Origin of the sequence: Bradyrhizobium canariense, assembly GCF_018130465.1 — a bacterium.
Classification (GTDB): domain Bacteria; phylum Pseudomonadota; class Alphaproteobacteria; order Rhizobiales; family Xanthobacteraceae; genus Bradyrhizobium; species Bradyrhizobium canariense_C.
The window spans coordinates 1-113,655 of sequence record NZ_JAFCKJ010000018.1; the positions used below are offsets into that span (position 1 = coordinate 1).

The following is a 113,655-nucleotide window of genomic DNA, read 5'->3' on the forward strand; positions in this document are numbered from 1 at the left end:
GACCGAAATCCGCAAAGCAGGCTCCGGACACCAGTCCCACATAGCCCGTTCCGATCATCGCGATTCGCATGAAAAACCCTGTTTGGCTTGGTTAACGAAACCCCAATTCGGGGCGGTTTAGCATTTTCCCGAGGCGAGGGAACAGCCCGCGTGCAAAAACCGGCACACGAATTGTACCGGTAAAGAAATCGTAAGCCGCAAGGCGCCACACTGCTCCGCGTTCACACAGACCCGGGCGGAACACGCCTCGAAAAGGGACACATGGCACCATCAGGCACAATCGCCGCGAGCGGGGGACTCAAAGCCCCTTCTGCTGCGCGTATCGATTGGGTCGATTACGCCAAGGGCATCTGCATCGTCATGGTCGTGATGATGCATTCGGTGCTGGGGGTCGAGCTCGCCGCCGGCGAGACCGGCTTCATGCATGTATTGGTGGCCTTCGCAAAGCCGTTCCGGATGCCGGATTTCTTCCTGATTTCGGGCCTGTTCCTGCCACTGGTGATCGACCGGGACTGGCGAACCTATCTCGACCGCAAGGTGGTGCATTTCGCCTATTTCTATGTCGTCTGGGTGACAATCCAGTTCGGCTTCAAGGCCCCCGCATTTGCGGCGGAAACGAGCTGGCGCGACGCCGGCTTGCTATATCTGGAATCCTTCGTCGAGCCGTTCGGCACGCTGTGGTTCATCTATCTCCTGCCGATCTTCTTCGTCGTCACAAAACTGACACGGCGAATCCCGCCGCCCGCGATCTGGCTCATCGCGGCCGCGCTGGAGACGGCGCGTGTCGCAACCGGCTGGACCGCGATCGACGAGTTCTGCGCGCGTTTCGTCTATTTCTATTCGGGCTATCTGTTCGCGCCCTACGTGTTCGCGCTGTCGGACCGCGCGCGCAATCATCCCGCGGGGGCGCTGGCAGCGCTCGCGACATGGGCGCTGGTGAATGCCGGCCTCGTTGTGCTCGGCGCCAGCGAATGGAAGATCGTGTCGCTCGTGCTCGGCTTCGCCGGTGCCTGCGCCATCATCACGATGGGCACCCTGCTCGCGCGCGCGCAATGGCTGAATGTCTTCCGTTTCTGCGGCGAGCATTCGATCGTGATCTATCTCGCCTTCTTCCTGCCGATGGCAGCGACACGGACGCTGCTGTTGCGCACCGGCATCATTCCCGACATCGGCGCGGTGTCGCTGATCGTGACCGTCGTCGGCGTGATCGGCGCGCTCGCGATCTGGCAGGTCGCGCTACGACTTGGCGGCAATTTCCTGTTCGAGCGGCCGGACGCATTCTGGATCGCGCCAAAGAAGCCGGGCGCGGTGTTGCAGGCGGCGGAGTGACAAACTCGCTGTCGTCGCCCGGCTCGACCGGGCGACCCAGTATTCCAGAGACCGCAATGATCGACCGATAAGCCGCGGCGTACTGGATTCCCCGCTTTCGCGGGGCATGACAGCGGGGGATAGTCGCGCCAGCGGTCCAAAAATCCCCCTCCCAAGGCTGTCAAACTCCGCAAAAATTCATACATTGCGGCCATGCCCAAGACATCTCCGAAGACCGCCGCCGATGCCGAAACCAAGCCCGCTGCTGCGACAGCTGCTGCCAAGCCCGTCGCCGCGAAGGCGGCCGGCAAGGGCGACCACATCTTCCTGGTCGACGGTTCCGGCTACATCTTCCGCGCCTATCACGCGCTGCCGCCGCTGAACCGCAAGTCCGACGGCTTGCAGGTCAATGCCGTGCTCGGCTTCTGCAACATGCTGTGGAAGCTGCTCCGCGACATGCCCGCCGACAACCGGCCGACCCATCTGGCGATCATCTTCGACAAATCGGAGGTCACGTTCCGCAACAAGATCTATCCCGAATACAAGGCGCACCGGCCGCCGGCGCCGGACGACCTCATCCCGCAATTCGCGCTGATCCGCGAGGCCGTGCGCGCCTTCGACCTGCCCTGCCTGGAACAAGGCGGCTTCGAGGCCGACGATCTGATCGCGACCTATGCGCGCGAGGCCGGCGAACGCGGCGCGACCACGACGATCGTCTCGTCGGACAAGGATCTGATGCAGCTCGTCACCGACAAGGTGGTCATGTACGACACCATGAAGGATCGCCGCATCGGCATCCCCGAGGTGATCGAGAAGTTCGGGGTGCCGCCGGAGAAAGTGGTCGAGGTCCAGGCGCTCGCGGGCGATTCCACCGACAATGTGCCCGGCGTACCCGGAATCGGCATCAAGACCGCCGCGCAACTGATCGTCGAATATGGCGACCTCGAGCAATTGCTGTTCCGCGCTACCGAGATCAAGCAGCCGAAGCGGCGCGAGGCGCTGATCGAGAACGCCGAGAAGGCACGGATCTCGCGCCAGCTGGTGCTGCTCGACGACAAGGTAAAGCTGGACGTGCCGCTCGACGATCTCGCCGTCCACGAACCCGACGCGCGCAAACTGGTCGCCTTCCTGAAGGCGATGGAATTCACCACGCTGACACGCCGCGTCGCCGACTATTCGCAGATCGATCCCGCCAACGTCGATGCCGATGCGAGCAACAGCAGCGGCGCCAGGGGCGGCGACGGTGTGGCGAAAGCCAGATCGTCCGATGCCTCCGGCGATCTCTTTGCGCCGGCTGCAACCGCAACGGGCGGCGACAAGGGCGACAAATCGGCCAGCGTCAAGGGCGCGCCGATCTCGCTCGCGGCCGCGCGCGAGGAGGCCTTGCGAAAGCTTCCGGTCGAGCACGGCAAGTACCAGGCGATCAAGACGCTCAAGGAGCTCGATTCCTTCATCGCGCGCATCCACGATGCCGGCCATGTCGCGGTCGAGATCCGCGCAAACTCGATCGATCCGATGCAGGCCGATCTCTGCGGCATCGCGCTGGCGCTGGCGCCGAACGAGGCCTGCTACGTGCCGCTGGCGCACAAGCAGTCCGGCGGCGGCGCCGGCCTGTTCGACGCGGGCCTCGCGCCCGATCAGGTCAAGCACGACGAAGCGATCGAGGCGCTGCGGCCGGTGCTGGAATCATCGGGCATCCTCAAGATCGGATTCGACGTCAAGTTCTCCGCCGTGATGCTGGCGCAGCACGGCATCACCCTGCGCAACACCGACGATGCGCAGCTGATCTCCTATGTGCTGGACGCCGGCCGCGGCTCGCACGGGCTGGAGTCGCTGTCCGAGCGCTGGTTCGGCCACGCCATGCTCAAGGAGAGCGAGCTGCTCGGCAGCGGCAAGGGCAAGATCACGTTCGACCAGGTGCCGATCGACAAGGCCGCGCCGCTGTCGGCGGAAGGGGCCGACATCGCCTTGCGCATCTGGCGCGTGCTGAAGCCGCGCCTCGTCGCCGAGCACATGACCGCGGTCTACGAGACGCTGGAGCGGCCGCTGGTCGCGGTGCTCGCGCGCATGGAGCGGCGCGGCATCTCGATCGACCGCCAGGTGCTGTCGCGTCTCTCCGGCGACTTCGCCCAGACCGCGGCCCGCGTCGAAGCCGAGATCCAGGAGATCGCGGGCGAGCCCGTCAATGTCGGCAGCCCGAAGCAGATCGGCGACATCCTGTTCGGCAAGATGGGACTGTCCGGCGGCACCAAGACCAAGACCGGGGCGTGGTCCACCACCGCTCAGGTGCTCGACGAGCTCGCCGAGCAGGGCCACGACCTCCCGAAGAAGATTCTGGAGTGGCGCCAGGTCTCGAAGCTGAAATCGACCTATACCGACGCGCTGCCGACCTACGTGAATCCCCAGACCCACCGCGTGCACACGACCTACGCGCTGGCCGCAACCACGACGGGCCGGCTGTCGTCGAACGAGCCTAATTTGCAGAACATTCCGGTGCGCACCGAGGACGGGCGCAAGATCCGGCGCGCCTTCATCGCAACGCCAGGGCACAAGCTCGTCTCCGCCGACTATTCGCAGATCGAGCTGCGGCTGCTCGCCGAGATCGCCGACATTGCCGTGCTGAAGCAGGCGTTCCGCGATGGCCTCGACATTCACGCGATGACGGCCTCCGAAATGTTCGGCGTGCCGATCAAGGGCATGCCGAGCGAAATCCGGCGCCGCGCCAAGGCGATCAATTTCGGCATCATCTACGGCATTTCGGCATTCGGCCTCGCCAACCAGCTCGGCATCGCGCGCGAAGAGGCCTCCGCCTACATCAAGAAGTACTTCGAGCGCTTCCCCGGCATCCGCGCCTACATGGACGAGACGCGCGACTTCTGCCGGAGCCAGGGCTACGTCACCACGCTGTTCGGGCGGAAGATGTACTATCCCGACATCAAGGCCTCGAACGCCTCGGTGCGCGCGTTCAACGAGCGTGCCGCGATCAACGCGCGGCTCCAGGGCACCGCCGCCGACATCATCCGTCGCGCCATGACGCGGATGGAGGATGCCCTGGTCCGGAAGAAGCTGACTGCGCAGATGCTGCTCCAGGTGCATGACGAACTGATCTTCGAGGTGCCGGACGCGGAGGTCGAGGCGACGCTCCCCGTCGTGCAGCACGTGATGCAGGACGCGCCGTTCCCGGCCGTGCTGCTCTCGGTGCCGCTGCATGTCGATGCACGTGCGGCGAACAATTGGGACGAGGCGCACTGACGGCTCTTCACCTCTGCTCACTTGCGCTTCGCTAACGCCACAAACACGGTGTCGTCCCGGCGAAGGCCGGGACCCATAACCACAGGATCGAGTTGGGCGAAGATTGCCCACTACGGTCCCGCGCCACACTTCTCCCTGGGGGTATGGGTCCCGGCCTTCGCCGGGACGACACTGGAGTGAGATGCACGAATCGAATTGTCCTCCGAGCAATTGCGCGATGGCCTCGCGATCGCCCGCACATTAGAACCGTGCCGTCTCCCGCACCGGTTCAGCCATGCCCCACACCTCCGCCCTGCTCGGCTTCGCCCTCGTCTGCCTCGGCCTCGTGCTCACGCCCGGGCCGAACATGATCTACCTGATCTCGCGTTCGATCACGCAAGGGCCGGCGGCGGGCATCGTCTCACTCGGCGGCGTGGCGCTCGGCTTCGTGTTCTACATGTTGTGCGCGGCGTTCGGCATCACGGCGCTGCTGCTCGCCGTTCCCTTCGCCTATGACGCGCTGCGCTTTGCCGGCGCCGGTTATCTGTTGTGGCTGGCCTGGCAGGCGGTGAAGCCGGGCGGGCGCTCGCCGTTCCAGGTGAAGCAGCTTGCGATCGACAGCCCGCGCAAATTGTTCGCAATGGGATTCGTCACCAATCTGCTCAACCCGAAGATCGCGATGCTGTATCTCGCGCTGCTGCCGCAGTTCATCGATCCCACCGCCGGCAGCGTGCTGACTCAGTCGGTGGTGCTCGGCGCGATCCAGATCGCGATCAGTGTCAGCGTGAATGCGATGATCGCGCTCGCGGCCGGATCGATCGCGCTGTTTCTCGCAAGCCGGCCAAGCTGGATGCTGGTCCAGCGCTGGCTGATGGGCACGGTGCTGGCCGGGCTTGCGGTGCGGATGGCGGTCGAGGCGCGGAAGGTGTGAGGTGAGGCGCGACCCCGCGAAGGCGGCGCATCCAGTACGCCACAGCTTCTCGGCTCAATCCCTTCTGCCTCTGGAATACTGGGTCACCCGCCCCAGTGCGCAAGTGCGCACAAGGCGGGTGACGACAGCCTCCCCCCTCAATCCAGCTTCGCCTCCATGCCCCGCTTTACCGCCGGGCGTGCCATCAAGGCCTCGTACCAGCGCTTGACGTTGGGGAAGTCGGTCAGCTCAACCTTGTGGCGAGGGTGACGCCAGGCCCAGCCCAGGATGGCAAAATCAGCAACCGAGAGCTCGCCGGCGACGAAGTCGCGGTCCGCCAGCCGCCGGTCGAGCACGCCGTAGAGCCGGCGCGTCTCGGCCATGTAGCGCTTGAGGCCGTAGGCGCGGTCCTGCTCGTTCTCGAGCGCGATGAAATGGTGCACCTGGCCCGGCATCGGCCCGAAGCCGCCCATCTGCCACATCAGCCATTCATAGACGGGAATGCGGCCCGAAAGCGATTTCGGCAGGAATTTGCCGGTCTTTTCGCCGAGATAAAGCAGGATCGCGCCCGACTCGAAGATGCTGACGGGCTTGCCGTCCGGCCCCTCGGGATCGAGGATCGCGGGAATCTTGTTGTTGGGTGAGAGCTTCAGGAACTCCGGCGCCATCTGTTCGCCCTTGCTGATGTTCACCGGGATCACCTTGTAGGGCAGCCCCATTTCCTCCAGCGCGACCGAGATCTTGCGGCCGTTCGGCGTATTCCAGGTGTGCAGCTCGATGGTCATTTTTCGCGTATCCTTGCCCAGTTCTCTTGCCCAGTTCTCTTGCCCAGTGTTCTTGTCGGTGTTCTTGCCCAGTTTTCTGCCCGAGATCTCCGGCATCCACCTACTCCAGAAGGTTGCACCCCCACAACCGGCGGGCCGGGATGGCCGATCCCTGTTGACGGGGGAAGCCCCCTCTGGAATGTCGGGGCCGTCGCGGATAAATTCCGCCACCTCCAAGAACGCTCCCGAGGGCCCGCCGTGTCTAAATCAGCCTCCCGCGCCCGCCTGTTCGAGATCATCCGCCGGCGCTCCTTCGGCCGCGGCGACGTGACGCTCGCGTCGGGCCGCAAGAGCGATTTCTACTTCAACCTCAAGCCGACCATGCTCGATCCGGAGGGCGCGACCCTGCTCGCCGAGCTGACCTATGAGGCGCTGAAGGACGATCAGCTCGATTTCATCGGCGGGCTCGAGATGGGCGCGGTGCCGCTGGCCGGCGCGCTGGCGCAGATCTCCTGGATCAAGGGCCATCCCATCGCGGCCTTCTTCGTGCGCAAGAAGCCGAAGGAGCACGGCGCCAAGCTCGCGATCGAGGGGCTGCCCAAGGGCGAGACGCTGGCGGGCAAGCGCGTCGTGATCGTCGAGGACGTCACCACGACAGGCGGCTCGGCGATGAAGGCGGTGGAATCGGTGCGCGAGACCGGCGCCGAGGTGGTGCTGGTACTGACCATGGTCGACCGCGAGGAAGGCGCCGACGACACCTTTGGCGCGGCCGGCCTGCCGTTCCGCTCGCTGTACAAGGCGTCGGAGTTTTTGAAGGCTTGATACCTCCCGTGTCCCGGGCGCGGCGCAGCGTTCCCGGCGATGCGTTGCGCTGCGTCCGGGGCACGAGAGTCCGCTAAGACCTGCCCCCCTTCAACCGCTCATTTACCATCCCGCCTTATGGTGAATCATGTGCTGAGACCTGATGGTCCCGGCCGTTTGAGTAGCGTCGGGTGGAGTAAGCGTTTGCGTACAGTCATGTCCCATGCGCGCCGGCGGCGTCGCGCGATGCTTGTAGCCGCCACACTGGCAGCACCGCTGCTTGCGGCTCCGGCCCCGGTTTCGGCCGAAGGCCTGTTCGACTTCTTCTTCGGCGGAATGCAGCAGCAACAGCGGCCGCAGCGCGAGGTGCCGCCGCAGGCAAGCTCCTACGCCGACCCCTTCACCGGCCAGCAGAATGCCCCAAGCCCGCAATACGTGCCGCCGACACGTTCGGCCGCCGCCGGCGGCTCGGGACCGGCGTTCTGCGTGCGCAGCTGCGACGGCAAATATTTTCCGCTGATGCGCGGCCTCACCTCACCCGCGCAGATGTGTCAGGCATTCTGTCCTGCAAGCCCGACAAAGATCTATTTCGGCTCCTCGATCGATGGCGCCGCGTCACAGACCGGCGAGCGCTACGCCGACAGCGAGAATGCGTTCGCCTATCGCAAGGCGCTGCGCGCCGACTGCACCTGCAACGGCCGCGAGCCGGTCGGCCTCGCTCCGGTCGATCTGGCGCTGGACTCGTCGCTAAAACCCGGCGACGTGATCGCCACCAGCGACGGCCTCGTCGCCTATACCGGCATCCGCGTCGGCAACGACCAGACTGCCGACTTCACCCCGGTCGCCTCCTATCCCGGCCTCACCGCGCAAGTTCGCGCGCGCCTTGGCGAGATGAAGGTGGCACCGGTGCGCGCCGAGACGGTCGCGGCGGATGCCCCGGCCGCGGAGATCGTGCGCGAGACGCTGCCTGACGTGACGGTGCCGAAGACGCAGAAGCCGGCGAAGCGGGCGGGGCTGGATTAGCGACCAGTCTGGTGTCCCGGACGCGACGCGGCATGAAATGACGCGACGCAGAGCCACGAGATCACCGTCCGATGATCACGCCGATCACATTCGGCGCCGCCAGATATTTCTCCTCGATCGCCGCGCGCGCGGCGGCGCGGTTGTCTGCCGTGAGCAGGCCGCGTTTCTCGGCCAGGATCATCCAGCAAAAACCCCACCAGTCGGTGAGCATGCCTTGATCGTCGACGAGGTCATAACCCTGCTCGGCGGCGAAGATGCGCGCATGCGCTTCGTCGAGCGTGTCGAGGAACAGATGGTCCTCGGCCGAGAACAGATCGTCGCTGACATCGTCGATGGTGTAGCCCCAGATCGACTGGCACACCGCGTTGAACTCGCGGTCGAACTGGTCGTCGTCGACCGCATAACGCCGCGCCGCCTGATGCAGCCGCGACAGCGACCGCGCAAAATCGGCGATCCTGGTGAGGGCAAATTGATCGAAGGCAATGGTGGACATGTAGTCCTCGCGAAGTCTGACAGACCCTAGATATTGTGTCGGCAACGCGCCGAATCACAATGATATATCAAAGACTTGCTAAAGTGTTCTTAATTTGTTCTGATACTGACGCCTTCATTTGAGAGCGTCGTCCTGGCGAAAGCCAGGACCCATTACCCCGGTCAGCGTTGCCCTTGCGAGCTGAGGCCATGAGCGCAAGCAGCTACTACGTCTACATCTTGGCGAGCCGCCATCACGGGACAATTTATATCGGCGTCACCAACGACCTCCGCGCGCGGCTTGAGCTGCACCGTTCGGGTCGGGGTTCGAAGTTCGTTCTGAAATACAAGATCTTCCGCCTTGTGCACGTCGAAGCCTTCGCAACTCCGCAAGAGGCGATCGCGCGCGAGAAGCAATTGAAGTTCTGGAAGCGGGACTGGAAGATCAAGCTGATCGAGGAGGAAAATCCCGATTGGAATGATCGGTCAGGCCTTATCTGACAGGCGGGGTAATGGGTCCTGGCTTTCGCCAGGACGACATTGGAGTGGGAGCCTGCGCCGGGACGACCCTCTCTTTTTCTTTGTCTTCTTTGTCGCGAGCCATTCCCCCTCAATTCGAGGCCGACATCAACCTGTCCCCGCACGTGCTCGCGTAAAACTTGCCGCCGCATTGGCGCTTGATGGCGGCGCAGCGGGCGGCTGGCGTTGCGTTTTGCGGGAGCGAGACGGCGCAGCTCAGGCCGTCGGCGCTGCGGCCCATCTTGCCGGCGGCGAAGGCGGCGCTGGAAGCGATGATGCAGACGACGAGCAGGGCCGCGGCGGCGATTTCGATCAGCAGTCTCATCAGAACTCGCATGGGGCGTCTCCTCCACACTGATGGCTGAATCTGCCGCCATTCTAGCACCAAATCCACGTTTCCCCGTATGCGTCCGGGTTCCCAAATCGGCCCGTTCCTTGCATAATTTTACGCCAGCGCAGTGCACGGTCGCACCAGCGATGGTTCCGGCACAGGGGCAAGATGCGTAGGGTCAGTAGTGTTCTCGCGACCAGGAAGTGACGACTTTGCAAGATTCATCGTTCCAGCCCAATTTCCCCGCTCCCGGCCAGCCCATCGACGAACTCGCGCTGGCTGAGATCAAGGGCGCTATCCTGGCGAAGCTGCGCCTTGCCATCGGCAAGGATGCCGGCATGGCGACCAAGCACGACTGGTACCAGGCCGCGGCGCTAGCGCTGCGCGACCGCATCGTGCATCGCTGGCTGTCCGCGGAGAAGCGCAGCTACGATGCGGGGCGCAAGCGCGTCTACTATCTCTCGCTCGAATTCCTGATCGGCCGCCTCTTCAGCGACGCGCTGAACAATATGGGGCTGCTGAAGATCTTCGAGGTCGCGCTCGGCGATCTCGGCGTCTCCTTGCCTGAGCTACGCAAATGCGAGCCGGATGCGGCGCTCGGCAATGGCGGCCTGGGCCGTCTTGCCGCCTGCTTCATGGAAAGCATGGCGACGCTGTCGATCCCCGCGATCGGCTACGGCATCCGTTATGATTACGGCCTGTTCCGCCAGATCATCAATCAGGGCTGGCAGCAGGAATATCCGGACGAATGGCTCGGCTTCGGCAACCCCTGGGAATTGCAGCGGCCCGAAGTGATCTATGACATCCGCTTCGGCGGCGGTGTCGAGCATGTCGACGACAAGGGCCGCGATCGCGCGATCTGGCATCCGTCCGAGACCGTGCAGGCGATGGCCTATGACACGCCGATCGTCGGCTGGCGCGGCCAGCACGTCAACGCGCTGCGGCTGTGGTCGGCGCGCTCGCCCGATCCCTTGAAGCTCGACGCCTTCAACACCGGCGACTATGTCAGCGCCAGCGCCGAGCAGTCGCGCGCGGAGGCGATCTGTAAATTCCTCTATCCGAACGACGAGAGCCCGGCGGGCCGCGAGCTGCGCCTGCGCCAGGAATATTTCTTCGTCTCGGCTTCACTGCAGGACCTGATCAAGCGGCATCTTGCGTCGGACGGCCAGCTCCGCAGCCTGTCGAGCAAGGTCGCGGTGCAGCTCAACGACACCCATCCGAGCCTTGCCGTCACCGAGCTGATGCGGATTCTGATCGACGACCACAATTTCCGCTGGGACGAAGCCTGGAAGATCACGGTCGCCACGCTGTCCTACACCAACCACACGCTGCTGCCCGAGGCGCTCGAGACCTGGCCGGTCGAGCTGTTCGAACGGCTGTTGCCGCGGCATCTCGAGATCATCTACCGCATCAACGTGCAGCATCTCGCGCTCGCGGAGGCGCGCGCCCCCGGCGACATCGACTTCCGTGCCTCGGTCTCGTTGATCGACGAGCGGAGCGGGCGGCGCGTGCGCATGGGCCAGCTCGCCTTCGTCGGCTCGCACCGCATCAACGGCGTTTCGGCGATGCATTCGGACCTGATGCGCGAGACCGTGTTCCACGACCTCAACCATCTCTATCCCGGCCGCATCACCAACAAGACCAACGGCATCACCTTCCGCCGCTGGCTGATGCTGGCGAATCCGAAGCTGACCGATCTGTTGCGCGAGACCTGCGGCGATGCCGTTCTCGACGATCCGACGCAGCTCAGCCTGATCGAAGCCCGCGCCAGCGACGTCGAATTCCAGAAGAAGTTCCGCGCAGTCAAGCTTCACAACAAGACGGCGCTGGCGCGCCTGATCGGCGAGCGGCTCGGCATCAAGGTCGATCCGAGCGCGCTATTCGACGTGCAGATCAAGCGCATCCACGAATACAAGCGCCAGCTGCTCAACGTCATCGAGACGGTCGCGCTGTACCAGGCGATCAAGGACGATCCCAACGGCAACTGGGTGCCGCGGGTGAAGATTTTCGCGGGCAAGGCGGCGGCGAGCTACCGCTACGCCAAGCTGATCATCAAGCTGATCAACGACGTTGCGGAAGTCGTCAACAACGACCCCGCCATCGGCGGCAAGCTCAAGGTCGTCTTCCTGCCCGACTACAATGTCAGCCTCGCCGAGGTCATCATTCCTGCGGCCGACCTGTCGGAGCAGATATCGACTGCCGGCATGGAAGCCTCCGGCACCGGCAACATGAAGCTGTCGCTGAACGGCGCCCTCACCATCGGCACGCTCGACGGCGCAAACATCGAAATCCGCGACCATGTCGGCGCGGAGAACATCGCGATCTTCGGCATGGAAGCCGGCGACGTGATGATCCGGCGCAAGCAGGGGCTGGACGCCTCCGACGTGATCCGCAGTTCGCCAAAGCTCCAGCGCGCCATCAATGCCGTCGGCGCCGGCGAGTTCTCGCCCGGCGATCCCGGCCGCTTCGAATCCATCGCGCACGCGCTACGCTATCTCGACCATTACATGGTCAGCGCCGATTTCGATTCCTATTACGAAGCGCAGCGCAGCGTGGATGCGCGCTGGCAGGTGGCCCCGGCATGGACACGCGCCAGCATCCTCAATGTCGCGCGCATGGCGTGGTTCTCCTCCGACCGCACCATCCGCGAATATGCCGAGGAAATCTGGAACGTGCCGGTCAATCCGACCACGCCGCTGCTGCCGAACCTGCGCGACGCCGCGGGCTGATTTTCCGCAAGGTGGAATCGGTTACCCCGGAGGTAATTGCACAAGCCGGCGACGGACGTGATATGACGTCCGCCATTAGACGCCGGATCAAGCAATGCACGCCAAGCTCCCGCACCCCTTCGACGACGCCACGCGCGTCACCGCCGGCGACTCGAGCTGGCAGGGACACACCAGCGACGATTACTGGGCCTTTGTCGGCCCGTTCGGCGGCGTCACGGCAGCGACCATTTTGCGCGCGCTGATCGACCATCCGGAACGTGCCGGAGATCCGCTGGCGCTCACCGTCAACTACTGCGCGCCGATCGCGAAGGGGCCGGTCGATTTGGACGTGCGGCTGGTGAAGGCCAACCGCTCCAGCCAGCACTGGAGCGTCGAACTGTCGCAAGGCGGCGGCGAGGTCGCAACGCTCGCCACCGCCGTATTCGCCGAACGCCGGCCGTCCTGGGAGCACAGGGTGGCGCAATATCCTGATACGAAGCCGTTCGAAGAGACGCTGCCGTTCCCGAAGATCGCCGCGTCCTGGGCCAACCAGTACGAATTCCGCTTCGTCGAGGGCGAGATGCGGATCGGCCCGCCCAAGTCCGAGCTCGCCAGCACCTATTCGAAGATCTGGATCGGCGACCGCACGCCGCGCAAGCTCGACATGCTGTCGCTGATGTCGATGTCGGACGCCTTCTTCGGCCGCATCTTCCACGCGCGGCGCGAGCTGGTGCCATTCGGCACGGTGTCGCTGACGACCTATTTCCACACGGACAGTGAAGAGCTCGCGGCCGAGGACATCACCCGTGTGCTCGCGACGGCCGATTCGAAGATCATGCACAAGAGCTACGCGGACCAGAACGCCGAGCTGTGGTCACCGAACGGAAGGCTGCTCGCGACGACAACGCAGATCGCGTATTTCAAGGCGTAGGCGCTACTGTCTCCACAGCGTCGTCCCGGCGCAGGCCGGGACCCATAACCACAGGGACTAGTTTGGTGAAGACTCGTGGTGGCTTCGCTGGTACTTGCGCCGCGCTCCCTCGATAGATCACGCGGTATGGGTCCCGGCCTGCGCCGGGACGACACCGAGAGTGTGGTTCGCGCGGGTGGCCACACACAAAAAGGGCGGCCTCGCGGCCGCCCTTTTGCGTTCAAGCAAAAGCGAAACTACTCCGCCGCCAGCTTCACGTCCGGCGCAGCGGCGCGGACCTCGGCATCGACCTGGGCTTCGAACTTGGCAAAGTTCTTCTGGAACATGCCGACCAGCGCGCGGGCGGTCTTGTCGAACTCGTCCTTGTCCTTCCAGGTGTTGACCGGGTTGAGGATCTCGCTCGGCACGCCCGGCAGCGCGGTCGGGACCGCGAAGCCGAAATATTTGTCGGTGCGGAATTCGACGTTGCGCAAGGAGCCGTCGAGCGCAGCGGTCAGCAGCGCGCGCGTCACCTTGATCGGCATGCGCGAGCCGACACCGTACTTGCCGCCGGTCCAGCCGGTGTTGACCAGCCAGCAGTCGACATTGTGCTCGGCGATCAGGTCGCGCAGCATGTTGCCATAGACGCTGGGATCGAGCGGCAGGAAGGGCGAGCCGAAGCAGGTCGAGAATTCCGGCTGCGGCTCATTGCCGAGACCGCGCTCGGTACCCGCGACCTTGGCGGTGTAGCCCGACAGGAAGTGATACATCGCCTGCGCCGGCGACAGCTTTGCGATCGGCGGCAGCACGCCGAAGGCGTCGGCGGCGAGCATCACCACGTTCTTCGGCTGCGGCGCGCGGCCGGTGCGCGAGGCGTTCGGGATGAATTCGAGCGGATAGGCCGAGCGCGTGTTCTCGGTCTTGGAGCCGTCGTCGAAATCGACCACGCGGGTGTCTTCGTCGAGCACGCAGTTCTCGAGCACCGCGCCGAAGCGCGTCGAGGCAGCGTAGATCTCGGGCTCGGCGTCCTGCGACAGCTTGATGCACTTGGCATAGCAGCCGCCTTCGAAATTGAAGACACCGTTCGGGCCCCAGCCGTGCTCGTCGTCGCCGATCAGCGTGCGGTTGGGATCGGCGGACAACGTGGTCTTGCCGGTGCCGGACAGGCCGAAGAAGATCGCGGCGTCGCCCTTGGCGCCGACATTCGCAGAGCAGTGCATCGGCATCACGCCGCGCTCGGGCAGGTAGTAGTTCAGCGTGGTGAAGACCGACTTCTTCATCTCGCCGGCATAGTAGGAGCCGCCGATCAGCACGATCTTGCGGGCGAAGTCGATCGCGACGACGTTCTCCGACTTGCAGCCATGGCGCTTCGGATCGGCGCGGAAGCTCGGCATGTCGATGATGGTGAGCTCCGGCGTGAAGCTCGACAACTCGATCGCCTCGGGGCGGATCAGCAGCGTGCGGATGAACAGCGAGTGCCAGGCGAGCTCGGTGAAGACGCGGGTCTTGATGCGGTAGGCCGGATCGGCGCCGCCATAGAGGTCCTGCGCGAACAGGCTCTTGCCTTCGGCGTGCTTGAGGAAGTCCTGGTAGAGAGTCTCGAACTGCTCCGCGGTGATCGACTGGTTGCCGGCCCACCACATCTTCTTGTCGGTGGTGGCGTCACGCACCGTGAACTTGTCCTTGGGACTGCGGCCGGTGAACTCGCCGGTGTCGGCGCACAGCGCGCCGTCGGCCGACAGCACCGCCTCGCCCGCGGAGAGCGAGTATTGATAGAGTTGCGGCGCACCGAGGTTCCAGTGAACCTGCTTGAGATTCTTTAAGCCGAATTTGTCGGCGCCGAAGGCACCGTTGCGCACGCCCATCTCTTGCACGAAAAATCCTCCTAGAACCCACGACACTCAGCGCGATCATGCTTTGGCGCCGCCGCGGTCACCGTGATTACAGGCCGTCCGGCCTCGGTTGGACGACCTAATACTGATGAACGCTGGCGTTGCCAAGCCGATCCCGCAGGATTTGGTTTATTCAAGGACCGCGCCAAACGTCGCGCATGTCAGCTCTGAGCAGGCGCATCAAAAAATCACGAATGATCGCGCAACCAAATGCGCGTTTCGGCGTTTCTCACGGTTATTGCGACGCACAATTCCAAAGACAATTCCCAAAGACATTCCAATGCCGTTCTATCGTACCTCGCCCTCGCCGATGAGCGCGAACGGCCCCCACATCGCGGGATAGGCGTTGCGCGGTGACGAGGTGTCATCAACGTACGTTAACATCGCGCGGCGCAAGGCTTCGGCACGCCCGATTTTTGGTTCGTTTTTGAGCAGCTCGAAAGTCGATGTGGTCAAGCGGGTGGCAGCTTCCGAATCCACGGCCCAATGCGAGACCAGGAGCGCGCGCGCACCGGCGTAGAAGAACGAGCGCGCCAGTCCCGACAGGGCCTCGGCGCCGGGCTTGTCGCCTGCGATGGTGTTGCAGGCCGACAGCACAACCCAATCCGCATTGAGCTTGAGCTGGGCGACTTCACTCGCGGTAAGCAGACCGTCGTCGAGCTCCGTGGGCTGATCGGGAATGGAGAGCGCGAGCGAGGGCTCGCCCAGTCCCTTGATATCGCCGGCAACGAGGCCGTGGGTGGCAAAGTAGATGATGCCGTATTGAGCAAGCGCTGCACGCTTGAGCGTCGTTTCGCTGGCGTCGCGGCCGAGATGGATATCGGCCGCAGCCGCCCCGACATCCCTGGCCACCGCGTTCACCTCGTCGGCGGTGTCAGGCAGTTGCGGCAACGCCTGCGCAAGTCGCGCGCGATCGACGCCGGCACCGCGCCAGAAGTCGGTATAGGCAATGGTCGCGATGCTGCGCGCGGCAACCTTGTCGTTCGCGGCGCGCCGCTCGGCGGGCCCTTCCAGTGCAGGATTGAACACGGGATCGCCAAAGCCGGTCATCGGCTTCACGCTTTGATCCCGACGCGCGAAGGCGCGCAGCGATTTCAGGCTGACCACCGACGGCAGCACCGAGACGGCCTGACGCCGCAGCAGCCAGGCAGCGCCACGATAGCCTTCGAGCGTGTCCGGGATCGCAGCCTTCGGCTTCTCGGTGACGAGCAGATGAAACGGCAACGCGGTCAGCGCAGCCGACGGCACCACCAGCAGGCTGCGCTTGTCCTTCGTCAACGCCTCGACCGGACCGAGCAGCGCGACATGGAGTTCGTTGGCGATCGCGAGATCGAACAACCCGGATTTGCCGGAGGCATCGCGCGCCTTATCGCGCGCCTTGCCGACATCGAGTCCTTTGCGGAATGCCGTCACCTTCTGCGTCAGCGCATCCGCGCCGAGCGGAATCGCCTTCCAGTCGACGCCTTCGCGCGTGATCGCGATGACATAGCTCTGCTTGTCGACGACGGAGTAGAGCACCATCGCCTCGTCGGCCGACAGCAGCAGCTGGATGTCCTTGACCGTCAACGGCAGGGGATTGGAGAGCGACGCGTAGTCGGGAAATTCGACCGCGAGCGTCTTCTGCAAGCCCGCACGCTCGTTCGCAATCGTTGCAATCCGCGCGCGGCTGCGCTGCTCGGCTGCCAGGTCGCGCTGGGCGGATTGCTTCGACACCGCGGTGACGATCGCCTTGTCGAGTGCCTCGGACTCAGCCGCGAGATCCTGGTCCCGGCGCACCAGCTCGGCGAGCCGGTCGCTGCCGGCGGCAAGCCGAACCGCGAGCTTGTTCACGGCGGATGCGGCGGAGGATTGCGTGCCGCGCTGGATCGCGGCGAGGGCCTCGTCGAGCGCCTTGTCGCCGGACAGCAGATCTTGTTGGCGCGCGGCGAACAGCACCGGCAACACGACGCGCAGCTGCGCGCGATCGCCCCGAAGCGTCTTTTCCGCGAACGGCAATGCGTCCGCGGTGCGCCCGGACACGTAGAGGAAATAAGCGAGATTGCTGGTCGAGGTCGCGACCTCGGGATGATCGGGCCCGAGCGCACGTTCGCGGATGACCAGCGCGCGGCGATAGAGCGGCTCGGCGTCGCCGTAGCGCTGCTGGTGCTCGTAGAGGCCGGCGAGATTGTTGAGGGAGCGGGCAACGTCGGGATGATCCGGTCCCAGCACCTTCTCCCGGATCGCAAGCGAGCGCTTGATCGGCGCTTCCGCGTCGGCATCGCGGTTGAGATCGCGATAGACCTGGCCGAGATTGTTCAGAACGGTGGCCACCGCCGGATGCTCGGGGCCGCCGGCCTTCTGGTAGATCGCGAGCGCCCGCTGAAATAGCGGCTCGGCGTCCGCATAGTGCTGCTGCTTCACATAGAGCGTGGCGAGATTATTGAGGGACTGGCCGACATCGGGATGCTCGCGCGACAGTCCCTTCTCGCGAACGGCGAGCGCGCGCTTGAACAGCGGTTCGGCCTCGGCATAGCGGCTCTGCCGCTGGTAGAGCGCGGCGAGATTGGTCAGTTCGGCTCCAATCAACGGGGTTTCGAGACCGAGCGACTTTTCCATCAGCATGATGGCGCGCTTGTAAAGCGGCTCGGCCAGATCGTCGTGGCCCTGACCAGCATGAACCTGGCCGAGGTTGTTCAGCGCGGCAGCGAGTTCGCGACCGGTGTCGCTCTTTTCCAGGCTAGCGACCATGCCTTGCGCCAAAGGCAGTGCTTCCGAATATCTGCCGGCGCTCATGAGTGCGTTGATCCGCGCGCTCTCGGCGGCAAGACCTTTCTGGGCAAAGCTGGGCGTGACAAGCGATGCGATGATCGCGAGCGTCAAACCCGCAACCAGCGCCAGTCTATTCCGTTCTGCCATGACACTCTCGCCGCCGCCTTCTGACCGCTTACGGTCTTGGGTCGCGGCGATCGGCAGCAGCGTTCAATTTGTTGCGCTCTGGTCCATCCTGGTGCGCGCTTCGCCGGCGAGGCGGACCAGCATCTTGCGCAGCGCCGTGCCATCAGCCACCCGCTCCGGGAAGTCCAGCCGCAGTGCGGTCTGGCCGTCCTGCATGTCGAGGCCCTCCGGATCGCAACCGGTGCAGCGCCAGTCGCCCTCGGCGGCGCCGAGCAGTTTTGTTGCATAGAGGCCCATGGCGTCGCGGTGATCGGCATTCATGTGCCCGACCGCCCCCTCCTCCGCCGCCAGCAATTCCTCGGCCCCCGTGAGATCCGTCAGGAACTGCTCCGGCTCGAGGTCGACAATCCGGCCGAAGCCGGCGACCAGATGGGTTCCCGTCGGCCGTATCCGAAAGAAAGAGAAATCCTTAAACGAAACAAAGGCTTCCGCTGAGGGATGAGCATTGAGATACCGTCGCCGGAGCAGATCCTTGTCCGCATCGGCCGGCTCGGCATGGCCGGACAGCATGATCCGGGCGCCTTCCAGCGGATCGCCCGCCGCCCGCTCGTCCAGCATCAGGGACACCCGGCTATCGCCCAGGATGTTCCTGGTGTGCACGGCCAATCCCGAGATCAGCAGGATCGGAGAGCCATCCGGATGGCTGGCCAGATTGACCAGGGAGCAATAGGGATCGCCGCTGCCGGCCATCAACGTCGCCAAGGCGCCCTGCCGTGACCGCCGCAACAGCGACTTGGCGAGCTTTCCGGGGTCGAAATCAGGGGTCGGTTGCATCGGCTTTCTCGGGTCAGGTGGTTGCATGGAGGGCCTTTTTTCGGGTAAACCGGGGCCTGGTTATGGGTCGAGATGCGGCGAATCTGCCGTGTTTCGTGGAACTTGGTCACACTTCAGCCTAGCTTGCATTGCTCGGTGACAAGGTTCGAACGCCAACATCGGCACCCATGTATGCGGCGCATCAGTGGATTGCTCGCCGTTTCAAGCCACGACCCAAACGGAAAGCAGAAAGCAGAGGCTCATGCCCACAATCGCTTTGGTCGACGACGACCGCAACATTCTCACATCCGTCTCGATCGCGCTGGAGGCCGAAGGCTACCGCATCATGACCTACACCGACGGCGCCTCCGCGCTCGACGGTTTCCGCACCACCCAGCCCGATCTTGCCATCCTCGACATCAAGATGCCGCGCATGGACGGCATGGAGACGCTGCGCCGGCTGCGGCAGAAATCCGACCTGCCGGTGATCTTCCTGACCTCCAAGGACGAAGAGATCGACGAGCTGTTCGGCCTCAAGATGGGCGCCGACGACTTCATCCGCAAACCGTTCTCGCAGCGCCTGCTGGTCGAGCGCGTCAAGGCCGTGCTGCGCCGTTCGGCGCCGAAGGACCCGACCGTCGCGCCGAAGGAGAACGACGCCAAGGCGCTCGACCGCGGCCTGCTGCGCATGGATCCTGAACGGCACACCTGCACCTGGAAGAACGAGCCGGTGACGCTGACCGTCACCGAATTCCTGATCCTGCAGGCGCTCGCGACCCGGCCCGGCGTGGTGAAGAGCCGCAACGCGCTGATGGACGCCGCCTATGACGACCAGGTCTATGTCGACGACCGCACCATCGACAGCCACATCAAGCGGCTGCGCAAGAAGTTCAAGGTGGTCGACAACGAGTTCGAGATGATCGAGACGCTCTACGGCGTCGGCTACCGCTTCAAGGAAGCCTGAGGCGCACGCGCCTCCACGAAAGACTGAGAGCATCGCCGGTTCCGATTCCATCGGGACCGGGATGGCTCTAGGATGCGGGGACCTTCGCACGAGCTGTCCTAACGCGGGCGTGAGCATTGCTTGACCGAACGCAGCCTGACGAGAATAAGAACGCCGAGGACGTCACCGCCCACGGCGCTCCGGATCAATTGGCCGAGGACAAGCCGGCCGTGCGAGGCTGGCGGCCGCTGAACTGGCTGAAGCGCGCCGGGCAGTTCTTCTTCGCGCTGTCCTTCTCGAGCCTGACCCGCCGCATCGTCTCGCTCAACCTCGCCGGCCTCGTCGCGCTGGTGGCGAGCATCCTCTATCTGTCACAATTCCGCGCCGGCCTGATCGACGCGCGCGCGCAGAGCCTGCTGGTGCAGGCGGAGATCATCGCCGGCGCGATCGCGGCCTCCGCGACGGTGCAGACCAACGCCATCACCATCGATCCCGACCGGTTGCTCGACCTCAAGCCGGGCGAGACCTATGGCGGGTCGGACGAGTATTCTCCGCTGGATTTTCCGATCAATCCGGAGCGCGTGGCGCCGGTGCTGCGCACGCTGATCTCGCCGACCAAGACGCGCGCCCGCATCTACGACCCGAACGGCAGCCTGCTGGTCGACAGCCGCAGCCTCGAGACCGTGGTGCGCTTCCCCCTGCCGTCACTCTCCGCCGAGAAGCCGGGCATCGTCGAACGCGGCATGGTCGCGGTCCGCACCTGGCTGAACCGCGGCGACCTGCCGCTCTATCGCGAGCTCGGGCCCGAGAACGGCAATGGCTATGCGGAGGTCGGCGACGCGCTCCAGGGCCAGAAGCGCTCGATGGTGCGGGTCAATGCGCGCGGCGAGGTGATCGTCTCGGTCGCGGTCCCCGTGCTGCGCTCGCGCGCCATTCACGGCGCGCTGATGTTGTCGACGCAGGGCGACGACATCGACCAGATGGTCACCGCCGAGCGCCTCGCCATCCTCAAAGTGGGCGGCGTCGCCGCCGCGGTCATGATCATGCTGTCGCTGCTGCTCGCCAGCACGATCGCAGGTCCGGTCCGCCGGCTCGCCGACAGCGCCGAGCTGATCCGCCGCCGCATCAGGACCCGCGTCGAGATTCCCGACTTCACCCGTCGTCGCGACGAGATCGGCCATCTCTCCGGTGCGATGCGCGACATGACCAGCGCACTCTACAGCCGCATCGAAGCGATCGAGATGTTCGCCGCCGACGTCGCGCACGAATTGAAGAACCCACTGACCTCCTTGCGCTCCGCGGTCGAGACGTTGCCGCTGGCGCGCAACGAGAACAGCCGCACGCGCCTGCTCGAGGTGATCGAGCATGACGTCAAGCGGCTCGACCGGCTGATCTCCGACATTTCCGACGCCAGCCGTCTCGATGCCGAACTGCAGCGCCAGGATGCGATCCCGGTCGACCTGCGCCGCCTTTTGACGACGCTCGTCTCCGTCGCCAATGAAACCAAGCTCGGCCATGACGTCGCGGTCGAGACGCGTTTCGAGGGCCGCGGCCCGAACGACAATTTCGCCGTGACCGGCCACGATTCGCGGCTCGGACAGGTGGTCTCCAACCTGCTCTCGAACGCACAGTCCTTCTCCGAGCCCGGCAACAAGGTGCGCCTTACCTGCCGCCGCGTGCGCGGAGAGATCGAGATCGTGGTCGACGATGACGGCCCCGGAATCCGCGACGACGCGCTGGAACGCATCTTCGAGCGCTTCTACACCGACCGGCCTCATCAGGGCTTTGGCCAGAACTCCGGCCTCGGCCTGTCGATCTCCAAGCAGATCGTCGACGCGCATGGCGGACGCATCTGGGCGGAGAACCGCCCCGGCCCGGCGGACGAGGACGGAGCGCCGACTGTGGTCGGCGCGCGCTTCGTGGTGAGGTTGCCGGCGCTATGAGCGACGGCGGCCCCAGCATTCACGCCTCGGCGGTCAAGGTTGGAGATCTGGCGGTGCTGATCCGCGGGCCCTCGGGCTCCGGCAAGTCGCGCCTTGCCTTCGATTTGATCATGGCGGGACGTAGCGGCGTGCTCGAAAGGGCCGTTCTGGTGGGGGATGACCGTGTCCATCTGGCGACAGTCGGCCGCGAAATTGAGGTCCGCCCCGCCCCGGTATTGGCCGGCCTGATCGAGATCCGAGGGCTGGGAATCCGCCGCTGCGACTTCGTGGAGCATGCGACCGTCGGCCTCGTGGTCGATCTGGACGCCGCGGATGCGGAGCGGCTGCCGCCGGCCGAATCCCTGAAAACAGGCATTTTAGGTGTCGAAATACCGCGAATCCCGGTCGGCCGCGACTATTCGCCCCTCCCTCTGGTTGTTGCGGCCTTGACCACTACCAAGAGTTCATCTTCCGTTAACCCTTCAGGCGATTGTTTGAAGGGAAATGGTAACCATATGAACCCCACTATCGCGACCGAATAGACCGGCGCAGCTCCCCTCATCCATCCGTCTAGATTCAGGGAGATACGCAACATCCCCTCTTGCGCGGGGGCTCTGGATGGTCAAAGTGGCGCGTTCGTGCGGTGCACCAAAAGCGCCCGCGAGGAGTTTTCCGATGATTGGTCTAGTACTTGTGACCCACGGGCGCCTTGCCGACGAATTCAAGGCAGCGCTTGAACATGTCATGGGCCCACAAAAGCAAATCGAAGCGATCACGATCGGCGCTGAAGATGATTCCGATCTGTGCCGAAGCGACATCATCGAGGCGGTTAACCGCGTCGATTCCGGCGACGGCGTCGCGATCCTCACCGACATGTTCGGCGGCACCCCGTCCAACCTGGCAATATCCTGCATGAGCCGACCGAAGGTCGAAGTGCTCGCGGGTATCAACCTTCCCATGCTGGTGAAGCTCGCCAAGGTGCGCGAGGAGCGTCCGCTACCCGACGCGATTGCGATGGCTCAGGAAGCCGGCCGCAAATACGTCACCATCGCCAGCCGTGTACTCGCCGGCAAATGAGTGACGAGGCGCCGCAAGCCGGGACGGGCGTGCCCGCGGGCGCGATCTCCAAGGACCTCCTGATCATCAACAAGCGCGGCCTGCACGCGCGGGCCTCCGCAAAGTTCGTCCAGGCCGTCGAGCGCTTCAGCGCGCAGGTCTGGGTGACGCGCGGCGGCGAAACCGTCGGCGGCACCTCGATCATGGGCCTGATGATGCTCGCCGCCGGTCCCGGCACCACCATCACGGTCGCCGCTGCCGGCGATGATGCTGAAGCCGCGCTCGCGGCGATCACCGAACTCGTTGAAAGCAAATTCAACGAGGAGGGGATCTGAGGCCACGCGCTCGGCTGCGCTCCCTCGCCCCGTTCTTGCGGGGAGAGGTAGGAAGATCACTTCCCCGGCGGCGCGATGTAGATGTTCCAGCTCATCGACGGACCGGCCTTGCCGTGGGTGAAACGGCGCGTCGTCATCACGATGCGCTCGGCGTTCGGCGCAACCTCGGATACCCATTTCTCGAACGCCGGCAGGCGGCCGTCGGCCGGATCGAACACGCCGATGAAGCCGTATCTCTTGACGTCATCGGGCGAAATCAACCCGGACCCCCAGGCTTCGAGCGGCGTGAACGCGGCCGGATGATCCGGGCTGTAGAACACCATCGGCTGGATCGACTCCATGGTGCCGGCGACGACCGCCCAGCGCGAGGCGAAGCGCGCGTGCCAGGCCTGCGTCAGCTCGCGGGCGAGATCCGAGCGCGCGCCATAGGTCGCCGTGTTGCCGGCATTGGCGGCCATCTCGCGCGCGGCGATCCAGGGCGAGGCAATGAGCGTGGCGACGCTGAGCACGAGCCAGATCGCGACAATGTTGAACAGCGCAGCGCTCTGCACCCGCAGCGCCGGGATCGCGACCAGCGCCAAGGGCACCAGGAAGAACAGCGAGATGCCCCAATCGGTCTTCATGTAGATGCTGAAGACCAGCGCGCCTAGCGCGGGGCCGAATGCGACGATGATCTGGACGATCCAGACGTTGCGCGCCTGCGAAAGGTTCACGCCGGAATTCGCGCCGCGCGCCCAGGCCCGCGTGACGATGCGTAACGGCGCGCGCATGAGCAGCGAGACCCAATGCGGCACCAGCGCCATCGCCAGCGCGGCCAGCGCCACCGGCAATGCCAGCAGCGCGACATTATGCAGGGCATAGCCGGCCACGAGCTGATGCACCTGGCCGCTGTCCTCGAGGCTGTAGGTGTCGCCCGCATAGGTCAGCGGCAGGAAATGCGCGTCCGCCAGCCAGACGATGTGCGGGATCATCGCCACCACCATCGTCGCGATCGCAACCCATGGCGCCGGCGACGACAGGAACCTCAATCGCTCCGGATGGATCAGCGCGGCAAGTCCGATGGCGCCGATCATGGTCAGCACCCAGTATTTGGTCATCAGCGCCAGCGCGCCGGCAAGTCCGAGCAAGACCCCGGATTGCCAGCTCCGCTTCTCGAACGCATTGAGATAGGCGAGCACGAGGAGCGGCAAAGTGACGAGCTGGAGCAGGTCCGGATTGTACTTGAAACCCTTGAAATTGAAGATCGGGTAGAGCGCGACCATCACCACGACCAGGAACGCGCGCCGCGCATCCACGACGCGCAGCGCGATGAGCCAGCAGATCACCATGCCGACGCTGACGGTCGCCATCGCCAGCGCATAGGTCGCCCAGTCGGTCGGCGAGAACGCCATGAACCAGAGGCCGGCGACCCAGCCCGACAGCGGCGGGTGCTTGCCATAGCCCCAGAGGAATTTCTGCCCCCAGCCCCAGGCTTCTGCGACGTCCATGTGAACGTCCTGCGCGGCCTTGAGGTTGATCAGGATGAAGGTCCAGAGCACCGCATGCAGGATGGCGAGCTGGATCACCAGCCACAGGCGCGCCTCCGGCCGGGTCGCGCTGGCAACCAGCCAGGCCCGGAAGCGGGCATAGCTCACCCGGGTCTTTGCGCGCGCTCGGGCAGACGGGATCGAGGTCGTCGACATGGGCCTGGACATGGGCCGTTGCGTAGCGCGTTTCCGGCCTTCGTGGAATCAGCTTGGCGTGAACAAAGGCCCTGAAAATACAGCAATATGGTTGCCGCACGGGGATGTGAGTGGTATCCCGCGCCCATGACGACCGTCCCCATTTCGAACATCCGCAATTTCTCCATCGTCGCCCATATCGACCATGGCAAATCGACGCTGGCCGACCGCCTGATCCAGATGACCGGCGGCCTCACCGACCGCGAAATGGCCGGCAAGGAGCAGGTGCTCGATTCCATGGACATCGAGCGCGAGCGCGGCATCACCATCAAGGCGCAGACGGTCCGCCTCGCCTACCGCGCCAAGGACGGCAAGGATTACATCTTCAACCTGATGGACACGCCAGGCCATGTCGACTTCGCCTACGAAGTCTCGCGGTCGCTGGCGGCCTGTGAGGGTTCCCTGCTGGTGGTCGATGCCAGCCAGGGCGTGGAAGCGCAGACGCTCGCCAACGTCTACCACGCGCTCGACGCGGGCCACGAGATCGTGCCCGTTCTCAACAAGGTCGACCTGCCCGCAGCCGAGCCCGAGAAGATAAGGCAGCAGATCGAGGACGTCATCGGCATCGACGCGTCAGACGCGGTGATGATCTCGGCCAAGACCGGCCTCGGCGTGCCCGATGTGCTGGAAGCCATCGTCACCCGCCTGCCGCCGCCGAAGGGCGATCGCGAAGCCACATTGAAAGCGCTGCTGGTCGACAGCTGGTACGACGTCTATCTCGGCGTCGTCGTGCTGATCCGCGTCGTCGACGGCGTCATGAAGAAGGGCAGCCGCATCCGCATGATGGGCACGGGCGCGGCCTATGACGTCGAGCGCGTCGGCTTCTTCACGCCGAAGATGACGCAGGTCGACGAACTCGGCCCCGGTGAGATCGGCTTCATCACGGCAGCGATCAAGGAAGTCGCGGACACCCGCGTCGGCGACACCATCACCGACGACAGGAAGCCGGTGACCGAGATGCTGCCGGGCTTCAAGCCGGCTATTCCCGTGGTGTTCTGCGGCCTGTTCCCTGCCGACGCCGATGACTTCGAGACCTTGCGCGCGGCGATGGGCAAGCTGCGCCTGAACGATGCCAGCTTCTCCTACGAGATGGAGACGTCGGCCGCACTCGGCTTCGGCTTCCGCTGCGGCTTCCTCGGGCTGTTGCATCTGGAGATCATCCAGGAACGTCTGTCGCGCGAGTTCGACCTCAATCTGATCGCGACCGCGCCGAGCGTGATCTACAAGATGAGCCTCACCGACGGGCAGGAAATCTCGATTCACAATCCCGTCGACATGCCGGACGTGGTCAAGATCGCGGAGATCCAGGAGCCCTGGATCGAGGCCACGATCCTCACGCCGGACGAATATCTCGGCAGCGTGCTGAAGCTGTGCCAGGACCGCCGCGGCGTGCAGAAGGAGCTGACCTATGTCGGCTCCCGCGCCATGGTGAAATACGATCTGCCGCTCAACGAGGTCGTGTTCGACTTCTACGACCGGCTGAAGTCGGTCTCGAAGGGCTACGCCTCGTTCGACTATCATCTGACCGACTACAAGCCGGCCGATCTGGTGAAGATGCAGATCCTGGTCAACAACGAGCCGGTCGACGCGCTCTCGATGCTGGTCCACCGCACCCGCGCGGAGGGGCGCGGCCGCGCCATGGTCGAGAAGATGAAGGAGCTGATCCCGCCGCACATGTTCCAGATCCCGATCCAGGCGGCGATCGGCGGCAAGGTGATCGCGCGCGAGACGGTGCGCGCACTGCGCAAGGACGTCACCGCCAAATGCTACGGCGGCGACATCACCCGTAAGCGAAAACTTCTGGAGAAGCAGAAGGAAGGCAAGAAGAAGATGCGGCAGTTCGGCAAGGTCGACATCCCGCAGGAAGCTTTCATTGCCGCGCTGAAGGTGGATAGCTGAGGCGAACGCGCGGGCCGCCTAACGGATCATTCAGCCGCCGTCATGCCCGGGCTCGTCCCGGGCATCCACGTTCTTGGTGCCGTGGGGAAGGCGTGGATGGCCGGGTCAAGCCCGGCCATGACGCCCCCCGATTTGGTGGCGAGACAGATTCGGCCCGAAGCCTTTCGCGACCGGAAACTAAAAAAACGCGAAAACAACCCCATGCACAGTAGCCGGCCCCTTGTCGGCATTGCGTTTTTTTGATTTTACGAAATCCAGTTTGACCCGTCGGGCAAAACACCGGCATGATGTCATGATCGCGGGGCGTGTTGGTCGGGCGTTGCCGTGTCCATCGAACCAGCTGCAATCAGGCTTCTCCGGGCTGACTCGGCACGAATTGCTTTGGACCGGTCAGGATAGGCAGATCGAGCAGGAAACGAGTCCCCGCTCGATCTTTTGAAAGCGTGAGGTGGCCCTGAAGCTGCCTCACCATGCCCGTGACCACCTTGAAGCCCAGGCTTGCCCGCGGCTGATCGATGTCGAACGCTTCCGGAAGGCCAACGCCATGGTCGGAGACTTCGACGTGTAAATATCCATTGATTTCCCGGGCCGAGACTTCGATGTCGCCGCTTCCTTCCGGATAAGCGTATTTGACCGCGTTGGTGACCAGCTCGTTGATGAGAAGCCCCAGGGGAATTGCGTGATCGGCCGCGAGCAGCATTGGATCGGCGTGGCAGTGCAGGGTGTGCCTTTCGGTGTTGCCCCGCAGCTTCTTGCAGAGTTCGGTCATGAAGTCCGCAAGTTCGACATAGCCGATGTGCGAACTGCGCCAAAGATGATCGTGCACCTCGGCTATGGTGGAGACCCGCAAGCTGGCATCTTCCAGCGCATTTTTGACGTCCGTCGACGGCGCGCTGCGCGCTTGGACCCGGAGCAGGCTCACGACTGACGTGAGGCTGTTCTTGACACGGTGGCTCATCTCCCGGGTCAGCAAAGCCTGGTGCTTGAGCGCCTCTTGAAGTCTGGCGTCGGCCTGCTGACGCTCGATTGCGATGCCGAGCAGGCCGGCAAAGCCGGCAAGAAAATTGGCGTCGCCCTGATCGAACTGGCCGGGATCGACGCTATCGACTTCGAGTACGCCGAAGAAGGCGTTACCTTCTCCGCCCTTTTCTATCAGCACGTTGATGGCGCGCCTGATGCCGTGGTCCGCCAACAGCTGGGGCGTGCGAAAGCGAACATCTGCTTCCAGTTGGTTCGAAATGACGGTCATTCCGGTCTGGTAGGCGTAGCCCGCCGGCGATCCAAGGTCGGCGGCGAGTGAGACGGCATCGATGGTGCCCGGCGCCCAGCCGACCCCCGCGCGCACCATCAGACGCTTTGCATCCGGTTCATATTCCAGAACCTTGGCGAACGGAGACTGCAATCCGATTGCGCACAGTTCGGTGGCCCGTTGCAGGATTTCCCGGAAGTCGCGGGTCTGCATGGCGGTACGACCGAATTCGCCGAGTAGCGACTGTTGCCGCAGCCGATAGCCAAGTTCGTCCCGGCTGAGCTGGGAAGGAGTTTCAATCGGCTCCGGGACCGATGTGAAAACCTCATGCATAACGGGTGCTCCGAACACGGTCGCGCCCGGCAATAAGGCCCGAAACTCGCGATGTGCTCGGGCGGAACTGTGACCGCTTTTCTTCGGAGAAGCTGAGCAAAATAGCTCAACTGCCGAGTTCCCATCGGTCCTGCACGTGCGGCTTTCGCTCTGTGGTCTGGACCACCGACAGCGGCAACATCGGTGTGCGACCACTCACCTCCGGTTTCGGAGGTCGATGCGCGCCATGCCTGATTCGGAAAACGATAGTAAATTGGAGCTTGAGGGCCTGCGGCTGGCTTCGGACCTCATGCAACTCGCCAAGGAAACACTCGACCCGGATTTGAAGGAACATTGCCTGCGGATGGCGAAGCATTGGTCTGGCGAGGTGGATGAGCCAGCCAAGGACGATACCGAGGTCGATAAGGATTCAGGTCAATGACGAGCATCATCACTGCCTGTCGTCCTTGTCGTCGAGGATGAACCGGGTGGTCGGCTCGTCTTAATCGAGCGCGGTGATCCAACACCGGCAAATGAGCGCTTTTGCTCAGACTCACCCGCAGAGTGAGTACAAAGTGACGATCCCGATCCTACCCGCTCCCATCGACATGCCGTTGTCCGGATTGCGCAGGAAGCGGAACTGGGACGACATGCTGTCATGGCGAAGGTGCAGACGGACCGTGATCTGCGGAGCAATCGGCTGCTGGGCGCGCTGGAGCCCGCCAGCCGCAGGCGGTTAGATCCTCATCTGGAGCCCGTCGATTTCAAGCTTGGCGACATGGTCTGCGACGCGGGAGGCCCGCTCAAGCACGCCTATTTTCCCCAAGGCTCTGTGCTGTCGCTGTTGACCGTGCTGGAAAACGGCGCGGCGATCGAGACCGCGAATATCGGCCGCGAAGGCGCGTTCGGTCTGTTCGCCGCCATGTATAGCCGGGTCTCCTTCAACCGGTGCATCGTTCAACTCGAGGGGCATACGGTCCGCTGTCCCATCCAGCTGCTGCAGTATGAATTCAAGAACAGCGAGCACGTGCGCGATCTGTTCGTGAGCTATTCGGAAACGCTGCTGTCTCAGGTCCAGCAGACCGTCGCATGCAACGCGATGCATTCGACGGAAGAGCGGATGTGCCGCTGGCTCCTGATGATGCACGACAGGGCCGAGGGCGAAGCTCTTCCTTATACCCACGAATTTCTATCTCATATCCTCGGTGCCAACCGGAAATCCGTGACGCTTGCCGCGCAGTCGATGCAGACCGCGGGTCTCATCAGCTATCGGCGGGGAACGATTCAGGTGCTGGATCGTCCGGGCCTGGAGAAGGCGTCGTGCGAATGCTACGCGATCGTGCAAGAACGCTTCGACGCGTTCCTCACGCCGCCGTCGACCGCGGTCCCGGGCCACAACAGAAGCCGAAGCGACCTGAACGAAAAGGATTGAGTGCGCCTGCCCTGCTCGGCACGACGCATCCCGGCCAAGGTTCACTGCCAACGACGGCCGCGCCACCTTGATCCTCCCCGCCAAATAGACCACCATCGCGGCTTACCGCTCACACCAAGAATGGGCGAGGAAACGCGCATGCACGCAACTGTCGGATCGAATCTGGTCGAACGTGCCCGGGCCATCGCGCCGCTGATTGCGGACGAGGCTGACGAGATCGAGAGGGCGCGGCGGCTGACCGCTCCCGTCGTCTCAGCACTCATCGAGAACGGGCTCTATCGGGCGCTGCTGCCGCAGAGCCTCGGCGGCACTGAAGCTGCACCGGAAGCCTTCATGCAGATGCTGGAGGAGATCGCGAAGGCGGATGCCTCCACCGCCTGGTGTCTCGGCCAAAACAGCGTCTGCGCGATGATCGCGGCCTCGCTCGACCACGACACCGCGCAGGAGATCTTCAACACGGCGCCCGGCATTCTCGCCTGGGGCGCGATTGCGCATGAGGCGCGCATCGTCGAGGGCGGCTATCGCGTCACGGCGCGCTGGGATTTTGCCTCGGGCTCGCGGCAGGCGAGCTGGCTCGGGGCGCATGTCCGCATCGTCGGTGCCGACGGTGTGCCGCGCAAAAATGTCGACGGCGCGCCCGAGGTGCGCACCATCCTGTTTCCAGCCGCGCGCGCGACCTTGCACGACGTCTGGCAGGCGATCGGGCTTGCCGGCACCGGCACCGATTCCTACGAGGTCGCCGACCTGTTCATCCCCGAGCGCTTCACCGCGTTTCGTGACGTGCCGTCCGCATTGCGCGAGAAGGGGCCGCTCTACAGGATCGGCACCGGATCGACCTTCAGCCTCGGCTTTGCCGCTGTCTCGCTTGGCGTCGCACGGGCGACGCTGGATGCTGCGATTGCGCTTTCGCGCGCAAAGCACCAGTCGCTGGCGGCCAGCGCCATGCGCGACAACCAGGCGGTTCAAGGCCTGATCGGCCGCACCGAGGGCGATCTGCGCGCCGCGCGCGCCTATCTCTATGCAACAGCGAATGCGATGTGGCGCGACCTCGGCGCAAGCGGCGAATTCAGCGCGGCGCATCGGAGCGCGGTCAGGCTGGCCGCGACCTGGACCATCCACCAATCGGCGAAGGTGGTCGACACCGCTTACCACATGGCGGGTGCGACCGCGGTGTTCCGCAGCAATCCGTTCGAACGGCGGTTTCGCGACATGCACGCCATCGCGCAGCAGATCCAGGCGCGCGACACGCATTACGAGGATGTCGGCAAGATGATCCTTTCAGGGGATCGCTGACGTCCAATTGCGAAAGTGCACCCACGCTGACCTATATTGAGTTCGCCATCCGGCGTCTTCGTCGCTGAACCTTTGTGGATTTTCCCGGACCAATTTTTATAGCCACAAAAACGACAGCTTTTCCGCTGTGACCGCGCCGACCATATGGAAGTGATAATTCCGAATTGTTTTTAGCGCGCTGCCTTTGCGCAAGAGAGGTCCATCATGGGCCGAACACCTGGCAAGAAAGTCAGTTGCCATGCCATTCAGGGGCATTCGCCGGGATGGCATCATGGTGGCATTCTCATTATCGCCATCCTCTGCAGCGCATGCACTCTGCTATTTGCGAGCGAAGCCGTGGCTCAATGCTCGGCGCGAGACGCCCTGCGGAATCACCTGAAGCTCAAGCAAGCTCCCCCCGACAGGCCGCAAATCCCAATCAGATCCGCCGTCGATCACCCCGCGTGGAAGACGATCAAGATCGGGGCCTTTGCAAACGTCTTCGCCCTCAGTAACGCGTTGGATGCGGCAGGTTGCAGCATCGGAAACTCGGCTGGCGAAATTCTCGCGCGACCGACGTTTACTGTCAGCGCCACGAAAACAAGCGTAGAGCTTTTCGCGGTGTCGGCAGCCGAACTGGGCTTTCGGTCCGACACTGCGTTGCTGGCGGACATTTATGCGCGCGCCAAGCAGTTGGGTTTCGGCCTTGCGGCTGCAGAAGTCGGACCACAACTGAGGCTTCAATATTTTGACCAGCCGACCGGTGAATTTCTCATCATCGGAATGGAGCCTATCAGGACCTGGCAAGGCGCCCCCGTCATCTTGAATGTGGCTAATGGCGGAGCGGGACTCATTCTCATCGGCCGGGATGGCAGCGCCGACGCAGAGATCCCCGTGGCATCCCGTTTTGTATTCGTGCGGTCCCATGAAACCGCTGCTGCCGAGGAGCAAGAGGCCGTAACACTTGTCGGCCACTGAACTTCCAGGTTTGCGCAACTCGAGACGCAAGCCGACATCCCGCAGCTCACGCCACCAGCGCGGTGTCTTCCTCGTCGGCGCCATCGATGCCGCGCTGCGCGGCGAGCAGGCTGATGATCTCGATATTCGGCCGGGCCTTGCTGAACAGAAACCCCTGGCCCTCGTCGCAGCCTTCGGCCCGGAGGCAGCTGAGCTCGGCTTCAGTCTCGACGCCTTCGGCGGTGATGGTGACGCCGAGGCCTTTGCCCAGGCTGACGATGGAGCGAATGATCGCCTGGGCCTCGCGGTTGGCGCCGAGATCGCGCACGAAGGACTGGTCGATCTTGATCTTGTCGAAGGGAAAGCTTCTGAGATAGCTGAGGCTGGAATAGCCGGTGCCGAAATCGTCCATCGAGATGCGCACGCCGAGCGCGCGCAGCGCGTGCAACGTCGCCAGCACCTGGGCGCTCTTTTCCAGCAGCAGCGTCTCGGTGATCTCGAGCTCGAGCCGCCGCGGCGGCAGGCCGGAATGCTTCAGGGCGTCCGTCACCACCGAAAGCAGATTGCCGCTGCGGAATTGGAGCGGCGACAGGTTGACGGCGACGCGGACGTCGTCCGGCCAGGTCGCGGCATCGAGACAGGCTCGGCGCAGCATCAGGCCACCGAGCGGATTGATCAGCCCGGTTTCCTCCGCGACCGGAATGAACTCGGCCGGCGAGACCATGCCGCGCTCGGCATGCGGCCAGCGCACCAGCGCCTCGAAGCCGGTGATGCGACCGCTCGAGAGGTCGATCAGCGGCTGATAATAGGGGCGCAGCACGTCGTTCTGGATCGCGTCGCGCAGCTCGACCTCGATCTTGCGGCGGGTCTGCGCCTTCGCATCGAGCGCCGCCTCGAAGAACGCGAACGTGCCGCGGGCATCCAGCTTGGCGCGCGACAGCGCCATGTCGGCGCTCTTGAGCAGCTTTTCGGAATCGTCGCCGTCGCCCGGCGCCATCGCGATGCCGATGGAGGCGCTGATCACCACGGAATGGCCGTCGAGCAGATAGGGATCGGCGATGGCTTCCAGCAGGCGTTTTGCCAGCATCACCGCGTCCTCGGGGCGCGTCAGGCCGCTCTGCACGATTGCGAACTCGTCCGAGTTCAGCCGTGCCAGCGCGTCTTCCTCGCGCAAGGTGGAGCGCAGCCGCTTGGCGACGCCGCGCAAGAGCTTGTCGCCGACCGCGTGGCCCAGCGTGTCGTTGACCGCCTTGAAATTGTCGAGCCCCAGCATCAGCAGGCCGACCTTGTCGGTGCTGCGCCTTGTATGCAGCAGCATCTCGTCGACCTGCTGGCGCAGCAGATTGCGGTTGGGCAGGCCGGTCAGCCCGTCATGCTGGGCCATGAAGGCGAGCCGCGCCTCGGCGCGCTTGCGTTCGGTGATGTCCATCAGCGCCAGCAGCACCGCGGGCCGCTCGGCATAGGTCAGTTCGCGCGAATAGATCGCAAGGTCGATCAGAGCGCCGTCGGCCTTGACGTGCTTCCAGGTGCGCCCGGCCTGCTCCTCATCGGCCGGATCGGCGGTCCAGGGCGGCTCGCTGTCGAAGGCCTGCAAGGAGCGGATTTTCAGCCGCTCGAACTCGGCGCGGCTGTAGCCGTAATGGGCGAGCGCGGCATCGTTCACGCCGAGGATGCGCTCGTCGTCCAGCGCGCAGACGATCATGGGAACGGGATTGCCGTCGAACAGCAGGCGGAACGAGGCCTCGCGCTGCTTCAACTCGGTGATGTCGACGCGCAGGCCGACCACGCCGCCGTCGTCGGTCAGCCGCTCGTCGATCAGGATGACGCGGCCGTCCGCCAGCTTCTGCTCGTGGCGCGCGCCGGGCTGATAGAGCTTTTGCAACCGCTCGGCGATCCATTCTTCCTCGTGGCCGGCAGCCTCGGGATAGTCGCCGCGGGCGACGCCGATGCGCAGCGTGTCCTCGAGGCGCGCGCCTTCCTCGAACAGATCGGCGGTCTTGCTGTAGATCTCCGCGTATTGCTTGTTCCAGAGGACGTAGCGGCCCTCGGCATCGAGGAACACGATGCCTTGCGGCAGGATCTCGATGGCCTGGCGCAGGCGCTCATGGGATTTGCGCGCCTCCGCGATCGCGGCCTCCGCCTCGGCACGGCTGCGCAGAACTTCGTCGCGTTCGGACGGAGGATGAGGGGCGCGCGCAAAGCGCGGCTTGCGCGGGTGCAGGCCGGACCTGCCAAGCACGCTTCCCTTTCGCTTTTTTGGTTTTCGAGACCCCAAACTCAACTTCACTCGTCCCAGTCGCACCCAGCGACCGCAAGTCTTGGGGCAAGTGTCTGAAAAAAAAGTAATCTTGGGTGGCATGGCGATCGGACGCACGGTCTGGCGGCCTCAAAAAAACGGCCTCCATTGCCCGTTTGCAAGGCGCGGCTGCGTCGATCGGCGCTCCGAGCGCATCGCGTCGTCGTCATCGGAGAACGAGATGGCGCAAAATTACGCGCTGCCTTGAATCATTTCCGAGATCGCGCGCGATTGCATGCAGAAAGGAGAGAGTACGCGTCCCGCGCACGAATTTTGGTCAATGCATGAGAGGGTTATCGCGTCGTTAAAAATCGGCCGGCTCCGCACTGGGAACTGCGACTTTTGGACGATATTTCAGCCGAGGGACTGTTTCTTAACCCTGACGCGGTGTTGGGCTATAAGGATGTCAGCATGAGTCCCCGCCGCCTCGCCCCTCTCCTGCTCGTCATGACGCTCCTGGCCGCCGGCGACGCGCTGGCCCAGGACAAGGGCAGCGTCAACCCGAAGCCGCTGCCGCCGCTTGCCAATCCGAATGATCCCACGATCGGCGCCAGGGAGCTGTTCGCGCGAAAACTGCTGCCCTCGACCGGACCGGCGCATGTCATCGGCTCCTACACCAAGGGCTGCATCGGCGGCGCCATGCAGATGCCGCTGAACGGCGACAATTGGCAGGTGATGCGGCTGTCGCGTAACCGCAGCTACGGCCACCCCGAGATGATCGCGCTGATCAAGCGGCTTGCGGCCAGGGCGCACAAGGACGCGGGATGGCCGGGCATCCTGGTCGGCGACATCGCCCAGCCGCGCGGCGGGCCGGCGCTGTCCGGCCATGCCAGCCACCAGATCGGCCTCGATGCCGACATCTGGCTGACGCCGATGCCGGACCGTCGCTTGTCGCGTGACGAGCGCGAGGAGATGTCGGCGGTGATGATGGTGCGGCCGGACCGGCTCGACATCGATCCAAAAGTGTTCACGCCGGGCCATGTGCTGGCGCTGCGCGATGCGGCGCAGGAGCCGGCGGTGCAGCGCATCTTCGTCAATGCCGCGATCAAGAAGGCGCTGTGCCGCGAGGCCAAGGGCGACCGTTCCTGGCTGTCGAAGATCCGGCCGTGGTGGGGCCACGACTATCACTTCCATATCCGCATGCGCTGCCCGGCGGGCGCGAGCGACTGCGAGGGCCAGTCGTCGCAATCCGAAGACGAAGGCTGCAAGCCCTCCGATCTCGCCTACTGGTTCACCGACGGCGTGCTGCACCCCAAACCGCCGCCGGAGCCACCGAAGCCGAAACCGCCGATGACGCTGGCGCAGATGCCGGCGGCGTGCAAGGCCGTGCTGCACGCGGCCAATGCGAAGCCGTAAAGCTCTCGTCCACTCGCTGCAAACCTCACACTCAGCCGTCGTCCTGGCGAAAGCCAGGACCCATTACCCCAGGGAGGAGTCGTGGGGCGAAGTGATAACCACGAGTCTTCGCCAAACTCCTCCCTGGGGTAATGGGTCCTGGATCGGCGCTCGCTCTGCTCGCTTGTCCAGGACGACGGTTGAGTGTGAGGCTTGTCCGGGATGACGAACGAGTGGGTTGGTTCGCACGACCCGAATGCGATAGAATGCGCTGCCGCCGTGCCGTAAGCCCGCGGCCTTCCCGGGATGCGCATCCCTTTCAACAAGCCTGACCGCAAGCCCGCGTCTTCCGCGTGGCCAACGATGAGATTCCAGATGCGCATCCTCGCGTTCCTCGCCGCGCTTTCGCTTGGCGCAAGCTCCGCCCTCGCCGCCGAAGAGCCCAGCGGCTGCGACAAGTTCAAATGGCCGATCGAGCGCGACCGCGCCGCACTGACCGCGCCGGGCCGTGCCAAGCTCGCCTCGGGAAGCGAACAGGCCGCGTTGCCGCCGGCTGCCATCACACTGGCGCTGGTCGCGCCCGCGGATGCAAAACTGCCGACGCCTCCGGAGCGGGCGCCAAAGGACGGCACGTTTGCCGGCTTCACCAGCATCAAGGCCCCGAAGGCCGGGCTCTACACGATCAGCCTGTCCTCGGGCGCGTGGGTCGACGTGGTCCAGGACGGGCATATCCTCAAGCCCGTGGCCTTCAGCGGCGCGACCGATTGCGACGGCATCCGCAAGACCATGAAATACGAGCTGTCGGCGCAGCCCGTCGTGCTCCAGGTCAGCGGTGCGAAGGACAATTCGCTGTCGATCGCCATCCTGCCGGCGCAATAAGCCAAACGGTCGCCTTTGACCTGAGGCCCCGGCCTGCTATCTTCGAGACCAGCGATATCCCTGCCGGCCGTAAGCCGCCGCAGGGACCCGTGGAACAGCGCTTCCGCCCGTCGCTCGGACCCACCAACGCCGGATTTGCGCGTGCTTCTTGCGCGCGCGATCTCGCACGGAGCGCATCCATGATTCGTATAGCCTTGCTTTTCACGGCCTTCGCGATCGTCGCGGGCGCGAGCCTTTCGCCTGCCGCCGCCGAGGACAAGACCATCACCGTGTTCGCCGCCGCCTCGATGAAGAACGCGCTCGACGAGGTCGACGCCGCCTACACCGCCAGGACCGGGGTCAAGTTCAGCGTCAGCTATGCCGCAAGCTCCGTGCTCGCCAAGCAGATCGAGCAGGGCGCGCCGGCCGATGTGTTCGTCTCCGCCGACACCGACTGGATGGACTACGCCACAGCCAGGAAGACCATCAACGAATCGACCCGGGTCAATCTGCTCGGCAACAGCATCGTGCTGATCGCGCCGAAGGATTCCAAGCTCGGCAACGTCCCCATCGCGCAGGGTTTTGACCTCGCAAAACTCGCCGGCGACGGCAGGATCGCGACCGGCGACGTCAAGTCCGTGCCGGTTGGGAAATATGCCAGGGCGGCGCTGGAGAAGCTGGGGGCCTGGCAGGCGGCCGAGCCGAAATTCGCCATGGCCGAGAGCGTGCGTGCCGCGCTGACGCTGGTCGCGCGTGGCGAGGCCAACCTCGGCATCGTCTATTCCACCGACGCCAAGGTCGAGCCCGGCGTGAAGATCGTCGGCACCTTCCCGGCGGATTCGCATCCCGCGATCATCTATCCCGTCGCTGCGACCACGACGGCAAAGGGCGAGACCAACGACTACCTCGCCTTCCTGCGCTCGACCGCCGCCAAGACCATTCTGGAAAAATACGGTTTCAAGTTCCTGATCAGCCCCTCAACTTAGTTTCTGCGATTTGATGCTCGACATCTCTCCCGCCGAATGGACGGCGATCCTGCTCTCGCTCAGGGTCGCCGTGATCGCTACACTGGTGGCAACGCCGTTCGGCATTGCGCTGGCATGGCTGCTCGCGCGGCGTGATTTCTGGGGCAAGTCGGTGCTCGATGCGCTGGTGCATCTGCCGCTGGTGCTGCCGCCTGTCGTCACCGGCTATCTGCTGCTGCTCACCTTCGGCCGCCGCGGCCTCGTCGGCGGTTTCCTGGCGGACCATCTCGGCATCGTGTTCGCCTTCCGCTGGACCGGTGCTGCGCTCGCCTGCGGCCTGATGGCGTTTCCGCTGCTGGTGCGCCCGATGCGGTTGTCGATCGAGGCGATCGACCGCCGGCTCGAGCAGGCCGCCGAGACGCTCGGCGCGGCACCCTGGAAAGTGTTCTTCACGGTGACGCTGCCGCTGGCGCTGCCCGGCGTGCTCGCCGGCATGGTGCTCGGATTCGCCAAGGCGATCGGCGAGTTCGGCGCGACCATCACCTTCGTGTCCAACATTCCCGGCGAGACCCAGACGATTTCGTCCGCGATCTACTCGCTGATCCAGACGCCCGACGGCGACGCCGCCGCGGGAAGACTCGTGATCGTCTCGATCGTGTTGGCGCTCGGTGCGTTGATTGCGGCCGAATGGTTCGCTCGCCGCGCCACGGCGCGATTGCACGGGAATTGACCATGCTGCGCGTCGACATCGAAAAGCAGCTCGGCGAGTTCTCGCTGTCCGCCTCCTTCGCGAGCGAAGGCCGTGTCATCGGCCTGTTCGGAGCGTCGGGCGCCGGCAAGACCTCACTGGTCAACATGATCGCGGGGCTGCTGCGGCCCGACCGTGGCACCATCGTGATCGACGGCGAGACCGTCGACGACAGCACGGCCCGCATTCATGTCCCGACCTGGCGCCGCCGCATCGGCTATGTGTTCCAGGACGCGCGGCTGTTTCCGCATCTCACCGTCGCGCAAAATCTCGACTATGGAAGGCGGATGAATGGCCTCGCGCCCGATCCGGCGCAGCACAAGCGCGTCATCGAACTCCTCGACATCGGCGCGCTGGAGGGTCGCCGCCCCGGAAAGCTCTCCGGCGGCGAGCGTCAGCGCGTCGCGCTTGGCCGCGCGCTGCTGTCGAGGCCGCGCCTGCTGCTGCTCGACGAGCCGCTCGGCGCGCTCGACGAGGGCCGCAAGCTGGAGATCCTGCCCTATCTGGTGCGGCTGCGCGACGAAGCCAACGTCCCCATGGTCTATGTCAGCCACGACGTCGCCGAGCTGCGCCAGCTCGCGACGCAGATCGTGATGCTGAAGCAGGGCCGGGTAACGTCGTTCGGCGGGGTGAAGGTGTTGACGTGAGGGTGGCTGGTCGTCCCAACCTCCGCTGTCGTCCCGGCGAAGGCCGGGACCCATACCGCGTGATCTAACGATAGCGGCGGTGTGAGTACCGGCGAAGGGCAACTCCGAGTCTTCGCCAAACTACTCCCTGGGGTTATGGGTCCCGGCCTTCGCCGGGACGACAGCGTGTCTCCGCCGCTTCGGCTTCTCCGCCGCAAACACCGCGGTCAAATCCTCACTCGCCGGCACCACATCGTCCAGATGCAGGCGGCTCTCCACGTGCAGAAAATGCTCGCGCGACACCGCAATCGCACGCGCCACGTCGCGGGCGCGGAGCGCTTCGACGATGGCACCGTGCTCGTCCACCGCACAGATCGAATCGGTGGCGGGCTCGTAGACCGAGACCATCACTGAGGACCGGCTGAGCAGATCGGCGAGGAAGCGCGAGAGCTCTGCGTTGCCGAGTGCTTCGACCAGATGAACGTGGAACGCGCCGGACAGCCGCACCGAGGCGGCGCGGTCGCCGCGCGTTGCGGCGGCGCGCTCCTCGGCGAGATGCGCGTTGAGCCGATCGATCAAGGCATCGTCGACATGACGCACGAGCTGCGTCAGCACGCCGGCCTCGAGCACGCGGTGCGCCTCGTAGACACTGCGGACGTCGTCGAGCGTCGGGCGCGGCACGCGAGCGCCGCGGTTGGGGATCATCTCCAGCCGCCGCTCGGCGCCGAGCCGATGCAGCACCTTGCGGATGCGCTCGCGCGAGACGCCAAATATCTCGGCGAGCGGCGGCTCGGCGAGCTTCGCCCCGGCCTTCAGCTTGCCCTCCAGCAGCGCGTGCAGGATGGCCTGATAGACCGCCTCGTCCTCCGCCGGATTGGCCTTGCCGTTTCCTTTGCCGTTTCGCCTGCGCTGCGTCGCCATGGCGGTAGCTAGGCCTAAAGGATGCGCAGCGTCACCTCCAAAAAATGTGCACATTTGCTGCGCAGGCATGCAAGCGCCAAAATCATCAATCAATTAACTTATTGATATAACATACATTTATGAAAATGTGCACATTTGGCATGGCGCTTGCTGCGTCTTCGCTGCAAGCTTTACGCACAACAAACGGGACATGCCCATGCACACCCCCTCCCGACGCAGCGTGTTGACATCCGGCGCGGCCTTGGCCGCGATCATCGCCGCCCCGGCGCGGCTGCGTGCCGCGCCCAGGGAGATCGTCATCGGCGGCCCCGCGGGCGCCGCGAAATATTTCAATGCCGATTTGTTTCCCGTGCTGGAGAAGAAGCTCGACTGCAAGGTGCTCTACGAGGGCACCAACTCGCTGACCAATCTCCAGAAGATGCAGGCCGACAAGGCCGCGCCGAAGATCTCCGTCGTCATCATGGACGATCCGGTGATGCTGCCGGCAGCCGCCGACGGCCTGATCGCCAAGATGTCGGCATCGTCCATCGCCAACCTCGGCAAGCTGGTCGACGGCGCGGTGCATCAGGACGGCATGTGGGCGAACTACCAGCGGCCCTGGGCCGGCATCGCCTATTCGACCAAGCGCATGAAGACGGCGCCGACGAAATGGGCGGACCTGTGGGACGCCAAATATGCCTCCAGGGTGATCGTGCCGTCGCTGTCGAACACCGAAGGTTTCTGGACCCTGCTCGCGGCCGCCCATCTCGAGACCGGCAAGCCGTACAAGGAGGCGCAGTACGAGATCGACGCCGCCTTCAAGAAGGCGAAGGAGCTGAAGGCCAACCTCCTGAACGTCTACACCAACGCGCCGCAGGCCATCAATCTGATGGAGCAGGGCGAGGCCTGGATGATCGGCGGCCAGTTCTCGGCCTACACGCTGATCCGTAAGGCGGAAGGGTCTCCGGTCGATCTCGCCGTGCCGCAGGATGGCGGCTTTGCGATGCCGTCGGGAATCGCAAAGGTGGCTGGTGCACCGGCCGGCGATCTCGCGGATGCCGTGATCGACTTCTTCCTCAGCCCGGAAGCGCAGATCATCCTCGCCGACAAGGCTTTCGTCGCGCCGACCAACAAGGGCACGCCGACGCCGGCGGGCTTCCCGGACCCGGCCTCGCTGTTCGCGCCGGACTGGGCGTTCGTGGCCAAGAGCCGCGCCTCCTGGGTCGACCGCTGGAGCAAGGAGATGACATGAGCGAAGCCGCCCCGCATCTCGTCGTTCGCAGCGTCTCCAAGCGCTACGGGCCGACGACGGTTTTAGACCACATCGACCTGACCATCCGCCGCGGCGAGCTGGTGACGCTGCTCGGCCCCTCCGGCTGCGGCAAGACCACGCTGCTCCGTGCCATCGCCGGCCTGGCGCAGCCCGACACCGGCAAGGTCGAGCTCGCCGGGCGCGACATCACCCACGTGCCGCCACACAAGCGTAACGTCGGTGTGGTGTTCCAGAGCTACGCGCTGTTCCCGCATCTCACCGTCGCCGGCAACATCGCATTCGGGCTAAAGGTGCGCGGCGCGGCCAGGCGCGAGATCGACGCCGCGGTGGAACGCGCGCTGTCGCTGGTCAAGCTCGGCCATCTCGCCGGCCGGCGCATCTCGGCGCTGTCGGGCGGCCAGCAGCAGCGCGTGGCGCTGGCGCGCGCCATCGCGGTCGAGCCTGATGTGCTGCTGTTCGACGAAGCGCTGTCCGCGCTCGATCGGAAATTGCGCGAGGAGATGCAGGTCGAGCTGCGCCGCCTGCTCCAGGACGTGAAGGCAACCGCGATCTTCGTGACGCATGACCAGGACGAGGCGCTGACCATGTCCGACCGTGTCGCGGTCATGAACAAGGGACGCATCGAGCAGCTCGCCGAGCCGCGCGAGCTGTATCTGCGGCCCGCAAGCCTGTTCGCGCTCAACTTCGTCGGGCTCTCGACGCGGATTGCCGGCACGGTGCTGGCGGCGGGCAACGGCAAGGTCGAGGTCGAGACCAAGGTCGGCCGCTTGTCCGCACTCGGCAATTTCCAGGCGGGTTCGCCCGTCATCGTCGCAGCGCGCCCCGAGCAGTTTCGGATCGGCGAGCAAAGCGAAGCGAATACGGCCGCCGGCCGGGTCCGCTCCGTGGTGTTCCAGGGCTCGCGCACGCTGGTCGAGGTCGATGCCGGGGCCGGTGAAAGCCTGCTCGCCGAGCTCTCCGGGCGCGACGGCGCGATCCCTGTCGTGCATGACGAGATCCGCTTGAGCTGGCCGGTGACCGAGACCTTTGCATTTCCGATGGAGATGCAGGCATGACCGAGGCGGCCCTTCCGGCACCAGTGGCCGCACCTTCGGTCGACCGCGAGCGGCTCGCCGCGATCGGATTCGTGCTGCCGTCCTTCGTCATCATCGCAGGCGTGTTCGCGCTGCCGCTGGTGCTGCTGCTCGGCGTCAGCATCGTCGATGCCAACGGGCTGACCTTCGCCAACTACAAGCGCCTGCTCGGCACGCCCTATTATCTCGGCGTGGTCTGGAATTCCTTGCGGCTCGGGCTGCTGACGACCCTGATCGCTTTCCTGATCAGCTATCCCGCCGCCTTCGCGCTGGCGCGCGCCCGCGGCGCCTTGCGCTCGGTGCTGCTGGCGACGCTGTTCCTGCCGCTGGCGGCCAGTGTCATCGTCAAGGCGTTCGCCTGGACCATCCTGTTGCGCAGCGACGGCATCGTCAACGAGACGCTGATGGCACTCGGCATCATCGAAGATCCGATACGCATGATTTTCACCGAGACCGCGCTGATCGTCGGCGCCGCCAACATCTTCCTGCCCTTCATGATCCTGCCGATCTACGCGATCGTCGCCCAGCTCGATCGGCGCTATGCGGAGGCCGCCGCAACACTCGGCGCTTCGCCGATCGTGGCGTTCTTCCGCGTCATCCTGCCGCTGACCCTCCCCGGCATCATCGCCGGCGTGGCGCTGGTGTTCTCGCTCTCGGTCTCCGCCTATGTGGTACCAACGCTCCTGATCGGCGAAAAATATCCGACGCTCGCGACCGCGATCGCAAAGGCCTATCTGCTGGCGCGCGAACCCGGCTTCGGCGCCGCAGCCGGCGTCGTGCTGCTGGCGATCGCGATTGCCGTCGTCGCGCTCAGTGCGCGCCTGTCGCGGGAGCCGAAGTGATGGCACGCGCCGCAATCATCGTCTGCTGGGTGATGGCCATCGGGCTGGCCCTGTTCCTGATCGCGCCGCTGCTGGTGATCGCGGCGGCAAGCTTCTCGCCGACGCCGGTGTTCGACCTGCCGCTCACGGGTGCATCGACGCGCTGGTACGGCAGGATCGGCCGGCTCGACGGCTTCTGGCCGTCGCTGCTGCTGTCGCTTCAGATCGCGCTGCTGTCGACGGCGATCTCGCTGGTCTCAGGCACGCTCGCCGCGATCGCGATCGCGCGCGGAAAGCTGCCGGGCGCAAACATCTTTGCGACCGCGCTGGTTTCGCCGCTGATGATGCCGGGCCTCGTGCTCGGCATCGCGCTGCTGCAAGGCTTTCGCGCCGTCGGTTTCACCGCGCCCTGGGCGACGCTGCTGGTCGCGCATCTCGTCATCACGCTGCCCTACGTCGCGCGCACGATGATCGCGGGTCTCGCGCGGTTCGACTTCACGCTGATCGAGGCGGCGCGGACACTCGGCTGCACCTATCCCGGCAGCGTGCTGCGGGTGATGGTGCCGGCGCTGGCGCCGTCGTTCCTGATCGCGGGAATCTTTTCGTTCCTGGCCTCGTTCGACAATTATCCGGTGTCGATCTTCCTCGCCGACGTCCGCACCAAGACGCTGCCGATCCGCATGCTGCAATATATCGAGGAGGCGCCCGACCCGACGCTCGCGGCGCTCTCCACCCTCATCCTGTCGGGCACGGTGATCCTGCTGTTCGTCAGCGACCGCGTCGTCGGCCTGCATCGCATGGCCGGAACTTCGGACTGATCCATGAGTGAAGCAAAGCAACCCGTCTCCCAACGCGACTTCGTCGGCTATCGCGGCAAGCCGCCCAACCCGCATTGGCCGAACAGCGCGCGCGTCGCGGTGTCGCTGGTGGTGAATTTCGAGGAGGGTTCGGAGTTTTCCGTCAACGACGCCGATGCGGGCAACGAGGCGATCTACGAAGTGGTCCACAAGCTCGACGGCCCGGATTCCTGCATCGACAGTCATTTCGAATATGGCACGCGCGCCGCATGGTGGCGCATCATGGACCTGTTCGACGCATACGGCGTCAAGGCGACGGTAAGCTCCTGCGGCCGCGCGGTCGAACGCTCGCCGGAGCTGGCGCGCGATGCCATTGCCCGCGGCCACGAGGTATCGGCCCATGGCTGGCGCTGGCAGAGCCACGCCGACATGAACGAAGCGAGCGAACGCGAGGTCATCGCGAATACGGTGGCGACGATCGAACGCGTCACCGGGCAGCGCCCGGTCGGCTGGCACACGCGTTCGGCGACCTCACCGAACACGCGGCGCCTGCTGGTCGAGGACGGCGGCTTCCTCTACGACAGCGACGCCTATAATGACGACCTGCCCTATTACAGGGAGGTTGCCGGCAAGCAGCACCTGGTGCTGCCCTACGCTTTCGACACCAACGACATGCAGTACTACAACGCCTCGCGCTTCAACGGCGCCGACTTCGCCGACTATGTCATCGACGCCTTTGAATGGCTCAAGCGCGAGGGCGAGACAGCGCCGAAGATGATGTCAGTCGGGCTGCATCTGAGGATGATCGGCCGCCCCGGCCGGATCGGCGCGCTGGACCGGATCCTGGCGCACGTCACTGGAAGCGGCGCGGCATGGATCGCGCCGCGCGCCGCGATTGCGCGGCATTGGAAGGAAGTGGTGCCGGCGGGGGAGTGATTTGCAGCGGCCTTCGCCACACAGAAGGTGTCATGCCCCGCGCAGGCGGGGCATCCAGTACGCCGCGGCGTCTCGGCTCTATCACGACTGTCTCTGGAATACTGGATCGCCCGCCTTCGCGGGCGATGACACCGAGGTTGTGGGAGCGGCTCGCAAAACAGCGCGACAGCTAAACCCCCGCCACCGACGTCCAAAGCTCCGCGAGCTTGCGCCGCAGAACCTGTGTCCGCGTCAGCGGCGCGGGCGCTTCCTCGTCTTCCGGCAGGCGCAGGCCGACGACGTTGACGCGGCCACCCGAGATCGAGCGCGCCACAAGCACGATCGGATCCAGCACGAGTTCCGCCCCCTCTTTCGGCGCGCGGTCGAGATGGACGTCGAAATAATCCGCGAGCGTGTGTTTGCTCTCGTCCTCGCCGACCTTCACGCCGTAGATCTCTGCGAGCTCGGCGAGCGTGTGCTCGCCGGAGACCATGAAGTCGCCCAGCAGATGCGGGTCCGGCGCCGAGCTCGGCTGCATGTCGACGAAGAAGCGATCGAGCGATTCGGCCTTTTCCGGCGGCGCCAGCAGATAGATGTAATCGCCGGGCGCGATCGGCTCGGCTTCAATCGGCGTCAAAATGCTCTCTTTGCGGATCACCAGCGTCGGCTTCGACCAGGACGGGATCAAACCGCGGCGGAAATACAGGCTCTTGGGCCGTACCGGATAACCGACCAATTGCTGCTCGAGCTGGCCGGGTAGATCGAGTTCGACGCGGCGCGGGCCACGCTCGGCGCGCGGCAGCGCCACATGCAGCTTGCGCGCGGCCGGCCCCAGGGTCCAGCCCTGCAGCAGCAGCGAGATGATGACGACGACGAAGGCGACGTCGAAATAGAGATAGGCCTTCGACAGGCCGACCAGCATCGGGATCGAGGCCAGGAAGATCGCGACCGCCCCGCGCAGGCCGGTCCAGGCGATGAAGATCTTTTCGCGCCAGTTGAAGCGGAACGGCGCGAGGCACACGAACACGGCGATCGGCCGCGCCACCAGCATCAGGACGAATGCGATCCCGACCGCCGGCAGCACGCTGCCGCCAAGCCGGCTCGGCGAGACCAGCAGGCCGAGCAGCACGAACATCACGATCTGCGCCAGCCAGGTCGCGGCGTCCAGGAAGGCCACCACCGAATTATGCGCGCGCGTCGGGCGGTTGCCGATGATGATGCCGGCGAGATAGACCGCGAGGAAGCCCGAAGCGTGCATGATCTGCGAGCCGCCGAAGATGACGAGCGCGGCGGTGGTGACAAACGGCGCGTGGAGGCCCTGCGGCAGCGCGACCCGATTGAGCGCGATGACGACCAGGCGCCCGCCGATCACCCCGACGACGGCGCCCAGCACGGCCTCCTGGGCGAACTCCCTCAGCACATGCGCGGCCGTGCCCGTTCCCAGCGAGATGTATTCGACCAGCATCAGGGTCAGGAAGATCGCGAAGGGATCATTGGTGCCGGATTCCACCTCCAGCGTCGCGCCGACGCGCGGGCGCAGGCGCAGGCCCTGGGTATGCACCAGCAGGAACACTGCAGCCGCGTCGGTCGAGGCCACCACGGCGCCGACCAGCAGCGACTCCGTCCAGTTGAGGTCGAGCGCATATTTCGCGAACGGCGCCGTGATCAGCGCGGTCAGCAGCACGCCGACGGTCGCGAGCACCACGGAGGGCGCGAGCACGGTGCGGATGCTGGCAAAGCGAGTCCGCAGGCCACCGTCGAACAGGATCAGTGCGAGCGCCACCGAGCCGACCAGATAGGTGGTTCGGACGTCGTCGAACTGCAGCTGCCCGGGACCTGAATCGCCCGCGAGCATGCCGATCGCGAGGAAGACGAGCAGAAGGGGCGCGCCGAAGCGCAGCGCAAGCAGGCTTGACAGGATACCGGCCAACACCAGGACGGCGCCGAGCAATATGGCGAGGCTGACAGTGTCGAGGGAAGCCATCCACCTTCCGGGTAAAAATCGCTGGGATTGCATCCTTATCGTCGGCAGACTCCCACGCCAACCCATTTTCTCCCGCTCGCGGCAATCTGCCCGCATTTTGCGGCCTTAACGCGCATCACATGCCGGTGTATCGGTGGTCCGGCCGCGCCCTTTGTGGGAATCTGCGGCGCCCTCGAATCAACGCTTCCCGCCCGCTTCCCGACGAGACCGATGGACATGGACCTCAAAGACTTCATGGAGTTCGTGCAGACCACCGCGCGCAGCGTCGGGGCGGAGATTTCGTCGCCCTGGTTCTACCTGCAATTCGGGCTCATTCTGGCCGCGGCCGGCATCGCCTATGCCGCGGAAACCGCCGTTCGCAGCCGCATCGACATGACCTCGCTGGCGATGCGCTGGCCGCTGCCGCTCCGGCACTTCGTCCGGGTGATGGTCTCCAGCGCCTCGACGGCGGCGTTCACCATGCTCGTGATCGTCTCGCGCGTGGTCATGTACCACGCGACCTGGCCGAGCCGCAGCTATCTCTTGATGGTCGCCGCCAAGCTGGGGCTGGCCTGGCTCGCGATCCGGCTGCTGACCTCGGTGCTGCGCAACGCCTTCATCGTCAAGCTGGTGTCGATCACGGCCTGGTTCATCGCGGCGCTCTCCATCCTCGGCCAGCTCGATGCGACGGTCGACCTGCTCGATTCCATCGCCATCGTGCTCGGCGGCCTGCGGCTGACGCCGCTGCTCGTGATCAAGGCCGCCGCGCTGCTGCTCATCGCGCTCTGGCTCACCAACATCGCCAGCAATTTCGCCGAGAGCCGGATCAACTCGACCACCGATCTGACGCCGTCGGTGCAGGTGCTGCTGGTCAAGATCATCCGCATCGGGCTTCTGGCCATCGCTATTGTCATTGCGCTCGGCGCGGTCGGTATCGATCTCTCGGCGCTCGCGGTGTTCTCCGGCGCGGTCGGCGTCGGCATCGGTATCGGCCTGCAGAAGATCGTCGCCAATTTCATCTCGGGGATCATCCTGCTCGCCGACAAATCGGTGAAGCCCGGCGATCTCGTCACCATCGGCGACAACACCGGGCGGATCAGCGCGATGAAGACGCGCTATATTTCCGTCGCGGCCGGCGATGGCCGCGAGTTCCTGGTGCCGAACGAGGATCTGGTGACGCAGAAGGTCGTCAACTGGACCTACACCGACAAGAACACGCTGGTGAAGATCGCCTTCGGCACCAATTACGAGGCGGACCCGCGGCTGGTCTGCAAGCTCGCCGCCGAGACCGCGGCCGCTCATCCGCGCGCGCAGAAGGGCAAGCCGCCGAATTCCATCCTGACCGAGTTCGCCGAAGCCGGGATGAAGTTCTCGCTGACCTTCTGGATCGCCGACCCCGACGGCATGGACAACGTCAAGAGCGACGTGATGCTGGCGCTGTGGGACGCCTTCAAGCGCGAGGGCATCCGGGTTCCCTACCCCGTCCGCGAAATCCGCGTCCGCGGCGGCGCCCTGCCGGTGGAAACCACCGTAGAAGTCCCGAATTAGGCCCGCTTACAGGCGCAAGGCAGGCACGCTCGACTTGCATGAAGGCGCGCAATCATTAAATTGGGGCGCGAAATCAAGCCTTTCCGCCGAAATCGAGCCCACCTCAGAAGATAGCGCCCGCATGAGCTACGTCGAAGCCTCCGATACCTCCCTGCGCAAGACCGGACAGATCAAGCTGCATGGACCAAGCGCCTTTGCCGGAATGCGCAAGGCGGGTGCGCTGGTGGCGAAGTGCCTCGACGAGCTCACCGACATCGTCGGGCCCGGCGTGCCGACCGAGCGCATCGACCAGTTCGTCCGCGACTTCGCCTTCAGCCACAATGCCTATCCGGCGACGCTGATGTATCGCGGCTATCGCTATTCGACCTGCACCTCGCTCAACCACGTGGTCTGCCACGGCATGCCCGGCGACCGTCCGCTGAAAGAGGGCGACATCGTCAACATCGACGTCACCTTCATCGTCGACGGCTGGTACGGCGATTCCAGCCGGATGTATGCGGTCGGCCCGATCGCGCGCAAGGCCGAGCGTCTCATCGAGGTGACGTATGAAGCGATGATGCGCGGCATCGCCGCGGTGAAGCCCGGCGCCACCACCGGCGACATCGGCCACGCCATCCAGAGTTTCGTCGAGCCGCAGGCCATGAGCGTGGTGCGCGATTTCTGCGGCCATGGCCTCGGGCGCATGTTCCACGACGAGCCGAACATCATCCATATCGGACGGCCCGGCGAAGGCGTTCAGCTCAAGCCCGGCATGTTCTTCACCATCGAGCCGATGATCAATCTCGGCAAGCCGCATGTGAAGATCCTCTCCGACGGCTGGACCGCCGTGACCCGCGACCGCTCGCTGTCGGCGCAGTTCGAGCACTCCGTCGGCGTGACGGCGACGGGCGTCGAGATTTTCACGCTGTCGGAGCGGCACGGCGAGAAGCAGATCGGGTGATCCCGGGCTGACCTTCGGGGGCGCCGGCTGGCGTGAACCGGATTTGGCATCGCAATTGACGGTTGCAAAACGCGCACCGTTCGGCATGCTTGGTGCGCGATGCCCGCCAAGACCGACCACGACAAGAGCAAGCCGGAAGACGCGCCGCACTATCTCGGCCATCGCGAGCGGCTGCGCGAACGCTTCTACAGCGCGGGCGCGGATGCGCTCAGCGACTACGAGCTGTTGGAGATGGCGCTGTTTCCGGCACTGCCGCGGCGCGACACCAAACCGCTGGCGAAGACGCTGATCAAGATTTTCGGCTCGTTCGCCGAGGTCGTCCATGCCCCGGTGGCGCGCCTGCGCGAGGTTGAAGGCGTGGGCGAATCCGCGATCAACCAGCTCAAGCTGATCGCAGCCGCGGCGCATCGCGTCGCCAAGGGCGAGGTCAACAGCCGCAACGCGCTGTCGTCCTGGAACGAGGTGATCGACTATTGCCGCACCAGCATGGCGTTTGCCGACAAGGAGCAGTTTCGCCTGCTGTTCCTCGACAAGCGCAACCAGCTCATCGCCGACGAGGTGCAGCAGACCGGGACCGTCGATCACACCCCGGTCTATCCGCGCGAGGTGATCAAGCGCGCACTCGAACTCTCCGCGACCGCGCTGATCCTGGTGCACAACCACCCCTCAGGCGATCCCTCGCCCTCGCAGGCCGACATCCAGATGACCAAGGCGATCATCGACATCGCAAAGCCGCTCGGCATCGCCGTCCATGATCACATCATCGTCGGCAAGAGCGGGCATGCCAGCCTGCGTGGGCTGCGTTTGATCTAGGGCTGGCTTTCGCTTGGCGCGAAGGCGCCAGTGTCGGGCCGCTCAGTAGCAGTATCTCGGATCGACCGGGACATAGGAGCCGTCCCGGCGCTGCATGTAGCAGCCACGCTGATACGCGTAGTATCCGGAGCGGCGGCGTTCGCCCTCCGAGGCGATCGCAGCGCCCGTGCCGGCACCGACGACGGCGCCGATGGCGGCACCGCGGCCTCCGCCGAGTGCGCCGCCCACGATCGCTCCACCGACGCCGCCGAGGATGGCGCCGCCAATGGCGTCCTGCGCCGCCGCCTCATGGACCGGCATCGCCATCACGACTGCCAGACATGCCGCGGTAGCGAAACTTCCAATGCGAAGACCTCGAAGCATGCTCGCCCTCCCCTGTGGTCAGGCGAGTCATAGCGCCGCAGCCGGATTCGGACCAGAAAAATCACCACGCCGGGACCTGGACGCCGGGACCTGGCGCTTCACGCGACGGCGTCGGAGGCTCGGCTCGACGGCGGCTCAGGCCATGCCGCGCGCGTAGCGCGGGCCGGCCGATTCATCTCAAGCTTCGACCCAGCGCTGCACGGCCTCGGCGGTGTCGGCCGGCGTGGTGTTGAAGCAGATCGCGGCGTCAGGGGCCAGGCGGTGGACGAGGTTGAGCACCTTCTCGAACAGCAGCAGGCGCTCCTTCGGCTCGCGCAGGCCGGCGCCGATCACGATGCAGTCGAAATTCTCGTCGCGCAGCGCGGCCGTGACGCCGGCTTCCGCCGCGGCATCGAGATCGATCAGGCAACTCGTGACATCGTAACCGAGATCGCGCAGGCGCAGCAGCTGCGCATCGATATAGTCGCGCACGAGCTCCGGCGTGACCTGCGGGAATGCGCTGTAGTCCGCGTTGCCGGGTTCGATGCCGCTCGCGAGGATGCGCTTGGTCATGCAGGGCTCCTTGTCATGCAGGGCTCCTTGCCGGACTGCCTCGCGTCACCAACGGAGCAGCGGCCCTGCCGGTTCCCTCGCGGGCGGTCGCCCTGATCCCGGACCCGCCGCTCATTTCCCGGCGAGGCTGTAACCCACTTCACACGCGGCGCGCCGGCGCCCTGCCAGACTTGCGGGAGATCACGCTGGGCTCACGCCCTGATCACGGCACCTGGTTCACTTGGACCAACATTTGGACTGACGCGGAGTTTCGATAATTCATTAATTAATTGCGGGAGCGGAAAATGGTCTCATTCGAGAGTCTGAAAAGCGAATACGAGCGGAATTGGGCCAATCTCGAGATCCGGCCGTCACGCCTCTCCGACGCGAACGCGGTCGCACGCAAGGCCATCAACGGCAAGGCGACCTATCAGCAGATCGAGCGGCTGACCGGCGTCCCCTGGTATTTCGCCGCCCTCTGCCACTACCGCGAGTCCAATTTCGATTTCGACACCTATCTCGGCAACGGCGAAACGCTTCATCGCGTGACGACGCTCGTTCCGAAAGGGCGCGGCCCGTTTGCCACGTTCGTGGACGGCGCTGTGGACGCCTTCAGAATCGAAAATTTCGTCGGCGCTCACGACTGGGGGATCGCGCGGATTCTGTTTCGGCTCGAAGCGTTCAACGGCTTCGGCTATCACGCCAAGGGCTGCAATTCGCCCTATCTCTATGGCGGCTCGACGCTGTATGGCCCGCCCGAGGCAAGGGCCGGCAAATTCGTCCGCGATCATGTGTTCGATTCGAACCACGTCGATTCCCAGCTCGGCACCGCGGTGATCCTGCATGCAATGATGGCGCTCGATTCCTCGATCACCCTCGACGGCAGCCCGCAATTCGCGAGCCGCGCGGAACCGGAGGACGACGCGGCGCCGACGATCGTTCTCATGCAGCAGGCGCTCAACAAGCTCGGCGCCAATCCGCCGCTCGCCGAGGACGGCATCAGCGGACCGAAGACCGGGGCCGCGGTCTCCCAATTTCAGCAGCAGAACGGCCTGAGGGATACCGGACTTCTCGACGGCGCCACGGTCGCCGCCCTCACGCGCGCGGCGCAGTCGGGCCCCACCGGATCGACCGGCGATGTGTCCCAGATCATGAAGCGGCTGGAGGACCTCGCGCAATTGCTGCGGCCACCGGTCGGCGGTGCGGCGCCGGGAACGACGACATCGGGCAACACGCTGCCCGCCACCACGGATCCGATCAGCCTGTTCGAACGGCTCTTCTCCCTCGTCAACAAGACGGCCCCCATGCCAGGACCCCTCACCCCGACCAGCCCCGCCCCCGTCGACCAGTTGAAGCAGGTCGTCGATCTGCTCAGCACCTTGCTCAACAAGGGCGGCAAGCCCGTCCTCGGCCAGGTCAATGGCGCGCTCGGCGATACCATCGGCAAGATGCTCGACGGCAAGAAGACCGCGCTCGGCATCGGCGGCTCGCTGATCACGGCGCTGCTCTCTTCGGTGACGGCCAGCCCCAACGCGGGCGGTATTGCCGGATTGCTCGGGACGCTCGTGTCCGCCGTGCCGGGCCTTGGCCAGTTCGCGATGCCGATCTCGCTGGCGCTCACGGCCTGGGGCGTGCTCGGCAAGCTGGAGAAATGGGCCCAAGGCACCGCGCCGCCGCCCAAGGCGACGACGTAGTCTGCGTCCATCCTTCGAGACGCCCGCCTATGGCGGGCCCTCAGGATGAGGTCGCGTTTCGCGGCGTCTACTGACGCAGCATGATCAGGGGATCGGCGGTATCAGGGACACGCCGCCATTGCGCGTTGTCGTCGGCCTCGAACTGCCAGGCCTCGCCGGCCTTCGACAGCAGGATGATCTGGCCGCGCTCGAGCCGCCATTGCGTCGGGTTGAATTGCGCGATGGCCGCATCGCATTTCGGCTTGAGGAAGACCTGGAAATTGTCCGGCCCGGCCTCCGTGTTGGTCAGCGTCAGCCCGCAGACCGGCTGGCCGTTGCCCCGGACGATCGACCAGTCGCCGATCATCTGGTCCATCGACTTCGCCATCGAGCGTGCCGCGGCGAGGTCTTGCAGGATGTAGACGCCCTCGCCTTGCCGCAGGCCCTCGAAGATGCCGGCCTCGACCTCGGTGAAGTCGATCACGGCTTCACCGCTCGAATCCTGCAAGCGGACGATGTCGAGACCCCTGACGCTCCAGGCGACGATGTCCTTGGTGAAGGGCAGCGCGGCCTTGCAGGCCGGCTCCAGCTCGAGCTTGAAGCCTTGAGCCGCAGCGTCGGCCTTGAGCGTGACGACGCAGGTCTTGCTGCGCTCGGTGGTCGAAAGCTCCCACTGCCCGGGCATCTCCTTCTTCAGGGTCGTCGTATCCTGCGCATGCGCGATGCCGATCGCGGCCAAGTAGGCCGCGACGGCGAATGCAACGACCCGAAGAGATCTCATCAGCGCCCCTTGAACGGCGTTTCGGCAACCGGCGTCAATGGCGCCTTGCCGGCGAACCAGGACTTGAGATTGTCGACCACGAGCTGATCCATCGCGTTGCGCGTCACCACCGAGGCCGAGCCGATATGCGGCAGCAGCACGACGTTCTGCATGGTCTTGAGCTCGTCCGGCACGTTCGGCTCGGCCGCGAACACGTCGAGACCGGCGGCAAGGATGGTGCCGGACTTGAGCGCCTGGACCAGCGCCGGCTCGTCGATCACCGAGCCGCGCGCGACGTTGACCAGCACACCGCGCGGGCCGAGCGCCTTCAGCACCTCGGCGTTGATCATCTTGTTGGTGCTGGCGCCACCGGGCACGATCACCATCAGCGTGTCCACCGCCTTCGCCATCTCGATCAGGTCCGGGTAGTGCTTGTAGGAGACGTCCTTGGACGGATTGCGGGTGTGATAGACCACCGGCACCAGCGAGGCATCGAGACGCCGCGCGATCGCCTGTCCGATCCGGCCCATGCCGACGATGCCGACCTTGCGATCGCGCAGCGAGCCGACGCTGAGCGGATAGTTCTGGGTCTGCCAGAGACCGGAGCGCACATAACGGTCGGCCTTGATGAACTCACGTACGGTGGAGATCAGAAGGCCCATCGCGACGTCGGCGACCTCCTCGGTCAGCACGTCGGGCGTATTGGTGACGATGATGTTATGCTCGGCGGCGTATTTGGCGTCGACGTGGTCGTAGCCGACGCCGAAGCTCGCCACCATCTCGATCTTGGGCAATTGCGACAGCGAATCCTTGTCGGCGCGCACGGTGTGATAGGTCACCGCCACGCCGCGGATCTTTTCGCGGATCGCCGGTGTCAGCCGCTCGAGATCGCCCCGCGTCTCCGCCTTGTGCACGACGAAATGATCGGAAAACCCGCTCTCGAGGATCGGCCGGACCGGCCCATAAATCAGAAGGTCGATCTTTTCGGACGAAATCGAACCGGTGGTCATCAGTTGTCCTTTCCAAGCGCGCTCTCATGCCAGCGCCGTAAAACGAGGTGGGAAACTAGCGCCAGCACCCCATAGATGACAATCCCGGCCAGCGACAACAGCAGCAGCGCCGCGAACATGCGGGGTATGTTCAATCGATAGCCGGATTCTGCGATCCTGTAGGCGAGCCCGGAGCCGGCCCCGGCCGTTCCCGCGGCGATCTCGGCCACGACCGCACCGATCAGCGACAGGCCGCCGGCAATGCGCAGGCCGCCAAGAATATAGGGCAGCGCCGCCGGCAGCTTGAGCAAGCGCAGGGTCTGCTGCGGCGAGGCGCCATAAAGCTGGAACAGGCCGGCGAGGTTGCGATCGACCGAATTGAGCCCGAGCGTGGTGTTCGACAGCACCGGGAAAAAGGCGACGATGAAGGCGCAGACCACGACCGCGGTCTGCTGCTCCAGATAGATCAGCAGCAGCGGCGCGATCGCGATGACAGGCGTGACCTGAAGCACCACGGCATAGGGGAATAGCGAAGCTTCCACCCATTTGGACTGGTTGAACAGCAGCGCCAGCGCGATGCCCCCGATGCTGGCCGCGACAAAACCTTCAAGCGTGGTCAGCAGCGTCGCGGCGAGCGATTGTGACAGCACCGCCCAGTCCTTGACCAGCGTCAGGAAAATGACGGAGGGCGCCGGCAGCACGTAAGGCGGGATGTCCTTGATGCGGACCACGAGCTCCCAGGCCAGGAGTCCCGCCGCGAACACGATGACGGGCAGCACGAAGCGCAACGCCCGTTGCACGCCGGACGGCTTCGCGGTGACGGTGGCTTGCGCATTCATAGCATCGACTGCCCTGAATAGGACGGCGCCAGCGCGGCCGACACGCTCCGGCAATAATCGGAATAGGCGGCGGAGGTGCGAAACTCCTCGCCGCGCGGCTCGACCGTCTCGATGCGGATATCGGCCTGGATGCGGCCTGGCCGCGCCGACATGACCACCACGCGCTGCGACAGATAGACGGATTCGAACACCGAATGGGTGACAAAGATGACGGTCTTGCGAAGGCTGCGCCACAGCGCGAGCAAATCGTTGTTGAGACGGAAGCGCGTGATCTCGTCGAGCGCCGCGAACGGCTCATCCATCAGGAGGATATCAGGGTCGGTGACGAGCGCGCGCGCCAGCGACACCCGCATCTTCATGCCGCCGGAGAGCTCGCGGGGGAAAGCCTCGGCGAAATCGGCAAGGCCCACGCTTGCAAGCGCCTCGTCGGCACGGGTGCGTGCCTCGGCTTTCGGCACGCCCGCGAGCTTCAGCGGCAGCCGCACGTTCTCGCGCACGCTGGTCCAGGGCATCAGGGTCGGCTCCTGAAACACGAAGCCGATGCCGTGACCAGGCGGCGCCTTGCCTTCGTGGCGCGCCAGCCGCACGATACCGGACGACGGCGCGCCGAGCTCGGCGATCAGCCGGAGCGCGGTGGATTTGCCGCAACCGGACGGGCCCAGCAGCGAGATGAACTCGCCCTTGCGCACGGCGAGGTCGAGCGGGCCGAGCGCCATCACGCCGTTGTCATAGACCTTCGTCACGCCGCGCAGGCTGACAGCCAAGGCCGTCAGGCCGGTCCCGACCCCCGTCGAAGTTTTGACTGATGACATCGACCTTGCGTTACGGCTTGCTCGGGCGCAGCTCGACGCCGACGCCCTTGTTGACGAAGCGCAGCGTATAGGATTTGCGGAAGTCGAGGTCCGGCTTCACGACGCCTGCCTTCACCATCTTGTTGAAGAAGGAGGTGTAGCGCTCGTCGCTCATCGCGCCGATGCCGTTCTTCAGCGAATCGCCGGAATCCACGATGCCGTATTCCTTCATCTTGGCGACGGAATAGGCGAGCAGCTCGTCGGTCATCTCCGGATTGAGCTTCTTGATCATGGCGTTGCCCGCGGAATTATCGCGGTAGATGTAATTGTACCAACCCACCATGGAGGCATCGACGAAGCGCTGCACCAGGTCGGGCTTCTTCTCGACCACGTCGCGGCGGCTCTCGATCAGGGTCGAATAGGTGTTGAAGCCGGCATCGGCGAGCAGCAATACGTTGGGCTTGAAGCCGGCGGCCTTCTCGACCGCGAAGGGCTCGGAGGTGACGTAACCCTGCATCGCGCTCTTGGGATTGGCGATGAAGGGCTGCGGATTGAAATTATAGGGGCGAACGTTCTTCTCGCTGAAACCGTATTCGGATTTCAGCCACTGGAAATAGCTGGTCATGCCCTCCTTGGAGACGAACAGCGTCAGCGGCTTGAGGTCCTCGATCTTGGCGACCTTGGCATCGGGCTGCGTCAGCATCACCTGCGGATCCTTCTGGAAGACCGCGGCGATCGTGACGACCGGGACGTTGTTGGCGACCGCGTCGAACGACATCAGCGTGTTCGCGGCCATGAAGAAATCGATCTTGCCGGCGATCAGGAGCATCCGGTTGTTCTCGTTGGGACCACCGGGAACGATGGTGACGTCGAGGCCGTATTTCTTGTAGGTGCCGTCGGCGACGGCCTGGAAAAAGCCGCCATGCTCGGCCTCGGCGACCCAATTGGTGCCGAACATGACCTTGTCCAGGGTCTCGGCGCGCGCCGGGACGACCGAGACGAAAGCGGCCATCAGGCCCGCCGTTAAGGCTCGCCGCAGATGAGAAGGGCTCATGATGGGACTCCGTCGATCGCTGCTGGCCCATGTGAAGGCAACGCGATAAAACCGCAAGACGTTCGGGGACGCGAGCCGGCCAGGCCCGCGTCCCCTGCTACCCCAAATTACGTGACAAATTCGGGCAAAGAAACCTCCAAGAAAGCCTCCAGAAAACCTCCAAGAGAAACTCCAAGAGAACCTCCAAGAAAAACTCCAAGGAAAACTTGATGACGCCTTCCCGCGACTGGACCGAGATCAGCTGGGCCGATGCCAGCCCAGCTGAGGTTTCGCGCTGGATCGCAGTGCTGCCGCTGGCGGCGACCGAGCAGCACGGCCCGCATCTGCCGCTCGAGACCGACGTGCTGATCGCGGATGCCTATCTCGCGCGGGTGCGCGAGTTCCTGCCCGAGAGCGCTCCGGCCACTTTCCTGCCCGTTGAACCGATCGGGATTTCCACCGAGCATATCGACTATCCGGGCACGCAGACGCTGCCGACTGGAATCGCGCTGAAGCGATGGACAGGAATCGGCGAGGACGTCGCGCGGCGCGGCGTGAAGAAGCTCGTCATCATCACCAGCCATGGCGGCAACAGCGCGGCAATGATGCTGATCGCGCAGGATCTTCGCGCGCATCAGAAGCTGTTTGTTGTCACGACGTCGTGGTCGCGGCTGTCGGGCGCGGACAGCCTGTTCCCGGCGGACGAAGTGCGCCACGGCATCCACGGCGGCGCGGTCGAGACCTCGATCATGCTGGCGCGCTATCCCGATCAGGTGCGCGTTGACGCGATCGCGGATTTTCCCGCGAGCAGCATCGCGATGGAGCAGCAATATCGCTGGCTGTCGACGCAGCGGCCCGCACCGTTCGCCTGGCAGGCGCAGGATCTCCACGCGAGCGGCGCCGTCGGCAATGCGACGCTGGCCGTGGCCGCGAAGGGCGACCAGCTCATCGACCAGGGCGCCCACGCGTTTTGCGAGCTGCTTGCCGAGGTTGATAACTTCGACGTGAACAGGCTCGCCAAAGGCCCGCTCGGCTAGCGCTCATCCTATTGGAATTATTCAGTAAAGATCCGGAATCCACGACCGGATCCGCGGCCTTCGAACCGGATTCGAGGAGCCTCCGTCCAACTCGGTACGCGGGCCACAACGGACCGCCTCAACCCGGATGGAGTTTCAAATGTCGATCAAAACCAAGATTGCCGCTCTCGCTCTCGCTACCCTCGCCGTCACCGGCAGCATCGCGTCCACCACCTCGCAGGCCGAAGCCAAGCCGCTCGGCTGGGGCGTCGGTGTCGGCCTGGGCATCGCCACCGCCGCCGTCGTCGGCTCCGCGATCGCCGCCAGCAACGATCCCTATTACGGCTATCACCGCTGCGGCTGGGCCGCCCAGTACAACGCCTTCGGCCAGTACGTTGGCCGCGTGCGTACCTGCTTCTGATTTGAGTACCTGAGGCCGATCTCACGTGGATCCTGCGTCCGACACGGGCGCCTCATCCACCCCGTGTCGTGCCCCCGACCCCGCCCGGATGTCCCCCCGGGCGGGGTCATCCGTTTTGGGGCCCCGGGAATTTGTTGCAGCCTCGTCACACAGCGGTGCGAACCATCCTCTGCGGCAATATGGACTAGTTGCTATTGCGAATTAATCGCAATAAGGTTCGCAACAAGCTCAGGGGCTTGGGAAGAAGTCGCGCCGGATCGAGATCATCTCACCCGGTGGCGGGAGCACCTAAGACCTGATGACAGGGTCGCCGCGAATCGGCAGGGATATCGCGGCGGGTGGGACACATTCGCGTTTGGGGGCGTGCGTTTTGACGTTGAGAGGACACCGACAGAAATTGTTGCGCACAGCGGCGATCGCGGGCCTGCTGGGGCTTCCCGCCACCGGCAACGCGGCCGATCTCCCGTTGAAGGCGCCGGCGCTCAAGGCCGTCTACGACTGGACCGGCCTCTATATCGGGGCGCATGCCGGCTATAGCCTCGGCTCGTCCCGCTTTGCGCTGAACGACGGCGCTGCGATCGGCGACAGTGGCGTCTTCAGCGGCATGATCGGCGGCGTGCAGGCCGGCTACAATTACCGGCTCAATTCGGGCTGGCTGGTCGGCGTCGAAGGCGATTTTTCGTTTCCGAACTACATCACCTCGAACTCGATCGTCTCCTTCCTGGCGACACCCGCCAACACCGTCACGCAGCAATGGGACTACACCGCGAGCCTGCGCGGCCGCGTCGGCTACACCAGCGGTTCCTGGCTCGTCTACGCCACCGGCGGCTTTGCATGGATGGGCGAGCGCTATTTCGACACACCGGCCTCCGGCGCCGAAGTGCCGAAAATCCTGAACACGCGGCCCGGCTGGATCGCGGGTGCCGGTATCGAATACGGCTTCGCACCGCATTGGAGCGCACGGCTCGAATATCTCTACAGCCGCTTCGACGGCGCCAATGTCGCCTTCTCCACGGGCGCCCAATACACGTCTTCATCGCTCGACTTCCAGTCGGTACGGCTCGGCCTCAACCGCAAGGTCGATTGGCCGGGCATGCCGAGCTACAGTCCCAAGAGTTCGGGGATCAGCTCGCTGATCGACACTGAATCGGATCGCTGGGAGATCCACGGCCAGAGCACTTATCTGCCGCAAGGCTATCCGTCGTTCCCCGCCCTCTACACCGGGCCGAATTCGCTCTCGCCGTCAAAGCAGGCCAAGGCGACCTGGAGCAACAGCCTGTTCCTGAACGCGAAGCTGTGGGACGGCGGCGAGGTCTATTACAATCCCGAACTGCTGCAGGGATTTGGACTGAACGACACCGTTGGTGCCGCCGGCTTCCCGAATGGCGAAGCGCAGAAGTCGAACTTTCCCTATCCGCATTACAACACGTCGCGCCTGTTCGTGCGCCAGACGTTTGGCTTTGGCGGCGAGCAGGAAGAGCTCGCGAGCGGCCAGTTGCAGCTTGGGCAGAAGGTCGATGTTTCCAGGCTCACGGTGCAGGCCGGCAAATTCGCGGTGGTCGACGTGTTCGACGGCAATGCCTATGCCAAGGACACCCGCAAGGATTTCATGAACTGGTCGCTGTGGGCGCCGGGCGCCTTCGACTATTCCGCCGACAAGGTCGGCCTTACCTACGGCGTCACCGCCGAATTCAACCAGAAGCAATGGGCGCTGCGCGGCGGCTATTTCCTGATGGTCGCGGAGCCCAATTCAAATCATTTCGACACCAAGGTCGGGGAGCGCGGCCAGTACGTGGTCGAGCTTGAGACGCGCTTCTCGCTGTTCGGCCAGCCCGGCAAGCTCAGGACCATGGGCTGGCTCGACAGCGCCAATATGGGAAGCTTCCGCGAGACGCTGGATAATCCGGCGCTGAATCTCGACATCGCGCAGACTCGGCGCGGCCGCATCAAGGTCGGCTATGTCGTCAATCTCGAGCAGGCGATCACGGACGATGTCGGGCTGTTCAGCCGCTGGAGCTGGAACGACGGCAAGAGCGAAACGCTGGCCTTCACCGACATCAATCGCAGCCTGTCCGGCGGCCTTTCGATCAAGGGCACGAAATGGGGCCGGCCCGATGACGTGATCGGCGTCGGCGGCGCCATCAATGCCATCTCGCAGGATTATCGCGACTTCCTGGCCGCCGGCGGCCTCGGTGTTCTCATCGGCGACGGCGCGCTCAACTACCGCAAGGAGCGCATCCTCGAAACCTATTACGCCTACGCGGTGAACAAGAGCCTGACCCTCACCGCCGACTACCAGCTCATCGTCAACCCCGCCTACAACGCTGATCGCGGCCCGGTGTCGGTATTCTCCGGCCGGCTGCACGGGGAGTTCTGATCGCGGCTCAGAACAGCAGCGCGACGCCGGAGACGAACAGCAGCGCGAGCACGATCTTGCGGAACACCGCCTCATCGATCCGGCCGAACAGTTTTAGCCCGAGCCACGTTCCCGCAAAGAGAAACGGCAGGCCGAGCGCGAACAGCTTTGCGGTGTCGAGCGTGAGCGCCCCCTTGGCGCCCAGCAGCAGCGCCGCCATGGCGAACACCACGACTGCGACCGGCTGGAAGGTCGCGCGCTGGACCTCCTTGGGCAGGCCGCGCAGATTACACCAGATGGTGACGATGATGCCGGCAAGGCCGGTCAGCCCGCCGAGCAGGCCGTTGACGAAGCCAATCGACAGGTCGGCGGCGCGCGGATCGACGGTCGCGAGCTTGAGCTGCGGCCTGAAGAACGCATAGAGGCTGTAGACGATCAGGATCGTTCCAACCACGATGCGGACGCTCTTGGGATCGGCCGAGGTCAGGAGTGACACTCCGACCGGCACGCCCACGACGGCACCAATCATGAAGGGCCATAGCCGACGCCAGTCGAGCGCGCTGCGCAGCTTCCAGACCGAGTAGCCCTGCACCAGAAGGCCGAAGCCGACGATCAGGCTGGCGCTCTGAAGCGGCGTCAGCACGTAAAGCCACAGCGATGCCGCGACGAGGCCGAAGGCAAAGCCGGAGAGGCCGGCGACGAACGCGCCGGCGAAGGTGGCCGTCAGGAAAAGGGTAAGCTCGATTGTGATCCCATCCATTGCTCGCTCCAAACATCAGCGAGCAGCGCTTGCGTGGGATCACCCACTTCACGGGGAGGCTGCGACACCCCCAAGGCTGCAAGCCTAGGTGAAGCCGCTTCCTTCCACAATGACGATGTTACGCGGCCCGGATCGCGTCGAGAAACTTCCCGACCTCGAGCTTGAGGCGGCTGCTCTCGCCGGACAGCGACCTCGCTGACGCAAGCACGGTGGAGGAGGCCGATCCGGTCTGGCTCGCGCCGCGCTGCACATCGACGATGCTGGCGGAGACCTGCTGGGTGCCGCGTGCCGCCTGCTGCACGTTGCGGGAAATCTCCCGCGTCGCCGCGCCCTGCTCCTCGACCGCCGAGGCGATCGCCGATGCGATCTCGGACATGCGGGTGATGGTGTCGCCGATCGCCTTGATGGCGCCGACGGAATCCTCCGTCGCGCTCTGGATTCCCGTGATCTGCTGGCTGATCTCGCCGGTAGCCTTGGCGGTCTGCTCGGCGAGCGCCTTGACCTCGGAGGCGACCACGGCGAAGCCGCGCCCGGCCTCGCCGGCGCGCGCCGCCTCGATCGTTGCATTGAGCGCCAGAAGATTGGTCTGGCCCGCGATCTGGCTGATGAGCTCGACCACGTCGCCGATCCGGCCGGCCGCCTTGGCGAGCTCGCCGACGTAGTCGTTGGTCCGCCCCGCCTGCTGCACCGCTTCGCTGGCCACGCGCGCGGAGTCCTGGACCTGCCGGCTGATCTCGTCGACCGAGGACGCCATTTCCTCCGCGGCCGCGGCAACGGTCTGCACATTGGTGGAGGCTTGCTCGGAGGCGGCCGCGACGGTCGCGGTGACCTTTTCCGATTGATCGGCGGTGCTCGTCAGCGTTCCCGCTGACACTTCCAGCTCCGACGATGCCGACGAGACGGTGTTGATGACGTCGCCGATCAACGCTTCGAAGTCGCGCGCGATCTGGTCCATGCGCTGGCTGCGCCGGAGCTTCGCCTCGGCTTCGACCGCGGCTGCCTCGTCGGCGGCCTTCTTGGCGACCAGCGAATCCTTGAAGTGCTGGAGCGAGCCCGCCACCTGGCTGATTTCGTCATTGCGGCCCGTCACGGGAATCTCGACCTCGTGCTGTCCGGCGGCGAGCGTCGCGATCACGTCCGCGATCCGGCTCAGCGGCGTCACCACGCGGCTGCGCAGCATCATGGTCACGCCACCGAGTGTTCCCAGCAGCGCCAGCACCGCCACGCCCGCGAGCGCGAGCATCGCAAGCGCGCCGTCGCGCGAGGCCGAGGCGCGTTCAGCTGCTTCCGCCAGCGCGGCATCGCGCACGCCGTAGAACATCTGGATGGCGGGTACGATGACGTTGGCCAGTTCCTCGGCGTTGGCGCCGTATTTGCCGTCGCCACGTGCCGCGGGCATCTCCTTGTCCACCACGAGCGCTGCTTTGCCGAAATAAGAATCCGTCGCCGCCTTCAGCGCGGCGGCGATGCGGGGCGGGCTTCCGAGCTGGTCGATGCCGGCCTCGATGCGCTCGCGGTCGGCCTCTACGCGCCCCTGCATACGATCCATCAGCGAGAATTCGGTGGCCGTGAGCGGTCGGCGTGCGCTCAGCGCCGGCGACAGCGTGGCGGCGCGGCTGCCGGCCGAGACGCGCAGATCCTGCGCCGTTCGCGCCAGGCTCAACAGCGCCGCAAGCGAGGAATCGGCATTGATGACCTTCGCTTCAAGCCGGTTCATGATCGGCTCGATATTGCCGATGACCTCGGCAACGCCCGGAAGGAAGCCCTTGATCACAGCGCTGTCGCGCGTCGCCAGGGGAACGCTCATCGCGCGATCTGCCGCCGTGTAGATGTCCTTGAGCCGCCGCGCGGCACGATCCAGGTTTTCGATCATCGGTCCGGAATCATCCAGCACCATGATGGCGCGCCTTGCGCCCTCGAATGCGGCATCGGCCCCTTTCGCGGCCTTCGCGGCGGCTTCGATCTGGACCTGCGTCGCAGGGTTCTCCTGGAAAATCGGGGAAATGTAGGGGGCACGAAGGCCGGCAACGTGCTGACTGACCATCAGGGTCGCACCGAATGCGTCGACCGTCTTGATCGCGTCGGAGCGGTTCGTGAAGATGCGCGTCTGGGGTATGAGCACCTCGGCGCCAAGGATGACTGCAAAAACCGTCACCGTCAGCATTGACAGCGCAAAGAGCTTCCCGATCCGCATCCTGATCCCCGAATACATTGCTGCAAATGTCGAAAACCTAGCTGGTGGCCACTAAGAGCCCGTTAAGCAACGGCATGCCCGTAGTTCCGCGGGGTGTCGGCGTCCCCGTGCCTTCCGGAACGTGTCGCCGAGGTTCCCTCGCGATGCCGGATGCGACAGAATCATCGGCATTTCGTCCCCGAATACCTATATCAATGCTTGTGCCGCCATCCGGCCACACTCCCTTACCTCGGAACGTCAATGCTCTCCGTCGAACTCGCCGTCGTCGTCGTCCTGATCGTCATCAACGGCTTGCTGTCCATGTCCGAGTTGGCCGTGGTCTCGTCGCGACCGGCCCGGCTGTCAATGCTCGCCGCCAAGGGCGTACGCGGCGCCGAGCGGGCGCTGACGCTCGCGGCCGACCCCGGCAAATTCCTCTCGACGGTGCAGATCGGGATCACGCTGGTCGGCGTGCTCTCCGGCGCGTTCTCGGGTGCGACGCTCGGACAGCGGCTGACGCAATGGCTGCTCGAGCTCGGCCTTTCCGCAGGGATTGCCGACATCGTCGGCGTCGGGATCGTCGTCACGCTCATCACCTACGCCACCCTGATCGTCGGCGAGCTGGTGCCGAAACAGGTGGCGCTGCGCGACCCCGAGAGCATCGCGGTCAAGGTTGCGCCTGCGATGCACGTTCTGGCACGGATCTCGCTGCCGCTCGTTTTCCTGCTCGATCTCTCCGGCAAGCTGATTCTCTCGCTGCTCGGCCGCGGCGGCAAAGGCGAGGAGAAGGTCTCGGAGGACGAGATCCATCACCTCGTCAGCGAGGCCGAAAGCGCGGGCGTGCTGGAATCGGGCGAAAAGGAGATGATCGCAGGCGTGATGCGGCTCGGCGACCGGCCGGTCGGCGCGATCATGACGCCGCGCACGGAGGTCAACGAGATCGACCTGCGCGATGCACCGGAGAGCATTCAAGCGATCATCGCGACGAGTCCGCATTCGCGCTTTCCCGTGTCCGACGGCGACCGCGACAAGCCGATTGGCGTGCTCCAGGCCAAGGACCTGCTGGTCGCCTACATGAACGAGCGCACGCCGGATCTGCGCGTGCTGGTTCGCGAGGCGCCTGGCATTCCCGCGTCGGCGGATGCCCGCGACGTGCTGGCGATCCTGAAGGCGGCGCCGGTGCATGTCGGCCTCGTCTACGACGAATACGGCGCCTTCGAAGGCATCGTGACGACGGCTGACATTCTGGAATCGATCGTCGGCGCCTTCCATTCCGAGGAAGGCCCGCCGGAACCGGCCTACGTCAAGCGCACGGATGATTCGCTGCTGATCTCAGGCTGGATGCCGGTCGACGAATTCGGCGAGCTGCTCGGCATCGAACTGCCGCCACACCGCTACAACACTGTCGCCGGCTTCGTGCTGCAACAGTTCAACGTGCTGCCCGATGTCGGCGACGCCTTCGACCTCGGCGGCTGGCATATCGAGGTGATCGATCTCGATGGACGGAGGATCGACAAGATTCTGGCGAGCCGGCGGAGCGAAGTAGAGACGGGGTGAGCGAGCGCTCGCGATACTCTCCACACGTCGTCCCGGCCTAGTGCGCAATTGCGCACCAGGCCGGGACGACCGCGGAGCAAGGTTCACGAGCTCACGTCAAACGCAGAGCCTCACCCGAATCTCACCCCGATCCGCTTTTCCTTGCGCCAGACCACGGTGCAGGCGCGATGTGTTCCGTCGGCCTGGACGAACAGACTGAAATGGTCGGGGATGCCGACGGGACTGGTGACGTCGAGCGCGGCGCCGGTATCGGACAGGTTGCGGACGGTGCAGTCGATCGCGCCGCCGCCGAACTCGATCGTCCCGGCCTTCAGCACGCGATGTCTGGCTCTATTGCGTCGCTCGTCCATAGGGTCAATTTACACCCAAAACTGACACAGACGTTAAGCTGCAACCCGACTCCCGATAAATTTACGCGCGGTCCGACGTGGCGGTATCATGCAACGGACCGGCGCTCTACAGCGCCGGCTGGAACGTCTCCGTCCGTGCCATCTGCCAAGCGTCGCGGAAGCGCGGATCTTCGGTGCCTTCGAGCAGTTCGCCCGGACGCAGCGACGGGTAGAGCTGTGCGAAGGATTTCACCTGGGTCGTCGACGTCCGCTGGCTGAAGTGGATCGGCCGCAATTGCTGCGGATGTTCAAGGCCGGCCGCGGCGATCAGCTCGCTCAGCGAGTGCAGCGTCGCATGGTGGTAGTTGTGCACGCGGTCGATCTTGAGCGGCACGTAGAGCGCGCGAGCCCGTGTCGGATCCTGCGTTGCGACACCGGTCGGGCAGCGGTCGGTGTGGCAGCTCAGCGACTGGATGCAGCCGAGCGAGAACATGAAGCCGCGCGCCGAATTGCACCAGTCGGCACCGATCGCCATGGCGCGCGCCATGTCGAACGCGGTGGCGATCTTGCCGGAGGCGCCGAGCTTGATGCGGTCGCGCGCATTGATGCCGATCAGCGCGTTGTGGACGAAATTGACCCCTTCGCGCATCGGCATTCCCAGATGGTCCATGAACTCCAGCGGCGCCGCGCCGGTGCCGCCCTCGTTGCCGTCGACGACGATGAAATCAGGATAGATGCCGGTCTCGATCATGGCCTTGCAGATCGCCAGAAATTCCCAGGGATGGCCGATGCAGAGCTTGAAGCCGGTCGGCTTGCCGCCGGAGAGGCGGCGCATCTCCGCGATGAACTGCATCATGCCTATCGGCGTCGAGAAGGCGCGGTGCGAGGCCGGCGAGATGCAATCCTCGCCCATCGCAACGCCGCGGATCTTGGAAATCTCCTCCGAGACCTTCGCCGCCGGCAGCACGCCGCCATGGCCGGGCTTGGCGCCCTGGCTGATCTTGAGCTCGACCATCTTGATCTGGTCGTGCGCGGCGACACGCGCGAACGCCTCCGGATCGAAGGTGCCGTCGAGATGGCGACAGCCGAAATAGCCCGAGCCGATCTCCCAGATGATGTCGCCGCCCATCTCGCGATGATAGGGACTGACGCCGCCCTCGCCGGTGTCATGCGCGAAATCGCCCTTCTTGGCGCCGGCATTCAGCGCGCGCACGGCGTTCGGGCTGAGCGCGCCAAAACTCATCGCGGAGATGTTGAACACCGAAGCGGAATAGGGCTTCGCGCAATCCGGCCCGCCGATGGTGACGCGGAATTTCTCGTCGACATGCGACTTCGGCGAGACCGAGTGATGCATCCACTCGTAGCCCTCGCGGTAGACGTCCTCCTGGGTGCCGAAGGGGCGCTTGTCGAGCTGCATCTTGGCGCGCTGATAGACCACCGCGCGGATATCGCGCGAGAACGGCATGCCGTCCTTCTCGCTCTCGAAGAAATACTGCCGCATCTCCGGGCGAATCTCTTCGAGCAGGAAGCGGATATGCGCCGAGATCGGGTAGTTGCGCAGAACCGCATGGCCCTTCTGCATGAGGTCGCGGACGCCAAGCGCCGTCAGCGCGCCGAAGATCGCGATGGGTATCAGCAGGATGTCGAAGATCTTGCCATCGGCGAAGCCGATGCCGATCAGCAGCGCCGTGACCACCGCGCAGATCGTCAGGATGATGAAGCGCGGGGAGAAGGGCAGCAGCAGGGTTTCCATGAGCCCCTCTTCCGCCAGCGGCAACCGTTTGGTCGATAAGTTGGGCGATAAGTTGGATGATTCCTGCGTCTTATTCTCGTCGGCCACGATTCCCATCCTCTCGCCAGCATGAGGCGGTACGATACGCCCGCGCCTGTCATACGGATATGACGCGGCCCTTGTTTCAGGCTAGCGAATTCGGCGGAGACAAATCAATCAGCCCGATGGACAGGCTTTTGCAGTGCAGCAGAGATGGTAGGGAGGACGTGGCCTTAACCGGTCAAGGCGCTTTACCCACAACCGCCGTCCTGGCGATAGCCAGGACCGGTAACCCCTTAAGCGGGGTGGATGATGCGAAGACTGACGACGAGCAGCTTTCGCCAAACTTCACTCGGTGGGCAAACTTCACTCGGTGGGTATGGGTCCTGGCTTTCGCCAGGACGACACCGAGAGGGCTTAGCGCTCGACGAACGCCTTTTCGATCACGAAATGGCCAGGCTTGTTGCCGGAGCCTTCGACGAAGTCGCGGCCCTCGAACATCAGTTTCAGCTCTTCGAGCATCCCCGGGCTTCCGCACATCATGATGCGGTCGGTCGCGATGTCGAGCGGACCCTGGCCGATGTCGTTGAAGATCTGCTCGGAGCTGATGAGGTCGGTGATGCGGCCGCGGTTCTTGAACGGCTCGCGGGTCACGGTGGGGTAGTAGATGAGCTTGTCCGCGAGCAACTCCCCGAACAGTTCGTCCTCGCGAAGGCTGGCGACGAGCTTCTCGCCATAGGCGAGCTCTGAGACCTGGCGGCAGCCATGCACCAGCACGATGCTGTCGAACTGGTCGTAGACCTCGGGGTCCTTGATCAGGCTGGCGAAGGGCGCCAGACCCGTGCCGGTCGAGAGCAGCATCAGCCGCTTGCCGGGGATGAGATTGTCGGTGATCAGCGTGCCGGTCGCCTTGCGGCCGACCAGGATGGTGTCGCCTTCCTTGATCTTCTGGAGACGCGACGTCAGCGGGCCGTCCTGAACCTTGATCGAGAAGAACTCGAGCTCTTCCTCGTGATTGGCGCTCGCCATGCTGTAGGCACGGAGCAGCGGGCGGCCCTCAACCTCGAGGCCGATCATCGCGAACTGGCCGTTCTGGAAGCGGAAGCCGGAATCGCGGGTGGCGCGAAAGCTGAACAGGGTGTCGGTCCAGTGCTGGACGGAAAGAACCTTCTCTCGGTAAAACGCGCTCATGATTTTCGATATTCCGAATAATTGCGGTTTTAGGGCAAAAGCGTTGCCCGGCCCCTTAAAGCGGGGCGGACACCATTGCCATGGCGGAGGATTTCTCGTGTGTGATCTACGCCATTGAGACCAATAATCAACCTCGTTCCGGATGCAATTGATGCCGGTCAAACCGGCATTTGCGGCGGAAATGGTCACATCATTAATGGATCTGCTGTCTGGCGCACGCGGAGGGCAATTTCTTTTCCCTCAGGGGCTCGAATACAGCACTTAATTTCCGTAGCGCTCGCGAGAATTTCATTAAGAATAGCTCTGACTTTCATCCCGGTTTGGCGCCGTTTCCCGCATTTTTGCGGCTTTTGGCGACAAGAACGACTGGAACACACGACTGAAACACATGGCGGCGAGCGGCGAGCGGATCTTCGTCCAGGCGATCAAGCGCTATTGCGTGAACCATGGCATCGCGCTCGATGTCCGCGCCAGCGGCTGGCTGCTCGCGATGCGCCGGGGCGAACAGCGCCACTTCGCGTTCGGCTACGACATCGGTCTCAACAGCGCCATCGCGCACCGCCTGGCCAACGACAAATCGGCCACCGCCGAGGTGCTGGCGCTCGAGGGCGTGCCCTGCATTGCCCATCACCTCTTCCTCAACCCGAAGCTGGGCAAGAATGTTGTTGGCGCCGGCTGGCGAGAGGGAACGCTGGTGCTGCTTCACGACAATCCGCAAGGCGTAGTCGTCAAGCCAAACGAGGGGACATCTGGACGATCCGTCTTCAAAGCGACGACGGAGGCGGAGCTCGACCATGCGGTTGGCGATGTCTTTTCGATGAGCGCCGGGCTCGTGATCTCGCCCTATGTCGTGATCGAGGACGAAGTTCGCGTGGTACTGCTCGATGATGTGCCACTCGTCGTCTACAGCAAGCAGCGTGGCCCGGATTGGCGGCACAATCTCGATGCGGGTGCAACGCCGGTGCTGATGGAGGACGGCGAGGTTCGCACAGCCTGCGTCAAGATTGCGGTCGATGCCGCCAATGCCATCGGCATCACCTTCGCCTCGATCGACGTCGTGAGCGTTGACGGCGTCTGGCGCGTGCTCGAAATCAACTCCGGCGTGATGATGGAAGCTCTGGCGAAGCTGCATCCGGAGCTGGTGCAGGCGACGTACGACGCGGCGCTGGATCGGGTGTTTGGGGAAGCTCTCCGCGAGCACTAATCTATCACCGTCACCCTGAGGTGGCCGCTTCTTCAGCGGCCCTCGAAGGGCGACGGCCCGGCTGTAGCTGCATCCGGGCCGTTCATCCTTCGAGGATCGCCGCGCAGTGCAGATGCACTGCGCAGCTCGCACCTCAGGATGACGGAGATCCTCCGAACAATTCTTCAGAGATCCCGTTGGCCCTAGTTATTCGCGCTCGCGGAATCATCCATCGCCTTGAAGGCTTCCTCCAGCTGCAGCGAGATCGGCACGTTCAGCCGTTCGCCGGTCGGAAGTCTTGCGGTGAACCATTTATTGTAGAGCGGGACGAGGTCGTGGTTGGAGCCGAGCTTGCGGAAGGTGCGATCGACCACGGCCGTCAGTTGCGGTTCGCCCTTGCGGAACATGATGCCGTAGGGGTCGTAGGAGAGGTAATCGCCGGTGACGCGGAACTTGTCCTGTGCCTTGTGACGCACGATCAGGCCGGACAGCAGGATATCGTCGGTCGCGAATGCATCGGCCTTGCCGTCGACGAGCATCTGATACGACTGCTCGTGATCGGCACCGACAACGATGGTCAGTCCCAACGAGGACTTCTTGTCGGCCGCCTGGATCGCCTGCTCGTTGGTGGTGCCCTTCGTCACCACGATGGTCTTGCCCTTCAGATCGGCCAGGGACTGGGCGCTGGACGCCTTCGGCACCATCAGCTTGGTGCCGGCGACGAACATCAGCGGCGAGAAGGCGACACGCTTGCCGCGCTCGGCATTGGCCGTGGTCGAGCCGCATTCCAGATCGATCTTGTTCTGGAGCACAGCGTCGATGCGGTCATCCGAGGTGACCTTGACGTAGCCGATCTTCAGATTGGGATCGTCGATCTCGACGCCGATCTCCTCGACGATAGCCTCGCAGAGCTCGAGGCTGTAGCCGATCGGCCGGCCCGACTGGTCGAGGAAGGAGAACGGCGGCGAGCTCTCGCGATAGCCGAGCCGCACGGTGTGCGCGTTCTTGATGGCTGATAGCGTCGGGCTAAGCCCTTCGCTGCCACCGGTCTGGGCGGAGGCACCCGTTGCCAGCAGGCACGCTGCCAGCGACAGGCCGCCCGATATCGCCATTGAAAGGCGCATGATGCACTCCGATCAATGGCCGGCCATCGCAGGCACTTCGCCGGGGATCATGTCCCCCGGCACGGCATCGCCCGGTCCAAGCTCGTGCTCGGGCCCGAGCTCGCCTTCCCACTTGGCCACGACCGAGGTCGCCAGCGTGTTGCCGATCACATTGGTGGCGCTGCGGCCCATGTCGAGGAAGGTGTCGATGCCCATGATCATCAACAGCCCCGCCTCGGGGATGCCGAACTGCGACAGCGTCGAGGCGATCACCACGAGGGAGGCGCGCGGCACGCCGGCGACGCCCTTCGAGGTGATCATCAGGGTCGCCAGCATCGCGAGCTGCGTGCCGAGCGGCATGTCGATGTGATAGCTCTGCGCGATGAAGACGCTCGCGAAGGTGCAGTACATCATCGTGCCGTCGAGATTGAAGGAATAGCCGAGCGGCAGCACGAAGCTCGAGATCCGCGACGAGGCGCCGAACTTGTTCAGCCCCTCCAGGGTTTTCGGATAGGCCGCTTCAGAGCTCGCGGTCGAGAACGCGATCATCAGCGGCTCGCGGATCAGCTTCAGCAGGTGACTGTAGCGCGGCCCGATCACGATGAAGCCGACGATCACCAGGATGCCCCACAGGAGCGCGAGCGAGAGATAGAACCCGCCCATGAAGACGACGAGCTTCCAGAGCACCAGCAGGCCGTTCTTCGCAACCGTCGCGGTGATGGCGGCCCAGACGGCGAACGGCGCGAACAGCATCACATAGCTCGTAACCTTGAGCATGATGTGGCCGATATCGTCGATCAGCGCCAGGATCGGCTTGGAGCGCTCGGGCATCGAGCCCATCGCCACCGAGAAGAACACGGCGAAGATCACGATCTGCAGGATCTCGTTCTGCGCCATCGCATCCGCGATCGAGGTCGGGATCAGATGGGTCAGGAATTTTTCGATCGAGAAGGCGGAAACCGGCAGGCCGGTCGACTGCGCCTTGTCAGGCAGCGTGCCGGGGAAATTCGCGCCGGGCTGGAGCAGATTGACCATCACGAGGCCGAGCATCAGCGAGACGAAAGAGGCGCTGACGAACCAGCCCATGGTCTTGGCGAAGATGCGACCGAGCTTGGAGCCCGAGCCCATATGGGCAATGCCGCCGACCAAAGTCGCAAACACCAGCGGCGCGATGATCATCTTGATCAGGCGCAGGAAAATCACGGCGATCAGGTTGATGGACGAGGCCCAGTCGCCCCGCGTGTCGGGCAGGAGATTGTAAATCGCCGCGCCCATGATGATGCCCAGCACCATCGCCACCAGAATGTATTGCGTAAACCTGTTCGACATTGAAGACCCCCGCTACACCGGCCGCTTCATGATGTCGCAGATATGACGACGACGCAACACGCTTGGCGTGCGACCGCAGCGATCGGATGTTCCCGTTGCGAAACTGTCGCCCGCGATCTAGCCTTCATGCAGCGCACAACAAATGCGGCCTGCACGTTTTTCTTGCGGCAGCTGCATCAATAATCGTCAAACAACCGAAGGGGAAACATCATGAGCGGCAGCGTCAATCGTCAGATTCTTCTGGTGGAAAAACCCGACGGCAAGCTCGGCCCCGAGCACTTCAAGATGATCGAAGGTGCGATGCCGGAGCCGAAGGACGGCGAGGCCTTGCTGCGCGTGCGATACATCTCGCTCGACGCCGCCAACCGCGCCTGGATGCACGGCGCGACGTATCGTTCGGCGGTCGAAGCCAATAGCGTGATGGCCGGCGGCGGCATCGCCGAGGTCGTCAGCTCGAAGGCGCCGGAGCTTGCGCCGGGCGACATCGTGTTCGGCGACACCGGCTGGCAGGAATTTGGGGCAGTGCCCGCCAAGCATCTCACCAAGATGCCGAAGCTCGAGCCGATGACGCATCTGCTCAGCGTGTACGGCATCGCCGGCCTCACCGCCTATTTCGGCTTGCTGGAGATCGGCAAGCCCAAGGAGGGCGAGACGGTCGTGGTCTCCGCGGCCGCGGGCTCGGTCGGCTCGATCGTCGGGCAGATCGCGAAGATCAAAGGATGCCGCGTGGTCGGCATCGCCGGCGGCGCCGACAAGTGCAGCTGGCTGACCTCCGAACTCGGCTTCGATGCGGCCGTGGACTACAAGGACGGCGCGGTGTTCAAGGCGTTGCGCGCGGCGGCTCCGAAGGGCATCGACGTCTATTTCGACAATGTCGGTGGCGACATTCTCGAAGCCTGCCTGCCGCAAATGAACAATTACGGCCGCATCGCCTGCTGCGGCGCGATCTCGCAATATGACGGCGCGCCTTCGGCACACGGCCCGCGCGGCGTGCCCGGCCTGATCGTGGTGAAGCGGCTCGTCATGCAGGGCTTCATCGTGATGGACTACATGAAAGAGAGCCAGCGTGCGCTCGCCGACCTCCAGGCCTGGGTCACATCCGGCAAGCTGAAGGTGCAGGAGGACATCATCGACGGCCTCGAGAACACACCGAAGGCGCTGATCGGATTGCTCGCAGGCGAGAACCGCGGCAAGCGGATGGTCAAGCTCTGACCAAGCTCTGACGACGTATCGTTTGAGCATGATCTCCGCGCAAACGCGTTCCGCGTTTGTCGCGAGGGAAAACCGCTGCACACTTTTCCGGATCATGCTTTAGTTACGTCGCAATTGCGATGGCAATATCTACTTGCGGTAGAGGTCGAGGCGGCCAATGATGCCGTACGCGGCATCACCCGCGACGATTGTTTGCATCACATTTGAAAAATCGTCGGCGTTACCGACAGGGCAGGAATTCACTCAAATGTTCAACACGTTGAAACATGCATCAACGCGTAGCGCGTTGCTGGCGGCGGCCCTCTTCGCAACTGCAGCAGGCGCATTCGCACAAACACCGACCGATGCGCAGAAGAGCGCCATCCGCTCCGCATGCCGCTCGGACTTCATGGCGCACTGCTCGAGCGTCACGCCCGGCGGCGTGGAAGCCTATCAATGTCTGCAGAAGAACATGTCCAGCCTGTCATCGGGATGCCAAACCGCGGTTCGCGCCGTCGAGCCTGCTGCGGCGCCGAAGACCGAGGCTGCACCCAAGGAGGCTGCACCCAAGCCGGAGTCCGCGCCTGCCGCGCCGAAGGCTGAATCCGCTCCCGCCGCAAAGCCGGCATCCGCAGCAGCGCCGAAGGCCGCTGCAGCCAAACAGCCGAGCAGTGCGCAGGCCGCTGCGGTCAAGAGCGCGTGCCGCGCCGATTATCCCAAGGTGTGCGCCAGCGTGCCGCCGGGCGGCGCGCCCGCGCTCGAATGCCTGGAGAAGAACAAGGCAAAGGTTTCGCCGGCCTGCGAGAAGGCCGTGAGCGCCGCGACCGGCGGCGGTGGCGCGGCAGCAACGGCGGCACCTGCGGGCGCTGCTCCTGCGGCGGCAGCAGCACCGGCAGCCGCGCCTGCCGTGATCGTGCTGCGCCCGCTGCGGCCGCGCGAAGAGCTGTTCATCTTTCGCTCCGCCTGCGGCGCCGACATCCGCACGCTGTGCGCCGGCGTGGCGCCCGGCGGCGGCCGCATCGTGCAGTGTATCGCCAGCAACGCCGCCTCGCTGTCACCCGCCTGCAAGGACGTGCTGGCGCCGTTCGCTGCACGCTAGAGAAGCGTGCCATCAACATCTGATGGCGTGCGCGGCTCTCGCACGCCTGCGACGACAATTGCAGACCTTTTTCCGATATCCGATTTCAATGACGACAGAACCGGGAGGAAGACATGCGTGCGTTCCTACTCACCGCCTCGGCGCTCCTCGCCTTCGCCGCGACCATGACCTTCGAAGCCACCGACGCCAACGCTGTGGTGTGCGCCCGCGGCGTGTATCGTGCCGGCTGCGCCGGGCCGAACGCGGCCGTCGTGGTCCGCAAGCCGGTTCCGGTGGTCCGCTGTACCAGGGTGCTGGTGAACGGGGTCTACGTGAAGCGCTGCGTCTGATGCGCGGATAGCCAAGCCCTTGCGGTTTGGCTATGCTTTGCAACGTCACTGCTTCGGGCACGCGCCCAACGCGCGCCCGGAGGTGAGTTTCGGCGCGCCTTGCCTTGCCGATAATTCCGCTGGCGCGGGAAGCCGGAGCCCATTAGTCTACCCCTAGATAGTAAGTATACTGTCAATTAGGGAGGCAGACGTTGCGGATCGCCGTGATTGGCGGGGGGCCCGGTGGGCTCTACTTCGCCTATCTCTGGAAGAAGCGTCACCCCGAGGATCAAGTCGACCTGTTCGAACAGAACCCGGCCGACGCGACCTGGGGCTTTGGCGTCGTGTTCTCCGACCAGGCGCTGGAATTCTTGCGTGCCGACGACCCCGAGACGGTCGACGCGATCGCACCGCACATGGAGAGCTGGGAGAACATCACGCTGAACCTTGGCGGCGACAGCGTTGCCATCGACGGTGTCGGCTTCTCCTCGATCGGGCGGCTCGAACTCTTGCAGTTCCTGCAGCAGCGCGCGATCGATGCCGGCGTCACGCCGCGCTTCGACACGCCAATTCATGGGATCGACCAGCTCAACGGCCATGATCTGATCGTCGCCGCCGACGGGCTGAACTCGCTGGTGCGCCGCACCTTCGAGGGCGATTTCGGCACCTCGCTGTCCTACTCCTCCAACAAGTTCGTCTGGTACGGCACCTCGAAGCGCTTCGACACGCTGTCACAGACTTTCGTCAAGACCGATCGCGGCGCCTTCAACGCCCACCACTACCGCTACTCGCCGACCATGAGCACCTTCCTGGTCGAATGCGACCACGCGACCTGGCAAGCCTATGGCTTTGCCTACAAGGACGTGGAGCAGTCCAAGGGCGTCTGCGAGGAGGTCTTTGCAGACACGCTCGGCGGCCGCTCGCTGGTCTCCAACAAATCGGTCTGGCGCAACTTCCCCTGGGTCTGGAACGAGCACTGGTCGTTCAAGAACATGGTGCTGCTCGGCGACGCCCTGCACTCGGCGCACTTCTCGATCGGCTCGGGCACGCGGCTCGCGATCGAGGACGCCATTGCGCTGGTCAAGGCGCTGGAGTCGGATGCGCATTTGTCCACCGCCCTGCATCGCTACCAGGCCGCGCGAAAGCCGGTGGTGCAGAAGCTCGTCAACGCCGCGCGGACCAGCGCTTTCTGGTACGAGCACTTTGCTCAGCACATGCAGCAAGGCCTGATGGACTTTGCCTATAGCTACATCACCCGCTCGGGCCGCATCGACGACTCTCGCCTGCGCACGATGTCGCCGAGGTTCATGGCGCGCTACGAAGCCGCCAAGAACGGTGGGGATGAGGCATGAGCGACCAGATCAACGACCAGGTGCCCGCCGACTGCGCCGGCGCGCGCGAGATCGGCTTCGCCGTTCCGCAGGTCTACAATGCCAGCCGCGTGCTGTTCGACAACCTCGCAAGAGGAAGCGGCGACAAGCTCGCACTCGTTGGCCCCGCGGGTACGCGCACCTACGCGGAGCTCTGCGCCGAAGCCGGGCGCTGGGGCAACGGCTTTGCCTCGCTGGGCCTCAGGCGCGGCAATCGCGTGCTGCTGTTCCTCGATGATACCCCGGCCTATCCGGCCGCGTTCTTCGGCGCGGTGCGCGCCGGCTTCGTGCCGCTGCTGATCAACACGCTGACGCCGCCGGAGCTGCTGCAATTCTATCTCGCCGATTCCGGCGCGGCCGTTGCGGTGGCGGATGCCGAGTTCTGTGCACGGTTCAACCCCGAGGCCTGCAAGGGCACGGCCCTGCATACGCTGATCGTCGTCAATGGCGCGGTGGGCGATCACGCCGCGCCGAACGCCGTTTCTGCCGCCGGCTGGCTCCCGCAATTTCCGGCCGAACTCGCGGAAGCCGACACGCATCGCAACGAGATGGCGTTCTGGATGTACTCGTCCGGATCGACCGGCCGGCCCAAGGGCATCGTGCATCTCCAGCACGACATGGCCTATAGCGAGGTCGCCTTTGCGCAGAACGTCTTGAAGCTGACGCCGGATGACATCTGCTTCTCGGTGCCAAAAATCTTCTTCGCCTATGGCTTTGGCAACGCGATCACCTTCCCGTTCTCGGCGGGCGCGACGACGCTGCTGTTGCCGGGCCAGCCGAAGCCCGCGGCAATCTTTTCGGCGATCGAGCAGTACAAGCCGACGGTCTTCTTCGGCCTGCCGACGCTTTATACATCGCTGACCAAGGCCGAGGGTGCCGACAAGACCGACTTCTCGTCGCTGCGCATGGCGCTCTCTGCTGCCGAAGTGCTCTCGGCCGAAGTCTTCAACGGCTGGAAGGCGCTCACCGGTCTCGAGATCGTCGAAGGCCTCGGCTCGACCGAGGTGCTGCACATCTATCTCTCCAACCGCCCCGAGCGGAAGAAGCTCGGCGCCGCCGGCCTGCGCGTGCCCGGCTACGAGGTTGCGCTGCGCGACAAGGACGGCCGCGATGTCGCCGACGACGAGGAAGGCATCTTGTGGGTGCGCGGCGATTCCAACACGCCGCTGTACTGGAACCGGCCGGACAAATCCGCCGAAACGATTCGACAGGGCGGCTGGATCTACACCGGCGACCGCTTCGTCCGCGATGCCGACGGCTTTCACTTCTTCCGCGGCCGCGCCGACGATCTCATCAAGATCTCCGGCCAGTGGGTCTACCCGCTCGAGGTGGAGCTGTGCCTTGCCGATCACCCCGACATCCGCGAATGCGCGGTGTTCGCCGCCGAGCTGCCGGACCGGCGCATGACGCTGAAGGCGGTCGTGGTGATGAACAGCCGCGCGGCTGATCAGAGCGAGGCGACACGGCGGCTCCAGGACTACGTGAAGGGCAAGCTGCTTCCCTACAAATATCCGCGTGAGGTGATCTTCATCGACGAGCTGCCGAAGACGGGCACGGGGAAGATCGACCGGCAGGCGTTGTTGCGGATGTGAGGGGACGGTGTTGCTTACACTCTCGCTGTCGTCCCGGCGAAGGCGGGGACCCATAACCACCGAATTTGGTTTGGCGAAGACAGGCAATGACCTTCTCGCGCTGTCACCGCTGCCTCGGCGTATGGGTCCCGGCCTTCGCCGGGACGACATCGAGGATTAAGCTGCCACCTCGCCAAGCCCCCCTCACCCCGTCTTTCCCAGATGCTCCAGCGCGTCGTCCGCCCGTAGCGGCACCCGCGACGCCTCGTTGTTGAGATCAACGAGCTGCACCAGGAGCCCCATCAGCGCCTTGCGGTCCGCCGGCTTGAGCGGCTCGAGCATCCGCGCCTGGGCGCGTTCGACGGCGGGAATGATGTCGCGCAGGATCGCCGCGCCTGATTTTGTCAAATAGAGCAGCTTGATCCGCTTGTCTTCCAGCGCCGGCCTGCGCTCGACAAAATCCTTGGCCTGAAGCCGCTCGATCACACTGCCGAGCGTGGAGCGGTCGAAGGCGATCACCGCCGACAGCCGCGTCGCGTCGATGCCGGGATGGGTGTGGATCGCGATCAGCGCCGCGTATTGCACCGGGGTGAGGTCGAACGTCTTGCACTCCTCCATGAAGATCGAGACCGCGATCTGCTGCATGCGCCGGAACAGATAGCCCGGCGCGGCATAGACCGCGTCTATCGTGATCGGAGGCGGCTTACTCGGCATCAGGCTGCTTCTCCGGCGCGGCGTTGACGAATACCGGCAGCGCCTTGGCCGCAGCTTCCGCCTCGAGCAGACGCGGATAGGCGGAGACGTCGACGCCGAAGCGGCGCGCATTGGCGAGCTGAGGCACGAGGCAGAGATCGGCGAGCGTCGGCGCTTCGCCGAAGCAGAACGGGCCCGGCTCGTTCCTGATCAGCGTCTCGCAGGCCGCGAGCCCCTCGCGGTTGACCCAGGCCGCCCAGTCCTGAACCTTCTCCTCGGCAAGGCCGAGCTCGCGCAGCCGCGCCAGCACCTTCAGATTCTGCACGGGGTGAGTGTCGCAGGCGATCGCCAACGCGAACGCCCTCACCTTGGCGCGCTGCAAAATATCCTTCGGCAGCAGCGGCGGATTGGGATGGGTTTCGTCGAGCCATTCGATGATGGCGACCGATTGGGTCAGCACCGCGCCCGCGTCGTTCTCCAACGCGGGCACCAGGCCCTGCGGATTGATGGCGAGATAGGCGGGCGCGCATTGCTCGCCCTTGCGAAGGTGATGCGGCAGGTGCTCGGCACCGAGGCCCTTCAGGTTCAGCGCGATTCGCACCCGGTAGGCGGCGCTGGAGCGGAAATAGCCGTGCAGCTTCATCGGAACCTCCCGTTTCGTTTCTTGTTCGGCACATTGACGCTACCTAGATCGTAAGTATACTGTCAATCAACAAAAGCGACGGGAGCCGCACCATGGAAGCCGTGACCAAGACGCCGGAACGCGAGGCGTTCTACAAAAAGATCGACGGCGAGAATCTCACCGCGCTCTGGACCGTCATGAGCGACCTGATCACGCCGGAGCCGAAGAGCGCCTGCCGGCCGCATCTGTGGAAGTTCGAGGTCATCCGCGACTACATGACCGAAGCCGGCAAGCTGATCACGGCGAAGGAAGCCGAGCGGCGCGTGCTGGTGCTGGAAAATCCCGGCCTGCGCGGGCAGTCGAAAATCACCACGTCGCTCTATGCCGGCGTGCAGATGGTGGTGCCCGGCGACGTCGCGCCCGCCCACCGGCACAGCCAGTCGGCACTGCGCTTCGTGCTCGAAGGCAAGGGCGCCCACACCGCAGTCGACGGCGAGCGCACTGCGATGGAGCCCGGCGACTTCATCATCACGCCGTCGATGACCTGGCACGATCATTCCAACGAGACCGACCAGCCGATGTTCTGGCTCGACGGTCTCGACATTCCGCTGGTGCAGTTCTTCGACTGCTCCTTCGCCGAAGGCTCCAAGGAGGACCAGCAGAAGATTACAAGGCCCGCCGGAGACAGCTTTGCGCGCTACGGCCACAACCTGCTGCCGGTCGACGTGAAACGGAGCTCGAAGACCTCGCCGATCTTCAGCTATCCCTATGCCTACACGCGCGAGGCACTGGAGAAGGCTCGCGCGAGCCAGGAGTGGGATGCCTGTCACGGGCTGAAGCTGAAGTTCAGCAACCCCGAAACCGGCGACTTCGCGATGCCGACCATCGGCACGTTCATCCAGTTGCTGCCGAAGGGCTTCAAGACCGCGCGCTATCGCGCGACGGACGCGACGGTGTTCTGTCCGATCGAAGGCCACGGCCGCACCCGCATCGGGGAAGCGACCTTCGAATGGGGCCCGCGCGACCTGTTCGTGGTGCCGAGCTGGCAATGGGTCACGCACGAGGCCGACATGGATGCGGTGCTGTTCAGCTTCTCGGATCGGCCGGTGCAGCAGAAGCTCGACCTGTTCCGCGAGGACCGCGGTAACGCGTGAGGCTGCGCTGCTATAGCCTCACATTCGGTGTCGTCCCGGCGAAGGCCGGGACCCATACCGCGTGATCTATCGACGGCAGGTGGTGTGAGTACCAGCGAAGAGTAACTACCAGTCTTCGCCAAACGCTCCCTGGGGTTATGGGTCCCGGCCTTCGCCGGGACGACGGTGGAGATTGCGGCGCGAGCCAGCCTCTCCAGCCTCACCGCCAGTGCAGCAGCCGTATCTCCAGCCAGTTGATCACCCGCCCCACCATCAACCCAAATACCGACAAGATCACCACGCCCGCAAGCAGCTGATCCGTCTGCATCAGGTTGCCGGCCTGCAACACGAACGCACCGATGCCGTATTGCGCGCCGATCATCTCGGCGCTGACGACGAGCAGCAGCGCCACCGACGACGTGATGCGGAAGCCGGCGAGGATCGCGGGCAGCGCGCCCGGCCAGACCACCTTGCGGACGATGGTGGCGAACGGCACGTTGAAGCTCTGCGCCATGCGGATCAGGTTGCGCGGCACCGCGTCGACGCCGCTATAGACCGAGATCGCGGTCGAGAAGAACACGCCGAGCGCAATGGTCGCGATCTTCGGCTCTTCGCCGATGCCGAGCCAGAGGATCAACAGCGGCAGCAGCGCGATCTTCGGAATCGGGAACAGCGCCGAGATGAAGGTGATGCCGACGCTGCGCGCCAGACGCGACAGGCCGATGGCAAAGCCGACCGCGACACCGGCCGCCGTGCCGAGCAGCCAGCCGACACCGATGCGCAGCAGCGAAGCGGACAGGTGCTGCCACAGCGCGCCCGAGATCGCGAGCTGATAGATGGCACGCACGATCGCCGATGGTGCCGGCAGGAACAGCGGATTGACGAAGCCGGTACTGCCGGCCGCCTGCCAGATCGCGATGACCAGCGCGAGCGCGATCCAGCCGCCGAAACGGCTGCTCGCCGGCACGAAGCCGGCGCCGCGAAAGCGGACGCGCCGGACCACTTCATCCTTCGCAGATGTTCCCGCCGGAGCGCGATCAAGCATGCTGGACCTCGCGCTCGGCATCGATCGCCTCGTTGCGGATCAGCGACCAGATCTGGTTCTGAAGCGCGAGCAGCTTTTCACGGGCTGCAATTTCACCGCGCTCAGTGCGCGTCATCGGCACGCTGACGACCTCGCGAATGCGGCCGGGACGCCGCGACAGCACCACGATGCGGTCGGCAAGCCGCGCCGCCTCTTCGAGATTATGCGTGACATAGACCGCGCCCATGCCGCCGTCGGCGAGCAGACGGACGAAGTCCTCCATCAGAAGTTCGCGGGTCTGCGAATCCAGCGCCGAGAGCGGCTCGTCCATCAGGAGGATGGCCGGCTTGACCGCGAGCGCGCGCGATATGCCGACGCGCTGGCGCATGCCGCCGGAAAGCTGCTTGGGATAGGTTTTGCGAAAATCGGTCAGGCCGGTGCGGCGCAAGGCGTCGTCGACCAGCGCGCGGCGCTGCACGGCCGAGAGCTGGGCGTGCAGCAGCGGGAATTCGACGTTCTCCTCCACATTGGCCCAGGGCAGCAGCGCGAAATCCTGAAACACGAAGGTGAGCGGATTGAGACTGTCCGCCGGCGGCGCGCCGCGCAACTCGGGCGCGCCGGCGGTGGGCAGCAACAGCCCGCCGAGGATCGACAACAGCGTGCTCTTGCCGCAGCCCGAGGGCCCAACGATCGCCACCACCTCGCCCGCGCTGACGGTGAAGGAGACGTCGTCGAGCACGGCGAGATCGCCGAAGCGATGGGTGATGTGGTTGGCGATCAGGTCCATCTCATGGCCTCAGTGTCGTCCCGGCGAACGCCGGGACCCATACGCCGAGTGGCAGTTGTGGCGCAAAGTGGTCATTGCCTGTCTTCGCCAAATTCAATTCGGTGGTTATGGGTCCCGGCCCCCGTGCGCAATTGCGCACTAGGCCGGGACGACACTGACGGCCCGGCTGCATCCGGGCCGTGCATCCTTCGAGGCTCGACTTGCGGCGCGCCGCAAGTCGAGCACCTCAGGATGACGGAGATGGTTAGGAGAACGATGCATCAATCCGCTTTCACAAATTCCTTTGCGATGATCGCATTCGCGTCAAAACCCTTGTCGGCAAAGCCCTGCTCCTGGAGCCATTTGATCTGGTTGTCGACGTTCTTGACGTCGAGCTTGCCGTCGGGATCGATATAGGCGCAGTTGCCGACCACCTGCTCCACCGGCAAGTTGGTGTATTTTGCGATGATCTCCAGCAGCGGCTTTGTCTTGTCGTTGATCGGGGCGACACCGTCCTTCATCGCGGCAAGGATGACGTCGTGATATTCGCGGTCGGCCTTTGCCAAAACGCCGAGCAGCTTCGTCACCAGCACCTTGTTGGTCAGCGTCTTCGGTGAAGCGAACACCGCGCCCAATTGCCAGGGTGTCTCGTCGCCGACCCAGCCGAGAAACTTCGCACCGCCGTCGTCCATCAGCTTTCGCGCGGTGGAGATCGGCAGCAGCGCGGCATCCACGGTCTCGCCCTTCAGCGCGGCCGCCGCATTCGACAGCGATTGCAGCGGTACGATCTTCACGTCGGCGAGCTTGAAGCCGTATTTGTCGGCAAGCAGGCCGAGCGAATAGTGAAAGGAGGAGCCGACCTGCGTCATCGCCACGCGCTTGCCCGCGAGGTCCTTCGGCGTCTTCAGGCCGCTCGCATAGGCGTTGTTGCTGGCGAAATAACCGATCAGGGGATAGCCAGCCTTCTCGCGGCTCATGCCGCCGATCACCTTCAGCACCCCCTTGCCGGCGAGATTGTAAAGACCGGCGGTGAAGGCGGTTACGCCGAAATCGACGTCGCCCGAGGTGGTGGCCACCGCGATCGGCTGCGCTGCGTCGAAGAATTTCAGCTCGACGTCGAGGCCGGCCTCGCGGAAATAGCCCTTGTCCTGCGCGATGAAGACGGGCGCGGAGGAGGATAGCCTGAGCACGCCGATCCTGGCCTTCAGCGCGTCCTCGGCTCGGGCCGTGCCCATCGCCGTGATCGCCATCAGGCCAGCTAGCGCGAGCCGCACAATCCCGGTCATTTCGTTTCCTCCGCCGTCGTTATCTTGCAGTCGGTTACAGGCCCTCGGGCACGGGCTGGTCCCGTCCGATGAAGGCGCCCTGTTGTTTCAACGTTTCCTGCAATTTTTCAATGGGGATGTCGCGTGGAATGCGGTTTCCGGAGAGCGCCAGCGCGGCGGCGGAACCGGCCGCCTCCCCCATCACGAAACAGGCACCGGAGACCCGGGCCGCCGACTGGCCCTCATGGGTCATCGAGGCGCAGCGGCCGGCGACCAGCAGATTGTCGACGCCTTCGGGCACCAGCATGCGGTAAGGCAGCTCGTTATAGCCACGCGATTCCGGGATCGGCGGGAAGGTGAAGACGACGTCGCCGGGAACATGCGCCTCGATCGGCCAGCCATTGACCCCGATGGAATCGTCGAACGAGGCGCAGCCGAGCACGTCCTCGCCGCTGAGCTGATAGCCGCCCGTGATGCGGCGGGTTTCGCGGATGCCGAGCTGCGGCGGCAGGTCGACGATGTAGGATTTTTCAAAGCCCGGAACGGTGCGAAGGAATTCGAACGCGGCGAGCGCCTGCTTGCGGCCCTCGATCTCGCCGCGGGTGAGATCATCGGGCTCGATGCCGTTGATGGCATGACCATCCTCGCGCGCCACTTGCGTAAAGTTCACCCGCCATTCGATGCCGGATTTCTGCGGTCGCACGATCGCGCTCTTGCGCGGGAATGTGTGGGTGCCGGCCGCAAGCGCCTTTTCCATCAGTTGCGGGATGGTGCGCCAGGCATCGCCGGCCTTCGCGGGATCGATGCCGTTGAGACGGAGCATCATCGAGGGATACATCGGATGGCCGCGCTCGTCGCCGAATTCGAACGGCGCGCCGGCCCAGACCGCGAGATCGCCGTCGCCGGAGCAATCGATGAAGATCTCCGATCGCACCGCCTGCCGGCCGGCCTTGGTCTCGACCATCAGCGCATCGATGCGACGGTCGTCGCCCATCACGACGCCGGCGCCAAGCGCGTGGAAGAGGATGTGCACCTTGTGACTGGCGAGCAGTTGGTCGGCCGCGATCTTGTAGGCCGCGGTGTCGTAAGCCTGGGCGAAGACCTTGCCGAGAATCAGATGCGGCGCGTTGAGGCCATTCAAGCGATCGATCCGCGTCAGCAGCTCGGACGCCATGCCCTGCACCAGCCGGTGGGCCTCGCCGTAGACATTGCCATGCAGGCCGCAGAAATTGGTGACGCCGGCAGCGGTGCCCATGCCGCCAAGGAAGCCGTAGCGCTCGATCAGCAGCGTCCGCCTGCCTGCGCGCGCAGCTGACGCCGCCGCCACGATGCCGGCCGGACCGCCGCCGAGGACGACGACTTCATATTCGCCGTAGAGCGGCACCTGGCGCGCCGGTTCTTCGATCGTCATGACCTGCATGGCGCGTCCTGTCCCTGAAAATCTCTTGCTTGGGCCGACTATGAATTAACGCAAGTCCGACTACAATCTACCAAAATAAGCGATCACCTTTCTCGAATCGCGAAAGGCTAGAGATGGACATCCTGGTAAACCTTCAGGCGTTCCTTGCCACCGCGGACGCGGCCGGATTTTCCGCCGCGGCAAGAAAGCTCAACGTCGCGACTTCGGTGGTCGCAAAGCGGGTCACCCAATTGGAGACGCGGATCGGCACGCGGCTGTTTCATCGCTCGACGCGGCAATTGCGGCTGACCGCGGCAGGCCAGGAATATGTCCACCGGGCGCGGAGCGTGGTCGCCGATGTCGGCGATCTCCTGTCGCGGATGGGCGAGAAAGGACATGATCTTATCGATCATTTGCGTATCAAGGCACCGACATCGCTGACCATCGCCCGGCTTGCCGATGTGTTCAGCGCGTTCCAGACCCAAAACCCGAAGCTGAAACTCGAAATCGTCCTGATCGACCGTCCCGTCGATCCGGTGACGGAAGGCTTCGATATCGCCATCGGCGCGTTCCCGCATTCTTTCGGCGGCGTGGTCGACGAACCCCTATGCCGATTGAAGCGCTTATTGTGCGCGTCGCCGGCCTATCTCAGGGCGCACGGCATGCCGCGACACCCGCGCGATCTGGTCGATCATCGTTGCCTGAGTTTTCTTCCCACCGGCCCGGACTGGGTGTTCGAGGGGCCGCGCGACCGTATCACGGTTCAGGTCCGGCCGCTGTTGAGTTCGAACGAGGGCCACGTGCTCGTGAAAAGCGCGATCGCCGGCAACGGCATCGCCTTCATCTCGCACTACCTTGCGGAAGAAGCACTACGCCAAGGCACGTTGCAGGTCGTGTTGCCGGATTTTCCAATCCCCGAATTATGGGTCAAGGCAACCATTCCCGAGCGACGGGTCCAGGCTGCAGCGATTCAGGCGCTATTGCGCGAATTGAAGAGCTCGCTGTTGCCGGTGCTGTAAGGCCCGTTTCGTTTGCACCCGCGGCATCGCCGATCTCTCCGGGAATTCAGGCCGCCGAGCGGATGGTGTGGAGGAAATCGTCGACGTTCGACTTCATTGAATCCGCCTGCTGCTTCAGGGCCGCCGCGACCGTAAGAGCGGCTTCGGCACCGGCGTCGGTCTCGCCCGCCACCGCGCGCACCTGACCGATTTCCTGCGTCACCGCCGTGGTGCCGTTGGCCGCCTCTTCGACGTTGCGCGCGATTTCGCCCGTTGCCGCGCCCTGCTCTTCGACCGCCGCGGCAATCGCGGTGGCGATGTCGGCCATTTCCTTGACGGTGGTGCCGAACTGCTTGATCGCCTGGACCGATTGGCCGGTCGCGCTCTGGATCGTCGCAATCTGGCTGGCGATCTGCTCGGTCGCCTGCGCTGTCTGGGTCGCGAGACTCTTGACCTCGCTGGCGACGATCGCGAAGCCCCGGCCGGCGTCACCGGCGCGCGCTGCTTCGATGGTCGCGTTCAGCGCCAGCAGATTGGTCTGGCTGGCGATGGCCTGAATCAATTGAATGATGGTGCCGATCTTTTCGGCCGCATCCGACAGCCCATGGATCAAATCGGAGGTGCGGTTGGTCTCGTCGGTCGCCCGGTTCGAGACCGCGACGGAGCGGTGCACCTGGCTCGAGATTTCGCGGATCGAGGCCGCGAGTTGCTGGGTGGCGGAGGCGACGGTCTGCACGTTCATCGATGCCTGCTCGGCGCGGGTCGCGACCGCTTCGGCGAGCCCGCGACCACGCTCGGCGACCTTTGCCAACTCCTCGGCGCTGCGCCCCATGTCGTCGGCGCGGCCACCGACACCGGCAATCACCCCCTGCATGCCCTGCTCGAAGCGGCCGGCAAGATCCGACATCATGCGGGCACGGTCGGCCTCGGTGGCTTCGCGCTGTGCCGTGGCCTCGCCTTCCATGCGACGAACCGCCAATGCATTTTCGCGGAACACCTCGACGGCCCGCGCCATGCGGCCGATTTCGTCGCGCGATTCGCCGCCCGGAATCGGCTCATCGAGCTCGCCCGCCGCCAGCGATTGCATCCGGTCCGTCATGCCGCGAATCGGGCCGGATACGCTGGCTCCGATCAACCATGCGAGCACCGCTCCCAGCAGCAGCGCGCCGGCCGCGGTCGCAATAACGGTCTGTTTGGTTTGATCGACCGCTGCCGAGGTCTTGTCACCCTGCTCGGCGCGCATGGTGCCGAGCTTCGCATTGATCTTGTTGACCTGATCGTCGATCGCCGCACTCGCCTTCTTCAGTTCGGCCTGCCTGGCGCGCAGATCGGCGGCAACCTTGATGACCTCTTCGAGCGCCGTCGTGTCGGCGGCGATCGCGGTCTTGAGTGCTGCGACCAGCGTCTTCAATTTGGGGGCGTCCACCGTCGCCAGCTCAGCCTCGGTGTCTGCGATCGCCAACTGGGCGTAGGACAACGCCTGCTTGGCGTCGTCGGCATCGCCCGTCGACATAGTGGACCCATAGCGCATCACGGTGACGCGCAGTGCGTCGACAACGCCAGCCAGGCGCATCGGGTTGACAAGCCGTTCCGCATCATCCGAGCGATTGGCAAGCGCAACCTGAATGCCGCTGACATTGAGGCCGGCGGCCGCGCCCTGGGCGTCGGTCTTCGTGGTGGCGGCGCGCAGCCGATCCGCGGCATCCGCCGCCGCGGTGAACGACGAACGATAGGTTTCCAGCGCCGTCTTGACCGGGCCGATGCCTTCCGCAATCGCTTGCAGTTTGCCGAATTGCCGATCGGCCTGATCGGCCAGTTTGCCCACGCCGTCGATCGCCTTGGCTGCGGCATCCTTGTCGCCGACATTCCAGGTTCGGATGAATTTCTCTACCGCCGAGTTCGCTTCCAAAAGCGCGGCACGCGCCTGTGACATGCCGGCGTCGCCGGCAGCGCTGGTAACGAGGTCATTGACCGTTCCGCCGATCCGCTCGACCTGGACCACGGCGAAGCCCGCGAGCAGGACCAGAAAGCTCAGAACCAGCGCGAAACCGCCAAACACGCGCGGACGGACGCCGACCCGGGACATCATGTGCGATAATTTCATGGGAATCCCGAAATTCTTACTGAGTGGACCGGATGGTGGCGAGCAGATCCTTGCCGAACCGCTTCTCGAATTCCTGATCGAGCGGCTTGACCGCGTCGACGAAGGGTTGGCGATCGAATTTCTCGATCACGTCCATGCCGCCGCTGCGCACCTGCTCGAGCGACGCGGCATCGAGCTTTGCCTGCCATGTCGCCTCCGCCCCCGCCTTTGCCTGCGCGATCAGCGCGGCCTGGTCGGCCGGACTGAGCTGCTCGAACATGGCACGGTTGGCGATGAACACGATCGGCGCGAAGAAGTGGCCGGTCAATGTGAGGTATTTCTGGACTTCATAGAGACGGGAGCCGGCAATCGTCGGCACCGGATTTTCCTGCCCATCGAGCCGGCCGTCCTTGAGCGCGGTATAGACCAGCGGAAATTCCATCGGGACCACTTCGGCACCGAGCGCCTTGAACGTCATCTGATAGATCGGGTTCGGGATGACACGAATCTTCAGACCCTTGATATCCTCGGGCGTGCGAACGGGCCGTTTGGAATTCGTGACGTTGCGGAAGCCCTGTCGGCCAATCGCCAGCAAGGTCAGCCCCTTATCGCCGAATTTGGCGGCGATTGCCGCGCCGGCCGGACCTTGCGCCACGGCCTTGGCGTGAGCCGTATCGCGAAACAGGAAGGGAATGTCGAACACGCCGAGTTCGGGGACGACCGCACTGACCACCGAACCCGACAGCACCGCCATATCGACGGCGCCCGCCTGCGTCGCTGCGAGAATGGCGTTCTCGCTACCGACTGCATTGGTGGCGCGCTGGTCGATCACGATGTGCTTGCCGGGCAATGCCACCAGCTTCTGGCGAAACTCATCCGCCCCGATCTGCTGCGGGCTCCCAAGCTGGGAATTGAACGCCAGAGAGACCAGTCGAGGTGAAGCGGCAACCGGATGCAGGACCAGCAGCGTTGCCGCCGCGACGATCGATCCGGCCTTCCAAAACCCCAGAACTTCTCTGTGCATTCGACACCATGGCGTGACAATTGTCGTAACCATAATGGCCGGGAATGATTGAACTCTTAAGGACAGGCCCGCGGAATTACGGGGATTCGAATCGATCCCGCCGCGGGCGAGATCTGCGGATGGTGCACGATGCAGATCGTATCGGGTTGCTGCTGAGCGACGCGCTCAGGCCTTGCCGCCACTCCAATTCGCCGCGCGTTTTTCGGCGAACGACGCCAGCCCCTCTGCGGCTTCTGCGCTCTGTCGCTTCAGCGAATGCAGATGCACGAGCCGCTTGTAGGCGGCATCGTCCACCGCCATTCCGCCGAACGAGCTCTCCAGCGCGAGACGCTTAGTCTCGGCCATCGCTTCAGGTCCGTTGGCAAGCAGCTGCTCGACCACCTTGGCGCCGGCGGCTTCGAGATCGGCGAGCGGCACCACCTCGTGGACGAGGCCGATGCGGCGGGCATCCTCGGCGCCGAAACGTTCACCTGTGAGCGCGTAGCGGCGGACTTGCCGGACACCAATGGCATCGCAGAGCTGCGGGATGATGATGGCCGCGGTCAGGCCCCAGCGCACTTCGGTGATCGAGAACAGGGCGTTGTCCGCCGCGATCACGACGTCGCAGGCTGCGATGACGCCGGTGCCGCCGCCAAAGCAGCCGCCCTGTACCAGCGCGACCGTCGGGATCGGCAGCGTGTTGAGCCGCTGCACAGCCTCGAAAGTCGCACGCGACGCGGCCTCGTTCGCCTCAGTCGATTGCGGCCGCACGCCGTTGATCCATTTGAGGTCGGCGCCGGCCTGGAAATGCTTGCCGTTGCCCCGGAGCACGACGACGCGCAGGTTCGGCTTCTTGCCGAGATCGTCCATGGCCGCAAGCACGCCGGCGATCAATGCGCCGTCATAGGCATTGTTCACTTCGGGCCGGTTCAACGTGACGGTCGCAACCCCACGCGCATCCAGGGTCCACAGGACGGGGCTGTCAGTCATCGGCGATCCTCCGGTCGTTTGTTTGTCCTGCACTATGACCGAGGCCGCTCGTCCCGATCCATATCTTTCCGGCGTAGGGCGGCCGCGTCCATCGCATGGCGGCTTGTGTCATGCTGCTGCCGGGCGGCATTCAAGGGATCAGGGACGGGACATCACACCATGCGCATCTGCATTTTCGGCGCGGGCGCCGTCGGCAGCCATATCGCGGTCAGGCTGGCGCGCGCCGGCCATGAGGTCTCGTGCGTAATGCGGGGGGCGCATCTGGAGGCGGTGCGTGCGGGTGGCCTCAAGCTGCGCGTCGGCGATTCCGAGGTCACCGCCAAGGTGAACGCGTCAGGCGATCCGGCCCAGCTCGGCCCGCAGGACGTCGTGATCAGCACCTTGAAGGCGACCGCGCTGACCGGGCTGGTCTCCAGCCTCAAGCCGCTGCTGCAGGACGACACCGCGATCGTTTTTGCGCAGAACGGCATTCCCTGGTGGTACGGGATCGGCCTGCCGCCGCGCCACCCGACCCCGCCCGACATTTCCTTCCTCGACCCGGGCGGGCGTTTGCGCGCCTGCATTCCGAAAGAGCGGATCGTCGGCGGCGTGGTCTTCTCCTCCAACGAGGTGACCGCGCCCGGCGTGGTGCAGAACCTGACGCCGGACCGCAACCGCCTGCTGATCGGCGAATGCGACGACCGCAATTGCGAGCGCATCACGACGCTCCGCGGTGTCTTCAACGACGCGCGGCTGGAATCGCCGCCGGTCGCCGAGATCCGCGAGGCGATCTGGTCAAAGCTGCTGACCAACATGTCGTTGTCGGTGCTGTGCCTGCTCACCGGCCAGACCGCGCGCGGCGTGCGCGACGATCCGGCGTTCGCCGACGTCATTCCGCGGATGCTGAACGAGGCCAACGAGATCGCCCAGCACTTCATCCCCGAGGTCAAGCGCGTGAGCCGCAGCGGCCCCGCCCCCAACCACAAGCCGTCGCTGCTGCAGGATTACGAGCTCGGCCGCGCCATGGAGATCGACGTCCTGGTAAAGGCGCCCGCCGCCTTCGCGCGCACCGCCGGCCTGTCGACGCCGACGCTCGATCTCATTGCCGCACTCGCGATCCAGAAAGCGCGCGACAAGGGGCTTTATTCCGCCTGAACCTCAGGCGAGTTGGTCGACCCAGGCCGTGAGCGTATCGAGCACCTCTGTGAGGGCCTCTTCGTTGGTCCGGCCGGATTTCTTCAGCACCGCGAAGGAGTGATCGCCGCCTTCGACCTCATGCAGCGTCGCTTTCGTTCCGAGCGCTGCGATGACCGGCTTGAGGAGGCCGAGATCGGCGAGCCCGTCGCGCGTGCCTTGCAGGAACAGCATCGGAATCTCGACATGGGCGAGATGCTCGGCGCGCTCCGTCGACGGTTTCTTGTCGGCGTGCAGGGGAAAGGCGAGGAAGGCGAGCCCTTTTACGCCCGACAGCGCGGCCTTTGACTGCGCTTGCGAGGTCATGCGCCCGCCAAACGACTTGCCACCGGCAACGAGCTTCAGTCCAGGGCAGAGCCGCGCTGCCTCCTCGACCGCCGCGCGGATCGTGGCGTGGGCGACCGCCGGCTGGTCAGGACGGCCCTGCTTGTTTTCCATGTAAGGAAAATTGAAACGGAACGTCGCGATGCCACGCTCGCTGAGCCCCTCCGCAATCTTGTCCATCGATGCATGCCGCATCCCTGCACCGGCACCGTGCGCCAGGACGTAGCAGGCGCGCGCCTTGTCCGGCTGCGTCAGGATCGCCGAGACCGTGCCGATGCGCTCGATGTCGAGCTTGAGCTCTTTGGTTTTGGCGCCCACAATCAAACATCCCAGCAGTCGCGAACCCGGCCGCCTTGGTAGCGTCACCGGCGCAGCCTGAAAACACAATAATTGCCGCAGCCGACTGGCCTACCAAGCCGGAAAGCCGCATTGACCGAGGTGACCATGTCCTACCGCTCCTCCTGGATGACCGAAGAGCTCGAAATCTTCCGCGACCAGTTCCGGAAGTATCTTGCCAAGGATCTGGCACCGCATGCCGAAAAATGGCGCGAGCAGAAGATGGTCGACCGCTTTGCCTGGCGCGGGCTCGGCGAGATGGGCGCGCTGCTGGCAAGCGTGCCGGAGGAATATGGCGGCTTGGGTGCCACCTTCGCCTATGATGCCGCCGTGCTCGACGACCTCGAAAGCACGGTGCCGGAGCTGACGACCGGCGTCTCCGTGCACAGCGCCATCGTCGCGCACTACATCCTCAATTACGGCTCCGAGGAGCAGAAGAAGCGCTGGCTGCCGAGGATGGCCTCCGGCGAGATGGTCGGCGCCATCGCCATGACCGAGCCCGGCACCGGCTCGGATTTGCAGGCCGTGAAGACCACGGCCAGGAAGCAGGGCAATTCCTACGTCATCAACGGCCAGAAGACTTTCATCACCAACGGCCAGGCCGCCGATCTCGTCATCGTGGTCGCGCGCACGGGTGATGTCGGTGCCAAGGGCATTTCGCTGATCGTGGTCGAAACATCAGGCGCGGATGGATACAAGCGCGGGCGCAACCTCGACAAGATCGGCCTGCATGCCTCCGACACGTCCGAGCTGTTCTTCGACAACGTCACAGTCCCGCCGGAAAACCTGCTCGGCGGCGAGGAAGGCCAGGGCTTCGTCCAGCTGATGCAGCAATTGCCGCAGGAGCGCCTCGCGCTCGCGGTCGGCGCGGTCGCCGCAATGGAGCGCGCGATAAAACTCACCGTCGATTACACCAAGGAACGGAAAGCCTTCGGCAAGCCGCTGATGGACTTCCAGAACACCGCCTTCAAGCTCGCCGAGCGCAAGACCGAAGTGATGATCGCGCGCGTCTTCGTCGACTGGTGCATCGAGCGACTGGTCGCAAAGGACCTCGACACCGTCACGGCGTCGATGGCGAAATACTGGTGCTCGGAGAAGCAAGTCGAGACCGCCGACGAATGCCTCCAGCTGTTCGGCGGCTACGGCTACATGCAGGAATACCCGATCTCGCGCATCTTCATCGATTCCCGCATCCAGAAGATCTATGGCGGGACGAACGAGATCATGAAGCTGTTGATCGCGAGGTCACTGTAATCAGGTCGGCGTGGGCGGTCTGCCGCTCAATTCGGATGCCACCAGCGCCCGCCGATGACGACGCCTTCGGAGACGATCTTGCGATCGCCGATCAGGTGTTCGCCGACGACATCCTCATAGTCGAACTGGCCTTGCCTGACCGAGATCAGCGTGGCGTCACCGACGCTGCCCGGCTTGAGGCTGCCGAGCTCGGGGCGGCGCAGCGCCATCGCGGCGTTGACCGTCGAGGTTGCGATGACGTCCGACAGCGGCATGCCCATGCACAAGAACTTCGACAGGGTCGTCACCTGGTCGAAGGCCGGGCCGTCGATGCAGAGCTGATGGATGTCGGACGAGATCGTGTCCGGATAGAAGCCGTTGGCGAGCATGGCGCGCGCGGTCTTGAACGCGAACGAGCCCTTGCCGTGGCCGATGTCGAACAGCACGCCGCGCTCGCGGGCGTCGAGCACCGCCCGCTTCACCGTGCCCTGCGCGGTCGCGGGCGTGTTGGGGAAGGGCCGGAACGCATGGGTGAGCACGTCGCCGGGGCGCAGGCGCGCCAGCACCTCCTCGTAGCTCGGCGGCGGATGATCGATATGCGCCATCAAGGGCATGCCGACCTCGTTCGCGACCTCGAGCGCGATGTCGAGCGGCACGATCCCCGACGTGCCCGAGGAGTGCAGGCCCACGCGCACCTTGATGCCGACGATGAGGTCGCGGTTGGCATCGGCCACCTTGGCCGCCTCGATCGGATTCATCAACCGCAGCTCCTCGCTCTCGCCGACCATGATCCGGTGCGAGAAGCCGAAGATGCCGGCATGCGAGACGTGCAGATAAGCGAGAATGCGAACCTGGCTCGGCTCGATCACGTGCTTGCGGAAGCCCGCGAAATTGCCGGGCCCCGCGCTGCCGGTGTCGACCGCGGTGGTGACGCCGGAGAGGCGGCAGAATTCCTCGGCGTCGATGCCGAGCGAGGTGCCGCCCCAATAGACATGAGTGTGGAGATCGATCAGCCCCGGCGTCACGATGTAGCGTGACACGTCGCGCACGTCGGTGCCTGCATCGGCCTTGAGCCCGCTGCCGATCGCAGCGACCTTGTCGCCCGCAAAGGCGACATCGGTCACGGCATCGAGCTTCTGGGACGGGTCGACCACACGGCCGCCGCGCAGGATCAAGTCGAAAGGCATTGTCGTCTCCGGATGGGATAGTGGGGCGTGGCTGGCGGGCACATCAGCCGGGCCAGCAAGGAAGGAAGCCCTTCGCTTCTAGCAATTTTTGCGCCGATCGGCGTGGCAAACCGTGACGGTGGCTGATGAAAAATGGCGATCCCGGGAAGACTCGAACTTCCGACCTACGGTTTAGGAAACCGTCGCTCTATCCGGCTGAGCTACGGGACCGCGGAACCCGCAGAGCGGGTTACCGGGGCTTCATATCAAAGCGGAGCCGGGATCGGAAGCCCTTCGCATTGCTCAATGCTGAGGGCTGCCGGTCACCTCACGCCCGGATATTGTTGTCTCTGACCACCTTTCCCCAGGTGGCGACCTGCTTGTCGAAGAAAGTCTTGAAGGCGGGGCCGTCCTCGAGCAGCAGCGTCATCTGCTGCGTCTCCTTGAGCTGGGCGGCGGTCGCGGGCTCGCTCAGGATCTCCTTGGACGCGGTCGCGAGGCCGGCGACGATGTCCGGCGGCGTCCCCGTGGGCGCGAAGATGCCCCACCAGGCCAGCGTCTCGAAATCCGGAAAGCCCGCCTCGATCGCGGTCGGCGTATCCGGCAGGCCGGGCAGCCGCTCGCGGCCGAGCTGCAGGATCGGACGCAGCATGTTGGTGCCGAGCTGGGCTGCGACCAGCGCCGCCGATCCCGCGATCAGATCGACATGGCCGCCGAGCACGTCGTTCATCGCGGGGCCGCCGCCGCGATAGGGCACGTGCATGATCTCGACGCCGGCCTTGTTGCCGAGCACGGTCATGGCGAGATGGCCGAGCGTGCCGATGCCGACGGAGGCATATTTCACCGCGCCGGGCGTCGCCTTGCAGGCCGCCACCACGTCGGCAAAGCTCTTGTAGGGTCGGCCCGCACCGGCGGCGATCACGTAGGGCGCGGTGCCCACCAGCAACACCGGCATCAGCTCGCGCTCGACATCGACGGGCGGCTTGTCGAGGATGGAGGGGATCACCGCGTGGGAATCGAAGGTGACCAGGAACGTAGAGCCGTCCGGCGGGCTCTTGGCGACCTGCGCCGCGCCGAGCGCCCCGGCGGCGCCCGACTTGTTCTCGACAATGACGATGCGGTTGAGCTTGGTTTGCAGATGACTCTGGAGCAGCCGCGCCATCGCATCGGTCGATCCGCCCGGCGGGAACGGCACCACCAGTGTGATCTTGCCGGCTTGCGCCGCCGCAGGCGTCATCGCGAGAATAGCCGGCGCTGCCAGCAACGTGCGTCGTGTGATCGTCATGGTCCCCTCCCTTGTGTGTCTTGCGCCCGGCTTTTGCTCTTTGGCGCTACGGCATGATCCGGAAAAGTGTGCAGCGGTTTTCCGGAAAGATCATGCTTATACAATAATCTAAAGCGCGTGCCGCACCTTAGGTCGTCCCGAAACCGGATCCCGCTTTTCTGTATTCTGGCCGCGGTGGACTGAAGATGTCCAGCACGCGGGCGCCGTCGGGGCCGGCGCGCATGGTGTGTGGCACGTTGCCGGGCGTGCGCCAGAAGTCCCCCTTCTTGACGGGAATCTCCTCGTCGCCCTGGACGCGGATGGCGGAGCCGTCAAGCAGCACGCCCCATTGCTCCTCGGGATGATGATGCAGCGTGCCTTGCGCATGCGGCGCCAGCGTCACCACCGACAGCATCGCCTGCTCGCCGGAGAAGATGCGCGTGGTCACCCCCGCCGCGAGCTCGCGAAACAGCCCGTCGCCGGCATCGTCGAGATTGTGGAATTCGTCCTTCTGGCTCACGCCATCCTCCCTTTCTTTTTTTGCTGATCAGGATTTGCCATACGAGCCCTGATAACGGCCCTCGCGAATCGCCTTCAGCGTCTCCTCCTCGCGCGCCACCTGGGCCCGCACGGCGTCCAGCAGCGCCGCGGCACCGGCGGCGGCAAACGACACCACGCCGTCCTCGTCGCCGACGACGATGTCGCCGGGCGAGATCACGCTGCCGCCGATGGTCACAGGCACGTTGATCTCGCCGGGGCCGTTCTTGTAGGGGCCGCGGTGGATCACCGCGCGGGCGTAGCAGGGAAAGTCATCGGCCGCGAACGCCGCGACGTCGCGGATCGCACCGTCGATGACATAGCCTTCGGCTTTGCGCCACTGCGCGATATTCTTCATGATCTCGCCGACCAGCGCCCGCGTCTCGTCACCGCCGCCATCGACCACGATGACGTCGCCGGGACCCACCAGCTCGAGCGCGCGGTGGATGGCGAGATTGTCGCCGGGACGGGTGCGGACCGTGAAGGCCGTGCCCACCAGCTTGGCGCCGCGATGATAGGGCTTGAGCCCCACTGCGCCCGGCAGCCGGCCGAGATTGTCCGAAATGACCGAGGTCGGCGCACCGCGAAAACCCTCGATGATGTCGGCCGGCGGCTTTGGCACGGAGTTCGCTGCGATGGTGATGGTCATGGTCGTTCGGTCCTTCCCGTGAATTGTCTCAGTCGGCGTGCGCCCGCGCCTTCGCCGGCCAAATCCGGAAGGCGCGCCCCTCCTTCATCCACGCCGCACGCTCATCGCGCAACAGCGTGCGGCGAACTTTACCGGAATCATCGCGCGGCGGGGCGCTGACGATCTCGAAACTTTCCGGATGCTTGTAGCGGCTGAGCCGGTCCTTCAAAAAGTCCGCCATGCCGTCGGCGATGGCCTGACCGTCCCCATCGCGGTCCTGCTCGATGATGGCGTGTACGCGCTGGCCCAATTCCGGATCGGGCAATCCCACCACCACGCAGGAGCGCACGCCGGGGCTCTCGGAGACGGCAGCTTCGACCTCGGCGGGATAGATGTTGGCGCCGCCGCGCAGCACCATGTCGGCGAGGCGGTCACCGAGATAAAGATAGCCTTCCGCATCCAGCCTGCCGATATCGCCGAGCGATTCCCAGCCGTCCGCGCGCCGCTTCGGCTCGGCGCCGAGATAGTGATAGGTCGCGTCATTGCCGTCATTGTTGAGGAAGTAGATCTCGCCGGTCTCACCTGGCGCGACGTCGTTGCCGTCCTCGCCGATGATGCGCAAGCGCGCCGTCTCGCCGATCTTGCCGACCGAGCCCTTGTGCGTCAGCCATTCCGTGCCGGAGATGATGCAGGAGCCTTGCCGCTCGGTGCCGCCATAGAGCTCCCAGACCCGCTCAGGCCCGAGCCAGGCGATCCAGTTCTCCTTCAGCCAGGGTGGCATCGGAGCTGCCATGTGGAAGACGGTCTGCAGGCTCGACACGTCGTAGGCGTTGCGCACGTGCTCCGGCAGCGCCCAGATCCGGTGCATCATGGTCGGCACGAAATTGACCCATTGCACGCGCTCGCGCGCAATTTGCCGCAGCGCCTCCTCGGCGTCGAACTTGACGAGGCCGGTGAGCTGGCCGCCGGTGAACAGCGCCTGGTGCGACACGATGAACGGCGCATTGTGGTAGAGCGGACCTGGATTCAGCAACGAGACCCCGAAGGGGATGTTGAGCGGCGGCGCGGCGACCGTGTCGATCACCGCCGGCTGGTGATCGAGGATCACCTTCGGGCGGCCGGTCGATCCGCCGCTGGTCATGGCCTTCCAATAGCGCGCCACCGGTGCGGTGAGCGGCTCGTCCGAAAACCCTTCCGGCACGAAATCCGCGGGCAGACGGTTCGACGCGTTCCAGTCGGCTTCGCCGCCGACCACCAGCGCCGGCTTCAGGATGTCGAGCACCGCGGCGGCTTCGCCGCGCGGCAGCCGCCACGACAGCGAGGTCGGCGTCGCCCCGCATTTCCACACCGCAAACGAGGTCTCGAAGAACGCATTGCCATTGGGCAAACCGATCGCGACAAAGTCGCCGGGCTTGACGCCTTTGGCCATAAACGCCCGCGCGCGCCGACTGGCGCCGCGTTCGAGCTCGTCCCATGTCAGCGTATCCTGCCCGTGACGGACGGCAATCGTGCCTTGCGGTTTGCGCTCGGCGTACCAGCGCGGCACATCGGACAAGGGCAGCAGCATCAGGCGTTTCCACTTCGTTTTCTTGGCGTCGCCAATGAGGCGAGCGCAGGATGAAGTGACGCTGTGACTCCTGCGCCACGTCAAGCAAAAAATGTCAGCATTGCAGCCATGAAATTCCCGAGTTCCATGGGTGACAAGCAGGCGATAAAGGGGCAAAAATCAGCCCGACTCAGTTCGGGTTGAGTTTTGCAAGGAATGCTCTCGTAGAATGTCGGACGTAGTTGCATCGCGTCGTGCGGCGCTTGTCGTTGCCGCAGCAGGATTTTTCCTGCTGGCGCCGTCGCATGCCCAGGCACAATGGTGGAAGCGCGCGCCTGTTGACTTCGAGACCTGCGCCGACGCCGCCGAGAAAGCCACGACCAAGTCCGAGAAGACGGCGGCGCTTGCCGACTGCAACGCCAAATTCGCCGGCCGGCGCAAGGCAGGCGGCGGCTATTCCTATTACGATTTCCTCCAGGACCGCACCTTCGACATCGCCGGACCCAATCCGACGCCGGAGGAGCAGAAGAAGATCGACGAATCCTACACCGCCTATCTCGCCAATCAGCGCCGCAGCAATGAAGCCGCGCTGGCCGCCGCGCGCCAGCAGCGCGAGCAGCAGGAACAACAGGTGCAGCAGCTCCAGCGGGTCGCGTTGCGAACCGAGGTCGAGCGCGTGCCCGTGCCGGTCGAGCGGCCGAAAGTCCAGCAGGCCGCAGGCACCGACGCACGATCGCGGCCGAAAGGCGCGCCCTGTGCCAAGGGCTCGTTCTCCTGCGAATGGCCCCGGCTGTCGGAAAGCTTGAACGATCTGAAGAAGCTGTTCAACCCGACGCCGAGCAAGCCCGCGAAGAAGGGCTGAGTCTCGGCAGCAGCTACAAACTCCGTTGGTCGTCCCGGCGAAGGCCGGGACCCATTACCCCAGGGAGTTGTTTGGTGCGAGACTGGTAACCGCGAGTCTTCGCCAAATCCAATTCGGGGGTTATGGGTCCCGGCCTTCGCCGGGACGACGAGTGAAGATGTGGTCTCAGCCGTCCAACTCACACCCAAAGCCGCGCCTCAGTTCGGAGGCTTCTTCTTGCTGCGCTTCGGTTGAGCGACCGGGGCATTCGCAGGCGCCGTTGTCGTCGGAGAACTGCCTAATTGCGACCTGCTCTCCTGCAATCGCCTGTCATAGCCGGGAGAGTTCATGACCGTCGGCGGCCGGGCCTCCGCGACCGAGGACGCGGCGCAGAGCACGGCCAGCGCGAATCCGATCATCAGACGACGCTTCATCGTTGCTCCTCCCGTCGTGCAGCCTGCACTCATGCGTTACCCGCGGATCTGCTGCGGCGTCAGCCGCGGCGGACCCTTGCCCGCAGCCTCAGCCTGGTTGATCAGCGCAACAATGCGGCGCGACAGCGGCACGTCGACGCTGTTCTGCTCGGCGAGCGCGATGATCGCGCCCTGGAGATAGTCGATCTCGGTCTTGCGGCCCTGCTTCAAATCCTGCCACATCGAGGAACGCGCCTCGGGATCGATCTTCATGGTCCTTCCCAGGATCAGGTTGAAAATCGGATCAGGCAGTCTCAGCAAGGTGGGCGTCCAGGACGACGGGATCGGTGTCGCCGAGACCGGTGTGACGCCGGCGGCCCTCATCGCAGCCAGCCCCTCCGCCATCTGGTCGGCGAACAGCCTTCGCCATTCGCGGTTCGCCAATTGCGCGGCAAGCGGCATGTCGGACAAGGCGCTGAGCGCGTTGTTCAAATTGATGATCAGCTTGCCCCATTGCACGCCGGTGATGTCGCGGCTCGCGCGCATGGTGAGCCCCGGCGCCGACAACGCTGCGGCGGTGTTCGCTTCGTCTTCGCCAACATGAATGTCGCCGGAGGTCGAGCGGTGGAAGCGGCCCTCGCCCATCCCGACCACGTTGAAAGGCACCATGCCGGCGAGCACGCGGCGGTCGCCGAGGCGCTCGCGCAGCACCGCGACATTGCCGACCCCGTTTTGCAGCGAGACGATGACGGCGTCCTGCGGCGCATGCTGCGCGATCTGGTCCGCGACACCGGCAGTGTCGGCGCTCTTCACCGTGACCAGCACGATGCCGGCGCTGTGGAAGATCGCGGGATCTCCCGACAGCGCGAGTTGGCCCGGGCTGAGCTTCCTCTCGGAGCCGTCGAAATCGGTCAGAAGCAGGCCGAACCGCTCGATCTCGGCCTTCACCCGCGGCCGCACCAGGAGCGCGACGCGGCGGCCGCCGGCCGCCAGAGTGCCGCCGACGAAACATCCGATGGCGCCTGCGCCGGCCACCACGATCGGTCGATCCGTCATCACCTCGCCTTGCTCCCTGAATGTCCGGCCTTCGATAGCAGAGGCGAGACAGGCTGCCCATCGCGGCGCATCCGCCTTGTAACCGTCATGAGAGCCCCATATGTTTTTGCCCGGGGGCCTATCAGCGGCGAGAACTCGCCAACGAGAACGCCAAAGGAGAGCACCATGGGTCTACTCGACGTCCTCAACGGCATGCAGAACGGCCCGCGCGGGCCCAGCACGCCAAGCTCCGAGAAGTCCTCGGGCGGCATGTCGCCGATGACCATGGCGCTCCTCGGCCTGCTCGCCTGGAAGGCATTCAAGCACATGACCGCAGGCCAGCCCGGCGCGGCGCCGCAGCAGTCCCCGACGCCGACGCACCTCCCCCCGCCGGTGAATGCGGGTGCTGGTGGCGGTCTCGGAGGCGCGCTTGGCGGAGGCGGCGGCCTCGGTGACCTGCTCAAGGGTGGCCTTGGCGGCTTGCTCGCGGGTGGCGCAGCCGGCAGCGTGCTCAGCGGCGGTCTCGGCGATCTGCTCAACCAGCTCCAGCAGGGCGGCCACGGCGAGGCCGCGAACACTTGGGTCGGCAAGGGCGAGAACAAGGCGATCGCACCGGGCGATCTCGCCAACGCGCTCGGCGCCGACCAGATCGAGAGCCTGTCCGCCCAAAGCGGCCTGTCGCGCGACGCTGCTCTCCGGTCTCAGCCAGTATCTGCCGAAGGTGATCGACCATCTGACGCCGGATGGACGGCTGCCGACCGAGAGCGAGATCTCGGGCAGAATCTGATTTTAGTCAAAGCGAGGAAGCACGGACATGAGCATGGGTGGCTTGTTGTGGATCATCGTCGTCGGCTTCATCGCCGGCCTCATCGCGCGTTGGCTGGCGCCGGGACCGAACAATCCGAGCGGCTTCATCCTCACCACCATCCTCGGCATCGCCGGCGCGTTTCTCGCGACCTTCATCGGCCAAGCCATCGGGCACTACAGTCCCGACCAGGGCGCCGGCTTCATCATGGCCACCATCGGCGCCGTGGTGGTGCTGTTCATCTGGCACCGGCTGGTGGCGAGCGGCGTGATCAAGGGGTAGCTCGTCTCGCCCGACAAATTCTTGCGTCGTCCCGGCGAAGGCCGGGACCCATACCCACAGGATTGGATTTGGCGAAGACTCGTAGTTGTCAGTGTCGCGTCACGACGGCTATTCGTGGTTATGGGTCCCGGCCTTCGCCGGGACGACACCTTTGTTTGACGCGCCAGGGAACGTCACCCGACACGGTTACGCAATATCACGTCACCAAGTGCATCCCGGCATCCATGCGCACGACCTCGCCGGTCATGTTGCTGGAGGCCGGCATCGCCAGGAAGCAGACGAGCTGCGCGATGTCTTCCGCTGATGATGCGACCTTCAGCGGCACCTTCGCCACGACGCTGTCGCGCACCTGCTTGGCGCCCGCCTCGCCGCGGCCCTTGGTGAACCAGGGTGTGTCGATATAGCCCGGGCATACCGTGTTGACGCGGATCAGCGGTGCCAGCGCGCGCGACAGCGACAGCGTCATCGTGTTGAGCGCGCCCTTGCTCGCGGCGTAAGCGATCGACGAGCCGACGCCGCTGATGCCGGCGACCGAGGACACGTTGACCACGGCGGATGGCCGCTCCGAGGCCTTGGCGCCGGCCTCGAGCAGGCTGCGCGCCGCGCGCACCATCTGGAACGGGCCGATGGTGTTGACGCCGTACAGGCGCTGGAAATCCTCAGCCGACAATCCATCGAGATCGGCATGGGCGACATGCTTGGTGGTGCCGGCATTGTTGACCAGCACATCGAGCCGGCCCCAGCCGCTGGCTGCCGCAACGATCTTGCGGCAATCGTCATCCTTCGAGACGTCGCCCTGCGCGACCAGAACTTCCGGCGAGCCGGCCTTGCGGCAAAGCTCCGCGGTCGCCTCCGCTTCCTTCTGGCTCGAGGAATAGTTGATGACGAGCCGCGCCCCGCTCCGTGCGAGAATTTCTGCGGTCGCGGCACCCAGGCCGGAGGCGGACCCCGTCACGATTGCGCACAAACTGTCCTTTGCCATCCGATTTCCTTCCCCTGTCTTTGATGCAAGCCTTTGCTAGCAAGCCTTGGCTAGCTGGCCTTGTTTAGCGAGTTTGCCGAGCCCTGCAAATCGAGCAAACTCCGCTAAGCGGAATTAGCTTGTCGCCCATGCCCGCGCCGCAGGTTGACCTGCGATCAACGCTTGTCAGGGCCATGGCTTTTTCCGATCATCGGGCGCAAGAAGAACCTGCGCGCCCGCCCACGGGGCCGGATGCGCCAATGGCAAAACACGGGGAACGCTGTGGCGGAGAGTGACAATATCGTCGTCGAGACCGCGGAGAAAATCTTCGCCGATCTCGCCGATCCCCAGACCGTCAACAACGACAAGAAGGATTCGTGGCAGGCGCCGCTATGGCAGGCGCTGAGCGAGGCCGGCTTGCCGTTGTCCTGGGTGCCGGACGATCTCGGCGGCTCCGGCGCGAGCTTGGCCGACGGCTTTGCGCTGCTGAATGCCGCCGGCCGTTTCGCAGTCGCGGTTCCCCTGGCCGAGACCATGCTGGCCGGCTGGCTGCTGGCGCAGGCGAAGATCGCGTCCCCGGAGGGCGAAATGACGCTGCTGCCGGCATCCCCGAAGGATCGGATCACGCGCGATGCCGACGGCGCGCTCTCCGGCCGCGCCCGCGGCGTGCCCTTCGCAAAGGCGGCAAAGCACTTTGCGGTGCTGGCACACGGCAAGGACGGCGCCTCGATCGCGCTGGTCGATGCGAGCAAGGGTCGGATCGAGACCGGACTCAATGTCGGCTACGACCACAGCGACACCGTCACGCTCGACAAGGTGCAGCCTGTGACCATCAAGTCCGCCCCGAAGGGCTTTGACCAGACCACAATGATGCTGATGGGCGGCGTCGCGCGCAGCCTTCAGATCGCGGGCGCGCTGGAAGCGATGCTCGACATCTCCGTGCGCTATTCCAACGAGCGCGTCGCCTTCGAGAAGAAGATCTCCAAATTCCAGGCGGTGCAGCACAACCTCGCCCGCCTCGCCGGCGAGTCGGCTGCCGCCCTTGCCGCGGCGACCTCGGCCGCCGATGCCATCGCGAACGCAAAATCGTTCGACGACGCGGTCTACCTCGAAGCCGCCTCGGCAAAAATCCGCTGCGCGGAGGCCGCGGAAAAGGGCGGCGCCATCGCCCATCAGGTCCATGGCGCGATCGGCTTCACCCTGGAGCACATCCTGCACCGATATTCGCTGCGGGCATTGGCCTGGCGCGACGATTTCGGTTCGGAAAGCCACTGGGCCGTCGAGCTCGGCAAGCTGGTCGCAAACCGCGGCGCCGACGAATTGTGGCCGCTCGTGGCTTCGCGCTGATCAGGGACGAGACAACAATGACCGCTGCCCTCCGTTTCGATCCGATCCGCCTGCCCGAGAAATGCGAGCAATTGCGCAAGGAGGTTCGCGCCTTCCTCGCGGAAGAGATCGCCGCCGGCACCTTCGATCCGCACAAGCCGAACCGCGAAGACACCGACGCACCGGAGTTTTCCCGCCGGGTCGGCGCCAAGGGTTGGCTGGGCATGACATGGCCGAAGAAGTATGGCGGCCAGGAGCGCTCGTTCCTCGAGCGCTACGTGGTGACCGAGGAGATGCGCGTCGCCAACGCGCCGACGCGGCGCTTCTTCGTCGCCGACCGCCAGAGCGGGCCGGTGCTGCTGAAATACGCCCCCGAGAACATCAAGATGGACATCCTGCCGCGCATTTGCCGCGGCGAGATCTGCTTTGCGATCGGCATGAGCGAACCGAACTCCGGCTCGGACCTGTTCGCAGCGAAAACGCGCGCGACCAAGACCGACGGCGGCTATCTCATCAATGGCACCAAGATCTGGACCTCGTCGGCGCACATCGCCGACTACATGATCGCGATCTTCCGGACCTCGCAGCCGACCAAGGAAAACCGCCGTCACGGCCTGACGCAGTTCCTGGTCAAGATGAAGCAGCCGGGCATCCAGGTGAACCCGATCGGCCAGATCACCGGCCAATACGAGTTCAACGAGGTCGTCTTCACCGATTTCTTCGTGCCTGACGATCATGTGCTCGGCGAAGTCGACGGCGCCTGGAAGCAGGCGACGAGCGAGCTCGCTTACGAGCGTTCGGGCCCCGAGCGCTTCCTCGAGACCTATTACGTGCTGACCGAGCTGGTTCGCGCGGTTGGCCCCAATCCGGACACGCGAAGTGCCGAAGGGATCGGCCGGCTGGTGGCGCAGCTCCACACCATGCGGCGCATGTCGGTCTCGGTCGCGGGCATGCTGCAAGCCGGCAAGGAGCCGGTCGTCGAGGCCTCCATCGTCAAGGACATCGGCACGGTGTGGGAGCAGCAGCTTCCGCACCGCGTGCGCGATCTCGCCGCCTTCGTCGAGGAGACCGCGACCAACCGCGAGACGCTCGAGCGGCAGCTCGACTTCGCCATCAAGACCGCGCCGAAACTCACCATCCAGGGCGGCACCACCGAGGTGCTGCGCGGCATCATCGCCCGCGGACTTGGTTTGCGCTAACTCTTCGAGGACATCATGAGCACTTATAAAGATATCGGCGTCGAGAAGGTCGGGCACGTCGGCACCATCGAGATCCGCCGCCCGCCACTCAACTTCTTCGACATTTCGCTGATCAACCAGATCGCGGACGCGCTCGACGAGTTCGATCGCGACATCGAGATTCGCGCCTCGGTGCTGTCGGCGCAGGGCAAGGCGTTTTGCGCCGGTGCGAATTTCGGCGATCCGGCGCGGCAGGCGCAGGAAGCGCGCGAGGCCGAGAAGACGGCAAAGGGCGATCCGGCCGACAGCCTCGGGGCGATCAATCACCTCTACATCCAGGCCGTACGCATCTTCCGCGCCAAGAAGCCCATCGTCGCCGCCGTGCAGGGCGCAGCCATCGGCGGCGGATTGGGCCTCGCGGTATCGGCGGACTTCCGGGTCACCTGCCCCGAAGCGCGCTTCTCCGCGAACTTTACAAAACTCGGCTTCCATCCCGGCTTCGGCCTGACCGTGACGCTGCCCGAGCTGATCGGCAAGAACAACGCCGAGCTGATGTTCTACACCAGCCGCCGCGTCACCGGCGAGGAGGCCGTCAAATGGGGCCTCGCCAACGAACTCGTGCCGCAGGACCAGGTCAAGGCGGCCGCACTGAAGCTCGCCAGCGAAATCGCCGAATGCTCCCCGCTCGGCCTCGTCTCCACCCGCGCCACGATGCGCGCCGGATTGGCCGATCGCGTGATGGCGGCAACCAATCACGAGCTCGAGGAGCAGACCCGGCTGCGCGCGACGGAAGACTTCAAGGAAGGCGTGAAGGCCACGGAAGAGCGGCGGGCGGCGAACTTCAGGGGGCGGTGATTGCGGCAGCGTTTCGCCGTATCGCTCTATCGTCTCCACAATCTCCGCTGTCGTCCCGGCGAAGGCCGGGACCCATACCCCGAGGGGGCATTTGTAGCGCGAAGCTGGTAACTACGGGTCATCGCCAAACCACTGCCTGTGGTTATGGGTCCCGGCCCTCGCCGGGACGACGGCGCTAATTGTGACTACTACTTTCTCCCCACCACCAGCGCATCCACGATCGTCACGCCCTGCCCTTCGGCGTGCACCAGCACCGGGTTGAGCTCGATCTCCGCGATCTCCTCTGCATGCCGCGCGGCGAGCACGGAGATATCGGCGATCAACTGCGACACTGCCGCGACATCCGCCTTCGCCGCCCCTCGAAATCCTGTCAGCAGCGGCGCGGCTTTCAAGCGCGCCAGCATCGTGCCGGCTTCTTCCGCGCTCACCGGCGCCGGGCGGTAGACGACGTCGCGAAATAGCTCCGTAGTAATGCCGCCGAGGCCGACCATCACCATCGGCCCGAATGTCTTGTCCGTCATCGTGCCGATGATGATCTCGACGCCCCGCTTGGCCATCGGGCCGACCAGCACGCCCTGAATGGCCGCCTCAGGCCTGTGCTTGCGCGCATTGTTGAGCAGCGCCTCGAACGCCAGAAACACTTCACCCTTTGTCGTGATGTTGACGCGCACGCCACCGACCTCGCTCTTGTGCGCGATGTCCGGCGACTGGATTTTCATCACCAGCGGAAAGCCGACGCGGGCCACGGCTTCGTCGAGCTCGCCCTTGTCCTTCACCAGCACTTCGTCCGGCAGCGCAATACCCACGGCGCGGAGCAACGCCTTGCTGTCGGCTTCCGAGAGAGCCGGCGATTTCAGGTGCGCGGAGATGTCCCGCACGGGGACTTGCGCCCCGTCCGGCGGCTTCCGCAGTTTGAAGTTGGCGTAGTCGACGAGTTGCCGCATCGCGACGCCGACATGGGTGAGGCCCGAGAGCACCACGACGCCGGATTTGGCAAGCTCGCGCCGCGCGAAATCGGACGGCACCGTGTAGGAATAGAACACCACCGGCTTGTGCTGTGCTGCCAGCACCGGCGTCAGCTCGGCTTCCTTGAAGGGCTTGCGGATTTCGCTCGACAGCGACAGCACGACCAGGATCGCATCGATCTCGTCTGACGCGGTGAGCACATCGACGCTCTTCTGCAGGCCGCCCGAGGTCACGCCCTGCGCGGTGACGTCGATCGGGTTGCGCGCAGTGCCGTAGGAAGGCATCAGCGCCCTGATCTCCGCCTGGACTTTTTCGGTGAGCTCCGGCACCTGCAAGCCTTGCAGCGCCACAGCATCGGCGCCCCAGATGCCGGCACCGCCGGAGACGGTGACGACGGCGACGCGATCGCCTTTCGGCAACGGATTGCTCGCAAGCACCGCTGCGATCGTCAGCGCTTCGTCGAGATCGTTGGAGACGATGAAGCCATATTTGGCAAACACCGCGTCATAGGCCGCCGACCATCCGGCCATGCTCGCGGTGTGCGAGGCGGCCGCGCGCATCCCGGCGCCGGAGCGGCCGACTTTCGTCACGATGACAGGCTTTTTCAGCTCGGCTGCCCGCCGCGCTGCCGCGAGAAACTTGTCGACGTCGCGAATGCCTTCGATGAACAGCAGGATCACGTCGGTCGCGGCATCCTGCACCAGATAGTCCAGGAACTCGCCGGCGCCGAGATCGGATTCGTTTCCGGTACTGACGACATAGCTCACGGCTATTCCGAGCGCCTTGGCCCGGTGATAATAGGCAAAGCCGATGCCGCCGCTCTGCGCGACGATGCCGATCCGCCTCGTCGTGGCGACCAGCGGCGTCGCGCCCGGCTTGACGTCCACGGCGGGACTGAACGTCGCCGCCACGCGCTGCATCTGGCTGAAAAAGCCCTCTGCGTTCGGACCGGAAATCCGCATGCCGGTACGCCTGGCCAGCGCCGCGATCGCATCCTGCATCGCCGCACTCTCCCCGCCCTCCTCGGCAAAGCCCGAGGAGATGATCACGGCGTTCTTCACGCCGCCGGCGGCGCATTGTTCGAGTGCGGCAAGCACGGCGCGGGCGGGGATGATGATGACGGCGAGATCGATCGGCGCGCCGATCTCCGTGATCGATTTGTAGCAAATGAGCCCGTCGATCTCGGCGTAGTTCGGGTTCACCGGATAGATCTTTCCGGGATACTCGTTCTTGCGCAACATCGACAGCAGCCGGCCCGGAATCTTCTCGTGATCGCGCGAGGCGCCGATCAGCGCGATGCTGGCGGGCGCGAAGAAGCTGTCGAGCAGATGCGGCATGGAGTGATCCCCTTCTTATTCTTCCTGCACCCGCCGTATACTTTCAGACCGTCATCCTGAGGTGCGAGCCGCGCGGTGCATAGCACCGTGCGGGGAGCCTCGAAGGATGAGCGGCCCCGCCGGTGGACGTCGCCCTTCGAGGCTCGCCGAAGAGGCGAGCACCTCAGGGTGACGGATCGCTACCAAGCACTCAACTGACGCGGAACGTCACCCCACCGAGCAAGAACTCGTTGCCCGCCACGGCATGTCCCCTCGCCCTCGCGGCATGCAGCACACCGGCAACATCAGCGACCCGAAACTCCAGCGCGCTCATGATTTCGCTGGCGCCCTTGACGAAGCGCAATGTTGCGTTGGGCAGCCTCAATTCGGCTTCGCCACTCGGCGCAACCCCGATGATCTTGCCCCAATGCTCGGCCAGTCCCATCGGATCCGGGCTCTGCAGCTCCACGCAAGTCAGCGCCTGCGTTACATCCTTGCGGATGAATTTTTGCCAGTCAGGACCGGCCGGCGAATACGCCCCCAGGATGTCGTCGCTGCCGTCGGTGTGATTGAACTCGATGAAGGCGGCGCGGCAGTCGCGGGGATGGAGCTGCACGCCGTGATAGGGCGCGTGGTCGATGACGTTGGCGGTGCGCACGCCAAGCGCGTTGGCGTTACGACCGCGCTCGTCGGGATCGTCGCAGCAGAAGATCGCCATGTAGCCGCCGCGCCCGCCGCTCTTCTCGATGAAGCGGCCGGCGGTGGTGCCGTCCTTGAACGGCGCGACCACCTCCAGCAGGATCGTGTCGACCGGCAGCAGCGCGTTTTCCAGGCCGTATTTCGCAACGTTGCCGTCACGATAGCAGACGGCGAGGCCCATGATATCAGCGATATCCGTGATCACGGGCGCGAGCTGCGGCGCGACCAGGCAGATCTGCCGCAACCGCATATAAGGCGCCATCGTCATGCGCCCTTGAAGGTCGGCTTGCGCTTCTCGACGAAAGCCTTCGCAGCCTCCTTGTGATCCTCGGTGTCGCCGCAGCGGGTATGGTGGATCGCCTCGCCGTCGAAGCAATCCTCCAGCGCCAGATGCTCGGCGTTGTTGATGTTGCGCTTGATGAAGCCGAGCGCGATCGACGGGCCCTGCGCCAGCGACAGCGCGAGCTCGTGCGCGGCGGTGTCGATCTCGGCGTCGGGGACGACCTTCGTCACCATGCCGATCGCATGCGCTTCCTTCGCGGAAAGCACCGGCGAGGTCAGATAGAGCTCGCGCGCCCGCGCGCTGCCGAGCAGCTGGGTGAGGAAATAGGTGCCGCCGTAATCGCCGGAGAAGCCGACTTTTGCGAACGCGGTCGTGATCTTGCAGGATTCGGAGGCGACGCGGAGGTCACACGACAGCGCCATCGACAGACCCGCGCCGGCCGCCGCGCCGTCGAGCTGCGCCACCACCGGTTTTGGCATCTGGTGCAGGATGCGCGACACCTCCATGCCGCGGCGCAGGTTCGCCATCTTCACTTCGAACGGCAGCGGCGCCCGGCCCTCCGCCATCGACTTGACGTCGCCGCCGACGCAGAAGGAGCCGCCCGCGCCCTTGAACAAGACCGCGCGCACCTCCGGATCGTCCGCCGCGCGCCGCGCCGCCTCGACCAGTCCGCGCACCATATCGGGGTTGAGCGCGTTCTTCCGCTCGGGCCGGTTCATGGTGATGGTGAGCAGCCCGCCTTCGAGCTTCTGCAGGACCATCTCGTCGCTCATGGGGCGTCTCCCTTGTTGTTATTTCATAGAGCTTTGGCCACACCCGTCATTGCGAGGAGCGAAGCGACGAAGCAATCCAGACCGTCTCTGCGGACACATCTCTGGATTGCTTCGCTTCGCTCGCAATGACGGTGTTTATTTCTTCACCAGCGGGCAGCGCGACTGTTCCAGCGACTGGAATGCTTCGCTGCCGGGCACGGTGGCGAGCAGCTTGTAGTCGTCCCAGCGGCCCTTGGATTCCGACGGCTTCTTGACCTCGAACAGGTACATGTCGTGCAGCATGCGGCCGTCCTCGCGGATCTTGCCATTCTTGGCGAAGAAGTCGTTGATCGGCGTCTCCTTCATCAGCTTCATGACAGCTGCGGCATCCGTCGTGCCTGCCGCCTTTACGGCCTTCAGGTAGTGCGTCACGGAAGAGTAGACGCCGGCTTGCGCCGAGGTCGGCGGCCGCTTCATGCGCTCCTGGAAGCGCTTCGAGAACGCGCGGGTGTCGTCGTTGAGATCCCAGTAGAAGGCTTCCGCAAGTAACAGGCCCTGCGCGGTCTCGAGCCCGATCGAGTCGATGTCGGTCACGAAGGCGAGCAGCGGCGAGACCTTCTGACCGCCCTTGGTGATGCCGAACTCGGCCGCCTGCTTGATGGCGTTGACGGTGTCGCCGCCGGCATTCGCAAGCCCGATCACCTTTGCTTTCGAGGCCTGGGCCTGGAGCAGGAACGACGAGAAATCCGACGTGTTGAGCGGATGGCGCACGCTGCCGAGCACCTTGCCGCCGGTCTTGGTCACGACGGCGCTGGTGTCCTTCTCCAGATCCTGGCCAAAGGCGTAGTCGGCGGTGAGGAAGAACCAGGTGTCGAGGCCCGACTTCACGGCCGCAAGGCCGGTCACATTGGCCTGGCCGTAGGTGTCGAACACGTAGTGAATGGTATAGGGACCGCAGGCCTCGTTGGTGAGGCGGATCGAGCCCGGGCCGTTGAACATGATGATCTTGTTGCGCGCCTTCGCGATCTCGCCGGCGGCAAGCGCGGTCGCGGAGGCCGCGACGTCGTAGATCATCTCGACGCCCTGATTGTCGAGCATGTCGCGGGCGATGTTGGCGGAGAGATCGGCCTTGTTCTGATGGTCGGCGGCCAGCACCTGGATCTTGCGGCCGAGCACCTCACCGCCAAAGTCTTCCACGGCCATCTTGGCCGCGGTCTCGCTGCCGGGGCCGGTGATGTCGGCATACAGGCTCGACATGTCGAGGATGCCGCCGATCTTGAGTGGCGGCTTGTCCTGGGCCTGCACGGCGCTTGCGCTGAGGGCGAACGACGCGGCAAAAATGCCCGACAAAATTCTCTTCATTGAAAAAGACCTCCCTTGATCGCCTGTCTCTGATGGCGGCTTGGTTATTGCTTTTGGCAATCGCTGTTGCCGCAATCATGCCGCATGCGCGACAGCGCAGCAAGCGCGAGGGGCGACACGCGAGCACGATTGCGGCGCATGTTTTCCGCAAAGCGGAATGGTGGAGTGCGGCAAAAGGTTTCCACGCCGTCATTGCGAGCGCAGCGAAGCAATCCAGAATCCCTCCGCGGTGACAGTCTGGATTGCTTCGCTGCGCTCGCAATGACGGAGTGTGAGGAATCCTCTTCGCGACCCGCTACGCTTGGGTTAAAGCTAGAGCGTAACGCAACCTCTCCGGGCAACGTGACGCGACTGCTTCACCTCATCGTCGCACTTCTTCTCGTCGCGGGTCGCACTGCGTTCGCCGCGCCGTGCCAATTCGAAACGCAAGGCGAAGGCCGCGTCGCCGCCATCGTCGATGCCCGCAGTGTACGTCTCGACGACGATCGCGAAATCCGCCTCACCGGGATCGAGGCGATATCGACGACAAAGCAGGCGCTGATATCGCTGCTCGTTGGCCGCGACGTGACGTTACGGAGCGCTGACGACACGCCCGACCGCTACGGCCGCCAAGGCGGACTGGTCTTTGTCGGCGAGAGCGACATCTCCGTGCAGGCGACGCTCCTCGCCCAGGGCGACGCCATCGTCTCCGCCGAGATTGCCGACAAGGACTGCGCGGCCGCCCTGATGGCGTCGGAAGCCGAGGCGAGGCGCCAAAAAAAGGGCAACTGGGCTGACCCGTCGGCCATAAAAAACGCGGAAAGTCCGGACGATATTTTGGCGGGGATCGGGCGTTTTGTGGTGGTCGAGGGCAAAGTCCTGTCGGTCCGGCAAGCTGGGGCAATGACCTACCTCAACTTCGGACGAAACTGGACACGCGGCTTCGCCGTGACTATTTCAAAGCGCATGGTGCCGGCGTTCGAAAGCGGCGGGATCGCCCTTAAGTCCTTGGAGAGTCGACGTATTCGTGTGCGGGGTTGGGCTGAGGGGAATGCGGGGCCGCGGATTGACGTACGCCTCGTGGGACAGATCGAGTTGCTGGGCGCAAGCGAGCCGACAGGGGTAAGGCCCTAAAAGGGGCCAGGCACGGGTTAAGCGACGTGAATGGGGTGCTAGGACGGCACGGACGAGGTGAACGCCGCCGCCTGCGGGCGGTGCCGGCTGCGCTATGCCTCGTGCTGGGTTCAGCCCTTGCCGGTTGCGGCGATATGGGCCGGTTCCAGACCGCGGCGGCCCCGCCGACCGTCGCGATGCCCAAGCCGAAGCCGGCCGTCGCGCAGACCCCCGCCACCGAGAAGGAGCACGAGCGCATCCTGGCGAGCTATGGCGGTACCTATGACGACCCCAGGCTCGAATCGCTCGTCAGCAAGACCGTCGACCGGCTGGTCGCGGCGTCCGACCGCCCCGACCAGGGTTACAGGGTCACGATCCTCAATTCCGGTGCGGTGAATGCCTTCGCACTGCCGAACGGCCAGCTCTATGTCACGCGCGGCCTTCTTGCGCTGGCGAGCGATACGTCTGAATTGTCCTCCGTGCTCAGCCACGAGATGGCGCATGTGCTGTCCAAGCACGCCGCGATGCGCGAGGACCAGGCCCGCCAGGCCGCGATCGTCACCCGCGTCGTCACCGACATGAGCAACGATCCCGACCTCACCGCGCTCGCGCTCGCCAAGACCAAGCTGACCATGGCGAGCTTTTCGCGCAATCAGGAGTTCGAGGCCGACGGCGTCGGCGTCGGCATCTCCGCCAAGGCCCATTTCGACCCTTATGGTGCCGCACGCTTTCTCTCGGCGATGGAGCGCAATGCCGAGCTGAAAGTCGGCAAGACCTCGCTCGATCCGCGCGCCCAGGATTTCACCTCGTCGCATCCGGCAACGCCCGAGCGCGTGCAGAACGCGCAGACCATCGCGCGGCAATACGCTGCGCCAGAGGGTGGCGAGCGCGACCGCGAGACCTATCTCGCCGCGATCGACAACCTCGTCTACGGCGAAGACCCCAGCGAAGGTTTTGTCCGTGGCCGGCGCTTCCTGCATCCGAAGCTCGGCTTCACCTTCCAGGCGCCGGACAATTTTACGCTCGACAACACCGCGCAGGCCGTGATCGGCGTGCGCGACGGCGGTTCGCAGGCGATGCGTTTCGACGTCGTGCGGGTGCCGGCCGAACAGTCGCTCGGCGATTACCTGAATTCCGGCTGGATGGAGGGCGTCGAGAAAGCCTCCACCGAGGACATCACCATCAACGGTTTTCCGGCTGCGTCCGCCACCGCCAAGGGTGACCAGTGGCAGTTCAAGGTCTATGCGCTGCGCTTCGGTAGCGACGTCTACCGCTTCATCTTCGCGGCACGGCAGAAGTCGACCGAGAGCGAGCGCAATGCGCGCGAGACCGTCAGTTCATTCCGCCGCCTGACGCTCGACGAGATTCAGGCCGCGCGCCCGCTGCGCATCAAGGTCATCACCGTGCAGCCCGGCGACACCGTGGAATCGCTCTCCCACCGCATGGCTGGCGTCGATCACCCGGCCGAGCGTTTTCGCGTGCTCAACGGGCTCGATCGCAACGCGCAGGTGAAGGTGCGCGATCGTGTGAAGGTTGTGGCGGATTGACGATATAGCGCGCCGCCCACCCGCGCTCACTTTCCCGCGCTGGATCAAGCCATCCCCGATACCCGCGCGATCTCACGCCAACTCGGCCGCAGCTCGCTGCATGTTCGACGCGATGTCGTTGGTGACCGCACTCTGCTCCTCGACCGCCGCCGCGGTATTCGCAACATACTCGCTTACGTGCCCGATGGCGGAGCGGATCGCCGCCAGAGAGCCCGCAACGTCGCCGGAGACGGCGTTCAGAGCCTCGATCTCGCTCGTGATCTTCTCGGTGGCCTGCTTGGCCTGGGTGGCCAATCCCTTCACCTCCGACGCAACGACCGCAAAACCCCTGCCCGCATCGCCGGCCCTTGCCGATTCGATCGTGGCATTCAGCGCCAGCAGGTTGATCTGCCCGGTGATGTTGCCGATCAGGCCGACGATACCGCCCATCGATTCGGCCGCGGAGCTCAACCGCCTCGCCTGCGTGTCGGCCGCCTCCACCTGACTGACGGCGTTGATCGTGGTCTGCCGCGACTTCACCATCGTTTC

The 113,655-nt window shown here is 64.7% G+C and carries 102 protein-coding genes, 1 tRNA gene and 1 pseudogene (1 of these 104 only partly in view); 55 read left to right on the forward strand and 49 right to left on the reverse strand.

Translation table 11 applies throughout. The features are described from left to right. Positions 1–261 precede the first annotated feature (261 nt). From JQ591_RS32150 to JQ591_RS32160, 3 genes are all read left to right on the forward strand, one after another. The gene (locus tag JQ591_RS32150; RefSeq protein ID WP_211399988.1) at positions 262–1,329 is read left to right on the forward strand and encodes an acyltransferase family protein; all 1,068 of its coding nucleotides are present in this window, start codon (positions 262–264) and stop codon (positions 1,327–1,329) included. Between the two features lie 192 nt (positions 1,330–1,521). Beyond that, positions 1,522–4,560 carry a DNA polymerase I gene (polA, locus tag JQ591_RS32155; protein WP_211399989.1) on the forward strand — a complete coding sequence of 1,013 codons (3,039 nt, stop codon included), beginning with the start codon at positions 1,522–1,524 and terminating at the stop codon, positions 4,558–4,560. 274 nt (positions 4,561–4,834) lie between these two features. After that, entirely contained in the window at positions 4,835–5,470 is a 636-nt protein-coding gene (locus JQ591_RS32160) for a LysE family translocator (protein ID WP_106941212.1), read from the forward strand. Between the two features lie 137 nt (positions 5,471–5,607). Here JQ591_RS32160 and JQ591_RS32165 read toward each other — a convergent pair whose 3' ends face one another. Then, positions 5,608–6,234 carry a glutathione S-transferase family protein gene (locus JQ591_RS32165; protein WP_211400124.1) on the reverse strand — a complete coding sequence of 209 codons (627 nt, stop codon included), beginning with the start codon at positions 6,232–6,234 and terminating at the stop codon, positions 5,608–5,610. A gap of 237 nt (positions 6,235–6,471) precedes the next feature. On the opposite strand from JQ591_RS32165, the gene pyrE reads away from it, so the two are divergent. Both pyrE and JQ591_RS32175 read left to right on the forward strand, forming a co-directional pair. Continuing rightward, on the forward strand, positions 6,472–7,035 hold the full coding sequence (gene pyrE / locus JQ591_RS32170; RefSeq protein WP_211399990.1) for an orotate phosphoribosyltransferase: 564 nt from the start codon (positions 6,472–6,474) through the stop codon (positions 7,033–7,035). Between the two features lie 225 nt (positions 7,036–7,260). Continuing rightward, positions 7,261–8,037, forward strand: coding sequence for a DUF2865 domain-containing protein (locus JQ591_RS32175; RefSeq protein WP_211399991.1), 777 nt, complete (start codon positions 7,261–7,263; stop codon positions 8,035–8,037). A gap of 61 nt (positions 8,038–8,098) precedes the next feature. On the opposite strand, the gene JQ591_RS32180 is transcribed toward JQ591_RS32175, so the two are convergent. Then, positions 8,099–8,530, reverse strand: coding sequence for a hypothetical protein (locus tag JQ591_RS32180; RefSeq protein ID WP_027514353.1), 432 nt, complete (start codon positions 8,528–8,530; stop codon positions 8,099–8,101). A gap of 188 nt (positions 8,531–8,718) precedes the next feature. Here JQ591_RS32180 and JQ591_RS32185 point away from each other — a divergent pair, with 188 nt between their 5' ends. Beyond that, positions 8,719–9,009, forward strand: coding sequence for a GIY-YIG nuclease family protein (locus JQ591_RS32185; RefSeq protein ID WP_211399992.1), 291 nt, complete (start codon positions 8,719–8,721; stop codon positions 9,007–9,009). Positions 9,010–9,118: 109 nt separating this feature from the next. On the opposite strand, the gene JQ591_RS32190 is transcribed toward JQ591_RS32185, so the two are convergent. Next, a complete protein-coding gene (locus tag JQ591_RS32190; protein WP_211399993.1) occupies positions 9,119–9,364 on the reverse strand; it encodes a hypothetical protein in 246 nt (81 codons plus the stop codon). A gap of 206 nt (positions 9,365–9,570) precedes the next feature. Between JQ591_RS32190 and JQ591_RS32195 the strand changes: the two genes are divergently transcribed. After that, positions 9,571–12,087 carry a glycogen/starch/alpha-glucan phosphorylase gene (locus JQ591_RS32195; RefSeq protein ID WP_211400125.1) on the forward strand — a complete coding sequence of 839 codons (2,517 nt, stop codon included), beginning with the start codon at positions 9,571–9,573 and terminating at the stop codon, positions 12,085–12,087. Between the two features lie 94 nt (positions 12,088–12,181). After that, positions 12,182–12,997 (forward strand): acyl-CoA thioesterase, encoded by an 816-nt coding sequence (locus JQ591_RS32200; protein WP_211399994.1) that lies wholly within the window; start codon positions 12,182–12,184, stop codon positions 12,995–12,997. 236 nt (positions 12,998–13,233) lie between these two features. Here JQ591_RS32200 and JQ591_RS32205 read toward each other — a convergent pair whose 3' ends face one another. The 3 genes from JQ591_RS32205 to JQ591_RS32215 form a co-directional block, all read right to left on the reverse strand. Further along, on the reverse strand, positions 13,234–14,850 hold the full coding sequence (locus JQ591_RS32205) for a phosphoenolpyruvate carboxykinase (RefSeq protein ID WP_211399995.1): 1,617 nt from the start codon (positions 14,848–14,850) through the stop codon (positions 13,234–13,236). Positions 14,851–15,156: 306 nt separating this feature from the next. Continuing rightward, complete coding sequence (locus JQ591_RS32210) at positions 15,157–17,763, reverse strand: CHAT domain-containing protein (protein ID WP_211399996.1); 2,607 nt, start codon at positions 17,761–17,763, stop codon at positions 15,157–15,159. Between the two features lie 63 nt (positions 17,764–17,826). Continuing rightward, entirely contained in the window at positions 17,827–18,576 is a 750-nt protein-coding gene (locus JQ591_RS32215; protein ID WP_211399997.1) for a HugZ family protein, read from the reverse strand. Between the two features lie 241 nt (positions 18,577–18,817). Here JQ591_RS32215 and JQ591_RS32220 point away from each other — a divergent pair, with 241 nt between their 5' ends. The 5 genes from JQ591_RS32220 to JQ591_RS32240 all read left to right on the forward strand — a co-directional run bounded on the left by JQ591_RS32220 (position 18,818) and on the right by JQ591_RS32240 (position 22,811). Further along, positions 18,818–19,519 (forward strand): response regulator transcription factor, encoded by a 702-nt coding sequence (locus tag JQ591_RS32220; RefSeq protein WP_008542552.1) that lies wholly within the window; start codon positions 18,818–18,820, stop codon positions 19,517–19,519. A gap of 116 nt (positions 19,520–19,635) precedes the next feature. Next, entirely contained in the window at positions 19,636–21,441 is a 1,806-nt protein-coding gene (locus tag JQ591_RS32225; protein WP_211399998.1) for a sensor histidine kinase, read from the forward strand. Beyond that, on the forward strand, positions 21,438–21,962 hold the full coding sequence (locus JQ591_RS32230) for an HPr kinase/phosphorylase (RefSeq protein ID WP_211399999.1): 525 nt from the start codon (positions 21,438–21,440) through the stop codon (positions 21,960–21,962). Before JQ591_RS32225 ends, JQ591_RS32230 begins: the two co-directional genes overlap by 4 nt. A 133-nt stretch (positions 21,963–22,095) precedes the next feature. Then, positions 22,096–22,497, forward strand: a complete 402-nt coding sequence (locus JQ591_RS32235; RefSeq protein WP_007597752.1) for a PTS sugar transporter subunit IIA — start codon at positions 22,096–22,098, stop codon at positions 22,495–22,497. Continuing rightward, on the forward strand, positions 22,494–22,811 hold the full coding sequence (locus tag JQ591_RS32240) for an HPr family phosphocarrier protein (RefSeq protein ID WP_007604995.1): 318 nt from the start codon (positions 22,494–22,496) through the stop codon (positions 22,809–22,811). The genes JQ591_RS32235 and JQ591_RS32240 overlap by 4 nt, the downstream gene beginning before the upstream one ends. Before the next feature lie 56 nt (positions 22,812–22,867). Here the strand turns inward: JQ591_RS32240 and JQ591_RS32245 are convergent, their stop codons facing one another. Next, positions 22,868–24,493 (reverse strand): glycosyltransferase family 39 protein, encoded by a 1,626-nt coding sequence (locus JQ591_RS32245; protein ID WP_211400126.1) that lies wholly within the window; start codon positions 24,491–24,493, stop codon positions 22,868–22,870. 126 nt (positions 24,494–24,619) lie between these two features. On the opposite strand from JQ591_RS32245, the gene lepA reads away from it, so the two are divergent. Beyond that, entirely contained in the window at positions 24,620–26,431 is a 1,812-nt protein-coding gene (gene lepA, locus JQ591_RS32250; RefSeq protein WP_211400000.1) for a translation elongation factor 4, read from the forward strand. A 346-nt stretch (positions 26,432–26,777) separates the two neighbouring features. Here the strand turns inward: lepA and JQ591_RS32255 are convergent, their stop codons facing one another. Continuing rightward, on the reverse strand, positions 26,778–28,013 hold the full coding sequence (locus JQ591_RS32255; protein ID WP_211400001.1) for a sensor histidine kinase: 1,236 nt from the start codon (positions 28,011–28,013) through the stop codon (positions 26,778–26,780). A gap of 226 nt (positions 28,014–28,239) precedes the next feature. Here JQ591_RS32255 and JQ591_RS32260 point away from each other — a divergent pair, with 226 nt between their 5' ends. The 4 genes from JQ591_RS32260 (at position 28,240) to JQ591_RS32275 (ending at position 31,674) form a co-directional block, all read left to right on the forward strand. Beyond that, entirely contained in the window at positions 28,240–28,434 is a 195-nt protein-coding gene (locus JQ591_RS32260) for a hypothetical protein (protein WP_211400002.1), read from the forward strand. A 216-nt stretch (positions 28,435–28,650) separates the two neighbouring features. After that, positions 28,651–29,424 carry a Crp/Fnr family transcriptional regulator gene (locus JQ591_RS32265; RefSeq protein WP_211400003.1) on the forward strand — a complete coding sequence of 258 codons (774 nt, stop codon included), beginning with the start codon at positions 28,651–28,653 and terminating at the stop codon, positions 29,422–29,424. 138 nt (positions 29,425–29,562) lie between these two features. Continuing rightward, positions 29,563–30,717, forward strand: a complete 1,155-nt coding sequence (locus tag JQ591_RS32270) for an acyl-CoA dehydrogenase family protein (protein WP_211400004.1) — start codon at positions 29,563–29,565, stop codon at positions 30,715–30,717. A 204-nt stretch (positions 30,718–30,921) separates the two neighbouring features. Further along, entirely contained in the window at positions 30,922–31,674 is a 753-nt protein-coding gene (locus JQ591_RS32275) for a hypothetical protein (RefSeq protein ID WP_211400005.1), read from the forward strand. Between the two features lie 46 nt (positions 31,675–31,720). On the opposite strand, the gene JQ591_RS32280 is transcribed toward JQ591_RS32275, so the two are convergent. Next, complete coding sequence (locus JQ591_RS32280) at positions 31,721–33,892, reverse strand: EAL domain-containing protein (RefSeq protein WP_211400006.1); 2,172 nt, start codon at positions 33,890–33,892, stop codon at positions 31,721–31,723. A gap of 468 nt (positions 33,893–34,360) precedes the next feature. Between JQ591_RS32280 and mepA the strand changes: the two genes are divergently transcribed. The 5 genes from mepA to modC all read left to right on the forward strand — a co-directional run bounded on the left by mepA (position 34,361) and on the right by modC (position 38,502). Beyond that, entirely contained in the window at positions 34,361–35,305 is a 945-nt protein-coding gene (gene mepA / locus JQ591_RS32285) for a penicillin-insensitive murein endopeptidase (protein WP_211400007.1), read from the forward strand. 354 nt (positions 35,306–35,659) lie between these two features. Continuing rightward, positions 35,660–36,163 (forward strand): hypothetical protein, encoded by a 504-nt coding sequence (locus JQ591_RS32290; RefSeq protein WP_211400008.1) that lies wholly within the window; start codon positions 35,660–35,662, stop codon positions 36,161–36,163. 179 nt (positions 36,164–36,342) lie between these two features. Then, complete coding sequence (modA, locus tag JQ591_RS32295) at positions 36,343–37,128, forward strand: molybdate ABC transporter substrate-binding protein (protein WP_211400009.1); 786 nt, start codon at positions 36,343–36,345, stop codon at positions 37,126–37,128. 13 nt (positions 37,129–37,141) lie between these two features. Then, on the forward strand, positions 37,142–37,837 hold the full coding sequence (modB, locus tag JQ591_RS32300) for a molybdate ABC transporter permease subunit (RefSeq protein ID WP_211400010.1): 696 nt from the start codon (positions 37,142–37,144) through the stop codon (positions 37,835–37,837). 2 nt (positions 37,838–37,839) lie between these two features. Continuing rightward, entirely contained in the window at positions 37,840–38,502 is a 663-nt protein-coding gene (gene modC / locus JQ591_RS32305) for a molybdenum ABC transporter ATP-binding protein (protein WP_211400011.1), read from the forward strand. 120 nt (positions 38,503–38,622) lie between these two features. Here the strand turns inward: modC and JQ591_RS32310 are convergent, their stop codons facing one another. Then, the gene (locus tag JQ591_RS32310; RefSeq protein WP_211400012.1) at positions 38,623–39,402 is read right to left on the reverse strand and encodes a GntR family transcriptional regulator; all 780 of its coding nucleotides are present in this window, start codon (positions 39,400–39,402) and stop codon (positions 38,623–38,625) included. A 196-nt stretch (positions 39,403–39,598) separates the two neighbouring features. Here JQ591_RS32310 and JQ591_RS32315 point away from each other — a divergent pair, with 196 nt between their 5' ends. The 5 genes from JQ591_RS32315 to JQ591_RS32335 are packed head-to-tail and all read left to right on the forward strand — an operon-like array spanning position 39,599 to position 44,281. Then, a complete protein-coding gene (locus tag JQ591_RS32315; protein ID WP_211400013.1) occupies positions 39,599–40,633 on the forward strand; it encodes an extracellular solute-binding protein in 1,035 nt (344 codons plus the stop codon). Next, positions 40,630–41,709 (forward strand): ABC transporter ATP-binding protein, encoded by a 1,080-nt coding sequence (locus JQ591_RS32320; protein ID WP_211400014.1) that lies wholly within the window; start codon positions 40,630–40,632, stop codon positions 41,707–41,709. Before JQ591_RS32315 ends, JQ591_RS32320 begins: the two co-directional genes overlap by 4 nt. Beyond that, the gene (locus JQ591_RS32325; protein ID WP_211400015.1) at positions 41,706–42,569 is read left to right on the forward strand and encodes an ABC transporter permease; all 864 of its coding nucleotides are present in this window, start codon (positions 41,706–41,708) and stop codon (positions 42,567–42,569) included. Before JQ591_RS32320 ends, JQ591_RS32325 begins: the two co-directional genes overlap by 4 nt. Further along, a complete protein-coding gene (locus JQ591_RS32330; RefSeq protein WP_211400016.1) occupies positions 42,569–43,366 on the forward strand; it encodes an ABC transporter permease in 798 nt (265 codons plus the stop codon). The genes JQ591_RS32325 and JQ591_RS32330 overlap by 1 nt, the downstream gene beginning before the upstream one ends. A 3-nt stretch (positions 43,367–43,369) precedes the next feature. Then, on the forward strand, positions 43,370–44,281 hold the full coding sequence (locus JQ591_RS32335) for a polysaccharide deacetylase family protein (protein ID WP_211400017.1): 912 nt from the start codon (positions 43,370–43,372) through the stop codon (positions 44,279–44,281). 169 nt (positions 44,282–44,450) lie between these two features. On the opposite strand, the gene JQ591_RS32340 is transcribed toward JQ591_RS32335, so the two are convergent. Further along, positions 44,451–46,244 (reverse strand): potassium/proton antiporter, encoded by a 1,794-nt coding sequence (locus JQ591_RS32340; protein ID WP_211400018.1) that lies wholly within the window; start codon positions 46,242–46,244, stop codon positions 44,451–44,453. 210 nt (positions 46,245–46,454) lie between these two features. On the opposite strand from JQ591_RS32340, the gene JQ591_RS32345 reads away from it, so the two are divergent. The 3 genes from JQ591_RS32345 (at position 46,455) to radC (ending at position 49,524) form a co-directional block, all read left to right on the forward strand. Further along, positions 46,455–47,771, forward strand: a complete 1,317-nt coding sequence (locus JQ591_RS32345) for a mechanosensitive ion channel family protein (protein ID WP_211400019.1) — start codon at positions 46,455–46,457, stop codon at positions 47,769–47,771. 121 nt (positions 47,772–47,892) lie between these two features. Then, complete coding sequence (map, locus tag JQ591_RS32350) at positions 47,893–48,711, forward strand: type I methionyl aminopeptidase (RefSeq protein ID WP_211400020.1); 819 nt, start codon at positions 47,893–47,895, stop codon at positions 48,709–48,711. Between the two features lie 99 nt (positions 48,712–48,810). Next, the gene (radC, locus tag JQ591_RS32355) at positions 48,811–49,524 is read left to right on the forward strand and encodes a RadC family protein (protein ID WP_211400021.1); all 714 of its coding nucleotides are present in this window, start codon (positions 48,811–48,813) and stop codon (positions 49,522–49,524) included. A gap of 42 nt (positions 49,525–49,566) precedes the next feature. On the opposite strand, the gene JQ591_RS32360 is transcribed toward radC, so the two are convergent. Both JQ591_RS32360 and JQ591_RS32365 read right to left on the reverse strand, forming a co-directional pair. Next, on the reverse strand, positions 49,567–49,887 hold the full coding sequence (locus JQ591_RS32360) for a hypothetical protein (RefSeq protein ID WP_211400022.1): 321 nt from the start codon (positions 49,885–49,887) through the stop codon (positions 49,567–49,569). Positions 49,888–50,064: 177 nt separating this feature from the next. Next, positions 50,065–50,439, reverse strand: a complete 375-nt coding sequence (locus JQ591_RS32365) for a hypothetical protein (RefSeq protein ID WP_211400023.1) — start codon at positions 50,437–50,439, stop codon at positions 50,065–50,067. A gap of 284 nt (positions 50,440–50,723) precedes the next feature. Here JQ591_RS32365 and JQ591_RS32370 point away from each other — a divergent pair, with 284 nt between their 5' ends. Next, positions 50,724–52,112: a peptidoglycan-binding protein gene (locus JQ591_RS32370; protein WP_211400024.1), complete on the forward strand. Its 1,389-nt coding sequence runs from the start codon at positions 50,724–50,726 to the stop codon at positions 52,110–52,112. A gap of 67 nt (positions 52,113–52,179) precedes the next feature. Here the strand turns inward: JQ591_RS32370 and JQ591_RS32375 are convergent, their stop codons facing one another. The 5 genes from JQ591_RS32375 to JQ591_RS32395 are packed head-to-tail and all read right to left on the reverse strand — an operon-like array spanning position 52,180 to position 56,524. Continuing rightward, a complete protein-coding gene (locus JQ591_RS32375) occupies positions 52,180–52,872 on the reverse strand; it encodes an AprI/Inh family metalloprotease inhibitor (protein ID WP_211400025.1) in 693 nt (230 codons plus the stop codon). Further along, entirely contained in the window at positions 52,872–53,861 is a 990-nt protein-coding gene (locus JQ591_RS32380; RefSeq protein WP_211400026.1) for a 2-hydroxyacid dehydrogenase, read from the reverse strand. Before JQ591_RS32380 ends, JQ591_RS32375 begins: the two co-directional genes overlap by 1 nt. Continuing rightward, on the reverse strand, positions 53,861–54,679 hold the full coding sequence (locus JQ591_RS32385; RefSeq protein WP_211400027.1) for an ABC transporter permease: 819 nt from the start codon (positions 54,677–54,679) through the stop codon (positions 53,861–53,863). The genes JQ591_RS32380 and JQ591_RS32385 overlap by 1 nt, the downstream gene beginning before the upstream one ends. Next, positions 54,676–55,491: an ABC transporter ATP-binding protein gene (locus JQ591_RS32390; RefSeq protein ID WP_211400028.1), complete on the reverse strand. Its 816-nt coding sequence runs from the start codon at positions 55,489–55,491 to the stop codon at positions 54,676–54,678. Before JQ591_RS32390 ends, JQ591_RS32385 begins: the two co-directional genes overlap by 4 nt. 10 nt (positions 55,492–55,501) lie before the next feature. Further along, positions 55,502–56,524, reverse strand: coding sequence for an ABC transporter substrate-binding protein (locus JQ591_RS32395; RefSeq protein ID WP_211400029.1), 1,023 nt, complete (start codon positions 56,522–56,524; stop codon positions 55,502–55,504). Between the two features lie 209 nt (positions 56,525–56,733). Between JQ591_RS32395 and JQ591_RS32400 the strand changes: the two genes are divergently transcribed. From JQ591_RS32400 to JQ591_RS32410, 3 genes are all read left to right on the forward strand, one after another. Continuing rightward, positions 56,734–57,540, forward strand: a complete 807-nt coding sequence (locus JQ591_RS32400; RefSeq protein ID WP_211400030.1) for a creatininase family protein — start codon at positions 56,734–56,736, stop codon at positions 57,538–57,540. Between the two features lie 139 nt (positions 57,541–57,679). After that, positions 57,680–57,940, forward strand: a complete 261-nt coding sequence (locus JQ591_RS32405; protein ID WP_211400031.1) for a hypothetical protein — start codon at positions 57,680–57,682, stop codon at positions 57,938–57,940. 400 nt (positions 57,941–58,340) lie between these two features. Further along, on the forward strand, positions 58,341–60,317 hold the full coding sequence (locus JQ591_RS32410; protein ID WP_211400127.1) for a carbohydrate porin: 1,977 nt from the start codon (positions 58,341–58,343) through the stop codon (positions 60,315–60,317). Positions 60,318–60,324: 7 nt separating this feature from the next. Here JQ591_RS32410 and JQ591_RS32415 read toward each other — a convergent pair whose 3' ends face one another. Together JQ591_RS32415 and JQ591_RS32420 are read right to left on the reverse strand one after the other, a co-directional pair. Further along, positions 60,325–61,056 (reverse strand): sulfite exporter TauE/SafE family protein, encoded by a 732-nt coding sequence (locus JQ591_RS32415; protein WP_211400032.1) that lies wholly within the window; start codon positions 61,054–61,056, stop codon positions 60,325–60,327. Between the two features lie 118 nt (positions 61,057–61,174). Then, on the reverse strand, positions 61,175–63,250 hold the full coding sequence (locus JQ591_RS32420) for a methyl-accepting chemotaxis protein (RefSeq protein ID WP_211400033.1): 2,076 nt from the start codon (positions 63,248–63,250) through the stop codon (positions 61,175–61,177). 240 nt (positions 63,251–63,490) lie between these two features. Here JQ591_RS32420 and JQ591_RS32425 point away from each other — a divergent pair, with 240 nt between their 5' ends. Then, the gene (locus JQ591_RS32425) at positions 63,491–64,786 is read left to right on the forward strand and encodes a hemolysin family protein (RefSeq protein ID WP_211400034.1); all 1,296 of its coding nucleotides are present in this window, start codon (positions 63,491–63,493) and stop codon (positions 64,784–64,786) included. Between the two features lie 110 nt (positions 64,787–64,896). Here the strand turns inward: JQ591_RS32425 and JQ591_RS32430 are convergent, their stop codons facing one another. From JQ591_RS32430 to JQ591_RS32440, 3 genes are all read right to left on the reverse strand, one after another. Next, complete coding sequence (locus tag JQ591_RS32430) at positions 64,897–65,136, reverse strand: PilZ domain-containing protein (RefSeq protein WP_211400035.1); 240 nt, start codon at positions 65,134–65,136, stop codon at positions 64,897–64,899. A 106-nt stretch (positions 65,137–65,242) separates the two neighbouring features. Beyond that, positions 65,243–66,964 carry an FMN-binding glutamate synthase family protein gene (locus tag JQ591_RS32435; RefSeq protein ID WP_211400036.1) on the reverse strand — a complete coding sequence of 574 codons (1,722 nt, stop codon included), beginning with the start codon at positions 66,962–66,964 and terminating at the stop codon, positions 65,243–65,245. 339 nt (positions 66,965–67,303) lie between these two features. Continuing rightward, positions 67,304–68,077, reverse strand: coding sequence for a ferredoxin--NADP reductase (locus JQ591_RS32440; protein ID WP_211400037.1), 774 nt, complete (start codon positions 68,075–68,077; stop codon positions 67,304–67,306). A 388-nt stretch (positions 68,078–68,465) separates the two neighbouring features. Here JQ591_RS32440 and JQ591_RS32445 point away from each other — a divergent pair, with 388 nt between their 5' ends. Beyond that, complete coding sequence (locus tag JQ591_RS32445) at positions 68,466–69,281, forward strand: ATP-grasp domain-containing protein (protein ID WP_211400038.1); 816 nt, start codon at positions 68,466–68,468, stop codon at positions 69,279–69,281. 182 nt (positions 69,282–69,463) lie between these two features. On the opposite strand, the gene JQ591_RS32450 is transcribed toward JQ591_RS32445, so the two are convergent. Beyond that, positions 69,464–70,384, reverse strand: a complete 921-nt coding sequence (locus tag JQ591_RS32450) for an amino acid ABC transporter substrate-binding protein (protein WP_211400039.1) — start codon at positions 70,382–70,384, stop codon at positions 69,464–69,466. 12 nt (positions 70,385–70,396) lie between these two features. Further along, positions 70,397–71,692: a dicarboxylate/amino acid:cation symporter gene (locus JQ591_RS32455; RefSeq protein ID WP_211400040.1), complete on the reverse strand. Its 1,296-nt coding sequence runs from the start codon at positions 71,690–71,692 to the stop codon at positions 70,397–70,399. A gap of 210 nt (positions 71,693–71,902) precedes the next feature. Here JQ591_RS32455 and JQ591_RS32460 point away from each other — a divergent pair, with 210 nt between their 5' ends. From JQ591_RS32460 to JQ591_RS32480, 5 genes are all read left to right on the forward strand, one after another. Beyond that, positions 71,903–72,904, forward strand: coding sequence for an NADP-dependent oxidoreductase (locus tag JQ591_RS32460; RefSeq protein ID WP_211400041.1), 1,002 nt, complete (start codon positions 71,903–71,905; stop codon positions 72,902–72,904). Between the two features lie 247 nt (positions 72,905–73,151). Next, entirely contained in the window at positions 73,152–73,982 is an 831-nt protein-coding gene (locus JQ591_RS32465) for a cysteine rich repeat-containing protein (RefSeq protein WP_211400042.1), read from the forward strand. 113 nt (positions 73,983–74,095) lie between these two features. Then, positions 74,096–74,311: a hypothetical protein gene (locus tag JQ591_RS32470; protein ID WP_211400043.1), complete on the forward strand. Its 216-nt coding sequence runs from the start codon at positions 74,096–74,098 to the stop codon at positions 74,309–74,311. Positions 74,312–74,502: 191 nt separating this feature from the next. Beyond that, on the forward strand, positions 74,503–75,642 hold the full coding sequence (locus JQ591_RS32475; protein ID WP_211400044.1) for an FAD-dependent monooxygenase: 1,140 nt from the start codon (positions 74,503–74,505) through the stop codon (positions 75,640–75,642). After that, positions 75,639–77,252 (forward strand): benzoate-CoA ligase family protein, encoded by a 1,614-nt coding sequence (locus tag JQ591_RS32480; protein ID WP_211400045.1) that lies wholly within the window; start codon positions 75,639–75,641, stop codon positions 77,250–77,252. Before JQ591_RS32475 ends, JQ591_RS32480 begins: the two co-directional genes overlap by 4 nt. 183 nt (positions 77,253–77,435) lie before the next feature. Here JQ591_RS32480 and JQ591_RS32485 read toward each other — a convergent pair whose 3' ends face one another. Together JQ591_RS32485 and maiA are read right to left on the reverse strand one after the other, a co-directional pair. Next, entirely contained in the window at positions 77,436–77,945 is a 510-nt protein-coding gene (locus tag JQ591_RS32485) for a MarR family winged helix-turn-helix transcriptional regulator (protein WP_211400046.1), read from the reverse strand. Further along, positions 77,935–78,567 carry a maleylacetoacetate isomerase gene (gene maiA, locus JQ591_RS32490; RefSeq protein ID WP_211400047.1) on the reverse strand — a complete coding sequence of 211 codons (633 nt, stop codon included), beginning with the start codon at positions 78,565–78,567 and terminating at the stop codon, positions 77,935–77,937. The genes JQ591_RS32485 and maiA overlap by 11 nt, the downstream gene beginning before the upstream one ends. A 92-nt stretch (positions 78,568–78,659) precedes the next feature. Here maiA and gtdA point away from each other — a divergent pair, with 92 nt between their 5' ends. Then, positions 78,660–79,700 (forward strand): gentisate 1,2-dioxygenase, encoded by a 1,041-nt coding sequence (gtdA, locus tag JQ591_RS32495; protein ID WP_211400048.1) that lies wholly within the window; start codon positions 78,660–78,662, stop codon positions 79,698–79,700. A 199-nt stretch (positions 79,701–79,899) separates the two neighbouring features. Here gtdA and JQ591_RS32500 read toward each other — a convergent pair whose 3' ends face one another. The 4 genes from JQ591_RS32500 to JQ591_RS32515 form a co-directional block, all read right to left on the reverse strand. Continuing rightward, a complete protein-coding gene (locus JQ591_RS32500; protein ID WP_211400049.1) occupies positions 79,900–80,724 on the reverse strand; it encodes an ABC transporter permease in 825 nt (274 codons plus the stop codon). Beyond that, a complete protein-coding gene (locus JQ591_RS32505; RefSeq protein WP_211400050.1) occupies positions 80,717–81,490 on the reverse strand; it encodes an ABC transporter ATP-binding protein in 774 nt (257 codons plus the stop codon). Before JQ591_RS32505 ends, JQ591_RS32500 begins: the two co-directional genes overlap by 8 nt. 260 nt (positions 81,491–81,750) lie before the next feature. After that, positions 81,751–82,755 (reverse strand): ABC transporter substrate-binding protein, encoded by a 1,005-nt coding sequence (locus JQ591_RS32510; RefSeq protein WP_211400051.1) that lies wholly within the window; start codon positions 82,753–82,755, stop codon positions 81,751–81,753. A 34-nt stretch (positions 82,756–82,789) separates the two neighbouring features. Next, complete coding sequence (locus tag JQ591_RS32515) at positions 82,790–84,154, reverse strand: FAD-dependent oxidoreductase (RefSeq protein ID WP_211400052.1); 1,365 nt, start codon at positions 84,152–84,154, stop codon at positions 82,790–82,792. 113 nt (positions 84,155–84,267) lie between these two features. Here JQ591_RS32515 and JQ591_RS32520 point away from each other — a divergent pair, with 113 nt between their 5' ends. Beyond that, entirely contained in the window at positions 84,268–85,152 is an 885-nt protein-coding gene (locus tag JQ591_RS32520; RefSeq protein ID WP_211400053.1) for a LysR family transcriptional regulator, read from the forward strand. A gap of 46 nt (positions 85,153–85,198) precedes the next feature. On the opposite strand, the gene JQ591_RS32525 is transcribed toward JQ591_RS32520, so the two are convergent. From JQ591_RS32525 to JQ591_RS32535, 3 genes are all read right to left on the reverse strand, one after another. Next, positions 85,199–87,235: a methyl-accepting chemotaxis protein gene (locus tag JQ591_RS32525; protein WP_211400054.1), complete on the reverse strand. Its 2,037-nt coding sequence runs from the start codon at positions 87,233–87,235 to the stop codon at positions 85,199–85,201. A gap of 16 nt (positions 87,236–87,251) precedes the next feature. After that, positions 87,252–88,238, reverse strand: a complete 987-nt coding sequence (locus JQ591_RS32530) for a TRAP transporter substrate-binding protein (RefSeq protein ID WP_211400055.1) — start codon at positions 88,236–88,238, stop codon at positions 87,252–87,254. Between the two features lie 165 nt (positions 88,239–88,403). Next, positions 88,404–89,207, reverse strand: coding sequence for an enoyl-CoA hydratase-related protein (locus JQ591_RS32535; protein ID WP_211400056.1), 804 nt, complete (start codon positions 89,205–89,207; stop codon positions 88,404–88,406). Between the two features lie 159 nt (positions 89,208–89,366). Here JQ591_RS32535 and JQ591_RS32540 point away from each other — a divergent pair, with 159 nt between their 5' ends. Continuing rightward, on the forward strand, positions 89,367–90,341 hold the full coding sequence (locus JQ591_RS32540) for a ketopantoate reductase family protein (protein ID WP_211400057.1): 975 nt from the start codon (positions 89,367–89,369) through the stop codon (positions 90,339–90,341). 3 nt (positions 90,342–90,344) lie between these two features. On the opposite strand, the gene JQ591_RS32545 is transcribed toward JQ591_RS32540, so the two are convergent. Continuing rightward, positions 90,345–91,022 (reverse strand): alpha/beta hydrolase family protein, encoded by a 678-nt coding sequence (locus JQ591_RS32545; protein ID WP_211400058.1) that lies wholly within the window; start codon positions 91,020–91,022, stop codon positions 90,345–90,347. 126 nt (positions 91,023–91,148) lie between these two features. On the opposite strand from JQ591_RS32545, the gene JQ591_RS32550 reads away from it, so the two are divergent. Then, a complete protein-coding gene (locus JQ591_RS32550) occupies positions 91,149–92,294 on the forward strand; it encodes an acyl-CoA dehydrogenase family protein (RefSeq protein WP_211400128.1) in 1,146 nt (381 codons plus the stop codon). Between the two features lie 26 nt (positions 92,295–92,320). Here the strand turns inward: JQ591_RS32550 and JQ591_RS32555 are convergent, their stop codons facing one another. From JQ591_RS32555 to JQ591_RS32580, 6 genes are all read right to left on the reverse strand, one after another. Continuing rightward, the gene (locus tag JQ591_RS32555; RefSeq protein ID WP_211400059.1) at positions 92,321–93,460 is read right to left on the reverse strand and encodes an amidohydrolase/deacetylase family metallohydrolase; all 1,140 of its coding nucleotides are present in this window, start codon (positions 93,458–93,460) and stop codon (positions 92,321–92,323) included. A 133-nt stretch (positions 93,461–93,593) separates the two neighbouring features. Then, positions 93,594–93,670: transfer RNA gene (locus tag JQ591_RS32560), tRNA-Arg, on the reverse strand. Between the two features lie 97 nt (positions 93,671–93,767). Then, positions 93,768–94,724 (reverse strand): tripartite tricarboxylate transporter substrate-binding protein, encoded by a 957-nt coding sequence (locus JQ591_RS32565; protein ID WP_211400060.1) that lies wholly within the window; start codon positions 94,722–94,724, stop codon positions 93,768–93,770. Between the two features lie 127 nt (positions 94,725–94,851). Further along, the gene (locus JQ591_RS32570; RefSeq protein ID WP_211400061.1) at positions 94,852–95,223 is read right to left on the reverse strand and encodes a cupin domain-containing protein; all 372 of its coding nucleotides are present in this window, start codon (positions 95,221–95,223) and stop codon (positions 94,852–94,854) included. Positions 95,224–95,250: 27 nt separating this feature from the next. After that, on the reverse strand, positions 95,251–95,889 hold the full coding sequence (locus tag JQ591_RS32575; RefSeq protein WP_211400062.1) for an RraA family protein: 639 nt from the start codon (positions 95,887–95,889) through the stop codon (positions 95,251–95,253). Positions 95,890–95,917: 28 nt separating this feature from the next. Continuing rightward, positions 95,918–97,435, reverse strand: coding sequence for an AMP-binding protein (locus JQ591_RS32580; protein WP_211400063.1), 1,518 nt, complete (start codon positions 97,433–97,435; stop codon positions 95,918–95,920). Between the two features lie 208 nt (positions 97,436–97,643). Here JQ591_RS32580 and JQ591_RS32585 point away from each other — a divergent pair, with 208 nt between their 5' ends. Then, on the forward strand, positions 97,644–98,276 hold the full coding sequence (locus tag JQ591_RS32585; RefSeq protein ID WP_211400064.1) for a hypothetical protein: 633 nt from the start codon (positions 97,644–97,646) through the stop codon (positions 98,274–98,276). Positions 98,277–98,473: 197 nt separating this feature from the next. Here the strand turns inward: JQ591_RS32585 and JQ591_RS35785 are convergent, their stop codons facing one another. Together JQ591_RS35785 and JQ591_RS32590 are read right to left on the reverse strand one after the other, a co-directional pair. Further along, entirely contained in the window at positions 98,474–98,689 is a 216-nt protein-coding gene (locus JQ591_RS35785; protein ID WP_433995225.1) for a hypothetical protein, read from the reverse strand. Positions 98,690–98,725: 36 nt separating this feature from the next. After that, the gene (locus tag JQ591_RS32590; RefSeq protein WP_211400065.1) at positions 98,726–99,727 is read right to left on the reverse strand and encodes a 2-dehydropantoate 2-reductase; all 1,002 of its coding nucleotides are present in this window, start codon (positions 99,725–99,727) and stop codon (positions 98,726–98,728) included. 162 nt (positions 99,728–99,889) lie between these two features. Between JQ591_RS32590 and JQ591_RS35540 the strand changes: the two are divergent. Beyond that, positions 99,890–100,490, forward strand: a pseudogene (locus tag JQ591_RS35540) (YidB family protein). 27 nt (positions 100,491–100,517) lie between these two features. Further along, positions 100,518–100,790, forward strand: a complete 273-nt coding sequence (locus JQ591_RS32600; protein WP_080586664.1) for a GlsB/YeaQ/YmgE family stress response membrane protein — start codon at positions 100,518–100,520, stop codon at positions 100,788–100,790. Between the two features lie 196 nt (positions 100,791–100,986). Here JQ591_RS32600 and JQ591_RS32605 read toward each other — a convergent pair whose 3' ends face one another. Continuing rightward, positions 100,987–101,772 (reverse strand): SDR family NAD(P)-dependent oxidoreductase, encoded by a 786-nt coding sequence (locus JQ591_RS32605; protein ID WP_211400067.1) that lies wholly within the window; start codon positions 101,770–101,772, stop codon positions 100,987–100,989. A gap of 261 nt (positions 101,773–102,033) precedes the next feature. On the opposite strand from JQ591_RS32605, the gene JQ591_RS32610 reads away from it, so the two are divergent. The 3 genes from JQ591_RS32610 to JQ591_RS32620 are packed head-to-tail and all read left to right on the forward strand — an operon-like array spanning position 102,034 to position 105,110. Further along, the gene (locus tag JQ591_RS32610) at positions 102,034–103,098 is read left to right on the forward strand and encodes an acyl-CoA dehydrogenase family protein (protein WP_211400068.1); all 1,065 of its coding nucleotides are present in this window, start codon (positions 102,034–102,036) and stop codon (positions 103,096–103,098) included. A 17-nt stretch (positions 103,099–103,115) separates the two neighbouring features. Further along, positions 103,116–104,276 (forward strand): acyl-CoA dehydrogenase family protein, encoded by a 1,161-nt coding sequence (locus JQ591_RS32615; protein ID WP_211400069.1) that lies wholly within the window; start codon positions 103,116–103,118, stop codon positions 104,274–104,276. A 15-nt stretch (positions 104,277–104,291) separates the two neighbouring features. After that, positions 104,292–105,110 carry an enoyl-CoA hydratase/isomerase family protein gene (locus tag JQ591_RS32620; protein ID WP_211400070.1) on the forward strand — a complete coding sequence of 273 codons (819 nt, stop codon included), beginning with the start codon at positions 104,292–104,294 and terminating at the stop codon, positions 105,108–105,110. A gap of 188 nt (positions 105,111–105,298) precedes the next feature. On the opposite strand, the gene JQ591_RS32625 is transcribed toward JQ591_RS32620, so the two are convergent. From JQ591_RS32625 to JQ591_RS32640, 4 genes are all read right to left on the reverse strand, one after another. Then, a complete protein-coding gene (locus tag JQ591_RS32625) occupies positions 105,299–107,413 on the reverse strand; it encodes an acetate--CoA ligase family protein (RefSeq protein WP_211400071.1) in 2,115 nt (704 codons plus the stop codon). 190 nt (positions 107,414–107,603) lie between these two features. Then, entirely contained in the window at positions 107,604–108,353 is a 750-nt protein-coding gene (locus JQ591_RS32630) for a hypothetical protein (protein WP_211400072.1), read from the reverse strand. A gap of 2 nt (positions 108,354–108,355) precedes the next feature. Then, a complete protein-coding gene (locus tag JQ591_RS32635) occupies positions 108,356–109,147 on the reverse strand; it encodes an enoyl-CoA hydratase (protein ID WP_211400073.1) in 792 nt (263 codons plus the stop codon). Positions 109,148–109,282: 135 nt separating this feature from the next. Further along, entirely contained in the window at positions 109,283–110,488 is a 1,206-nt protein-coding gene (locus JQ591_RS32640; RefSeq protein WP_211400074.1) for an ABC transporter substrate-binding protein, read from the reverse strand. Here JQ591_RS32640 and JQ591_RS32645 point away from each other — a divergent pair. From JQ591_RS32645 to JQ591_RS32655, 3 genes are all read left to right on the forward strand, one after another. After that, a complete protein-coding gene (locus JQ591_RS32645) occupies positions 110,488–110,721 on the forward strand; it encodes a hypothetical protein (RefSeq protein WP_211400135.1) in 234 nt (77 codons plus the stop codon). The two genes, JQ591_RS32640 and JQ591_RS32645, sit on opposite strands and share 1 nt — an antisense overlap. A 28-nt stretch (positions 110,722–110,749) precedes the next feature. Next, positions 110,750–111,601, forward strand: coding sequence for a thermonuclease family protein (locus tag JQ591_RS32650; RefSeq protein ID WP_211400129.1), 852 nt, complete (start codon positions 110,750–110,752; stop codon positions 111,599–111,601). Positions 111,602–111,735: 134 nt separating this feature from the next. After that, complete coding sequence (locus JQ591_RS32655; RefSeq protein WP_249137965.1) at positions 111,736–113,127, forward strand: M48 family metalloprotease; 1,392 nt, start codon at positions 111,736–111,738, stop codon at positions 113,125–113,127. A 72-nt stretch (positions 113,128–113,199) separates the two neighbouring features. Here the strand turns inward: JQ591_RS32655 and JQ591_RS32660 are convergent, their stop codons facing one another. Beyond that, positions 113,200–113,655 carry the 3' portion of a methyl-accepting chemotaxis protein gene (locus tag JQ591_RS32660; protein ID WP_211400131.1) on the reverse strand. Its footprint extends 1,212 nt past the window's final position, so the window shows 456 of its 1,668 coding nt (coding positions 1,213–1,668); its start codon lies beyond the right edge, outside the window; its stop codon occupies positions 113,200–113,202.

Coding starts and splice junctions, on each gene's coding strand:
- JQ591_RS32640 (WP_211400074.1), bottom strand. CDS start 110,488: ATGAAGAGAATTTTGTCGGGCATTTTTGCCGCGTCGTTCGCCCTCAGC.
- JQ591_RS32180 (WP_027514353.1), bottom strand. CDS start 8,530: ATGTCCACCATTGCCTTCGATCAATTTGCCCTCACCAGGATCGCCGAT.
- JQ591_RS32365 (WP_211400023.1), bottom strand. CDS start 50,439: ATGACCAAGCGCATCCTCGCGAGCGGCATCGAACCCGGCAACGCGGAC.
- JQ591_RS32630 (WP_211400072.1), bottom strand. CDS start 108,353: ATGGCGCCTTATATGCGGTTGCGGCAGATCTGCCTGGTCGCGCCGCAG.
- radC (WP_211400021.1), top strand. CDS start 48,811: ATGCCCGCCAAGACCGACCACGACAAGAGCAAGCCGGAAGACGCGCCG.
- JQ591_RS32515 (WP_211400052.1), bottom strand. CDS start 84,154: ATGCAGGTCATGACGATCGAAGAACCGGCGCGCCAGGTGCCGCTCTAC.
- JQ591_RS32335 (WP_211400017.1), top strand. CDS start 43,370: ATGAGTGAAGCAAAGCAACCCGTCTCCCAACGCGACTTCGTCGGCTAT.
- JQ591_RS32290 (WP_211400008.1), top strand. CDS start 35,660: ATGCGCATCCTCGCGTTCCTCGCCGCGCTTTCGCTTGGCGCAAGCTCC.
- JQ591_RS32445 (WP_211400038.1), top strand. CDS start 68,466: ATGGCGGCGAGCGGCGAGCGGATCTTCGTCCAGGCGATCAAGCGCTAT.
- JQ591_RS32150 (WP_211399988.1), top strand. CDS start 262: ATGGCACCATCAGGCACAATCGCCGCGAGCGGGGGACTCAAAGCCCCT.
- JQ591_RS32605 (WP_211400067.1), bottom strand. CDS start 101,772: ATGGCAAAGGACAGTTTGTGCGCAATCGTGACGGGGTCCGCCTCCGGC.
- JQ591_RS32615 (WP_211400069.1), top strand. CDS start 103,116: ATGACCGCTGCCCTCCGTTTCGATCCGATCCGCCTGCCCGAGAAATGC.
- JQ591_RS32310 (WP_211400012.1), bottom strand. CDS start 39,402: ATGGCGACGCAGCGCAGGCGAAACGGCAAAGGAAACGGCAAGGCCAAT.
- JQ591_RS32450 (WP_211400039.1), bottom strand. CDS start 70,384: ATGCGCCTTTCAATGGCGATATCGGGCGGCCTGTCGCTGGCAGCGTGC.
- JQ591_RS32505 (WP_211400050.1), bottom strand. CDS start 81,490: ATGGACCTGATCGCCAACCACATCACCCATCGCTTCGGCGATCTCGCC.
- JQ591_RS32520 (WP_211400053.1), top strand. CDS start 84,268: ATGGACATCCTGGTAAACCTTCAGGCGTTCCTTGCCACCGCGGACGCG.
- JQ591_RS32480 (WP_211400045.1), top strand. CDS start 75,639: ATGAGCGACCAGATCAACGACCAGGTGCCCGCCGACTGCGCCGGCGCG.
- lepA (WP_211400000.1), top strand. CDS start 24,620: ATGACGACCGTCCCCATTTCGAACATCCGCAATTTCTCCATCGTCGCC.
- JQ591_RS32625 (WP_211400071.1), bottom strand. CDS start 107,413: ATGCCGCATCTGCTCGACAGCTTCTTCGCGCCCGCCAGCATCGCGCTG.
- JQ591_RS32215 (WP_211399997.1), bottom strand. CDS start 18,576: ATGCAACCGACCCCTGATTTCGACCCCGGAAAGCTCGCCAAGTCGCTG.
- JQ591_RS32460 (WP_211400041.1), top strand. CDS start 71,903: ATGAGCGGCAGCGTCAATCGTCAGATTCTTCTGGTGGAAAAACCCGAC.
- JQ591_RS32330 (WP_211400016.1), top strand. CDS start 42,569: ATGGCACGCGCCGCAATCATCGTCTGCTGGGTGATGGCCATCGGGCTG.
- JQ591_RS32485 (WP_211400046.1), bottom strand. CDS start 77,945: ATGCCGAGTAAGCCGCCTCCGATCACGATAGACGCGGTCTATGCCGCG.
- JQ591_RS32650 (WP_211400129.1), top strand. CDS start 110,750: ATGACGGAGTGTGAGGAATCCTCTTCGCGACCCGCTACGCTTGGGTTA.
- JQ591_RS32575 (WP_211400062.1), bottom strand. CDS start 95,889: ATGACCATCACCATCGCAGCGAACTCCGTGCCAAAGCCGCCGGCCGAC.
- JQ591_RS32185 (WP_211399992.1), top strand. CDS start 8,719: ATGAGCGCAAGCAGCTACTACGTCTACATCTTGGCGAGCCGCCATCAC.
- modB (WP_211400010.1), top strand. CDS start 37,142: ATGCTCGACATCTCTCCCGCCGAATGGACGGCGATCCTGCTCTCGCTC.
- polA (WP_211399989.1), top strand. CDS start 1,522: ATGCCCAAGACATCTCCGAAGACCGCCGCCGATGCCGAAACCAAGCCC.
- JQ591_RS32425 (WP_211400034.1), top strand. CDS start 63,491: ATGCTCTCCGTCGAACTCGCCGTCGTCGTCGTCCTGATCGTCATCAAC.
- modC (WP_211400011.1), top strand. CDS start 37,840: ATGCTGCGCGTCGACATCGAAAAGCAGCTCGGCGAGTTCTCGCTGTCC.
- JQ591_RS32220 (WP_008542552.1), top strand. CDS start 18,818: ATGCCCACAATCGCTTTGGTCGACGACGACCGCAACATTCTCACATCC.
- JQ591_RS32600 (WP_080586664.1), top strand. CDS start 100,518: ATGAGCATGGGTGGCTTGTTGTGGATCATCGTCGTCGGCTTCATCGCC.
- JQ591_RS32235 (WP_007597752.1), top strand. CDS start 22,096: ATGATTGGTCTAGTACTTGTGACCCACGGGCGCCTTGCCGACGAATTC.
- JQ591_RS32580 (WP_211400063.1), bottom strand. CDS start 97,435: ATGCTGCTGCCCTTGTCCGATGTGCCGCGCTGGTACGCCGAGCGCAAA.
- JQ591_RS32635 (WP_211400073.1), bottom strand. CDS start 109,147: ATGAGCGACGAGATGGTCCTGCAGAAGCTCGAAGGCGGGCTGCTCACC.
- gtdA (WP_211400048.1), top strand. CDS start 78,660: ATGGAAGCCGTGACCAAGACGCCGGAACGCGAGGCGTTCTACAAAAAG.
- JQ591_RS32265 (WP_211400003.1), top strand. CDS start 28,651: ATGGCGAAGGTGCAGACGGACCGTGATCTGCGGAGCAATCGGCTGCTG.
- JQ591_RS32535 (WP_211400056.1), bottom strand. CDS start 89,207: ATGACTGACAGCCCCGTCCTGTGGACCCTGGATGCGCGTGGGGTTGCG.
- JQ591_RS32470 (WP_211400043.1), top strand. CDS start 74,096: ATGCGTGCGTTCCTACTCACCGCCTCGGCGCTCCTCGCCTTCGCCGCG.
- JQ591_RS32200 (WP_211399994.1), top strand. CDS start 12,182: ATGCACGCCAAGCTCCCGCACCCCTTCGACGACGCCACGCGCGTCACC.
- JQ591_RS32415 (WP_211400032.1), bottom strand. CDS start 61,056: ATGGATGGGATCACAATCGAGCTTACCCTTTTCCTGACGGCCACCTTC.
- JQ591_RS32240 (WP_007604995.1), top strand. CDS start 22,494: ATGAGTGACGAGGCGCCGCAAGCCGGGACGGGCGTGCCCGCGGGCGCG.
- JQ591_RS32530 (WP_211400055.1), bottom strand. CDS start 88,238: ATGCACAGAGAAGTTCTGGGGTTTTGGAAGGCCGGATCGATCGTCGCG.
- JQ591_RS32405 (WP_211400031.1), top strand. CDS start 57,680: ATGTCGATCAAAACCAAGATTGCCGCTCTCGCTCTCGCTACCCTCGCC.
- map (WP_211400020.1), top strand. CDS start 47,893: ATGAGCTACGTCGAAGCCTCCGATACCTCCCTGCGCAAGACCGGACAG.
- JQ591_RS32430 (WP_211400035.1), bottom strand. CDS start 65,136: ATGGACGAGCGACGCAATAGAGCCAGACATCGCGTGCTGAAGGCCGGG.
- JQ591_RS32210 (WP_211399996.1), bottom strand. CDS start 17,763: ATGGCAGAACGGAATAGACTGGCGCTGGTTGCGGGTTTGACGCTCGCG.
- JQ591_RS32465 (WP_211400042.1), top strand. CDS start 73,152: ATGTTCAACACGTTGAAACATGCATCAACGCGTAGCGCGTTGCTGGCG.
- JQ591_RS32375 (WP_211400025.1), bottom strand. CDS start 52,872: ATGAGATCTCTTCGGGTCGTTGCATTCGCCGTCGCGGCCTACTTGGCC.
- JQ591_RS32370 (WP_211400024.1), top strand. CDS start 50,724: ATGGTCTCATTCGAGAGTCTGAAAAGCGAATACGAGCGGAATTGGGCC.
- maiA (WP_211400047.1), bottom strand. CDS start 78,567: ATGAAGCTGCACGGCTATTTCCGCTCCAGCGCCGCCTACCGGGTGCGA.
- JQ591_RS32340 (WP_211400018.1), bottom strand. CDS start 46,244: ATGGCTTCCCTCGACACTGTCAGCCTCGCCATATTGCTCGGCGCCGTC.
- JQ591_RS32655 (WP_249137965.1), top strand. CDS start 111,736: ATGGGCCGGTTCCAGACCGCGGCGGCCCCGCCGACCGTCGCGATGCCC.
- JQ591_RS32435 (WP_211400036.1), bottom strand. CDS start 66,964: ATGGGAATCGTGGCCGACGAGAATAAGACGCAGGAATCATCCAACTTA.
- JQ591_RS32230 (WP_211399999.1), top strand. CDS start 21,438: ATGAGCGACGGCGGCCCCAGCATTCACGCCTCGGCGGTCAAGGTTGGA.
- JQ591_RS32165 (WP_211400124.1), bottom strand. CDS start 6,234: ATGACCATCGAGCTGCACACCTGGAATACGCCGAACGGCCGCAAGATC.
- JQ591_RS32380 (WP_211400026.1), bottom strand. CDS start 53,861: ATGACCACCGGTTCGATTTCGTCCGAAAAGATCGACCTTCTGATTTAT.
- JQ591_RS32315 (WP_211400013.1), top strand. CDS start 39,599: ATGCACACCCCCTCCCGACGCAGCGTGTTGACATCCGGCGCGGCCTTG.
- JQ591_RS32525 (WP_211400054.1), bottom strand. CDS start 87,235: ATGAAATTATCGCACATGATGTCCCGGGTCGGCGTCCGTCCGCGCGTG.
- JQ591_RS32500 (WP_211400049.1), bottom strand. CDS start 80,724: ATGCTTGATCGCGCTCCGGCGGGAACATCTGCGAAGGATGAAGTGGTC.
- JQ591_RS32555 (WP_211400059.1), bottom strand. CDS start 93,460: ATGCCTTTCGACTTGATCCTGCGCGGCGGCCGTGTGGTCGACCCGTCC.
- JQ591_RS32255 (WP_211400001.1), bottom strand. CDS start 28,013: ATGCATGAGGTTTTCACATCGGTCCCGGAGCCGATTGAAACTCCTTCC.
- JQ591_RS32400 (WP_211400030.1), top strand. CDS start 56,734: ATGACGCCTTCCCGCGACTGGACCGAGATCAGCTGGGCCGATGCCAGC.
- JQ591_RS32270 (WP_211400004.1), top strand. CDS start 29,563: ATGCACGCAACTGTCGGATCGAATCTGGTCGAACGTGCCCGGGCCATC.
- JQ591_RS32540 (WP_211400057.1), top strand. CDS start 89,367: ATGCGCATCTGCATTTTCGGCGCGGGCGCCGTCGGCAGCCATATCGCG.
- JQ591_RS32620 (WP_211400070.1), top strand. CDS start 104,292: ATGAGCACTTATAAAGATATCGGCGTCGAGAAGGTCGGGCACGTCGGC.
- JQ591_RS32390 (WP_211400028.1), bottom strand. CDS start 55,491: ATGTCATCAGTCAAAACTTCGACGGGGGTCGGGACCGGCCTGACGGCC.
- JQ591_RS32260 (WP_211400002.1), top strand. CDS start 28,240: ATGCCTGATTCGGAAAACGATAGTAAATTGGAGCTTGAGGGCCTGCGG.
- JQ591_RS32550 (WP_211400128.1), top strand. CDS start 91,149: ATGTCCTACCGCTCCTCCTGGATGACCGAAGAGCTCGAAATCTTCCGC.
- JQ591_RS35785 (WP_433995225.1), bottom strand. CDS start 98,689: ATGAAGCGTCGTCTGATGATCGGATTCGCGCTGGCCGTGCTCTGCGCC.
- JQ591_RS32325 (WP_211400015.1), top strand. CDS start 41,706: ATGACCGAGGCGGCCCTTCCGGCACCAGTGGCCGCACCTTCGGTCGAC.
- JQ591_RS32385 (WP_211400027.1), bottom strand. CDS start 54,679: ATGAATGCGCAAGCCACCGTCACCGCGAAGCCGTCCGGCGTGCAACGG.
- modA (WP_211400009.1), top strand. CDS start 36,343: ATGATTCGTATAGCCTTGCTTTTCACGGCCTTCGCGATCGTCGCGGGC.
- JQ591_RS32275 (WP_211400005.1), top strand. CDS start 30,922: ATGGGCCGAACACCTGGCAAGAAAGTCAGTTGCCATGCCATTCAGGGG.
- JQ591_RS32175 (WP_211399991.1), top strand. CDS start 7,261: ATGCTTGTAGCCGCCACACTGGCAGCACCGCTGCTTGCGGCTCCGGCC.
- JQ591_RS32510 (WP_211400051.1), bottom strand. CDS start 82,755: ATGACCGGGATTGTGCGGCTCGCGCTAGCTGGCCTGATGGCGATCACG.
- JQ591_RS32565 (WP_211400060.1), bottom strand. CDS start 94,724: ATGACGATCACACGACGCACGTTGCTGGCAGCGCCGGCTATTCTCGCG.
- JQ591_RS32160 (WP_106941212.1), top strand. CDS start 4,835: ATGCCCCACACCTCCGCCCTGCTCGGCTTCGCCCTCGTCTGCCTCGGC.
- JQ591_RS32320 (WP_211400014.1), top strand. CDS start 40,630: ATGAGCGAAGCCGCCCCGCATCTCGTCGTTCGCAGCGTCTCCAAGCGC.
- mepA (WP_211400007.1), top strand. CDS start 34,361: ATGAGTCCCCGCCGCCTCGCCCCTCTCCTGCTCGTCATGACGCTCCTG.
- JQ591_RS32245 (WP_211400126.1), bottom strand. CDS start 24,493: ATGTCGACGACCTCGATCCCGTCTGCCCGAGCGCGCGCAAAGACCCGG.
- JQ591_RS32420 (WP_211400033.1), bottom strand. CDS start 63,250: ATGCGGATCGGGAAGCTCTTTGCGCTGTCAATGCTGACGGTGACGGTT.
- JQ591_RS32190 (WP_211399993.1), bottom strand. CDS start 9,364: ATGCGAGTTCTGATGAGACTGCTGATCGAAATCGCCGCCGCGGCCCTG.
- JQ591_RS32455 (WP_211400040.1), bottom strand. CDS start 71,692: ATGTCGAACAGGTTTACGCAATACATTCTGGTGGCGATGGTGCTGGGC.
- JQ591_RS32395 (WP_211400029.1), bottom strand. CDS start 56,524: ATGAGCCCTTCTCATCTGCGGCGAGCCTTAACGGCGGGCCTGATGGCC.
- JQ591_RS32585 (WP_211400064.1), top strand. CDS start 97,644: ATGTCGGACGTAGTTGCATCGCGTCGTGCGGCGCTTGTCGTTGCCGCA.
- JQ591_RS32345 (WP_211400019.1), top strand. CDS start 46,455: ATGGACATGGACCTCAAAGACTTCATGGAGTTCGTGCAGACCACCGCG.
- JQ591_RS32440 (WP_211400037.1), bottom strand. CDS start 68,077: ATGAGCGCGTTTTACCGAGAGAAGGTTCTTTCCGTCCAGCACTGGACC.
- JQ591_RS32360 (WP_211400022.1), bottom strand. CDS start 49,887: ATGCTTCGAGGTCTTCGCATTGGAAGTTTCGCTACCGCGGCATGTCTG.